The sequence below is a fragment of the Pantoea phytobeneficialis genome, assembly GCF_009728735.1.
In the GTDB taxonomy this organism is placed as follows: domain Bacteria; phylum Pseudomonadota; class Gammaproteobacteria; order Enterobacterales; family Enterobacteriaceae; genus Pantoea; species Pantoea phytobeneficialis.
Genome location: NZ_CP024636.1, coordinates 1,447,813 through 1,563,155, shown reverse-complemented (window position 1 = coordinate 1,563,155; position 115,343 = coordinate 1,447,813). Strand labels below are relative to the sequence as shown.

Below are 115,343 nucleotides of genomic sequence, written 5' to 3'. Positions count from 1 at the left end.
ATCAGCCTCGCCGGCCCCTCGATCATTTTCGTCTATATGATCATCGGATTTATGCTGTTCTTTGTGATGCGTGCAATGGGTGAGCTACTGCTCTCCAACCTGGAATATAAATCCTTCAGTGATTTTGCCGCCGACCTGCTTGGCCCCTGGGCCGGGTATTTCACCGGCTGGACCTACTGGTTCTGTTGGGTGGTTACCGGCATCGCCGATGTGGTCGCCATCAGTGCCTATTTTCAGCTCTGGTTCCCTGACTTCTCGATCTGGATGAGTGCCCTGCTCTGCGTCTTCGTTTTTCTGACGCTGAATATCGCCACCGTGAAACTGTTTGGTGAAATGGAGTTCTGGTTCGCCATCATCAAAATTGTCGCTATCGTTGCGTTGATCATCACCGGTGTGGTGCTGGTCGCCATGCACTATCCCTCCCCTGGTGGCGGCACTGCCTCACTGAGCAATATCTGGGATCATGGTGGCATGTTTCCAAAAGGCTTGAGCGGCTTCTTTGCCGGTTTCCAGATTGCGGTTTTTGCCTTTGTCGGCATTGAACTGGTGGGTACGGCTGCGGCGGAAACCCATGATCCCCACAAAGTATTGCCCCGCGCCATCAATGCGATTCCGCTGCGCGTGATTATGTTTTACGTGTTGGCGCTGATGGTGATTATGGCGGTAACACCCTGGAACCAGGTACTGGCCGACCGCAGCCCGTTCGTAGAAATGTTTGTTCTGATCGGCCTGCCTGCCGCCGCCAGCATCGTCAACTTTGTGGTGCTGACGTCAGCTGCCTCCTCCGCTAACAGCGGCATCTTTTCCACCAGCCGGATGTTGTTTGGCCTGGCAGAACAAGGGGTTGCGCATAAGGCATTTGGACGTTTATCCGCTCGCGCTGTACCGACCACCGGCCTGTTCTTTTCCTGCCTGTGCCTGCTTGGTGGCGTCGCGTTGATTTATCTGATTCCGGATGTGATGACGGTGTTCACACTGGTGACCACGGTGTCAGCGATTCTGTTTATGTTTGTCTGGACCATCATTCTGTGTAGCTATCTGGCTTACCGTAAACAACATCCACAACGTCACGCTGAATCTGCCTTTAAAATGCCGCTGGGCAAATTCATGTGTTGGGTGTGTATGGCATTCTTCGCCTTTGTACTGGTGTTGCTGACCCTCCAGGAGGATACCCGTCAGGCGTTGATGGTAACGCCGTTGTGGTTTGTCATCCTGACCATGGGCTGGTTACTGCGTCGTCGTAAAGCCTGATATCCCTGAAAAAATTAAGGCCCGATCATCGGGCCTTAATTTTAATCATCTTTCCTGCAACGTCCTCAGTGCCCTCTCCGGTTTAACGCACGCGGATACCTTCTATGATCATGCGCTGCACGTTATCGACGGTCTGCTCAAAGAACGCGGGATCATTCAGCGTCTGCCCGGTGATAGCCTCAACCTGCGAGGCGAAATCGGCGTAATGCTGGGTGGTTGCCCACAGCAGAAAAAACAGATGCTGTGGCCGTACGCCCGCCAACCGTCCTTCCGCGATCCACTGTTCAATGATCGCCGCCTTTTCATCCACCAGCGTTTTCAAATCGCCCGCCAGTTCACCTTTCAGCAGAGGAGCACCTTGTAACATCTCCAGGCAGAACAGGCGTGACGCCTGAGGGTGGTCGCGTGAGACTTCCAGTTTCAGGCGGATATAGCGGCGGATCGCGGTCAGTGGCTCCTGATCGTGGCGCAGTGCGCGCAGCGGAGCCAGCCAGACATCCAGAATCTCTTTCAGTACCGCAATATAGAGGGCTTCTTTTGAGGGATAGTAATAAAGCAGATTGGTTTTTGACACATCGGCACGCTCGGCCACTTTATCGAGACTGGTGCCATGAATACCGTATTGCGAAAAGAAGGTCAGCGCCGCTTCAAGAATCGCCGCCCGTTTTGCCGCAACCGCGCGTGACCGACGCGTGGGCTTTTTTTCATCGCTTTTCACACTGTTACCTCATCCATCCTGCGTAGAGGCATCATAACAAAGGCCTCCGCTCCTGCCTAATAATGACCCTGCACCTTTTTTGACCACTCACGCATGAAAAATGTGCAGATTGTTTTGACCGGATGGTCCAAAACGGACCACTCAATCCAATTTATCTTAAGCGTCATTTTTAACACATTGTTATCTATGGCATTTAAAAATGTGGCACAGGCTTTGCAATTTTGTGAACGAGCGCCGCCGGCAGGGAGCAAGCAGGACGCAACGCAGCGCGTGAAACAACCCCCGTTCTTTGCTGAGAGGTTTCACATGAAAATTGGCGTCTTTATCCCGATTGGTAACAATGGCTGGTTAATCTCCACCCATGCCCCCCAGTACAAGCCGACTTTTGAGCTGAACAAAGCGATTGTGCAGAAAGCGGAGCACTACCATTTCGACTTCGCGCTTTCGATGATCAAACTGCGCGGCTTCGGCGGTAAAACCGAGTTCTGGGACCATAACCTCGAATCCTTCACCCTGATGGCCGGACTGGCGGCGGTGACTTCGCGTATTGAAATCTATGCCACCGCCGCCACCCTGACGCTGCCACCGGCGATTGTGGCGCGCATGGCCTCGACCATCGACTCAATCTCCAATGGCCGCTTTGGCGTCAACCTCGTGACCGGCTGGCAAAAGCCAGAGTATGAGCAAATGGGCCTGTGGCCCGGTGATGACTACTTCGCCAGTCGTTACCAATACCTCACCGAATACGTCACCGTGCTGCGAGATTTATGGGGCAATGGCCAGAGTGATTTTAAAGGTGAGTTTTTCACCATGAATGACTGCCGCCTCAGCCCGCAGCCGCAAAAACCGATGAAGGTGATTTGCGCGGGACAAAGCGATGCCGGGATGGCGTTTTCTGCCCAGCACGCTGACTACAACTTCTGCTTCGGCAAAGGTGTTAACACGCCAACCGCCTTCGCCCCGACGGCCGCACGCATGAAACAGGCTGCCGACCAGGCAGGCCGCGATGTCGGTTCCTATGTGCTGTTTATGATCATCGCCGCGGAAACGGATGAAGCCGCACGCGCCAAATGGGAGCACTACAAAGCCGGGGCTGATGAAGAGGCCCTCGCCTGGCTGACCACGCAAAGCCAGCAGGACACGAAATCCGGCAGTGATACCAACGTGCGCCAGATGGCCGATCCCACCTCTGCGGTGAATATCAATATGGGCACGCTGGTCGGTTCTTATGCCAACGTGGCACGAATGTTGGATGAAGTTGCAGAGGTAGAAGGAACCCAGGGTGTGCTGCTGACTTTTGACGATTTCCTGCAAGGAATCGAAGAGTTTGGTCAATTTATTCAGCCCTTGATGCAGTGCCGTCATGCTTTGATTGAATCGCAGAAGGAGGTTGCCTGATGAATACCGTTGTTTGCGCCCATACCTCGACTTTACCGCAGGTCACCTTGCCAGCCCGCCCGGAAGCGATCGCCTTCCCCCCTGCGCAGAGCGCGTTGATTGTGGTGGATATGCAGAACGCCTATGCCACCGAAGGCGGCTACCTCGATTTGGCGGGTTTTGATGTCTCCGCCACTAAACCGGTGATCGCCAAAATTCACCAGGCGGTGACCGCTGCCCGAGCAGCAGGCATCCAGATCATCTGGTTTCAGAATGGCTGGGATAACCAATATGTCGAAGCGGGCGATGCCGGTTCACCCAACTTTCACAAATCCAATGCGTTAAAAACCATGCGTAAACGCCCGGAATTGCAGGGCACGTTGTTGGCGAAAGGCGGCTGGGATTATGCGCTGGTGGATGAACTGGTGCCGCAACCCGGTGATATCGTGCTGCCTAAACCGCGCTACAGCGGCTTTTTCAATACCCCGCTCGACAGCATGCTGCGCAGCCGTGGCATTCGCCATCTGGTGTTTACCGGCATCGCCACCAATGTCTGCGTGGAATCGACGCTGCGAGATGGCTTCTTCCTGGAATATTTTGGCGTCGTGCTGGAAGACGCTACCTATCAGGCTGGCCCGCCCTTCGCCCAGCAGGCAGCCATCTTTAATATCGAAACGTTTTTCGGTTGGGTCAGTGATACCGAGACGTTCTGTGAAGCATTAAAAGCCTGATATCCCGATAATTTTCACCTGCAAAAACAACGATAAGGAAGACTTCGCCATGCCAAAAAGTGTCATTATTCCGCCCGGAACCTCCACGCCAATTGCCCCGTTTGTCCCTGGTACGCTCGCCGATGGTGTGGTGTATGTCTCCGGCACCCTGCCATTTGATGCGCAAAATAACGTCGTCCACGTCGGTGATGCCGCGGCCCAGGCGCGCCACGTCCTTGAGACCATCAAAAAAGTGATTGAAACCGCAGGGGGTACTATGGACGACGTTACCTTCAACTCGATTTTCCTCACCGACTGGAGTAACTACGCCGCGATTAATCAGGTGTATGCCGAATATTTCCCCGGTGATAAACCGGCGCGTTACTGCATTCAATGCGGCCTGGTGAAACCTGATGCGCTGATCGAAATCGCCACCGTGGCGCACATCGGCAAACAGGAGGCGTAATGCATCTGGAAATTCAGGGATTGCAGACGGCAGACGCGCCCACCCTGGTGCTCTCTTCTGGTCTAGGCGGCGTTGCGGGTTTCTGGCGGCCCCAACTGGCGGCGCTGGAGCAGCATTATCGCGTTGTCACCTACGATCAACGCGGCACCGGTCGCAGTGCTGATACCTTACCGGAAGGCTACAGCATGGCGATGATGGCCGCCGAGTTGGCCGAAGCGCTGGAGCAGCAGGGTATTGAGCGCTTTGATCTGATCGGTCACGCGCTTGGCGGTTTGATTGGTCTGCAACTGGCGCTGGATTATCCGCAACGCGTTGGACGCGTGGTGGTCATTAACGGCTGGTTATCGCTGAATGCCCATACCCGTCGTTGCTTCCAGGTTCGCCAGGATCTGTTGCTGAATGTCGGAGTGGAAGCCTTTGTCCGTGCCCAGCCGTTGTTTCTCTATCCGGCGGAGTGGATGGCGCGCAATCAGGCTCGTCTGGAGCAAGAGGACACGCATCATGTGCAACATTTTCAGGGCATGGAAAACCTGTTACGCCGGCTGCATGCCCTGAAAAGCGCCGATTTTCGTCCTCATGCAGCGAAGATCACTCAACCGGTGCTGGCCATCTACAGCCAGGATGACCTGCTGGTGCCGTGGAGCTGCTCACCCGAACTGGCCGCCGCCTTGCCGAATGCCAGCCTGATCGAAATGGCCTGGGGAGGACATGCCATGAGCGTCACCGATGCTGAAAACTTCAATGCGTTATTGCTGCAATGGCTAACCCGTAAGGAGGCCAAAGATGAGTACGCATGAACTCTCGCCTGATTTACCGTTGGTCGAGCGCCAGGTGTTTCGCGATGCGATGTCACGCCTCGGTGCCGCCGTAAATATCATTACCACCGACGGCCCCGCCGGACGTGCCGGTTTCACCGCCTCCGCGGTGTGCAGCGTTACCGACACACCGCCAACGCTGCTGGTTTGCCTCAACCGCTCCGCTTCGGTCTGGCCGGTGTTCCGCGATAACGGTTATCTGTGCGTCAACACGCTGGCCGCCGGGCACGAAGATCTCTCCACCCTGTTTGGCGGTAAAACACCAATGGCGGATCGCTTTCTCGCCGCCCGCTGGCATACGCTCAGCAGCGGTTCACCGCTGCTGAATGGCGCGCTGGTGTCGTTTGATTGCAAAGTCTCCCAGGTGGTGAGCGTAGGAACGCACGACATTTTGTTTTGTGAGGTCATGGCGTTGGTGCGCAATGATGAGCCGCACGGCCTGGCCTGGTTCGACCGTGGATATCAGCATCTTTTACGGCAGGAAGCCCGCTAACGCCGCCCTGTGCGGCCCGGTTCCACAGACACTCTGGAGAAGACGATGGCGAGTTCCTGGTTTCCCCGCTGGCAGAAAAAGTCAGCCTTAACTGAAAATGGGTTGATTGCACCGGACGAAACACTGCCGCTCGGGCAGACGTTAATTCTGGGCCTGCAACATGCTGTGGCGATGTTTGGTGCAACGGTGCTGATGCCGTTGTTAATGGGGCTGGATCCAAACCTGGCTATTCTGGTTTCCGGTATCGGCACCCTGCTGTTCTTTGTGGTCACCGGCGGGCGCGTACCCAGCTATCTTGGTTCCAGCGCCGCTTTTGTTGGGGTAATTATCGCCATCACCGGTTTCAACGGTCAGGGACTGAACCCCAACCTGGCGCTGGCGCTCGGTGGCGTGATCGCCTGTGGTGCGCTGTACACGCTGATCGGTTTTGTGGTGATGAAGGCGGGGACGGGCTGGATTGAACGGCTGATGCCGCCGGTGGTGACGGGCGCAGTGGTTATGGCAATCGGCCTGAACCTCGCACCGATTGCGGTACACAGCGTATCATCATCCATGTTCGATAGCTGGATGGCGGTGATGACGGTGCTGTGCATCGGTCTGGTGGCGGTATTTACCCGCGGCATGGTGCAACGTTTGCTGATTCTGGTCGGGTTGATTGTCGCCTGGGCAATCTACGCGCTGCTCACCAATGGTCTCGGGCTGGGCAAACCGGTCGATTTTAGCGGGGTAGCCAATGCCGCCTGGTTTGGCTTGCCGCATACCACCTCACCGGTTTTCGATATGCAGGCGATTGTCATGATAGCGCCAGTGGCGATCATTCTGGTGGCGGAAAACCTCGGACATATCAAGGCGGTAGCAGGTATGACCGGGCGCAATCTCGATCCCTGGATGGGACGCGCCTTTGTCGGTGATGGCCTCGCCACCATGCTTTCCGGATCGATCGGCGGCAGCGGCGTCACCACCTATGCGGAAAATATCGGCGTGATGGCCGTTACCAAAGTCTATTCAACGCTGGCGTTTGTCGCGGCGGCCCTGATTGCGCTGGTACTGGGTTTCTCACCGAAATTTGGCGCGCTGATCCATACCATTCCCGGCCCGGTGATTGGTGGCGCATCGATTGTGGTGTTTGGTTTGATTGCCGTGGCTGGCGCCCGTATCTGGGTGCAAAACCATGTGGATTTCAGCCAGAACAGCAACCTGATTATGGTGGCGACCACGCTGGTGCTGGGTGCCGGGGATTTCGCGCTGAAAATTGGCAACTTCACCCTCGGGGGCATCGGCACCGCCACCTTTGGCGCGATCATTCTCAACGCCATTCTGCGCCGTCGTGGAACCGGTGTGGGTGAGAACCAGACGGCACGGCAAAACAGTTAAGGTTCCTGTATCTCCTGCGGTGCCACATCCGGCACCGCTTTTTTGCGCCTGATACGCAACTCACTGACGATCACCCCGCAGACAATCAACGCACCGCCGAGTAGCGCTGCCGCAGGCAGGCGTTCGCCCGCAATGCGCCCCACCACCCCTGCCCATACCGGTTCACCGGCATAAATCACGGTGGCTCGTGTCGGCGAGACGCTACGCTGTGCCCAGTTCATGGTGACCTGAATCAATGCGCTGGCCGCCCCCAGACCCAGCGCGCTCAACAGCAGCGGTATGCTCAGGCTTGGCAGCGACTCCCCGTTCGGAATCATAAAGATAAAGGCACAAGCCGAGGCCACCGCCAGTTGGATCAGGGTGACACGACGCACGTCAACCCGCCCGGCAAAGCGACTGATCAGGATGATTTCCGCCGCAATCGCCAGGGTGCTAAGCAATGTCGCCATTTCACCCGCGTTCAGCGCCAGTTCTCCATTCTGTGGACCGGCCACCAGCAGCAAGCCGATAAACGCCAGCAGGATGCCCAGCCAGGCCATCATCCCTGGAGGACGGCGTAAAAACAGCCACTGCAACAAGGGAACCACCGGCACATATAACGCCGTCAGGAACGCAGACTGGCTGCTGGAAATGGTTTGCATACCCCAGGTTTGTAAGCCATAGCCGCCCGCAATCGCCAGGCCAATCAACGCGCCAGCTTTACACTCCAGCCAGGTGGTTTGTCGGAGGTAGCGACGGAAGAAAAAAGCCAGCAGCAACGCCGCGGTGGCAAAGCGCAAACCGACAAAGAAGAACGGACCGGAGTGCGCCATCGCGCGGTGCACCACCAAAAAGGTGCCACCCCAGACCATCGTAATGAAGATCAGAACAAGTTCCTGACGCGACAGGCGCAGGAAAAGGCGAGAAGCAGGAACAGACATAAAGCACCATCGTGAGGATTCGGGCGCCATTTTCGCAGAGTCGGAAGGAATTGCAATGATTGTCACCGCCGGGCGTACCCGGCGGCGGAGGGCTTTATGTCGCAGCCGGGTTATTTTTTATTGCGGCTGCGTCCCCCTTTTTCACCTGCTTCGGAAGCGCGCTGCGGGTCATTTCTGAAATTCCCGCCGCTATTTTTACCGCCTTTACGGCCTGCTTCCGCGGCTCTTTCGCGATCTTCGGCGAAATTACCTGATCCTCCACGATGTTGTGCCATCATTTCCTCCGATAGAGTTTTCTCATCAGTGGTCAGGACTTTTCACATGCACGGGGTGAAAAGCAAGGTGGCACGCTTTCCGTACCACCCGTACAAAGAATAGCCAATAGCGTTACGTTTATGGTGAATATTTATACTTTGAAACACATATTCCTCTCATTTTTTAACCTAAGTTGGCATTTTACGCCATTCAACAAACGCTTAGCGGAGGATTAAGCGAAGCCGTAGTTTTCCCTGGCAAATTGCTGAGCAGCAGGTCACGCAGGCTCTTCTATACTTCAGATCGTGTGTTCAAACCCACAGGAAGGAAGAAGATGGCGAAAATTCTGGTGCTTTATTACTCCATGTATGGACATATTGAAACCATGGCGCAGGCAGTTGCGGAGGGTGCGCGTCGGGTTAGCGGCGCGGAGGTCACCATCCTGCGCGTACCGGAAACCATGGACGCCGAGCGCTTTGCGCAGGTCGGCGGAAAAGTACATCAGGCCGCGCCTGAAGCAACCCCCGAAGATTTACCGCAATATGATGCCATTATTCTCGGCACGCCCACGCGCTTCGGGAATATGGCGGGGCAAATGCGTAACTTTCTCGACCGTACCGGCGGATTGTGGGCGTCAGGGGCGCTGTACGGCAAGATCGCCAGCGTCTTTGCCTCTACCGGCACCGGCGGCGGTCAGGAGCAAACCATCACCTCAGTCTGGACCACCCTCGCCCACCACGGCATGGTGATTGTCCCCATCGGCTATGGCACCAAAGAACTTTTCGATATCTCCCATGTGCGCGGCGGCACGCCTTACGGTGCCACCACCATTGCAGGGGGCGACGGATCGCGCCAGCCTTCTGCGGAGGAGCTCGATATCGCCCGTTTTCAGGGCGAACATGTCGCCGGTCTGGCGGTAAAACTGAAAGGATAAATCCACAACAGGAGACCTTTATGGCAACAGAACAGTCTAAAGCTCACCATGTGGGCGAATGGGCCACCTTGCGCCACACCTCGACCGAAATCGCCGAAGCGATATTTGAGGTCGCTAACTATGACGAGCGTCTGGCAGAAGAAATCTGGCGTCAGCAGGGCAGCGATGAAGTGCTATTTCGCGCCTTTGATAAGACCGATCAAGACGTTCTGACGTGGGACGATAAGACGGTCGAGCGTAAAAACATTTGAATCTCAGGCGGGCCAGTCCCGCCTTTGTCATTTTAATTGACCAAGGAGCGTTGTATGTCTTCCTATCAAAGTATCAATCCAGCCAATAACCAACTGCTGAAAACCTGGCCCTCGCATGACGACGCCTGGATGCAGCAAGCACTGGAAACCGCCGATCGTCTTTACCATTCCGACTGGTGCAAAGGAGATATGCAACCGCGATTACAGGTGCTGACACGTCTGGCGGAGCTGATTGATGCCAACGTTGAGCAACTGGCAACCATTGCCAGCCAGGAGATGGGTAAGCTGATTGGTCAAAGTCGGGGTGAAGTAAAAATTTGTGCGCAAATCGCCCGCTATTACGCAGAACACGCCGCCACCCTGCTCCAGCCGCGAGCCTATCCCAGCGACGTGGGGGATGCGTGGCTGGAATACCATCCTATCGGCGTGATCGTGGCAGTAGAACCGTGGAATTTCCCTTATTACCAGTTGATGCGCGTACTGGCACCGAATCTGGCACTCGGTAACCCGGTGCTGGCTAAACACGCCCCCATCGTGCCGCACTGCGCGGATGCGTTCGAAAAACTGGTACTGGAGGCGGGCGCTCCCCAGGGAGCATGGACCAATTTGTTCATCTCCAATGAACAGGTTGCCGAGTTGATCGCTGATCATCGGGTACAGGGGGTAGCGCTCACCGGTTCAGAGCGCGCGGGCAGTGCCGTCGCGCAACAGGCGGGAAAATATCTGAAGAAATCGACGCTGGAACTGGGCGGTAACGATGTGTTTGTGGTGCTGGATGATGCCGACCTCGATGAGGCGGTGCGCCAGGGCGCGCAGGCCCGTCTGAGCAACTGCGGCCAGGTGTGTACTGCCGCGAAACGTTTTATCGTGCATGAAAAAGTGGCCGGACAGTTTATGGCGAAGTTCAGCGCCGCATTGCAATCCGCAGTCGCGGGTGATCCGCTGGATGAGAAAACCACGCTTGGTCCCCTATCGTCGCGTGATGCGCGCGAGCGGCTGATTAAGCAGGTTGAGGATGCGGTACAGCATGGCGCGCGCGTGGAGTGCGGCGGACGACCGATTGACGGCGTGGGATGTTACTTTCAGCCAACCATTCTCACCGGTCTGACACCTGACAACCCGGCCTATTATCAGGAATTTTTTGGCCCGGTAGCCCAAGTCTATGTGGTGGCGAGTGACAGTGCTGCCGTCGCGCTGGCAAACGACTCGCACTATGGCCTGGGCGGCTCGGTGTGGACACGGGATATCGCACGCGGACGTAAAATGGCTTCGCAAATTGAAACCGGCATGGTATTTATCAATTCACAAAGCGACACGGCCGCAGAATTGCCGTTCGGTGGGGTAAAACGTTCAGGCTATGGACGTGAGCTGTCCGACCTCGGGCTGAAAGAGTTTGCCAATCAGAAACTGGTGGTGGTGGCAAGTTGAGGGCATAAAAAACCCCGCTGCGGGAGCGGGGTGTTGGTTTTATCGCATTGTTAGTTACTGGCCGGTGCTGTAGCTGCGTTGCTCTTGTCCGTTTTGGCCGGGACATCAGCTTTCGCCTTTTCTGCCGCCGCTGCATCGGCTTTCGCTTTCTCTTCCGCCGCTTTCTGCGCAGTGGCTTTCTCGGCTTTCGCCTTTGCTTCAGCCGCTTTGTCAGCTTTAACTTTGTCTTCTGCTGCTTTCTCATCAGCCGCTTTCTGCGCAGCGGCTTTATCTGCTGCCGCTTTATCCGCTGCTGCCTGATCAGCCGCCGCCTGATCCGCTTGTACCTGCGCATCATCGTTAGTCGTAGCCGGTTCCGGTTGCGCTGGCTGAGCAGCAGGCTCAGGTGCGGCTGGCTGCAACGGCGTACCCTGCAAAGCATTGTTCAGCACACCGGCGAACTGATCCCAGCTGCAATAACCGTTGGCATCAGCATCACAACCCGCCAGTTGCAGCGTGACACGTTTCGGCGGATTCTTCAGGCTCAGTACGTCGGCATTGCGCAACTGATCGCTGGTCTGATAAACGTATTCGACCTTCAGCAAATCTTTGTTGTTTTTCGCATCGTGCCAGCGCTCAAACACCACCTGGCCACCAATCGGTGTTTTCTCATCATTGCCCGGCAGTTCATAGGGTTTAACCTGTAGCGCACTGAGTAGCGAAGCGATATTCGAATCATGCCCCACCATCAGCGTTACTTTTGGCGCGTTGGCTTTGTCCTGATCGATCAACTGGCTACGGATGTAATCCACCAGTGGAGCTGCCACTTCACGCGCCACTTCAGGTGAGGCGAATAACGCATCCTGGTAACCGTTTTTAATGGCTGCCAGCGCTTTCCACTGTTCAGGGGTTTTGATTTGGCCCCAGGCCACCTGGTCCAGCGGGAAGCCTTCATAGTATTGCAGCGTGAAGGCATCAACCAACGAGTTGCCCACTTTCAGCGGACCACTGACGTTCGGTTCTTTACCGTTATCGGCGCTAAAGGTGTTCTGCCCGCTGCTCAAATCACACTGTTTCTTGCCGTTGCAGGCCGGCGCCGATTTGTAATCGACTATTTTTTCCAACTGCTGGTATGCCGGTTTCAACGCCAGTTTCTCGTTGGCTGCGGTCATCGCCGCCAGCGCTTTCTTGTTGAAATCGTCGCTACCATCGGTCACGACCGGGTTAAACACCGGGTCCATGGTCCCCATCGCGTCCTGATGCGTCACCGCGATATCACATCCAGGGAAGGCACCATTAACAAAGAATTGGGCGGTCGCCACGGTACGTTGCAGGCTGTTAGCGTAGACAAAGACATTGTTGCTGTCCGGGCAGGTGCCGTTTTCAACCAGACCCTGCTGTGCCAGCCACTGGCGGGTGTAATTACCCATGTAGACTTCCAGCACACCACCTTTAGTGGTGAGCTGCCCACCAGGTACATCCCATTGTGGCCAGCTTTTCTTGGTTGATTGCTCCAGAACGCTGCCATTGTTCGCCAGCGGGGCGCGCAGATTGTGACGGCTCAGCATCAGTACCTGCTGGAGCTGCATGTCCCCTTCTGCAGCCTGCGCTGCCATGCACATCGGTAACGCAGCGATGACTGACAACGCGCAAAGACTCAGTTTCTTGATCATTGTGCCTATTCCATAATTCATCAGTGAAACACTCTGGCATTCAAACGATTAGCTCGGCCACAGAGCGAAATGCCCCACAGTGTAACCCAGCTTGCCTGGGAAAATCGCCAGATGTTTGCAAAAACCGTGAATGGACTATAGCAGACATGGGGGCTGCCGGTGGACTGAGGCAGCAGATTGAAAAGCAACGGGATGTTTTTCGGAATCTCTGAAGCAGAAAAGCAAAAAGCCCGCATCGCTGCGGGCTTCTTTAATTTGGCGGAGGAAGAGAGATTCGAACTCTCGGATGGTTTCCCATCGGCGGTTTTCAAGACCGCTGCCTTAAGCCACTCGGCCATCCCTCCGGATAAAGCAGTTACTTAACTCTGAGTGAGTTAAGTGGCGGAGGAGGAGAGATTCGAACTCTCGGATGGTTTCCCATCGGCGGTTTTCAAGACCGCTGCCTTAAGCCGCTCGGCCACCCCTCCGCAATGACGCGCACTATAAACATCCCCCTGAAAGATGTAAAGCCTGGAGTGATTCATTCGCCTGAAAAACAGCCAAAAACTATTTAATCGGCGTCATAATCGCCATTCCGCTCAGGGAAACAGCAATTTATCGCGTAAAGAAGGGTAAAACGCCTTTTCTGCCCCGGTAGCGCTGCGTATTCTTCTTGGCATATTTAGTGTTCTTTCAATTAAAGGAGCGCATGATGGATAGAATTATTGCCTCGTCGCAGCGGCAGTCGCTAATCAGCACACATAAAGTGCTGCGTAATACTTACTTCTTACTTGGTCTGACGCTGGCGTTTTCCGCGCTGACCGCCACGCTGAGCACCGTCTTTGCCCTGCCCTCTCCGGGGCTGATTCTGATGCTGGTCGGCTTTTATGGGTTGATGTTTCTGACCTATCGCCTGGCGAACAGCCCAACCGGTATTCTGGCCGCTTTTGCCTTTACCGGCTTCCTCGGCTACTGCCTTGGCCCAATCCTTAACTCGTTCCTGTCGGCAGGAATGGGCGACGTGATTGGTATGGCGCTGGGAGGAACTGCGCTGGTGTTCTTCTGCTGCTCAGCTTATGTGTTGACTACCCGTCGCGATATGTCATTCCTCGGCGGCATGATGATGGCTGGCTTTGTGGTGCTGCTGGTCGCGGTTGTGGCTAATATTTTCCTGCAATTACCGGCTCTGCACCTGGCCATCAGCGCATTGTTTATTCTGTTCTCTGCCGGAGCCATCTTGTGGGAGACCAGTAACATCATCCACGGCGGCGAAACGAACTACATCCGTGCCACCGTCAGCCTGTATGTCTCGCTGTATAACATCTTTGTCAGCCTGCTCAGTTTGCTGGGCTTTGCCAGCCGCGACTAATCTCAGGCCGGACGTAAATGAAAACCCCGCTTCGGCGGGGTTTTGCTTTTTCTGGCTACGCCGCCCTACAATATGCGCAAACTGAATCTGAGGAGTCACCGTGATTTTTGCCGGTAAAGAGATTGCCACCGATGCGGAAGGCTATCTGAAAAACAGCGCCGACTGGAGCGAACCCCTGGCGGAAGCCATTGCCGCTACCGAAGCCATCACCCTAAGTGAGGCGCACTGGGAAGTGGTCCATTTTGTCCGGGCGTTTTATCTGGAGTTTAATACCTCGCCAGCGATCCGTATGCTGGTCAAAGCGATGGCGCAGAAATATGGCGAGGAGAAAGGCAACAGCCGTTATCTGTTTCGTTTGTTCCCGGAAGGCCCGGCTAAACAGGCAACGAAAATTGCCGGATTACCAAAACCTGCGAAGTGTTTGTAATCACCCGGTGGTAAAGCGGCTGGGGGCTTCTGTCGGTTGATGCGGTTCCACCAGCACTTTTTCCACGCGCGCGCTGCGCGGGCCACCGGCCTTTAACCACGTAATCAATGCGTTCACCTGGGGTTCTTCCCCCCATGCCAACACCTCTACGCTGCCATCGTTCAGGTTACGTGCATAACCTTTTACATCCAACTCTCTGGCCTGTGCCTGGGTGCTATAACGAAAACCAACCCCCTGTACCAGACCATGAACCCAGATTTTGAAGCAGGTTGTGGCCATTTTCCTCTCCCCTCACTGTTCATTGCATTTTGCCGCCATCCACCGGAAAATGACGCCTCATTTTTTCAGGTAAGCATAGCAAACTATGACTGTTCGATTGATTCTCACTAAGGGACGTGAAAAATCCCTGCTCCGCCGTCATCCCTGGGTTTTTTCTGGTGCTGTTGCCCGTATGGAAGGCAAAGCCCAATCAGGGGAAACCATTGATGTCTGCGACAGCAATGGCAAATGGCTGGCTCGTGCCGCTTATTCTCCGCAATCACAAATTCGGGCGCGCGTCTGGAGCTGGCAACAGGATGAGTCAATCGACATTGCCTTCTTTGTTCGCCGTCTCACCCAAGCGCAGCAATGGCGTGCCTGGCTGGCGCAACGTGACGGGCTGGATAGCTACCGCCTGATTGCAGGTGAGTCTGATGGTATGCCTGGCGTCACCATTGACCGTTTCGGCAATTTCCTGGTGCTTCAATTGCTGTCTGCCGGTGCTGAATATCAGCGCCCGGCGATCATCTCCGCCCTGCAACAATGTTTCCCGCAATGTGCGATTTACGATCGTTCCGATGTGGCGGTACGTAAAAAAGAAGGTCTGGAGCTGACGCAGGGTCCGGTCACTGGCGAGTTGCCACCGCCACTGCTGCCGATTACTGAACACGGCATGAAGTTGTTGGTGGATATCCAGGGCGGCCACAAAACCGGTTATTACCTTGACCAACGTGACAGCCGCTTTGCTACGCGCCGCTATGCCGAAAATGCCCGCGTGCTGAACTGTTTCTCTTATACCGGCGGCTTTGCCGTCTCGGCACTGATGGGCGGTTGCCGTGAGGTAATCAGCGTAGATACCTCTCAGGACGCGCTGGATGTTGCCAAACAGAATGTGGAACTTAACGGTCTGGATGTATCCCGTGCACAATTCTTACGTGATGACGTGTTCAAATTGCTGCGTCGCTACCGTGACAGCGGTGAAAAGTTTGATGTTATCGTGATGGATCCACCGAAATTTGTTGAGAACAAGAATCAGCTGGCGGGTGCCTGCCGTGGTTATAAAGATATCAATATGCTGGCGATGCAGCTGTTGAATCCCAACGGGATTCTGATGACGTTCTCCTGCTCCGGCCTGATGGCAACCGATCTGTTCCAGAAGATTATTGCCGATGCCGCCGTCGATGCGGGGCGTGATGTACAATTTGTAGAACAGTTCCGTCAGGCAGCCGATCATCCCGTGATTGCCAGCTATCCTGAAGGGCTTTATCTGAAAGGTTTCGCTTGCCGCGTACTGTGACTTGAAAATTCTGCCCCTGCCTCCATATCTGACGCAGGGCAGTATTTTGGGAGGTCACTATGATTGCCAGTAAGTTTGGAATTGGACAGCAGGTCCGGCATCGTCTCTCCGGGGTGCTTGGCGTAATTGTGGATGTTGATCCGGAGTATTCGCTGGAAGAACCTAAGCTCGAAGAAGTCGGGGCTGCCGAGAAGTTACGCGCTGCACCCTGGTATCATGTGGTGATGGAAGATGAGGACGGTGAACAGGTCCACACTTACGTTGCCGAAATTCAGCTGTCCGGTGAAACATCTTTCGAACATCCAGAACAACCCTCGATGGATGAGCTGGCCGCGTCAATCCGACAACAGCTTCAGGCACCACGCCTGCGTCATTGATCAAAAACGGCGACCCTCGGTCGCCGTTTGTTTTAGTGCACCGGCTGCGATAGCCCGAGCCGTGGTATCTCAATCTTCGGGCATCGATCCATGACCACCGTCAACCCAGCATCCTGCGCCAGTACCGCCGCCTGTTCATTGATCACGCCCAGTTGTAGCCACAACGTCTTCGCGCCGATGGCGATGGCTTCCTGCGCGACCCCCCATGCCGCTTCGGCATTACGAAACACATCCACCATATCCACCGGACCCGGGATGTCAGCGAGAGTCGCATAGGCAGTTTGTCCCAACAGTTGTTGCCCGGCCAGCTTCGGACTCACCGGCACCACCTCATAACCCTGATCGAGCAAAAACTTCATCACGCCATAGCTGGGACGATCGGGACGATCGCTGGCGCCAACCAGCGCAATACGTTTGGTGCGCGTCAAAACATCACGAATGGTTTGATCGTTCATGCCTCTCTCCTTTTTCACTCGCCTGAGTGTAGATGGCATCAGGTTACACCGCGCAACCCCCGTGTCAGAAAACTTTGCGCGGCAGCACGAATAAATATGTTAAAATGTAAATTTACTGCCATAATGTAATAATTTGCTACACATCACTGATTTGCGCCCAGCTTACGGGAGTTGAAATGAAGCTGTTTTTGGCTGCGACGAGTCTGTTTATCTTGCTCGTCTCAGCATCCTGCCATGCCATAACCTTGAAACTTGATCCGGAGATCGATCTTCTGGTGCTGGATGGGCGCAAAATTTCGGGTTCTCTGCTGAAAGGGGCCGATGGTCTGGAGCTGGATCGCGGTCAACATCAATTCCTGTTTCGGGTTGATAAAGCACCGGCCTCTGCCTCAAACAATGGCCCACATTATCAATCTGTCCCGATGATTGTGACCTTTACCGCCAGTGGCAAAACCGTGGCTATCCGCCTGCCTGCCCTGGACAGCCGTCGCGAACGCCATGCATTCGATAAATCTCTCAATTTTCAGCTAATTGATGAACAGGGCAAAGAGATTGCCAGCATCCGTGACCACCTGCCCATGCCGTCGGGAGGCGATCTTGAGCAGGCCATGTTGAATTATAATCGCAATGGTCAGGTCGCATCCGTCCCCCGTTTTGCCGTGCAAACCAGCAGTACGCCAGATGTCCAGTTGAACGCCGATTTCGCCTGGCAGGAAGCCAGCAACCTGCCCTCACTACAACGATGGTTTGAACGTTTCGATGCGGCCACCCGTCTGCGTTTTCTTAGTTGGATGAAAACCTTACGCGCAAGTTGATAGGAACGAAACGCCAGGGGTAAACTCGAGCATCACTTAACCTAGCCCGAGAAGAGTCAGGAAGCCCTATGGAGCAGACCGTTCGTACCCTCAATATTCAGAAACACATTGCCCTCGTCGCCCACGATCATTGCAAAGCCTCGCTGTTGGACTGGGTCCAGAAGAACCAAAGCGCACTACAGTCGCATGTATTATATGCCACCGGCACCACCGGTAATCTGATCAATCGCCACACCGGCCTTGAGGTGAACGCAATGCTGAGCGGCCCAATGGGCGGCGACCAGCAGGTAGGCGCATTGATTTCCGAAGGGAAAATTGATGTGCTGTTCTTCTTCTGGGATCCGCTCAATGCCGTGCCGCACGACCCGGATGTCAAAGCGCTGCTGCGTCTGGCAACGGTATGGAACATTCCGGTTGCCACCAACCGCTCCACCGCAGATTTCCTGATCCAGTCACCGCTGTTTGCCAGCGAAGTCGAGATTCAGATCCCTGATTATCCGCGTTACCTGGCTGAACGCCTGAAGTCGTAATGCCTCAGGCCTTCCTGCTCTGCGGTACGCCTAAATCGCGGAAATGATCGACAAACACGGAAGGCCGTTCCTTATCGAACAATAACCAAACTTGCTGACGTGCCCGCGTCAGCGCTACATACGCCAGGCGGCGTTCTTCCGCGTCCGGGAACGCTTCTGGTTGCGGTAACAATCCCTGTTCCATGATCGACTCGCGAGCGGCAGCCGGGAAACCATCACGGCCTTCATGCAGGCCCAGCACAATAACAAAATCCGCCTGCTGCCCCTTGCTGGCATGGATGGTCATGAAATCCAGATGCAGCTTCGGCCAACGGGTTTTGGCTTTATCCAGCACCTCAGGCCGCAGGTGATGGTAGCGTGCCAGCAGCAGCACCCGCTCATCGGGTTTCACATAACCACTCAACTTATCGAGTAAGGCTTCAAGTTGTTCCTGCGCCAGCAATATCACCGATTTTTTATTGCCTTTAGTCAGGCTATTCAGTGGCTTGCGCAGCTGATGTGGATTTTGTTGCACGAATCGGTTGGCGATCTCACCGATGCGATCATTGAATCGGTAGGTGGTATCCAACACACAGCGATCACCTTCGCCGAAATAGTGATGGAAGGCGGTAGTCAGACTCATCTCTGCACCGCTAAAACGATAGATGGCTTGCCAATCGTCACCGACAGCAAACAGTGAGGTTCGCTTATTTTGTTGGCGCAGTGCCGTCAGCAAGGCGGCACGCTGCGGTGAGATATCCTGAAACTCATCCACCAGAATATGCTTCCACGGACTGATAAAGCGTCCCTTATCCAGAATAGCGATTGCCTGATGAATCAGGCCGGAAAAATCGACCGCGCCCTCGTCTTTTAACGCACTTTTCCAGGCTTTCAGGATCGGTGCCATCAACTTAACGCGTTTGCTAAATTGATCGCGTTGCTCCTCAGGTACATCGGCGATCATGGCGGCCTGTGCACCGCCATGCATACGCATCAACCCCAGCCAGCGCTCCAGACGGGACGCCAAACGCTGTGCCAGTTTATCATCCTGCCAAAATGGCCCTTCGGCAACGTCCCACTTCAGTTCTTCCTGCAACCACTGACGCCAACCACTGGCCTGCGCCTTTTTGCTGCTGCATTGTCCACGCCAGCTCTCAATTAACAACTGACGACGGGCTTTGCTGTCGCTTTCCAGTTTGCTGATGACAGGCTGTTTATTGCTGCCTTCACGAATAATGTGCAGCGCCAGCGCGTGAAAAGTGCGCGCCTGAATCGCGCTTTCACCCAGCCGCGACTGGATGCGATCGTTCATCTCGTCTGCCGCCTGACGCCCAAATGCCAGCAGCAGAATCTGCTCCGGCTGCGCCAGTTTACGCTGCAACAACCAGCCAGCACGCGCCACCAGCACCGACGTTTTTCCACTTCCCGCCCCGGCTAACACCAGTAACGCGTCTTCGCCATTCACCACCGCCTCACACTGCGAAGGATTGAGCGGCGTCGTTTCAACCGTGGAGAAAAAGGTCTGGTACTCCTGCAAGATTTTTGCTGTCCACTCACGGTTGCGCTGGCGAATCGCCGTTTCACCCTGATTCAGCCATTGCTGACAGAACTGCCACAATTCGCGGCAATTCTCGAACTTGTCCAGCCGTGATAGCGGTAACGGTAAGGCAGAAAACTGCCGGGCAATGTTTTCTTTTACCGTCTGGAGTTCGCTTCGCTTTAGCCAACGGTCCTGGCTGGTAAACGCGAAAATCTCCTGCTGTAACCCGGTCAGCACCCCGACACAAACCTCGCTCATCTCCTGGCTCCATTGCTGCCAGGCTTGTTGCAGGTAATGAAAAAAGCGCTGCGTTTCCTGCCATTCCGTACCGTGCAACCGCACCACTTTCTCGTCTGGCAGCAAAAATTCCAGCTCGCCCCACACCAACCCACGCTTACAGGCGATATCCAATAATTGATTGAAAGGGATCAGGTATTCGTGACGATCGCCGCTGACTTCCACTCCGGCTTCCAGCAGACGTACGCGATTATAAGGGTGCTGAGCCAGACGTTTACCCATTGATGTTGCTTTCAGTTCCATGTCCGCACCGTGTTCAGCAAGAGGATTATCGCGCAGTTTACCTGTCAGACCCTTGGCGCTCCAGCCTTAAAACAGGCTAAACTGGGCAACACATATTGCGGATTGCAAAAGGAAAATCGTGTTATGCGCACCGTGCTCAACATTCTCAACTTTGTGCTGGGTGGCGTTTTCACCACCCTGAGCTGGTTACTGGCTACGCTGGTCAGCATCGTTCTCATCTTCACATTGCCATTGACGCGTTCCTGCTGGGAGATCACTAAACTCTCGCTGCTGCCATTTGGCAACGAAGCGGTTCATGTCGATGTACTGCGACCAGACAGTAAAAATCAGGTGATGAACGCCGGAGGCACTTTTCTTAACCTCTTCTGGCTGGTGTTTTTCGGCTGGTGGCTGTGCCTGATGCACATCTCTGCGGGTATCGTGCAGTGCCTGACTATCATCGGGATTCCTGTTGGCATTGCTAATTTCAAGATTGCCGCCATTGCCCTGTGGCCCGTGGGACGACGCGTTGTTTCAGTTGAAGAAGCGCAGGCGGCGCGGGAAGCCAACGCTCGTCGCCGTTACTGAGACTATGCCATGATGCCTGAAGCCTTACCCGGCTGGCGCCGTTATCTGTTTAACAGCAGCTTGCGCTATTTGCTGCGCATTTTTTTCGCCCTTGCCGGTTGTGCCGCCGTTCCGTGGTGGTTACAGCAAATTGAGTGGACGATCCCCCTCACTCTCGGCGTGGTTGCCGCTGCATTGGCCGATCTTGACGATCGCCTGGCAGGCCGCCTGCGCAATCTATTGATTACGTTGATCTGCTTTTGTATCGCATCGGTATCCGTCGAATTACTGTTTCCCCACCCCTGGGCATTCGTCCTCGGCCTGGCGCTCTCAACCTGGGGATTTATTCTGTTGGGTGCCCTCGGGCAGCGTTATGCCACTATCGCCTTTGGTGCATTGCTTATTGCGGTGTATACCATGCTCGGCGTAGGTTTGTTTCCACAGTGGTGGATGCAACCAACGCTGCTGCTGGTGGGGGCCTTGTGGTACAACCTGCTGACCCTGGTGGGGCATGTGATGTTTCCGGTGCGTCCGGTTCAGGAGCAGTTGGCGGCCAGCTTTTCTCAGTTAGCGCGTTATCTGGATGCCAAAGCCAACTTGTTCGATCCCGATGGCGGTGAGCAGGATGATGCCAACCTGATTGCCACCGCAATGGTGAATAGCCAGTTAGTCGCCCAACTTAATCTGACGAAAAGCACTATCCAAAGCCGGTTACGCGGCGACCGGGGTTCACGCAGCACTCGCCGCAGCCTGCATTACTATTTTGTGGCGCAGGATATTCATGAGCGGGCCAGTTCCTCCCACCTGCAATATCATCAACTGCGCGATGACTGGCGCTATAACGAGGTGCTTTTTCGCTTCCAGCGACTGCTGAATATGCAGGCACAGGCATGCCGACAGTTAGCGGAGGCCATTTTTTTGCGTCAGCCCTGGCATCATGACACCCATGTCGAACGCGCCTTTGAGCGGCTGGAAACCGCACTGGAACGCTTGCAACAAAATGCCCCGGACGACGCCCATATTCGTGCGTTATTCTGGCTGCTGCGTAATTTGCGCGCCATAGATGCCCAACTGACATCGATCGAATCGGAACAGAAACTGGCGCAACCTGCCCCATCCAGCGACGATAATCTTTCCAATGATGGACCAGGCGGTTGGGCGGATATTCGGCTGCGCATTAGCCGGCATCTCACGCCAACCTCCGCCCTGTTCCGCCATGCCGTAAGAATGTCGTTGGTGTTGTGCATCGGCTACGGATTTATCCAGATCACCGGTGTACATCGCGGCTATTGGATTTTGCTTACCAGCCTGTTTGTCTGTCAGCCGAATTATAATGCCACCCGACGGCGACTGGCGTTGCGTATTGGCGGGACGCTGGCAGGGATTGCCATCGGTTTACCGGTGCTCTGGCTGGTGCCTTCCATCGAAGGACAGTTGGTATTGATTGTGCTCAGTGGTGTGCTGTTCTTCGCGTTTCGCCAGATACAATATGCTCAGGCAACGCTCTTCATTACCCTGCTGGTGCTCCTCTGCTTCAATCTGTTGGGCGAGGGCTTTGAAGTCGCCCTGCCGCGAGTGGTGGATACGTTGCTGGGGTGTGGCTTAGCCTGGCTTGCTGTCGCTTTCGTTTGGCCAGACTGGCGCTTCCGCCAGTTGCCTGCGGTAGCCGAACGTACGCTCAATGCCAACTGCCGCTACCTTGATGCCATTATGGAGCAATATCATCAGGGCAAGGATAATCGTCTGGCTTATCGTGTTGCGCGGCGAGATGCGCACAATGCCGATGCCGAACTGGCCTCAGTTGTGTCAAATATGAGCAATGAAGCACGTCATCAGCAATCATTACGTGAAAACGCCTTTCGGTTACTTTGTCTGAATCACTCCTTTCTCAGCTACATATCCGCGCTGGGCGCTCATCGGGTCAGGTTAAATGACACCCGACTATTAACGTTGCTGGATGATGCGGTGTGCTTTGTTGATGATGTTTTGCAAATTGAACGCGTCAGCGATGCTGAGGCAACGCAGATGCAGCAGACCCTGCTGCATCGACTGGCGGAAATGAAATCCAGCCCGGAGACGCAAGCTCCGTTAGTTTTGCAGCAGTTGGGATTATTAATTGCGCTGTTACCTGAAATTGCGCGCCTACGCCGCACCCTCGCAGCAGATTGAACCGCTGTTAGCGGAGCGTTTTTTGATACCACGCGCATAACTCCTCCCGGACCTCACGAGGCAATGCCGCCTCGTGATGGCCCGAAATCGCTCCCTCGAGAGCCAGCAGCGTCTTCAGGCCGATATGCTTATTGATGGTGCGAAGTTTCAGCCAACTTTTCTTAGCACCTGTTTCACACAGATGTTTGACCGAGCAGATGCCGACCTTGTGTAGCATCATTTCCATACGCAGGCTGAGATTGGGCAAATCCTTCAGCCGCAGTGAGACATAACGGGTTTGCAACTCCTCACGCGCAGCGTGTAGCGCCCCAGAGGATAGCCGCATTAACTGTTCAGGTTCCTGCCAAAGACGTTTGTCGACTTTGTAATAACTCAGTGTCACCGGTATACCGCGTTTACTGTATATCAGCGGCTCCATCGGGCATTGCGTCGCATAGGTCGTCACCGCTTCACAGGCACGTAGATAAAGTGCATCTTCATTGATAAACGCAAAGACAACCTTTTCCACTGAGAGCGTATAACCACCAAACTGCGTGCGGGATTCAATTTCGCCTAGCGCGGCTAATTGTGCTTTCGATTGTTCGACGATTGGGTGAGATTTTTTCATCCTGATACCTTCCTGAATTCCTTTTACCAGAACTGTCCTAATAAATACTTCATGTATTCATCAGGTTAGAAGATATTGAAAACGTTCCAGCTGTTCAATGAATAAATGCATTCGAGGTGAAAATTTGTCCGATTTTGCGAGACGTTTTCAGAAATTGAGGTTGATCTTTATCCAGGAACTCATTACTGTATATTCATACAGTTCATTACTGAGTGATTAAATTATGCGTACTCAATTCTCTGGCACCGCTGATCGTTCTCACCGTTTTGCGACTTCAGACGTAGCGCAACCTTCTTTGGGTGGCATTACAGAACTTCGCTACAGCGAGCAACCTGGCATGATGCAATTACTGCTGCTGCCGGTGCTAAAACAATTGAGCTTACAATCACGCTGGCAGCTGTGGTTAACACCTGCACATAAGCTGAATCGCCATTGGATGCAACAATCTGGTTTGCCGCTGGAAAAGAGCATGCACATCACTGAATCTGAACGCTACAGTACGGTTGAAAGCATGGTTAAAGCTCTGCGCACCGGTAACTATAGCGTCGTGCTGGCGTGGATCCCTTATGAGCTGAATGATGATGAACGTCGTGAACTCAAACAGGCTGCTGCTGAAGGGGAAGCTTTGGGTTTGGTGATGCGTCCTCAGGGACACGATGGGGTTTTGTGCAGACAACCATCTGCGTCAAAAATTCCCTCAGATTTGTTTCATTAAGTAAAATTAGGATTTTTCTCACGCTGTTTTTTGCGGAAGTTGACGCTAAGCCACTGATTCTTGTCCCGCCAGCTTAGACAATGGCTTAGCCGATTTTTTCATTTCTGATCACGAAGATTATGCCGTGTCAATTGTTAAAATGTGTGTATAAATCCCTGTTTTTTTATCGCCTGGCGTCACATCATACTTGTAACTTTCCAATCTCGTTGTAGACTTTACCTCGCCAGGGTGCTCAATAACCTCCGTTTTTTCGGTAGAGTCATAAGCGAGCGTTTTGACCCGGCGAAGGATTAAACCAAGAGCAAACTATTTTTGCTCATTGCCTATTTGGATGATAACGAGGCGCAAAATGAAAAAGACAGCTATCGCAATTGCAGTGGCACTGGCTGGCTTCGCTACCGTAGCGCAGGCCGCTCCTAAAGATGACACCTGGTATACCGGTGCTAAACTGGGCTGGTCTCAGTATCACGATACTGGTTACTACGGTAACGGTTATGAGAACAACAACGGTCCGACTCACGAAAGTCAGCTGGGCGCAGGTGCATTCCTGGGCTACCAGGCTAACCCGTACCTGGGCTTCGAGCTGGGCTACGACTGGCTGGGCCGTATGCCGAACAAAGGCAGCGTGACTAACGGCGCGTTCAAAGCACAAGGCGTTCAGCTGGCTGCTAAACTGAGCTACCCGATCACTGACGATCTGGACGTGTACACCCGTCTGGGCGGCATGGTATGGCGTGCTGACTCAACTCAGACCAACCCGACTACTGGCCGCATCAGCGACCATGACACCGGCGTTTCTCCGCTGGCTGCTGTTGGTGTTGAATACGCACTGACCAAAAACTGGGCTACTCGTCTGGACTACCAGTGGGTTAACAACATCGGCGACGCAGGCACCGTTGGCGCACGCCCTGACAACAGCATGCTGAGCGTCGGTGTTTCTTACCGTTTCGGTCAGGACGAAGCTGCTGCACCGGTTGTTGCTCCGACTCCGGCCCCAGCTCCGGTTGTTGAAACCAAGCGTTTCACCCTGAAGTCTGACGTTCTGTTCAACTTCAACAAAGCAACCCTGAAGCCGGAAGGTCAGCAGGCTCTGGATCAGCTGTACAGCCAGCTGAGCTCACTGGACCCGAAAGACGGTTCAGTTGTGGTTCTGGGCTTCACCGACCGTATCGGTTCAGAGCAGTACAACCAGAAACTGTCTGAGAAACGTGCTCAATCTGTTGTCGACTACCTGGTTTCTAAAGGTATCCCGTCCAACAAAATCTCTGCACGTGGCATGGGCAAATCTAACCCGGTTACTGGCAACACCTGTGACAGCGTGAAAGGCCGCAACGCCCTGATCGACTGCCTGGCGCCGGACCGTCGCGTTGAAATCGACGTGAAAGGTATCAAAGACGTGGTAACTCAGCCGCAGGCTTAAGTTTTCGCGTAATAAAAACCCCGCTTCGGCGGGGTTTTTTTATACCTGGCAGATGGCAACCAATAGATTACTCGCTACCTGCATCACCTTTACCCAGAATAGCCTGCAAGTCCTGCTTCAGTGTCGACATCTGGCTGGCATACTTCTCTTTGCGTTCCGCATCTTCAATCAACTGCACAATCGTTTCAGAAAGCGTGCTGCTGCGACGCTGCGCCAGTCCTGCCAGCCGTTGCCACACCAGATATTCCAAATCGATTGATTTCTTCCTGGTATGCTGATGCTCCGCATTAAAGTGGCGCTTACGACGAGCACGGATCGTCTGCTTAAGACGATTTTCCAAATCCGGATGAATATGCTGGTCAATCCATGCGTTGACTTCGACAGGGCTATTTTCCATCGCCAACAGCAGGTCTACCGCGGCCTGAGCAGCACTCAGCTCCAGATGACGGGTGATCAGCTCACCTTCCCGATGCTTTTTCACCAGGTATTTCCACTTCCATCCACTTTCAAGATTTTCGAGCTGCTGGTATTTCATCGGAATCTCATCGTGATCACGTAACAAACTAAGAATAACAGCTTTTTTCCTGGATGCAGCAAGGAAAAACATGTTGCGGTCATCACAATTCGGGCCGGAACTCCGCAGTGCTTAACCTGGTTGATTCCTGTATAATCGCGCTTTTCCCGAATTCGACGAATGGAATATTTTGACCAGCTCTCAACTTACGTGGCAAGCCCTGCAGCCGGATAGCACCCGCTACCAATCCATTTTCTCCAATGTTTCACTGGAAGATAGCGATAGTCTAGCCGCGGTCCAGCCGCGTCTGCTGAATGCCCTGGCGCATTTACATCATCAACAACAGGGTTTTCCACTGCTGCTGTTACGCAGTCAGGAAAATAACGACTACCTCGCCTGGATTGCCTCGGCTGCACAGCGCTTTCAGCCTGATGAAACCGCCCTGTTTGGTGGTGATTATCTGGTGATGGGTGACAATGTCAGCCTGTTGCCAGCGGCAGAAAACCGCCCTTTCACCAGCCAGGGTGGCGTGCACTATGCAGACTGGATCGAATTTGAACAACTGTTCGGCTGCGTCCGTCAATACAAAGATCGGGTCCAGCTCGAGCCAGGCTTAATTCATCGCGCCAATGGCGGCACCCTGATCCTCAGCGTCAATACATTGCTGGCTCAGCCGCTGATGTGGTTACGACTGAAAAAATGTATCGAGCAGGGCCGTTTTGAATGGTATTCATCAGATGAACGTCAGCCATTACCGGTCACGATTCCAGCGTTACCGTTTCAGCTACGCCTGATCCTGTGTGGCGAACGTGATGCATTGGCTGATTTTCAGGCTTTGGATGCCGAAGCGCACGAAATGGCGCTTTACAGTGAGTTTGAAGAAAGCTTGCAGTTGGTCGATGAAGACGATATGACCGCCTGGTGTCAGTGGACACTCACCCAGGCCGGTCTGGCCGGTTTACCGGATCCTGAAGCAGATTTCTGGCCTGTACTGATCAATGAGGCGGTACGTAACACTGGCGATCAGGACACCTTACCGCTCTGCCCACGCTGGTTGCGCCGCCAGATGCAGGAAGCCGCGCTGCACGGCGACGAGCTCAATGCCGAAGCCCTAAAGGATGCACTGGAAGCGCGTCAGTGGCGCGAAAGTTTCCTCGCCGATCGCATGCGTGATGAAATTCTGCTAAACCAGATCATGATCGAAACGGAAGGGGAAGTGGTTGGACAGATCAATGGCCTGTCTGTGATTGAGTTTCCTGGCCATCCGCGTCCCTGGGGCGAACCGTCGCGTATTACTTGCGTAGTGCATCCGGGTGATGGCGAGTTCACTGACGTCGAACGCAAAGCGGAACTGGGCGGCAATATCCATGCGAAAGGCATGATGATTATGCAGGCTTACCTGATTGCCGAGCTGGAGCTGGAGCAGCAGCTCCCCTTCTCTGCTTCACTGGTGTTTGAACAATCCTATTCTGAAGTCGATGGTGACAGCGCATCACTGGCCGAGCTTTGCGCGCTGATCAGTGCGCTGGCTAATCAACCGCTCAATCAGCAAATCGCTGTCACTGGTTCGGTCGATCAGTTTGGCAATGTACAGCCAGTGGGTGGCCTCAATGAAAAAATTGAGGGCTTCTTCAGTATTTGTCACGAACGTGGTCTTACCGGCCAGCAGGGCGTCATTTTGCCCGCCAGTAATGTCCGCCATCTGAGTCTCAACGCTGCGGTGATTGAAGCGGTCCAGCAGGGCCAGTTCCATATCTGGGCGATTGAGAGCGTCGATGAGGCATTACCACTGCTAACCGGTGTGGTGTGGCAAAGTGAAAGCGGGGACTCCCTGCTGAGCACTATCCAGGAACGTATCGCGCAGCTGAATCAGCAGGAGACGCGTCAGCGTCCGTGGCCCTTACGTTGGCTTAACTGGTTCAACCACAGCTGATAGCATTGCCCGGCGTACAACTGTTCGCTAATATTCGGGCTTCACTAAATAAGGCTTATTGAGAACATGGTAGATAAACGCGAATCCTATAGCAAAGAAGACCTGGTTGCCTCAGGTCGCGGAGAACTGTTTGGCGAAAACGGACCGCCGCTTCCATCAGGCAATATGTTGATGATGGACCGCGTGGTCAAAATGACCGAAGACGGCGGCAAATACGACAAAGGCTTTGTCGAAGCCGAGCTGGATATCCGTCCTGACCTGTGGTTCTTTGATTGCCACTTCATCGGCGACCCCGTTATGCCGGGTTGTCTGGGCCTGGATGCCATGTGGCAGTTGGTTGGCTTCTATCTGGGTTGGTTGGGTGCCGAAGGCAAAGGCCGCGCGTTGGGCGTGGGCGAAGTGAAATTCACCGGTCAGGTGCTGCCAACAGCGAAGAAAGTGACGTATAAAATTCACTTCAAACGTGTCATCAACCGCAAACTGGTGATGGGCGTTGCTGATGGCGAGGTATTTGTCGACGGTAATCTGATTTACTCGGCAACTGACCTGAAAGTGGGTCTGTTCAAAGACACCACCGCTTTCTAATCTCCCTATACCCGAAATGACTCGAGGTATCTCAGGTTATGACGGGTATAAATGACAACCTCCGCATTACGCGGAGGTTTGTTCCTTATTGATAGACATCCGGCAGTGCTAAGCCACCGCCGACCTGTCCTCCATGGCTTGTCGCCAACCTCCCAACCAGTGAGACCGTGCGTCGATCATTTGATACGGGCAAATCTCTTTTGAGCGTCCCGTAATACCGGCCTGATAGCCTCGTGAATGTGCTCGTTCCAGGCGGTCTCGTTTCTGTCTCTTCATACCTCGTTTCCCTCATTTCAGGTCTGGTGGAATCTGGTGGAAAGATAGAGTGGCGGAAAAATGTTCAACCACTCTAACGTTCTAACGCCATGCGCCGAAAAGATCAATGCGCAAATTTCACGCCAATGTCATAAATATGACCTGAAACCGACATCACAGAATGAGGTAAATTTTCGGAAAAATCTCTTATCTGGCTGATTAGACAATAAAAAAGCCCCTGATATTTTCGCCACTCGTTAATGACAAATCAAGGACTTAGATAAGCTTCGAACAATTCTTAATTTAACGCGATCGCATTATTCGCTATCTGCTGAGCGACTTGTTGCCAACCAAGCGCCAGGGTACGCACCAGGGCATCGTAACCGTCTTCAGTCTGTGGCAGCGTCAGATTAAAGCCATGTTTGATAAGACGCCCTTCATGTTGCAGCACCCACTCCCCGCTCACAATGGCTTTACCGTCAAAGCGCCCCTGAAAACCGGTCACATTGACGGTCAGGGTATCGTGCGTCTCAGCCAACGGCGAGCCTGATACCAGGCGGCCCGGCAACGCACGGCTCAGATTATTCACCAGCGTTTGCTGCAATTGCTGGTCAAGCGGACTGGCCCAAAGATTATTAGCGGCAATGACGTATTTCACGTCGCTGGTCTGGTACACCAAACCATTGCCTGCCAGATAATCCGGCACGCTGACCTGCTGAACCCAAAGCATCGGCTGCTTACTGCTGGCATCGCTGCTAACAGGTGCCATAACGGCACCTGTCGGGAGTTGATAGTACGTCGTTTCAACGGTGCTGCTGCAACCCGCCAGCAGCAGCATCGCCCCAATCATCAACCCTTTTTTCACTGTTTCGCCCTCTTTGGCTGTGGGTCCTCACCCGGCTTGGCTTCAAACACCAGCGCGTTGCTTTTGCTGTTCAGTGTCTTCAACACCGGCTGCAATTCACGCAGCGTCTTATCGAGTTGCTGCATACCGCCCACCAGCTTGTTATAAGCAGGCGATCCCGGTTGCAACCCTTTCATGCTGCGGTTCAGCTCACGCAATGTCTGCTGCATATCAGCCGGTAACGTCTTCATCGCCGGGCTGGCAGTGATCTGATTCAGGTTATTCAGCGTTTTTTGCAACTGCTGCAACGTTTTCTGACTCTCTTTCAGCGTACCGGTTGCCTCATTGATCATCGGATTCAACGGTAGATTGTTAATCTTATCCAATGCCGCCATCAGTTTTTGTTGAATCTGACTGAGGCCGCCGCTGACCGTCGGAATCACTTCGAAACCGGCAACTTTATTCGGCCCTTTATACGCCGCCACGTTGTCATAGAAGTCCAGATCAACGTAGAGTGCGCCGGAAAGCAGATTCCCTGTTTTCAACGTGGCACGCAGGCCGCGCTTTTTACCATCTTGCAGATGTTGCTCAAGGTTAAAATCTCCGCCCAGACGGGTAATGAAGCGATCAGGCTCAATACGAATCAATACCGGCACACGATAATCATTGTCCAGCGCCTGATCCAGGCCCGGGATCATGTACGGTGCCTTCGCCACCGTGCCAAGCCGGATACCGCGAAACTCCACCGGTGCTCCCGCCTGTAGACCTCGAATGGAGTCAGAGAAGAACATCAGGAAATCGATATGCTTGGTATACAACGAATCCTGGATACTGCGCTGATCGTCAAACAGATGGTATTCCGCCTTGTTCTGCGCCACTTCGCCCAGCTCCCAGCCAGTTGGCACATCAAAGCTCACACCGCCACTGAACAGCGTGGTCAATGATCCCATCTCGACACGCATACCTGAGGAAGACATATCCACGGCGATGCCGCTGTCCTTCCAGAAACGCACATTGGTGGTCACCAGTCGGTCATAAGGCGCTGAGATAAACAGCTGATACGTCATCATACGTTTGTCGGTATCAAAACTGCTGGTTTCTACCGATCCCACCCGGTAGCCACGGAACAACACCGGATCACCCGGATTCAATTGCCCCGCTTTGTTACTATCAAGCGTGACGCGAATACCTTTGGCATCGGGCGGTGCCAGCGGCGGCGCGTCCAGCAGTTGGTAACTCGTCGGCTTGTCGCCCTTGGTGCCCGGCTGTAATTCGATGTAAGCACCAGACAGCAAGGTACCGAGGCCGGTAATTCCTTCACGGCCAATCTGCGGTTTGACCACCCAAAACACGCTATCGCTATGAAGCAGTTTTTCCATCCCAGAATTCAGGCGCGCGGTGATTTCTACATGATGCAAATCGTCAGTCAGCACCGCACTTTCCACCACGCCGACATCCACACTACGGCTTTTAATCGTGGTTTTACCTGCTTCAATACCTTCGGCATTTTCGGTGATCAGCGTGACTTGCGGCCCCTGATGGCTGAAGTGATAAAAAAGAATCCATCCGCCGATCAACAGCGTAACGATGGGTACAATCCAGACCGGCGACCAGCGTTTAATCTGGTCGACGTTAGCAATGCCCTGATGATTGTCCGTCAAGACGCGGCTCCTTACGTTCGGTTTTCCGTACACGATCCCAGGTCAGGCGCGGATCAAAAGCCAACGCTGCAAACATGGTGAGAATCACCACCAGCGCAAACAGTAGCGCGCCTGGCGCCGGGTAAACACTCATCAGCCGCCCCATCCGGACCAATGCGGAAAGGACAGCAATCACAAACACATCAATCATTGACCAACGGCCAACAAACTCCACCACCTCATAAACCAGATGCATCTTTTCGCTGTCATGCTGGCCGCGTCCACTGGCATCCCAGCATAACCAACCAATCGCCAACATTTTCAACGACGGCACCATGATGCTGGCGATAAAAATCACCAGCGCCACCGGCCAGGAGCCATCACTCCATAGCAAAATCACCCCTGCCATAATGTTAGAGGGATATTGCGTGCCTAACGTCTCCGTCACCATGATCGGCATAATATTCGAAGGGAGGTAAAGCAGCAGTGAAGTCACCAGCAACGCCAGCGTCCATTGCAGGCTGTGCGGTCGGCGCGCATGCACCACCACACCACAGCGGCTACAGTGATTCTGCGCAACAGGCAAAATGGCGGTGCAGCACGAACAACGTTTCATCCCATGTTGTAAACCACTGATGCCTGCTTTCGGTGCGTGTGGCAGCGCTGGCAAGGGTGCGATCTGCTGCCACACCCAGCGGCGATCCACCACCTGAAACGCGCGCAGTTGCAACACGCAAAACAGGCACCAGGCCCAGAAACTGATCCCCAGACCCAGTTCACCGTAAGCCATCAGTTTGACAAAGCTGACCAACACCCCGGCCATGAAGATTTCCGCCATGCCCCAGTTACGCAACTGGAACAAAATGCGTGCCAGCACCAGCCGCAGGTGGTGAGGCATTCTGATGCGGTTGACCAACAGGATAATGGTCACCATACAGAATGCGGGAATGCCCTGCACAAATAGCAGGAACAGGGTGGCGAGGCTGCTGTAATCCTCACGCACCATCACATTGGGGATTTCCGGCAGCGAGATTTCACTACTCAAACCGGCGACATGCATGTTGACGAAAGGGAACAGATTCGCCAGCACCAGCATAAACAGCGCGGCAAATGCATAGCCGGTCGGCCGCTTTTGCGGCTCGTGCCAGTTTGCTGTCAACGTGGTATGGCAGCGCGGGCAACGCGCCCGGCTGCCGATCGGCACAGCAGGCAATTTAACCGTTAAATCGCATTGTGGGCATAGCACCCACGATTGCGGATTATCCGCTGCACACATACCGGTTTCCTTCTGTATTAAGCGCCGTTTTTCAGTGCTTCCAGCTCTTCCCAGCGTTCAAACGCTGTTTCCAGTTCCTGCTCGGTCTGCGCCAGCGCATCAAGCACCGGCTGCGTTTTATCGTGCGGCTGACTGAAGAAATCCGGATGACTCATTTGCGCCTGCAACTCGCCAATACGCGTTTCGAGCTGCTCCAGTTTTTGCGGCAGCTGCTCCAGCTCACGCGTCAGGTTGTAACTTAACTTGGTTGCGTTACGTTTACTGGCATCACTTTTTTCCGCAGGTTTTGCCGTGACGGAAGATTTCGCCACCGGCGCGGTCTTCAGCTGCTTATACGCGGCACGCTGCTGCTGCGCATCATGATAACCGCCGACAAAGGTCCCAATCTCGCCGTTACCTTCGAAAATCCAGCATTCAGTGACGGTGTTATCGACAAACTGACGATCGTGGCTCACCAGCAACACGGTACCCTGATAGCCATCAATCAACTCTTCCAGCAGCTCCAGCGTTTCCACATCGAGGTCGTTGGTCGGTTCATCGAGAATCATCAGGTTACTGGGTTTGAGGAACAAACGTGCCAGCAGCAGACGATTACGTTCACCGCCGGAAAGCGCACGCACCGGCGTCATGGCGCGTTTCGGATGGAACAAAAAGTCCTGCAAATAACCCAGTACATGGCGCGGCTTACCGTTCACCATTACTTCCTGCTTGCCTTCCGCCAGGTTATCCATCACGGTGCGATCAGGATCAAGTTCTGCACGATGCTGGTCAAAGTACGCCACTTCCAGCTTCGTTCCGGAGTGCACGCGACCACTATCCGCCTTCAGTTGTTGCAACATCAGACGCAACAGCGTGGTTTTGCCACAGCCGTTGGGGCCAATCAGCGCAATTTTGTCACCACGCTGCACCTGTGATGAGAAATCCTGCACCAGCACCTTGCCATCTACAGCGTAGTTGACATTCTCCAGCTCAAACACAATCTTGCCGGAGCGTGAGGCTTCACCCACCTGCATATTGGCTTTGCCCATCACTTCACGACGCTCAGAACGTTCACGGCGCAACGCTTTCAGGGCACGAACACGACCTTCGTTACGGGTACGACGCGCCTTGATGCCCTGACGGATCCACACCTCTTCCTGCGCCAGCTTGCGGTCAAATTCGGCGTTTTGCATCTCTTCCACGCGCAGCGCTTCTTCTTTACCCAGCAGATACTGGTCGTAGTCACCCGGCCAGGAGACCAGCTTGCCGCGATCCAAATCGACAATGCGCGTCGCCATATTGCGGATAAACGAACGGTCGTGCGAAATAAACACGATGCTGCCAGTGAAGGTTTTCAGGAAGGTTTCCAGCCAGTCGATGGTTTCGATATCGAGGTGGTTGGTGGGCTCATCCAGCATCAGCACGCGTGGATTGCTGACCAGCGCACGTCCCAGCGCCGCTTTACGTAACCAGCCACCGGACAATGACGACAGTTCGGTATCCGCCTGTAAACCGATTTTTTCCAGCACATCATTGATGCGGCTTTCCAGCTGCCACAGGTTGTGGTGATCCAGGATGCCCTGCAAACGCGCCATCTCATTGAGGTTTTTCTCGCTGGGATCCTCCATCACCACATGGGAGATAGCGTGGTACGCCTTCAGGTGTTCCGCCTGTTCTTCCACCCCTTCGGCGACGAAGTCATACACCGAGCCAGTGATGTTGCGCGGCGGATCCTGTTGCAGACGTGCCACCACCAGGTCGGTTTCATAAATGATGCGACCATCATCGAGCGGCTGTTCACCGTTGATGATTTTCATCAGCGTAGATTTACCGGCCCCGTTGCGCCCCACCAGACAGACGCGCTCACCCTCTTCAATGTGCAGCTCGGTGTTATCCAGCAACGGCGCATCGCTGAAGGAGAGATAAGCGCCGTGGATACTGATCAATGACATAAAACTTATTCCTTACCGGCGTGGCTGACCAGCCAGCAGTTGTGAATGTGATTACGGGCAAAATCCTGCGACTGGGTCTTCTGGGTGATTTCCTGCGCCTGCAAGCCCAGACGCTGCAAACCATCAAGATCCATTTTGAAGCCGCGTTTATTGTTGGAAAACATAATGGTACCGCCACGACGCAGCAGACGCTTCAGGTTTTGCATCAGCATCAGGTGATCGCGCTGCACGTCAAAATCGTCTTCCATACGCTTCGAGTTGGAGAAGGTCGGCGGGTCGATGAAGATCAAGTCAAACTGTTCGTTGCTGTCACGCAACCAGCTCAGACAATCGGCCTGCATCAGGCGATGCTGGCGGCCCGTCAGCCCGTTGAGGCGCAAGTTGCGCTCAGCCCATTCCAGATAGGTACGCGACATATCCACCGTGGTGGTGGATTTCGCCCCACCCAGACCAGCATGGACACTGGCGCTGCCGGTGTACGAGAACAGGTTCAGGAAATCTTTGCCCTGGCTCATTTTACCCAGCATCTGACGCGCGATGCGGTGATCGAGGAACAGGCCGGTATCGAGATAATCGGTGAGGTTAACCAGGAAACGGGCATCAAATTCCTGCACTTCAAAGAAGTTGCCCTTCTCCGCCAGCTTCTGATACTGGTTTTTGCCTTTCTGACGCTCACGGGTTTTCAGCACCAGACGGTTCGCCGGGATCTCCAGCACGCTAAGCGTGGCGCTGATCACGTCGAACAGGCGTTGACGCGCCTTGTTGGCATCCACGGTTTTCGGCGCTGCGTATTCCTGAATCACCACCCAATCGGCATAGCGATCCACCGCCACGTTATATTCCGGCAGATCGGCATCGTAAAGACGATAACAATCGATGTGCGACTGGCGCGCCCACTTCTCCAGTTTTTTCAGGTTCTTGCGCAGGCGGTTAGCGTAATCTTCCGCGATCTGCGCGGTACCTTCACCACTGCTGGCCGCCAGCTGATAATTTTTCTGCACGCACTCGAGCGGGCCGTTTTTCGCTTTAAATTGACGGTCGGCACGCAGCGACAGGCAGCTCAGCAGCTCGGGTGAGGCACTGAACAACGACAGGTTCCAGCCACCAAACTTCTGCTTCATGATGCGGCCTAACTGGCTGTGCAACGCAATCAGCGCCGGTTCGCTCTCCAGACGCTCACCATACGGTGGGTTACTCAGCACCGTACCGGTCACCTCCGGCGGTAACGGATTGCTCAGCTTCAGGACATCCTGTTGCGCAAAGGTGAAGAGCTCGGCCACACCGGCACGACGCGCGTTGGCGCGCGCCCACTCCAGCACACGACCATCATTGTCATAACCAAAGAAACGCGCACTGGTCGCTGCCGTACCCGTGCGTGCGCGCTGTTGTGCTTCGCTACGCAACTCCTGCCACAGCGGTTGATTATGTTTTTTCCAGTCAGTAAAGCCCCAGCGCGAACGCAACAGGCCAGGGGCACGATCGCAGGCAATCAACGCCGCTTCAATCAACAGGGTGCCGGAACCACACATTGGATCGATCAGTGGCGTATCCTTTTGCCAACCAGAACGCATCACGATCGCCGCCGCCAGATTCTCTTTCAATGGCGCCTGGCCGGTTTGCTGGCGATAACCACGCTGATGTAGCGCATCACCGCTCAGATCCAGCGCGATGCTGACGCGATCTTTATTCAGCCAGGCATTGATACGAATGCCCGGCTGTTCACGATCCACATTCGGGCGCGGCAGATTCTGTCGCGTAAAGCTGTCAACAATGGCGTCTTTGATACGCAGCGCACCAAACTGACTATTGCGGATCACCTCGTTGGTGCCACTGAAGTGGATGGCGAAGCTGGTGTTGCTGTCGAAGATGTCACACCACGGAATACTCTGGGCGCCGACATACAGATCGAGATCGCTCCAGACGCCGAATTCTCCCAGCGGCAGTAAAATACGCGAAGCCAGACGGCTCCACAGCAGGCTTTGGTACATCACGCGGTCATCGGCCTCAAAATGCACCCCGCCCTGCACCACCTGCAAATCCTGCGCACCCAGCGCGTCCAGCTCAGTTTTCAACAGCTCTTCGAGCCCACGCGCCGTACTGGCAAACAGAGAATTCATATCGTCACTTATACCCTTGATAAAATTGTTGCGCATTATAGCGAATCAGCGTCCTATGTCCTAAAGTTAGCTTCTTTTTGTCCTGCATGACGGCTTTCAGGGAGTGGTGATGATTACGTTGTCCCGTCTATATATCCATCCGGTTAAATCGATGCGCGGTCTTCAGTTGTCGCATGCCCAGGTGCTGGATAGCGGCCTGGGATTTGATCGCATCTTTATGGTCACCGAAACCGATGGCACCTTTATCACAGCTCGCCAGTACCCGGAGATGGTGCGCTTCACCCCGGCGCTGTTGCCGGACGGCCTGTTTTTACAGGCACCCGATGGCAGCCAGGCGCTGATTCGCTTCACCGATTTTGCCGCCGATGATGCGCCCACCGAAGTATGGGGTAATCACTTTACTTCTCGTGTTGCCCCGGATGCGATCAACCAATGGCTGAGCGGCTTTTTTCCACGCCCGGTGCAGCTACGCTGGACCGGTTCCCAACCGACCCGGCGCGTTAAACGCTTTGACCAGGTGCCACTCAGCTTCGCCGATGGTTTTCCTTATCTGCTGGTAAACATGGCATCATTGCAGGATCTGCAACAACGCTGCCCCGCCAGCGTGCGCGTGGAACAGTTCCGCCCTAACCTGGTGATCAGCGGCGCGCAGGCATGGGAAGAAGATAGCTGGAAGACCCTGAAAATTGGCGATATCACCTTTGAGATGCCGAAGCCCTGTAGTCGCTGTGTCTTCACCACGGTGGGAACAGAAAGTGGCCAGAAACATCCGCAGGGTGAACCACTGGCAACCCTGCAACGTTTCCGCAGCGCGCAGGATGGCAGTGGCGACATCGATTTCGGTCTGAATTTAATTGCGCTGAACAGCGGTGTGATCCGGGTGGGCGATCCCGTCACCATTGTGGAGAAGCAACCGGCTCGCGCCTATGGTGCTGGTCAGGTCGTGGAGACACTGGCAACCACCGCCAGCCCGACCAGCCCTGTCACCATTGGTTATCAGGGCAATGCCTTCACCGGCGACAATCAGCAAGTCTTACTGGAGCAGCTGGAGATGCAGGGCTTTCGTATCCCCTACTCCTGCCGTGCCGGGATATGCGGCAGCTGCAAAATGACGCTGGTATCGGGGGAAGTGAAAGCATTGAAGAAAAGTGCCGTACGTCAGGATGGCACCATTCTGAGTTGTAGTTGTATTCCCGCTGGCGATATTGAACTGGCGTAACGCGTTATACCGCCCTGGCAAACGGGGCGGATGATTCCTGCTGACAAGGTTGCAGGCGATCGTTCATCACTTTAATCGCATCACCCAACACCATACCTTTACCCGCCACGGTTAGCGCATGTTGTGCCAGCAAACACAGCGCCGCATTCTCACCACTCTCCACCACCAGCAATTGTGCCTGCTCACCGCTATCGGCCAATGTCACCGCCACCATATCACCCGCAGCAGGCTGCCAGCTGTGAGCATGGCTGGTAAAGTGCCAACTTTTTGGCATCAGCGGTTTTAGAAAACGGCTAGCAACCAGCGCATTTAATACCAGCTCGGCACGTTGATCGCCTTTTAATCCGCTCAGACGACAACGTTCTTCAAAGGTAAAATAAAGCGCGGCATCATCCACGCAAAAACCGCTTTCATTAAAGGCATCTGGCGTCAGCATTTTGCGTGAGAAGCGCGAGCGAAATAACATGCCATCAGCCAGATCAAGCATCATCCGGTCATGCTCCGCGTCAAAATACCAACGCCAGTTGTCATCGGGTTTGATTTTCATGATGTGCCCTGTGGTTTATCGCTGCGCAAAATTGCGGTTCACAGCAAAGAAAAATAACGCTAAGGAAAAGCTGAAAAATGCACCAGCAGAACAAAATATAAACGAGCCAGAGGGATAAATAAACCCCCTGGCGCGGGAATGTGGGAAATGTCTTAGAGGTGGGTCACGATATCTTTAATTAAACCAGGTCCTTTATAAATGAATCCGGAGTATATCTGGACCAGCGTGGCACCGGCGGCGATTTTTTCACGCGCGGCCACCAGCGAATCAATACCACCCACACCAATAATAGGCAGACGGCCTTGCAGTTCCTGCGACAGGCGACGAATGATTTCGGTGCTGCGTGTTTGTACCGGACGGCCACTTAAACCACCGGCTTCTTCACTGTATTTCAGCCCGGCCACCAGTGAGCGGTCCAGCGTGGTATTGGTGGCAATCACGCCATCAATTTCATGACGCACTAAACTGTCCGCCACCTGGATCAATTCCTCTTCAGAAAGATCCGGCGCGATCTTCACCGCGACGGGAACATATTTAAGGTGCCGTTCCTGCAACTCTTTTTGCTTTAATTTGATCGCTGACAGCAGATCATCCAGCGCTTCACCATATTGCAGTGTGCGTAATCCTGGCGTGTTAGGTGACGAAATATTGATGGCAATATAACCGGCATGGGCATACACCTTTTCCATGCAGATCAGATAATCGTCTTTACCTTGTTCAACTGGCGTATCTTTATTTTTACCAATATTGATACCAAGGATTCCTTTAAAACGCGCCTTTTTAACGTTCTCAACCAGGTGATCGACACCCAGATTATTAAATCCCATGCGGTTAATTATGCCTTCCGCTTCCACCAGGCGGAACATACGCGGTTTGTCATTACCGGGTTGCGCGCGGGGTGTCACGGTGCCCACTTCGACAAAGCCAAAGCCCATAGCACCAAAGGCATCAATACATTCGGCATTTTTATCAAGACCGGCTGCCAGCCCCAAAGCATTAGGAAAGGTCAGCCCCATGCAGTTCACCGGACGCGCAGGTAACGACTGGCGGATAAACCCTTCCAGCGGGGTGCCGCTGATAAAACGCAATTGTTGAAAGGTAAGTTCGTGCGCACGCTCTGGATCGAGCTTAAACAGCGCCGGCCGGATGATAGGATATAACATGCACTCTCCTGAATGGCGGAAGCTTCGTGAAAGTCGGGGTGCACGGGAAAATGTGCGCCAGAATGGTAAAGGCCTCTGGCACAAAAGTAAATTGCAGCGCGAGGAAACGCAGGTCAGATTGACCTGCATCATCATTCACTTGCGGTATCTTTAATCGCTGTGCGGGTAGACGGTGAATTATGCAGGTATTCGCGCAAAATACCGTGCCGCGCCATCACCCAGAAAATCCCCACGCAGACGAGGAATTCAGCAATCACCATCGACCAGGCTGCGCCAATCGCCCCATATTTCCAGGCAAGAAACGCACAAACCGGGATATTAATAATTCCCGGTCCCAACATCACCAGCATACGCTGACGAGCCAGACCGTGGGGGATCAACACTTGCAACCCCGCCGGATAAGCAATGTTGCCAAACAGGAAACACAGCACAAACACGCGCAGCACGTCAGCCGAGGCCACAAACTCCTGACCCAGTAGAATGCGCACCACGTCATCGGCGAAGAACCAGGTAAAGATCACAATACCGAGGCTGAGCAGGAACGAGATCAGCAAACTTTTGCGCGTCGCCGCAATCGCCGCCGCTTTATCGCGGGCAAACAGATAACTGACCCGGGGGAAAAATGCATTGCCAATCTGCTCCGGCACCGAATTTGCCGCCTTACGCAGACGATCAGCCCCGTTATAGATACCAATCGCATAATGCGAGGTGAATGCCGCCAGGATCACCACGTTGACGCTGTTAAACAGGTTGGCACCCGCGATAGCAATAAAAACGTGCACGCTATCTTTCAGGCGTTGCTTGATTTCGCTGGGTTCGAAACGATAGCGACCAATCACCTTCATCATCAATACAAATCGAAGGGTAATCAATGCGCTGATCATTGACACCACACCCGGGATCAACGCTGCCAGCCAGGTATCATCCGGGGTTTTCACCAACAGGAAGGTCAGTGGGATGGCGCAGAAGTTACCAAAGGTGGCGATCACCGCTGTTTTGCCCAGTTTTTCGAACCCCTGCATCAACCAACCAAAGGAGAACAGTGAACCGAGCAGCGTGGTGCAATTCGCCAACACTACCCAGAACAGATAATGCCAGCCTGGATTGAGCCAGGTCGTCAGTAGCAGCACGCCACTGGTGGACAGCATTAACAGTAATTTGGCGTTGAAGGTTGACCAGAAGATTTGCGTCACCCGCGTTTTATCTTCACGATGGTGAGCAATATCCTTGGTGGTATAAACGTTAAAACCCCAGTCTGAAATGGTGCTGCAATACATCACGCAGGCAATCGCCAGCGCCAGTACCCCCATTTGGTTGACGCCCAAAATACGCGCCAGATAGGGCAAGGTGACTAATGGGAAGAGAAAGGACGCTCCCCGATAGGCCAGTAAAGATAAAATATTAATCACTAAACTCTTATCGAGTGTTTTCGCCATGACGCAACAACCTTAATGCTCAGACCTGCAATGACTTTCGCACTTATTTCTGGTGCAATCAAACCACCGGAACACTTTTCGGAATAAGGCTGATTTTCTTCATCTCCTTTACCACTTTGTAATTCTGAAGACGAATAAACAGCTCGGGTTGATTCAATAAAAGCCACTCTTTAAACCCGGTAGCTTTGATTTCCCGGCCGAGAAAACGGATAGCATTAATCACGTAATGCGGCACCGGAGTACGGTTATATAACGAGAGATAAATCATCAAGCGGAAGGAATGTAACAAATATTCTTTTTGTAGCCGATCGCGCCAGGTATTTTTTTCCAGCGTGGTCATTAAATCGTGATACGCCTGCATAAAGGCATGGTAACGTTGCAGAAAATAATCGCTATTTTTGCTGCCGTTGGTTAATGAACCCACGCGTACGCGTTGTTGATAATAGCTTTTCTCGCTCACCCATGCCTGACGGCTTTTCAGGAAAGCGCCAAGACTGAAACAGTGATCTTCATGCACCCGTTGTTCAAAGCGTAGCTGATGATTATCGACAACCGTGCGTTTCAGGATGTAGTTCCAGGCCGCCGAGGTATAGGTACCATTACGTAATAAAGAGGAAAGGACCTGCTGCGCCGGTTGCAGGCCAGCCAGGTCATGCTTCACTTTAGAGGCACAACGCTGCGGCTGTTCGTGGTCAAAGGTGGTCGAGCTGAAGCAGAACAGCTCCACATCGGGATGCCTCTGCGCCACCTGTTGCAACTCCTGCACCAGGCCCAGTGCCACACGGTCATCCGGGTCGCAGAAGAACAGAAACTCCCCTTGTGCCAGCTCAATCCCTTTGTCGCGCGCCAGTCCGGCGCCACCGTTAGGGACGGTAACAATCTGGATCTGAGGTTGACTGGCATAATGTTGATTGAGGAGTGCCAGGGTACCATCGGTTGAACCGTCATTCACAATAATGATTTCATTGGGCGTGGATATTTGCGCTAACAGAGAATCCACACATTCAACAATATATTTCTCTACGTTATAAGTAGGAATGATAACGGACAGTTGTTTCTCTGACATAAGCACTCTCTTTTTGAACTTTGTAAAAAGAAAAATAGCAACCACATCCCTGTACGCCACAACGCACAGAATGCATTATCACAAGAATCATTTAGCGCTAGCTTAATCAGTGGCCGCAGGTTTTGACAGTTCCGTTTCTCAACCAGACCCAGGGCTAATCAGAAATAATGTTTATCAGCCATGATGTATTTATTTATTATTTTTGCACCGTTGAGTTGTGGTTTATTTTTCTCACCTGGATGACATTTTTCCATTTGTAATTTAGAACAAAAAATTATTTAAAATCGCCTTGTTTGTTATTGGTATCGATTTTGACAGAGTTGATTAAATTGATACCGGGAGATACAACCAGACATAACTGATGCCCTCGCGGTTAACCGCATCATCGTTGTTTTTACGAGAAGTTGCCGTGTCTCCGGAAATATAGCGGCGTGGTAATCTGGTATGGTGCTGACATCACTTATAATGGGTAGCGATACATTTGTTATCCTTTTGCACACTAATAAATCGACTCAACGGCATGTCATTGCTTAAAGAGAGTGAATCATTTCAATTTTGTGACTCAGCAGTTTTCGGAATTGTCGTATCGATTCCCCACCACCTGATATTGATGCCCACCGTTTATTTGCAGATTCCGGCTTATCATTGCCGGATAAATCATTTAAGCCCTGCCCCCCGCTCTGTCAGGATTACCACATCAGTTCTCAATATCAGATAATCAATAACTTTCAGTTATAAGGAGTGACTATGCGGGTTATTACGCTGGCAGGCAGCCCACGATTTCCGTCCCGTTCCACGGCGTTACTAAGCCTGTGCCAGCAGGCGCTGGAAGCTCGCGGCGTAGAAGTCATTCCCTGGAATATTCACAACTTCCAACCGGAAGATTTGTTGTATGCGCGTTTTGATTCCCCGGCCTTGCAGGCCCTGAAAGAGGATCTGGCGCAGGCAGATGGTGTGATTGTCGCCACCCCCATTTATAAAGCTTCATTTTCTGGCGCCCTGAAAACGCTGCTGGACCTGTTACCGGAGCGCGCCCTGGAACATAAAGTTGTGCTGCCACTGGCAAGCGGCGGCAGCGTGGCACATATGCTGGCAGTGGATTACGCCCTGAAACCGGTACTCAATGCGCTGAAAGCGCAGGAAGTCCTGCACGGTGTGTTCGCTGATGACAGCCAGATTCAACACTATGACCGCCAGCCGGAACTGGATCAGTTGCTGGCCGCGCGCATTGATGAAGCACTGGATACCTTCTGGCATGCGCTGCATCGCCGCCGCCAACCCTTTGCTAAAGCTGTATAAAGGAAGATGTATGAAAAGGATGCTATCCGGTCTGCTGCTCGCAACCTTTACCGCGCTGCTGAGCCTGAGTACCTGTGCCGCTGACGCACCCGCGCAGTTTCGTATTGGCTATCAAAAAGGGTCCGTCAGCATGGTGCTGGCTAAATCGCATCGGCTGCTGGAGCAACGTTTCCCGCATACGCAGATTCAGTGGATTGAGTTCCCCGCCGGACCACAGATGCTGGAAGCGTTGAATGTCGGCAGTATCGACCTCGGCAGCACCGGCGATATCCCGCCCATTTTTGCCCAGGCTGCGGGGGCGGATTTGCTGTATGTCGGCTCGGAACCTCCTAAACCAAAGGCAGAAGTGATTCTGGTTCCCAAAGATAGCCCGATTCACAGCGTGGCCGAGTTGAAAGGCCACAAAGTGGCATTTCAGAAAGGCTCCAGTTCCCACAACCTGTTATTACGCGCACTGGCGCAGGCCGGTCTGAGCTTTAAAGATATTCAACCCACTTACCTGACGCCTGCCGATGCTCGCGCCGCTTTTCAGCAGGGTGATGTGGATGCCTGGGCGATCTGGGATCCCTACTACTCCGCCGCCTTGTTACAGGGCAATGTGCGGGTGTTGGCCGATGGCAGCAAACTGAATCAAACCGGTTCCTTCTATCTCGCCACCCGTAAATTCACCGCCGCCAATGGCAACTTTGTGCAGCAGGTGTTGCAAACCTTCAGTGAGGCCGATGCGTTAACGCGTAGTCAGCGTGACCAGAGCATCGACCTGTTGGCGCAGGCGATGGGGCTGCCCAAGCCGGTGATAGCAAGCTATCTCGACCATCGACCACCCACTACCATTACGCCGGTCAGCGCCCATACCGCGCAGGCCCAACAGCAAACGGCCGACCTGTTCTATGCCAACCATTTGATGCCGGTAAAAGTGACGATCGCCGATCGCATCTGGCAACCACTGTCGGCTCAGCCTTAAGGAGTGAATAATGAGCGTATCCGTATTCTGGTTTCTCCCGACCCACGGTGATGGCCACTATCTTGGCACCGATCAAGGTGCGCGCCCGGTAGACCATGCCTACCTGCAACAAGTGGCGCAGGCCGCCGATCGCCTCGGTTTTGGTGGCGTGCTGATCCCAACCGGTCGCTCCTGTGAAGATGCCTGGCTGGTGGCAGCATCGCTGATTCCGGTGACGCAACGTCTGCGTTTTCTGGTCGCGCTACGCCCCGGCGTGATTTCCCCAACGCAGGCCGCGCGCCAGGCCGCCACGCTCGATCGCCTGTCGAATGGCCGGGCGCTGTTTAACCTGGTAACCGGGGGTGACCCGGAAGAACTGGCGGGGGATGGCGTGTTCCTCGATCACCGCGAACGCTATGCTGAATCGGCTGAATTCACCCGTATCTGGCGGCGCGTGCTGGAAGGGGAAGCCGTTGATTATGAAGGCAAACACGTCAAGGTGCGCGGTGCGCGGCTGATGTTTAAACCGGTGCAGCAGCCCCGTCCCCCGTTGTGGTTCGGTGGATCGTCTGATGCAGCTCAGGATTTGGCGGCCGAGCAGGTCGATGTTTATCTCACCTGGGGTGAACCGCCCGCCCAGGTTAAGGAGAAGATCGCCCAGGTCCGCGCGAAAGCAGAAGCTCAGGGGCGCAAGGTACGTTTTGGCATCCGTTTACATGTGATTGTACGTGAAACCAATGAAGAGGCGTGGCGTGCCGCAGACCGGCTGATCGCCCATCTGGATGATGCCACCATCGCCAAAGCGCAGGCTGCGTTAGCCCGCACCGATTCCGTCGGTCAGCAGCGCATGGCCGCGTTGCACGGTGGACGCCGTGACAAACTGGAGATCAGCCCTAATTTGTGGGCCGGTGTCGGTCTGGTGCGCGGTGGTGCTGGTACAGCCTTAGTCGGCGATGGACCGACCATCGCGGCACGTATGCAGGAATACACCGACCTCGGTATCGAAACCTTTATTCTTTCCGGCTATCCCCATCTGGAAGAGGCGTATCGCGTCGGCGAGTTGCTGTTCCCGCATCTTGACCTGGCCGTGCCGCAGATCCCGCAGCCGTCGACGATTAAAGCGCGTGGTGAGGCTGTCGCCCATGACTTCGCGCCGCAAAAAGTGTCGCAGAGTTGAGGAGGCAATCATGACAAAGAAACACCTGAGTAATGCCTTGCTGCCCTGGGCGCTGCCGGTCCTGTTAGTCGCGGTATGGCAACTGGCTTCCCAAACCGGGCTGTTATCGACGCGCATTCTGCCGTCGCCGGAGAATATCCTGATCACCTTCTGGAATCTCTCGGCCAGCGGCGAATTGTGGCAGCACCTCGCCATCAGCGGCTGGCGCGCCGCGATTGGTTTCAGTATCGGCGGCTCGATCGGGCTGATACTGGGCCTGATTACCGGCACCTCACGTCTGGGTGAGCGCCTGCTCGATACCTCGGTGCAGATGCTGCGAAATGTGCCGCATCTGGCGCTGATTCCGCTGGTGATCCTGTGGTTCGGCATTGATGAGGCGGCGAAAATTTTCCTCGTCGCGCTCGGCACGCTGTTTCCGATTTATCTCAACACCTGGCACGGCATCCGCAATATTGATCGGGGGCTGGTGGAGATGGCGCGCAGTTATGGCCTTTCCGGCTGGAGCCTGTTTATTCAGGTGATTCTACCCGGTGCCCTCCCCTCTATTATGGTAGGGGTACGTTTTGCCCTGGGCCTGATGTGGCTGACATTGATCGTTGCCGAAACCATTTCTGCCAACTCGGGCATTGGTTATCTGGCGATGAACGCGCGTGAATTTCTGCAAACCGACGTGGTGGTGGTCGCCATCATTCTTTATGCCCTGCTCGGCAAACTGGCCGATGTCGCGGCCCAACTGCTGGAGCGCGTCTGGCTACGCTGGCATCCGGCTTATCAACTGAAGGAGGCTAACGCATGAGTACTGCAACCCTCACTCCGGCGCGGCTTAACAGCGGAACACCGGTGGGCGTTAACGGCGTAGTCAAACGCTATGGTGACCGCACCATCCTGAACCATATTGATCTGCATATTCCCGCCGGACAATTCGTCGCGGTGGTGGGCCGCAGCGGATGCGGCAAAAGCACCCTGCTGCGCCTGTTGGCCGGACTGGAATCCACCACGCAAGGCGAATTACTGGCCGGAAATGCCCCGCTGGCGTCGGCACGCGATGATACGCGTTTGATGTTTCAGGATGCGCGTCTGCTGCCGTGGAAAAAGGTGATTGATAACGTCGGGCTTGGGCTAAAAGGTCGAGCCTGGCGGGACAATGCGCTGGAAGCGCTGGCAGCCGTGGGCCTGGCGGAACGTGCCAACGAATGGCCCGCCGCGCTGTCCGGCGGGCAGAAACAGCGTGTCGCACTGGCGCGTGCGTTGATCCACCGTCCCGGTCTGCTGCTGCTGGATGAACCGCTCGGTGCGCTGGACGCCTTAACGCGTATTGAGATGCAGGGATTAATTGAATCACTGTGGCAACAGCATAACTTTACCGTGTTGCTGGTGACGCACGACGTCAGCGAAGCGGTGGCGATGGCGGATCGGGTATTACTGATTGAAGAAGGACAAATCGGGTTGGATTTAACGGTTGATCTGCCGCGTCCACGCCGTCGCGGTTCTGCCCGACTGGCCGAACTGGAAGCGGAAGTGCTGGATCGGGTGATGAAGCGTAGCTCCAGCGAACAGCCGCTACGCTTTGCACAACAGCGATAATCGCCCCGTAGCGGCGCAATTTATTGCGCAGTTTTCTGCCGCCATTGGCAAAAAGCCGCGCGATTTATCGCGCCGCTACGGTTAATTACGCATTCAACGCTTTGGTGATCTTCTCATACAGGTCGCCAGACAGCTTATCCAGTCCTTTCAACGTCTCCAGCGCCTGACGCATCAACGCCTGGCGCCCGGCATCGTAACGCTTCAGACGAATCAGCGGCTCGATCATGCGCGCTGCAACCTGCGGGTTCCGCGTGTTGAGATCGGTCAGCATCTCCACCAGGAATTGATAACCGCTGCCATCTTTGGCATGGAAGGCCGACGGATTAGCCGAGGCAAAAGCGCCAATCAACGAACGAATGCGGTTGGGGTTACCCATGGTGAAAGAGCGATGATGCAGCAGTTCACGCACCTTGCTCAGCACGTCAGACGCCGGACTGGTGGCCTGTAGCACAAACCATTTGTCCATCACCAGACCATCCTGATGCCAACGCTCGTCATAGGCCGCCATTAAGCTATCGCGACACGGCAGTTGTGCAGCAACCGCCGCCGACATTGCCGCCAGCGCATCAGTCATGTTGGTGGCGTGTTGATATTGCGCCTGTACCAGCTTGTCAGCCTGTTCGACGTCAGCAAAGGCCAGGTAGCTCAGGCAGACGTTCTTCAGCGCGCGTTTACCGATTTCCGCATGCTCAACCTGGTACTCATGGCTCTGATTGGCACGATAAACCGCCAGGAACTCATCACTCAGTTCTTTCGCCAGGGTGCGCACCAGCGCCTCACGCACTTCAGCAATGGCCTGCGGATCAATCACCTCAAACAACTCAGCGATTTCATTCTCCGAAGGCAGCGACAGAATCAGCGCCATCAGCGCCGGATCGCCCTGCTCATCCAGCAACACCGCACGGAAGGCATCAGCCACATGCAGCGGCAGCGACAGCGGTTGCCCCTGTTGATGACGCGCGACATTCAGGCGGATATAGGTTGCCAGCAGGCTTTGTGCTGCATCCCAGCGGGAAAAGTCGTTACGGGCATGACGCATCAGGAACGTCAGTTGTGCATCGCTCCATTTATAGTCGAGCTTCACCGGCGCAGAGAATTCGCGCAGCAATGAGGGCACTGGCTGGAAATAAACCTTATCGAATACGAAGCTCTGGAACTCTTCGGTGACGTTCAGCACATGGTGCACCGGATGACCATTGTGTTGCAGCGGGATCACCTTGCCTTCACCGTCATACAGTTCAATATCCAGCGGGATATGTAACGGCAGCTTCTCTTTCTGCTCGGCGGTCGGTGGCGTGTGCTGGGTAACGTGCAGCGTATATTGCTCCAGCTCCGGGTTGTAATCATCGCGCACCGTCAGCACCGGCGTACCAGACTGGCTATACCAGCGACGGAACTGTGACAGGTCAACATTAGACGCATCTTCCATCGCCTGCACGAAATCGTCGCAGGTCGCCGCGCTACCATCATGGCGCTCAAAATAGAGCTGCATCCCTTTCTGGAAATTCTCTTCGCCCAGCAGGGTGTGCATCATGCGAATCACTTCTGAACCCTTTTCATACACCGTCAGGGTGTAGAAGTTGTTCATCTCAATGACCTGATCCGGGCGAATCGGGTGTGCCATCGGGCTGGCATCTTCAGCGAACTGCGCGCCGCGCATCACGCGCACATTATCGATGCGATTCACCGCGCGGGAACCGAGATCTGAGCTGAACTCCTGATCGCGGAACACTGTCAGCCCCTCTTTCAGGCTGAGCTGGAACCAGTCACGGCAGGTGACGCGGTTGCCGGTCCAGTTGTGGAAATATTCGTGACCAATCACCGCTTCAATACCGAGGTAATCTTTGTCGGTGGCGGTTTCCGCTTTCGCCAGCACGTATTTAGAGTTAAAGACGTTCAGCCCTTTATTCTCCATCGCGCCCATATTAAAGAAATCCACCGCGACGATCATAAAGATATCGAGGTCATATTCGAGGTCAAAACGCTCCTCATCCCACTTCATGCTGTTTTTCAGCGAGGTCATTGCCCAGTCGGCACGGTCAAGGTTGCCGCGATCGACAAAGATCTCCAGCGCCACATCACGGCCTGAGCGGGTGGTAAAGCTGTCGCGCAGCACATCAAAATCACCAGCGACCAGCGCAAACAGATAACAGGGTTTCGGGAACGGGTCCTGCCATTTGACCCAGTGGCGACCATCTTCATGACGACCACTCTCCAGCTTGTTGCCATTGGAGAGCAGGTACGGATAGCGCGTGGCATCGGCGATAATGGTGGTGGTAAAACGCGCCAGCACATCCGGGCGGTCCAGATACCAGGTAATATGACGGAAACCTTCGGCTTCACATTGCGTGCACAGCGCCTCACCTGACTTATACAAACCTTCCAGCGCGGTGTTTTGGTCCGGGTGGATATCATTGATGATGGTCAGGGTGAAGGTGTCTGGCACCTGGCTCAACACCAGCGCGCCCTCTTCTTCGCGATAATGCGTCCACGGAGTGCCGTCCACCGCCAGTGATACCAGGGTCAAATCTTCCCCATCCAGACGCAGCTCAGCCTGGCTGTTGCCTAAACGCTTCACCTGGCTGACCGCGGTGACGCGCGTGGTGGCCGCATCAAGGTCAAACGTCAAATCGATATCAGTGATGGTGAAATCGGGTGCACGGTAGTCGTGACGATATTTTATTTGCGGCTGTTGCGTCATAAATCCTTCTCGCATCGTTAAAAGGTATACCCGTCAAAGTCTAAGCGGGTTGGGCCTCACTTGCCACGCACAATGCGTGCCTTAGCAGAAAATGCTACAATTTATTAACAATGGCACAAATGACCATCGACCTGCCCCCTGCAAATATGGTGTGATCGCGGTCTATTACTGTTTTATACTCCTGCGTCTTTATGACTTTGTTGAACACCGGGCTATGCTCCGCGGAAGAGGATGCTGAAACGCACCATGACAGGACACGCTTCCCCGATTTTGACCACGCTGCTTGATACCGATGCCTACAAGCTTCATATGCAGCAGGCCGTATATCATCGTTACTACGATGTCCCGGTCACGGCGGAATTTCGCTGCCGCGGCACCGAGTTACTCGGCGTCTACACGGATGAACTCCGCACCCATATTGATGCGATGCACTCTCTCGCCCTGAGTGAAGAGGAATATCGTTATCTTTCTGCCCTTCCCTTTTTTGACGCTGACTATCTCAGCTGGCTGCGCGGTTTCCGCTTCGATCCCAGCCAGGTCGTGGTGCGTAATGATCACGGTAAGCTGGCGATCCAGATTAGCGGTCCATGGCGTGAGGTGATTCTGTGGGAAGTGCCATTGCTGGCACTGATTAGTGAGCTGGTGCACCGTCACCGCACCCCGCAGATCGGTGTCGCGCAGGCAGTCGATCACCTGCAACAAAAGTTGACGGACTTTCGCCGGCAGGTCAGCGACCTGGATATGTCCCGCTTCCATCTGATGGACTTCGGTACGCGTCGCCGCTATTCCCAGCCAGTGCAGGAAGCCATCGTCAGCACCCTGAAGCAGGATTTCCCGTGGCTGGTGGGTACCAGCAACTATGATCTGGCCCGTCGTCTGCAACTTAACCCGGTCGGCACCCAGGCGCATGAGTGGTTCCAGGCACATCAGCAGATCAGCCCGGTGTTGGCCAATAGCCAGCGTGCTGCGCTGCAATCCTGGCTGGATGAGTACGACGAGCAGCTCGGCATCGCACTGACCGATTGCATCACTATGGATGCCTTCCTGCGCGATTTCGGTCCCGGCTTTGCCAACCGCTATCAGGGATTGCGCCATGATTCCGGCGATCCGGTGGAATGGGGGGAGAAAGCCATCGCCCACTATCAGCGACTGGATATTGATCCGAAAAGCAAAACGCTGGTGTTCTCCGACAATCTCGATCTGGACAAAGCGCTGGCGCTGTATCGCCACTTTGGTCAGCGCGCCAATGTGGTGTTTGGTATCGGCACGCGCCTGACCTGCGATATTCCGGGCGTAACCCCCCTGAATATCGTGATCAAACTGGTGAGCTGCAACGGCAAGCCGGTGGCTAAACTTTCCGACAGCCCCGGTAAAACTATCTGCCAGGATAAAGCCTTCGTTCGCGCTCTGCGTAAAGCCTTCGACCTGCCGCTGGTGAAAAGAGCCAGCTAACCACCCGACAGCAGGGTACCTGTACCCTGCTGTGCTGCAACAAATCTCCCCGTATCCCGGCAATTTTGCTTGTTTCCTGATGGCTCGTAAGTAACATAGCAAAACCCCGGTATGGGGAATGTATAAATTGACTTCATCCTAATATATAGAGAGATATTTATGAGCGTAGTGCCTGTAGCGGATGTACTGCACGGCCGTGTCGCGGTTGACAGTGAAGTCACCGTACGTGGTTGGGTGCGTACCCGAAGAGATTCCAAAGCCGGTCTTTCCTTTATCGCCGTTTATGACGGTTCCTGCTTTAATCCCGTTCAGGCTGTCGTCAATAATTCTCTGAATAATTATCAGGACGAAGTGCTGCGTCTGACCACGGGCTGCTCGGTGATTGTGACCGGCAAAGTGGTGGAATCGCCGGGTGAAGGTCAGACGTTTGAACTGCAAGCCACTCAGGTTGAAGTAGTGGGCTGGGTGGACGATCCGGACACCTATCCGATGGCTGCCAAACGTCACAGCATCGAATACCTGCGTGAAGTGGCGCACCTGCGCCCGCGCACTAACCTGATTGGCGCGGTGGCACGTACTCGTCACACCCTGGCGCAGGCGTTGCATCGCTTCTTCCATGAAAACGGTTATTTCTGGGTTTCCACGCCGCTGATCACCGCTTCGGATACCGAAGGTGCCGGTGAGATGTTCCGCGTCTCTACGCTGGACATGGAAAACCTGCCGCGTGACCCGCAGGGCAAAGTCGATTACGACAAAGACTTCTTTGGTAAAGAAGCCTTCCTGACGGTGTCCGGCCAGTTGAACGGCGAAACTTATGCCTGTGCGCTGTCCAAAATCTACACCTTCGGCCCAACCTTCCGTGCTGAAAACTCCAACACCAGTCGCCATCTGGCTGAGTTCTGGATGTTGGAACCGGAAGTGGCGTTCGCGACACTGGATGATGCCGCGGCCCTGGCGGAAGCCATGCTGAAGTATGTGTTTAAGGCGGTGCTGGAAGAGCGCGCTGATGACCTGGCGTTCTTTGCAGAGCGCGTAGACAAAGATGCGATTTCTCGCCTGGAACGTTTTGTTAATGCAGATTTCGCTCAGGTGGACTACACCGATGCAATCGAGATTTTGCTGAAAAGCGGCCAGAGCTTCGAAAATCCGGTCTCCTGGGGTGTCGATCTGTCGTCAGAACACGAGCGCTACCTTGCTGAGAAACACTTCAAAGCCCCAGTGGTGGTGAAAAACTATCCGAAGGATATCAAAGCGTTCTACATGCGTATGAATGACGATGGTAAAACCGTGGCAGCGATGGATGTCCTGGCGCCTGGCATCGGTGAAATCATCGGTGGTTCGCAGCGTGAAGAACGTCTGGATGTTCTGGATGCACGCCTGGCTGAGATGGGTCTGAACAAAGAAGATTACTGGTGGTACCGTGACTTACGTCGTTACGGCACCGTGCCACACTCTGGCTTCGGCTTAGGTTTCGAACGATTAATCGCGTATGTCACTGGTGTACAAAATGTAAGGGATGTTATCCCCTTCCCACGTACGCCGCGCAACGCCAATTTCTAAAATTCGCGATTAATTATAAGTAATTCATATATATAACGAGGTCGGCTATGCCGGCCTTTTTTTATTTTTGTAAATTTAGAGTTCTCTCACAAAGTTCCCGAAAATTTACATCTTGTAATACATTTTTTCTTTTTGATACCTAATTGCGAGATTAGTAGCATTTTCGGGGTAGAATTACCAACCCCGGGATGGAAAGATGCGTGCAGACACAGGAGACACCAAACTTCTTTCAAGGTTCCCGTAAAGGTTTCTTGACGGCAGTGGCAGGTGTCCAAATAACTCCAATGAGGGTAATAAAAAATGATGAAGCGCAACATTCTTGCAGTGGTTATCCCTGCTCTGTTAGCTGCTGGTGCAGCAAACGCAGCAGAAATCTACAACAAAGATGGCAACAAATTAGACCTGTACGGTAAAGTTGATGGTCTGCATTACTTCTCTGACGACACAGACAACGATGGCGACCAGACTTATGTGCGCTTCGGCTTCAAAGGTGAAACTCAGATCACCGACCAACTGACCGGTTACGGCCAGTGGGAATACAACATCCAGGCTAACAACTCAGAAAGTTCAACTGACGCGCAAAATGGCAACAAAACCCGTCTGGGCTTTGCAGGTCTGAAATTTGCTGACGCAGGTTCTTTCGACTACGGTCGTAACTACGGCGTGGTTTACGATGCAATCGGCTGGACCGATATGCTGCCGGAATACGGCGGTGACTCTGGTTACTCTGACAACTTCCTGGCTGGCCGTTCTACTGGTCTGGCTACCTACCGTAACAGCAACTTCTTCGGCCTGGTTGATGGCCTGAACTTCGCTGTTCAGTACCAGGGCAAAAACGATCGTGACGAAATTCGTCGTGCTAACGGTGACGGCTGGGGTACTTCAATCTCCTATACCTCTCCGATCGGTGTTGGCATCGTAGGTGCTTATGGTTCAGGCGACCGCACCAACGCGCAGAACTCAGCGACCTACGGTCGTGGCGACAAAGCTCAGCAGTGGGCAACTGCTCTGAAATATGACGCGAACAACGTATACCTGGCAGCAATGTACAGCGAAACCCGTAACGCAACCTACATCAGCAACGAAATCACCGGTGCTGACGGTTTTGCTAACAAAACTCAGGTTATGGAATTCGTTGCTCAGTACCAGTTCGACTTCGGCCTGCGTCCGTCTATCGCCTACGTACAGTCTAAAGGCAAAGACATCGAAGGTATCGGCGATGCTGACCTGTACAAATATGTTGAAGTGGGCGCAACCTACTACTTCAACAAAAACATGTCTACCTATGTTGATTACAAAATCAACCAGCTGGACGACAACAACCCGCTGGGTCTGGCTACCGACGACGTAGTTGCAGTGGGTCTGGTTTACCAGTTCTAATCTGCCGATTAGTAACGCGTAATACCTTTAAAACGGAGCCTGAAGGCTCCGTTTTGCTTTTCAGTGATCCACTTCGCAATAAGCGGCATTAATCGCAGCCGTGGCATTATTTCTTTTTCGTCTCAACGGTTGGCAACAGTGGCGACTGACGCTAACCTGATAGCTCATTTCGCTAAAGTTCACGCAACTGGACCTGACTCATGTTTGAATCGATCTCTGCCGCACCCGCCGATCCTATCCTTGGTTTGGCCGACCTGTTTCGCGCCGACGACCGCCCGAATAAAATCAACCTTGGCATTGGTGTTTATAAAGATGAAACCGGAAAAACGCCGGTGCTCACCAGTGTGAAAAAAGCTGAACAATACTTGCTGGAAAATGAGACCACCAAGAATTACCTCAGCATTGATGGCCTGGCTGATTTTGCTCGTTGCACGCAGGAACTGTTGTTTGGTAAAGAGAGCGCGCTGATTGCCGCTGGGCGTGCCTGCACCGCTCAAACGCCGGGTGGTACCGGCGCACTGCGCGTTGCTGCCGATTTCCTCGCCAATCAGACCAGCGTAAAACGTGTCTGGGTGAGCAATCCGAGCTGGCCGAACCACAAAAACGTCTTCAACGCTGCGGGTCTCGAGGTCTGCGATTATCAGTATTACGATGCCGCTAACCATACATTGGATTTTGACGGCATGGTTGCGTCACTGCGTGAAGCGAAAGCCGGTGATGTGGTGCTGTTCCACGGCTGCTGTCACAACCCAACCGGTATTGATCCTACAACCGAGCAATGGCAGCAACTGGCCGCCCTGTCTCAGGCAAATGGCTGGCTGCCGCTGTTTGATTTCGCCTATCAGGGCTTTGCCCGTGGTCTGGATGAAGATGCAGAAGGCCTGCGCATTTTTGCCGCTTCGCATCAGGAGTTGATTGTTGCCAGCTCATACTCAAAAAACTTCGGCTTGTATAACGAACGTGTGGGTGCCCTGACGGTGGTTGCCGCCAATAGCGATGTGGCAAAAACTGCGTTCAGCCAGGTGAAGTACAGCATTCGCGCTAACTACTCTAACCCACCGGCCCACGGTGCGGCGGTGGTGGCGACCATTCTGGGCAATGACGCGCTGCGTACCATTTGGGAGCAGGAACTGACCGATATGCGCCAGCGTATTCAGCGTATGCGTCAGCTGTTCGTTAACACGCTGGCCTCAAGCGGCGCAGAGCAGGATTTCAGCTTTATCATTAAGCAGAACGGCATGTTCTCGTTCAGCGGCCTGACCAAAGATCAGGTGGTGCGTCTGCGTGAAGAGTTTGGGGTTTACGCGGTGAATTCAGGACGAGTTAACGTCGCGGGAATGACGCCAGACAATATGTCGGCGCTGTGCGAAGCGATTGTGGCAGTGCTGTAAGGATTAACCCGTAGCGGCGCGATTTATCACGCATTGCGAAAAAGACGCGTGATAAATTACGCCGCTACGGTTTAAGCATGCAATTTTATTGCAGAAATGGATTACTGATACGTTCGCGGCCCAGCGTGGAAATCGGGCCATGTCCTGGTACAAAAGTCACATCATCGCCCAGCGGCAGCAGTTTGGTTTTGATAGCCGCGATTAAATCGCTGTGGCTGCCCTGCGGAAAATCGGTTCGACCGACACCACCGTTAAAAATCACATCACCTGAGATCAACAGACGACCGGCGCGGTCAAAAAACACGATATGGCCTGGAGTATGTCCCGGACAATGCAGCACTTCCAGTGTCACTTCACCGACCTGCACCGTTTCACCCTCTTCCAGCCAGCGGTCTGGCGTTAACGGTGCACATTCCGGCAGACCAAACATGCGACTCTGAGTCGGCAATGCCTCCAGCCAGAAAGCATCCAGTAACTGTGGTCCGACAATCGGCGCCTGAAAATGTGCTGCCAGTTCAGCCGCAGCACCCACATGATCGAGATGCCCATGCGTCAGCAGAATCTGCGTCGGCGTGATACCACGCTCTGATAGTACGGCGATAATGGTTGCAGCATCGCCGCCCGGATCCACCAGCGCAGCCTGCTGAGTATCGTCACCCCAGATGACAGAACAATTCTGGGAAAATGCGGTGACTGGAATGATGAGGTAGTTCATAGCGCTCCATGACCGACACACGCAGCGCTGTCGGTTTTTACGACCAGTGCCTTACAGGACCGGTGTCAATGTGAACAAAGTTGCTGCGCGGGTAATATCCTACACCACCTGCACGCAGAGATAACGCCGCTTTGCGAACATTGCTCAGGGAAATGCCTTCGATATGGAAGTCCATCGCCTGACCTTTGGTGTGATAACTGTGTTTCGCCACGCCAGGACCGGACTCACGCAACATATTGTTGGTAGCAATGGTGCGATAGCCTGAAACCAGTTGAATCGGTTTACGTGTTCCCAGCGCGGCCTGGAGGCGATAAATCTGATCAAACAAATGTGGATCGATGGTTTTGATCTGATTGGCGCGGTAATCACGGAAGAAGTGATTTAAGCGAGCTAACTCATCCTTGTCATAACTCTTGCCGTTAAAAAACTCTGTTTTGAGGGTTTCACCGGTGTGAAGGTTATTAAGCGTCAAAATACGCGGCCGGGAGGTGGACATCGAGGCCAGTGCAGAGCCAGGAAGAAGTGCCAGACCTGCCGTTGCGCCTCCGATCAGGAGCAATTTGCGACGCTGAGAATCAAAATTAGCCATGAAACGGGGTTACCTGAGATTAAAGCGATAAAAAAATGTGTAAAAAGCACACAAGGCGGAACATTAACGTTAGCCTCAGACTCAGTCAACCCAGAATAAGGGAAAGAAAATGCAGAACCGGCGCAAAATCGCAATTTTGCTGCCGGTTGTATGAAAGTTAACCAGAAAGGAGATGAATTAAATCAATCACTAGAGTAGCAATTGACCAGCTTTGGTCAGCACCTGACTCCCCGAACGGGCCGGATTATCATAATTGTAAATATCTGTACGATATTGCGGTTGACCATCTTCCGCCACCCAGGCCGTCAGATAATAGAGGTTAACCGGGATACGATGACGAATCGGGATGTAGCGCGTGCTACCCTCTTTCAGGGTGTCAGAGATACGGCTGTCATTCCACCCCGCATCCTGAAGCAACAAATCCGCCAGTTCAGACGCCTTATTCACCCGGACACAGCCAGAGCTGAGCGCACGAATATCACGCTGAAACAGGTTGTGGTTCGGCGTATCGTGCAGATAAATGGCATCCGAGCTGGGCATATTGAATTTATAACGCCCCAGCGAATTCATTGCGCCAGGAGCCTGACGGATACGGTAAGGGAAGCTGGCGGCTGAAACCATATTCCAGTCGAGCGTGGAGGGATCGATGACTTGCGCATCAGCGCTCCAGCCTGACAACAGGGTATAACCGTGTTTATAAAGATAACCCGGGTCCTGTTTGACCTTCGGCACAATGTCCTGGCGCACCAGCGAAGTCGGCACATTCCACGGCGGATTGAGCACCACATTATTCAATGCGCTGCGCATCAGCGGCGTTTTGCGATCGGGACGTCCGACGATCACGCGTGACGACAGGATGGTGGCACCATTGTTGTAGTAGGTCAGTGAATAGTTGGGGATATTGACCATGATACCGTTATGCATATCATCCGGCAGCAAACGCAGCCGTTGGATATTGAGTGCCAGCAAGGCGGCGCGCATTTGCGGTGAGACATTCAACCATTCGCGAGTGCGCGGACCAATCGCGCCATCATCGGCCAGGCCTTGCCAATGCTGAAAGCGCTTTACGCCGTCCACCAGCGCAGCATCATAGACATTGTTGGCCGATTGCACGGGATTCGCTGCGACATTACCCGGCGCTTGTGGTGCCTGAGCGGAGAGATCATTCACGTTGGCTGCCGAGGGGCTGACCGCAACGGGCTGCGCACTCTGACTGACCGGCACCGGTGCCACAGGCACAGCATCGTCTGCGGGCGTCGGTGTCGCGCTATGCCCGGTCAACATGCCGGTACGTTGTAAAATCTCACGCAGGGCAGGCACATCATTACTGATTTGGCCGGGCCGCAGCGTACCGCTATCACGTAATTGCGGCCACGGGCGGTTGTCGGTCAACAGGGTTTTCAGCGCTGCGTGCATGGGAGCGTATTGCGGATGTTGCGGCTCAAGCGAGATGACAAAGGCACGGCTTCCACCACCATTTACCGCGTTTTGCCACTGGTTAATCGTCGCAATGGTGGGCATCGCCATCTTGTACGGCACGTTGCTGTACAACCAGGTTTCGCCCTGCGTCGGCACGCCGGAGACAAATTGCAGATAGCCCAACATGGCATCACTCAGCACGATATCGCGTGCCAGCCCTTTTATCGCTGGGTTGGTCAGTAACCCTACCCAGCGCGTAAACTGCGGCTGTACCCCGGATAATGCCACTTCCGCCAGTTGCTGCTGAAACGCCTGCACCGCCGTGCGGTCCTGCCACAACGGCGCCATATTACGGGCGGCATAAATGCCTGCCAGCCCGGGAAGATAGAACGGTTGTTCGCTGGGGCTGAAAACCTGCTGAATCTGACGCTGGCTATCCGCGACCGACAGAGTATGGTGCGTCGTACCCGGTAGCGCTGCGATAATTGCCGCATGGCTGGCCGCCAGTGGCGACAATACCAGTGACAAACTGAGTGCTATGACAGCACGATTAAATCTGCTCTTATTATTCAGCAACATCCCTGGCCCCCTTCTCGCCTAAGACACAGCCGACTCGCTATGCTGTGTACTACCTTATACATATTTTTGAGTATACAAATAAAAACGGCATTTGCCTCTGGTAGCAAATGCCGTTTACACATTAACTGTAGCGATGAATTTTAACCACAATTCCCGCTACGAATTTTCTGTTTCCAGGTCCGGCGCGTTATTTTCTCGCTTCACCGGTGCCGGATCCGCTGAGAAGCCACGCAGGCCCACTACATGAACGTGTTCGGTGTTGTTAAATACCTTACGCACCAGTTTATAAGTGGTCCCTTTTTCCGGACTGATATTTTCCGGGGCGGCAATCACCAACTGCATTTCCAGACGCTCGCACAACTCAAACAAAGTGGCGATGGAACGCGCATCAAGACGCGCGGCTTCATCGAGGAACAGCAGACGGCATGGGGAAATATCTTTGCCACGCAAACGGCGTGACTCCTCTTCCCAGCTCTGCACCACCATCACCAGAATCGACATACCGGTACCGATCGCTTCACCGGTTGAGAGCGCACCACTTTCCGCGCGTAGCCAGCCATCGGAGCCACGGTTAACCTCAACCTCCATCTCCAGGTAGTTGCGGTAATCGAGCAGCTCTTCACCAATGGTCTGTGGCGTACGCTGGCCCATATCGATTTGTGGATTCAGGCGCTGATACAACTTCGCCAGCGCTTCAGAGAAGGTCAGGCGATTGCTGTTAAACAGATCCTGATGCTGTTCATGTTCCTCTGACAGCGTTTCCAGCAGCATCGAGTGCGTTTCACGCACGTTCACGTTCAGCCGCACGCTGCGCACCTGACCAAAGCTGACCGCTTGCAAGCCCTGGTTAAGCTGACGAATACGGTTCTGCTCACGCTGAATGGTTTTACGAATGATGTTGGCGACGCTGCGCGAACTGATCGCCAGCGTCTGCTCGCGCGCCGTCAGCTCCTCCGTAAGGCGGTTCAGCTCAATCTCCATCTGCTCAATCGCTTCCACCGGATCATCGGTACGAATGATGTCCTGACGAATACGCTCACGCAGATGCTGGTAGACCGCGATAAAGAACTGAATTTTACGCTCCGGACGTTTCGGATCTTCCGACATCCGCAATACATCGCGGAGATGTTCGTTATCCGCCACCGCCAGACGCAGGGCGCCCAACGCCTTATCCGACATTGAACGCAATTCATCGCCGCTCAGATAAGCCAGTTCACGACGATGCAGGCGTCGCTCGACACCATTTTCTTTCACCAGGCGCAGCACCGCGCACCAGCCCGCTTTCGCCGTGACAACCTGCTCGCGTATCTGGTGATAATCACGCTCCAGCTTGCGCAATTTCTTCTGTAGGCTGTCCATTTCTGCTTCGCAGAAAGTGAGCTGTTTTTCCAACTGGTTACGACGCGCACGGTTATGGCTTAACGCGGTATAGAGTTCATCGCGGCGGGCGCGTGCACGCTCCTCGGCGCTGGCATCGGCATGCACACCGATGTCCTGCATCTCCTGCTGCAACTCTTTCAACATATCGCGCTTAGCGTCATACGAACTTTTCAGGGAAGCCAGCACCTGGGAATATTGCGTCAACTGAGCCTGATGTTCACGCAGACGTTCGCGGGCGCGACTGCGCTCACCCTCTGCCTGCTCGAGACGCTGACGTAACTTCTCGTTGAGGTCGCTGTTACCGGTCAGCATGCCAGCCGAGTCTTCGTAGCTGAAATGTGCGCGACGCTGAACCACTTCGGTAAGCGCAAACGCCTGCTGACGCGCCTCACGCTGCAACTGCTGCGCCTGCTGATAATCACGCTCCAGCTGATCATGCTGCTGCGGATCGCTCTGTAGCACCGGCAACAACGGCTCCAGTTTGCCGAGTTTGTTACTGTGCTGATGCAGGAAACGCGCCGCTTCCTGTGCTTCTTCGACGCGCTCACGGATCTCTTCACAGCGATCCGCCAACGTATCATCCAACAGCAGCGTCACGCGCGGCAGCAGGCGGTTCAGTTGGGCCACGCCCTCTTTCGCCTGTTCGTACTGCATGCGCTGCTGTTGGTTATCGTTTTCATGCTGACTCAGCGCGCGTTCCAGTTCGCCGCGACGGCTGTTGAGCTGGCGAATCAAGGCTTCCGGGTCTTCGTCAAACGCTACCGCTAAATGGCTGCCGATAAAGCGGCTGAATGACTGATGCAGGCGCTGGGTTTTCTGCACATCAAAGGAGAGCGTTGCATAACGTTCCGCCAGTTGATCGCGTTCGTTGTTTAACAGCTCCAGCTGATTCTCACGCGCGGCACGGCCAAATAGCGGCACCTTCGGGAAGCGGGAGTAGCGCCACTGACGCTCGGCCACCTTCACCACTACCGCGTTTTCCAGCTCATCAACGCCGAAAACGCTGTCATCAAATGACTGCGGATCCCCTTCAATCAGATACAGATCTTCCGGGCAATCTTCCAGGCCATTCAGCAGCTCACGCACCAGTGAGAGATCCGGCACCACAATCGCATGGCGCGATGGACCATAGAGCGCGGAGAAGTACGGCGCATCGTCCAGCGTGACATCATCATAAATTTCAGACAGCAATACGCCGCCAAAACGCTCAGCAAGCTGTGTCAGACGTGCATCTTCTGCACCACCCGGCTGGCTGAGACGTTCGATTTGCTTCTCAACGTCACGTTTACGTGCCGCCACCTCATCACGTTCGACGGTGGTTTCGCGCTCGCGCTCCAGCAACTGCTGCATAAATTCGGTGATTTGCTGGCTGCTGGTCAGCTGCTGTCCGGTTTGCTCGCTCAGCTGCGTCAGAATCTCCTGCGCAGCCAGCCAGTGCGGCGCGCGCGCGGTCAGCGCGGTGATACGCTCACGCAGTTGCTCCAGCTCCTGGCGCATCAGCATACGGCGTTCACCGGCATCGGCAACGCTGCTGCTCAGCTGCTCAATCTGCGCTTCCAGCTCACGCTGTAAGCCTTCCAGCGCATCGGCATCATATTGCTGCCCCTGACGCTTACAGAAATCTGCCAGCAGACGCTCGGCTTCGTTCTGCTCGCGCAGACGCTGTTCCAGCTCGTTCAGACGCAGACGCAGCGAGGAGAGTTGTTCGGCATGATGGCGCTGATTGGCCGCATCACGCAGCAATTCACGCCCGACCTGCCAGGCATCCTGACGGTTAACGTCACCAGCAATGCTGATAACCAGCGCCAGTGCCTGTTCAAATTGGCTGTGCGCCGCTTCAGCAACGCTGAGTTTCTGTTCCAGACGCAACAGTTTTTCGGTCGCTTCTTCTTCGCGAGCCTGAAAAGTTTCCTGCCACTCCGCAGCGTTATCGATGGACAGATCCGGCAATTGACACTGTGTACGGGCTTTATCCAGTGCCTGCAATGCCTGTTGATACTGAATGGCGCGGGTTTGCTGCACATCCAGCGCCTGCTGGAAGTCGGCCAGTTGGCTTTTCAGCTCATCCACTTCCACTTCTGCCGCTTCGGCGCGTGCTTCATTTTCTTCATGCACTTCACGCGCTTCAGCCACCACCTCGTTCTGCTCTTCGAGACGGTAAGTCAGCTCTTCCAGATCGGCATCGTAACGCTCGATCTTCTCCTGCTGACGCATCGCCGTCTGCACCAGATTCAGGTGATCGCTGGCTGCCTGATAATCGGTTTCCAGATCGTTTTCCGCGCCGCTGTGCTCAGACAGCTCTCGCGCCATTTCGATGTGGCGATACTGTTCCGACGCCAGTTGGTTACGGCTGGTAAACAGCTCATTACGCAGTTGCAATGCGCCATCCAGGTGGATGCGACGTTCATTGGCGTGACGCATGTAATCCGCCGAAACGTAGCTGGTCGCTTCGGAGATCAAATGCTTAAACAAATCGCGGTCTGACTGGGTAACGCGAATCGCTTCCAGCGTCATGCGGTTTTCACGCAGTGCCGCTTCCATATCCTGGAAGGCTTTACGCACGCCGCTGTTTTCCGGCAGCAGGTAATCACGTAACGATCGGGTAATGGCGCTGGAGATACCGCCGTATAACGACGCTTCAATCAGACGATAGAATTTGCTGCGATCGCCCGCGGTACGCAGGCGGCGCGGCACCACGCCAAGTTCGAACAACGTGGCATGATAATCCGTTACCGAGCTGTACTGGCGGAACTGCACGCCTTCCTGCGCCTCGACACGATCTTTCACTTCGGTCAGCGGCAACACACGCGCCTGGCGACTGCCGAGGATCTCAGTCAGGATATCGGTAGGTTGTGTATCGGTGGGCAGGCCGTGAATGCTGAACGGCTTGATATCCACCTTCTTATCACGCCCGGCGACCTGTTGCAGACGCACACCCACCACTACGCGCTGATGACGTGAGTTGACGACATCCAGCACCGCATAGCAGACGCCCGCACGCAATTTACCGTGCAAACCTTTGTCGCGCGAACCGGAGGTCGCCCCGGCTTCGGTGGTGTTACGGAAATGCAGCAGCGTCAGATCCGGAATCAACGCCGTGACAAAGGCCGCCATCGTGGTGGATTTACCCGCACCGTTGCCGCCTGACAGCGTGGTCACCAATTCATCAAGATCAAAGGTACGGGCAAAGAAGCCGTTCCAGTTGATCAGCGTTAGCGAACGAAATTTACCGCGTTCAATCATGCCTGTTCATCCTCCGCGTTATCACTCGCTTCATTCTCGGCGTCGTTGTCGCTTTCTTCGGTGGCCGGAGCAGTTGTAATCAGCATGGCCTCACCATCGCGAATCAGACGCAGCTGCGCTTCGCGGGCATCATCACCGCTGCGCACATCCGCCCCGAACCGGAACACCGATTCGGTGATACGGAATTTGCTGCTGTCATTGCCCATAAACCACACCATGCCGAGACGACGCAGGCGGTTCAGTGAAGCACGCATCTTCTCCTGCAACTTGGCACGATCGAGGTCAGAACCGGTGGAGCGCTGGTTCACCAGCTTGAGCAGTTTGCTCTCATCCGCCAGCGACAGCAGCTCATCGTACAGCTCCTGCTGGGTGAAAATGCCTTCGTTGGCAAGACGTTCCGGGCTGAGATAGAGGTAACACAGGATTTTGCCGACCATCATATCCAGCTCGGACAGTACCGAGCGCGGGATCAGCGTGGTTGAACGCGGGCGCAAATAGAAAAAACCTTCCGGCGCGCGGATCAGTTCCACGTTGTAACGCGCATAAAACTCTTCCAGATACTCCTGGTAATCCATCAGGAAAGCATGATTATCCAGCTCTTCGATGCCAATATGGCGTCCTGCGCGTAACTGGCTATCGAGCGCAGGAAAAAGGGGATTTGCCAGTGCCAGCGCCAGTTTGACTGGCATCACTTGTTCAATATTTGTCGATGACATGTGCCTGCACCTTGGCTCCGTATTCATTAATGGTCTGCCATTCCGCAGGCAGACCGGCTAAATCAGCCTCGGCGACGCCAAGACGAACCGCCTGATCGATGACAATGCGCGCCAGATCAAAATGACGCGCGCGCGGATATTGCGCCAGATAGTCACGCATCACCGTCGCGAGGTTAAGGGGTTTGTGTTCCTGCTTATACACCTGTAAGGCTTCTTCAATCATCGCCGCCAGCTGCTCACGAATCTCGTTAAACTCTTCGTACTCCAGCTCCGCCGGCAGCTCGCCCATCACCTCGTCGTTACGCAGCGTCATCTCTTCGTCGCGCATATCAAACAGGCGGTCGGCATTGGCGTAAGTCAGCGCCCAGGGTTGGTCGAAATAGTTTTGTACCGACAAACGTAAACGCTGGGCGAATACGCGGTTCTTGTCCATGTCGATGGCGGTACGAATGAATTTGTGAACATGGCGGTCATAACCGATCCACAGGTCAATAGCCTGCTGGCCCCAGCTGATAATGCGATCCAGCTTGTTTTGCAGATCAAACACCAGCTTGTCGACAAAACCGAGATCCGGGCTGCTCAGGGTAGCGTCCTGGATACGCAGCAGATTGGCCTGCAACTTATCGCCCGCCGCCTCCAGCGTATCCTGCAACTCACGCAGGGTGCCGGAGGTTTCTGACAGCAGCATTTCACAACTGGAGATCGCCGCGCGCCAGTCTTTGTTCAGCAGATCGGCGATATCGGTCTTCACCGCCTGCTGCTGTTCATCCATCAGGCGTTGCGTCATGTCGATACTGTCGAAGATCTCCGCCACCGAATATTTCAGCGGCGCAAACACGTTGCGATGCCAGTGAAATTCATCACCGTCTTCTTCCGCAGCATCCGCCGCACGTTTCAGCTCTTGCGCCACGATCGACAGCTGCATCGACAGACGCAGGGTGGAAAACTCACGCTGGCGAATATAGTAGTCAGTGATACCGATAGCTAACGGCGTCAGGCGGTAAATCGCATGGCCTTCCGTCAGTTCGCTGGTAAAACGGTTGAGCAGACGCTGCCGCACCATATCGTTGATGGCGTTATTGGCACGCACCTGAACGGTTTCGTGGGTTTGTTCGAACGCTTTACTGACATGACGAAATGCGTCAATCAACTCGCCTTCACTCATCTCACCGTCCATCCGCTCACCGTTCAGGGTGGCGATAGCCAGCAAAAACGCCAGACGTTCAACCGGCAGCGCAAGCGAAAAATCGTTCTTGCGCGCCCATGCCACCAGTTCGGGCACCGTCTGGGAAAAATCGCTCATAGTTGGTCCTTCTACCTGGGTTTGCGCGCGGTCACATGGATATAACGCCCTAAACTTAAAAAGGGCTCCTGGCGACAGTAGCGCCGTTCCATCTCAATAATGGACTCAACGTCTTTCACGGCGGCAGACTGTTCTTTCATGTAGTCACAAAAGACACGAATGCCAGCGCGCTGTTCAATCTCAAATCCACAATCTGTCAGCCAGCGATACACCTCTTCGGGATCGCGTGGATAATCGGGCGACAGCGTGCGCTTCTTGCGCTTGGACATATTGGCCTGTAGATAGCCGAAATTGCCAAGGGTCAGCAGGCGCATGGTTAAGGCATGGCGATTAAAAAACATCAGCGACAACACGCCACCGGGCTTCAGGGTGTGCCATAACGCCTGCAATACCACCTCGGGTTGCGCGACCCATTCCAGCACAGCGTGAAACAATACCAGATCAACTGGCTTATCCAAATGTTCGCCGACCTGTTGCGCGCTAATTTGTTTGAATTGCATGTTGTGGCTCACACCCTCGGCAAGGGCATGCGCTTCCGCCAGCTTCAACATCTCCGCAGACAGATCACACAACAACACCTGATGGCCGCGCGCCGCCAGACCGCTGGAGATTTGCCCTACTCCGCCACCGGCATCCAGCACCGACAGCGGCCCGGCGGGCAGCGTCGGCAACAACGTATCCAGCTCATCCCACAGGATCGCCTGACGCACCATGCCTTTTTTGGTGCCATATATGTTCTTTGAAAATCTCTCCGCGAGATCGTCAAAGTTACGATCCTGCATGCTGGTCGCTCCGTTCTGCTGCCTTCAACTTGTGCTATTTTGTCACAGGCGCAATAAGAATGAACCTTTCATCCCGTGGTTAGTGTCTGGCTGCTGTTTTTTCGGCCAAAAGGAGCAATTTTCGATGTTTTTCACGTTAAAAAAAGTGATCGGGGGAATGTTACTGCCCTTGCCACTGCTGCTGTCGTTGATGGCAGCCGGACTTTTATTGCTCTGGTTCAGCCGCTGGCAGAAAAGCGGCAAAATCCTGATATCAATCAGTTGGCTGTTGCTGCTGTTACTCAGCCTGCAACCGGTAGCCGATCGCCTGTTGCTGCCACTGGAAAAGGCCTATCCGACCTGGAACCGTTCTGTCAGCGTCGATTATATCGTGGTGTTGGGTGGCGGATACACCTTTAATCCGGAATGGGCACCCAGTTCGAACCTGATTGGGAATAGTCTGCCTCGGGTGGCTGAAGGGGTGCGTCAATGGCGACGTTATCCGCAGGCGAAGATGATTTTTACCGGTGCGGCAGCAGGAGATAACCCCATGAGCAATGGCCGCGTGGCAGCGATGGTGGCGGAGAGCCTCGGCGTCCCCGACAGCGCAATTATCGTGCTGGACCAGCCTAAAGATACCCGGGAAGAAGCGCAGGCCGTAAAAATCGCCGTGGGGCAACATCCCTTCCTGCTGGTGACATCCGCCAATCATCTGCCACGGGCGATGCAGTTCTTCCAGCGTGCCGGACTTAATCCACTGGCTGCCCCGGCCAATCAACTGGCCATCACCTCGCCATTAAACGGCTGGGAGCGCGCGATCCCTTCACCGTTGTGGCTCAGCCATAGCGAGCGGGCAATTTATGAAACCCTGGGGCAGGCGTGGCAGTCGCTACGCGGTGATGACCTCACCTCATCCCAGCCAGGGGAGTAACTGTTCACGCGCGTTATCAAAGCGTGGACGGTCGAACTGGCCGGTGCTGACCAGGGTATCAATACAATCCCAGAGTTGATACAGCCAGCGCCGCCAGAGAAATCCTTCTGCGACCGGTGCACGCTGCAAATAGTGCTGCAACAGCGAGGCTTCTGCCCCGTTGTCACCCAGCCGCATCAGTTCAAATTCGCGTGGCGCCCACAACACATTGCCGGGTTGTGTCATTGCCACCAGTTGATCACTGCGCACATCCTTCATGATACTCGCCAGCCGCAAGTTGCCGTGGATCAGCACGCAGGGATCGTCAAACCCCTGAAATAATCGGGTCAGTTGCTGACGGCTACGAAACAGAATTTGCCGATCGTCGAGGGTGAAATCGGGGGGCGACAGGTAGCCTAACGTTGACCACAACACCTCGACCCGCTGCTGATACCAGGCAGGCCAGTTGTTTTCCTGAATGCTGTCGATGCTGCCGACCAGTCCATGACTGTCAATGCGATGCCACGCCAGTAAGCCTTCAACCACCTGCTCGCAAAGCTGCCCCCAACGTGCAGCCGTTCGCGCGGGCGCTTCGGCAGACACACCATTGAGACGTGCCATCAGCAACATTTCGTGTACCGGTTTCTGCTGGCTGAGTACCAGGCCAAACACCGCCGGTACTGCAATTAATCCATCGCGGCCCAGCATCGCCAGCTTTTTGGCTTCCAACGCTGCGCGCCCCTGATGACGGAAATATTTCGCGACAACCGGCATCGGTTTATCGGCGGCGTCATATAACGCGTAAAGCCGCGATTGGGATTGTTCACTGATGGTTTCAAGACGGCCGACGCTTTCACCAAGCACCAGCGTGAGTTCTGAGCGAAGCTGTTCCATGCGTCATCCTCCTGAGAAAGTGACTTAAATATCCTGGAGGTCACGGTAGCGCAGAGCGATGCGCCAGATCAAAGAACAGCAGGGCCAGCCGCAAAAGCTGGCCGCTGCGGGATTAAGCCTGCATGGCAGCGCGAACGCGCAACAGGTCTTCCGGGGTGTCAACACCAACGCTGGGCACCGTTTCTGCTACGGCGACATGGATCTTCTCGCCATACCACAAGACACGCAACTGCTCGAGCAACTCAATCTGCTCCAGCGGGCAGGGTTGCCACGAGATATAACGACGGACAAAGCCAGCGCGGTAAGCATAGATACCAATATGACGCAGCAGCGTATCGCCAGCCTGCTCGCGCGATTTCGCGTAACGCTCGCGATCCCACGGAATCGTGGCGCGCGAGAAGTAAAGTGCATAACCCTGCGCATCAGTAACCACTTTTACCGCATTTGGGTTGAACGCTTCTTCCGCATCACGGATGGGCACCGCAAGGGTCGCCATACCCGCATCAGCCTCAGCCAGGTTTGCCGCCACCTGGCGCACAATCGCTGGCGGGATCATCGGCTCGTCACCCTGCACATTGACAATGATGGTGTCATCCGGGAACTGATATTTTTCAATCACTTCCGCCAGGCGCTCGGTACCGGAATGATGATCAGCACGCGTCATGCAGACTTCACCACCTGCCGCTTCTACCGCCGCCGCAACATCAGGATGATCCGTGGCAACAATCACCCGATCGGCACCGGATTCACGCGCACGTTCCATCACATGCACCACCATCGGTTTACCAAGAATATCCACCAATGGCTTGCCCGGCAGACGCGTAGAAGCGTAGCGCGCCGGAATAATGGCGACGAAACTCATGGATGGATCTCTTCAACAGACAAGGTTCGCGCTTCGTTTTCCAGTAATACCGGAATACCATCGCGCACCGGGAATGCCAGCCCATCGGGTTTGCAGATTAACTCCTGCTGTTCTTTGTTGTAGTACAGTTTTCCATTGCAAACCGGGCAGGCCACAATTTCAAGCAAACGGTGATCCATAATCTCCTCCATACCGGATCGATTCGTCAGGTAATAAGCATACCATAGCGTAGCGCGAGACAACGTGCCGGAATCCACTACGCAGTTATTGTCCAGCGATCTGACCAGGCAGCACGCAATGCCGATGGTGCCTGTTCAATCAACACTTCACTGGCCCCCTGCCATTGGGCAAATCGCGTGATGGCACGCTGAACGTCATTGACAAAGCTGGCCGTCACACGTACCCCCTCCTCCAGCCAGAAAGCGCGGATCACCAATTGCTGCGCCTGGCGATCCATCTTCGCATCGAGCCGACCTTTCAGTACGCCACGATGCAAAACCGGCAGCACAAAGTAGCCGAACTTACGCTTCTCCGCTGGCGTATAGCATTCGATGCGGTAGTCAAAATTGAACAGTTCCAGCGCCCGGCGTCGATCCCATACCACCGGGTCAAAGGGAGAAAGCAGCGCGGTATGGGTGGCTGCCGACGATTTTTCCAGTTGCGGGAGTAACTCATGATGCAGCCACATCTCGCCCAGTTGCTCAACCTGCACCGGAATAATCTCGCCCCGCTCCTGCGCGGCCTCAAGCCAGGGTTTCAATGCAACCCGCTTCAGCCGATAGTAATCAGCCAACCAGGTGGGGCGGAAAATACCCAGACTACGCGCGCTGTGGTTGAGCATACTGACCACAGCGTCCTCTTCACTGAGCGCGTGCTGCTCATCATCCCAGTCCGGCATCACCCGTTGCTGTAGGTCATACACTCGATGGAAATTGCGGCGTTCTACCACCATCAACTCCCCTGCACTAAACAAGTTTTCCAGATGGCGTTTATGCGGCTTCCACGCCCACCAGCCCGGTTTACTGTGCTTTTCCGTGGCAAAATCAGCGGCACGCACCGGACCGTTAGCGTTGATATGCTCCAGCAGGTCGGCAATCTCCTGCTGATGCTCTTCAACCCACTGCGCGTTATATTTCCAGCCAAGGCGCGAAGGATCGAGCATGCGATGGCGCAGCAACGGGTAGTCTTCACGCGGGATAAAACAGGCTTCATGCGCCCAGTACTCAAACAACTCGCCCGATGCCAGCGACTCATCCAGCCAGGTTATCGGGTAGTCACCAAGACGGCTGAATAACACCAGATAGGGGCTGCGCGCCACCACATTGATGGTGTCAATTTGCAGCAATGACATCTGACGGATAGTGGCATGAATATCAGCGAAACGGGCCCGCCGCCCGGCAGGCCGAAGCAGCCCCTGAGCGGAAAGATGGAGATTGCGAGCGGTCTGTAAAGAGAGGGAATCAGCGCGGGTCATTACTCAGTTTCCCTGTCAGTTTTAGCGCGATTTTGCGTCGCGGGCGTTGAGACAAAGTTGCGTGATGTCATCTAACAGCACAGGCAAGGACGCCCCTGCAAGATGCGCATCGACGGGTAAATACCACCAGTTTTCACGCGCAAACGCGCGGCATTTCACTGCATCTTTTTCCGTCATCAGCAGACACTGCCCTTGTTGCGTCAGGCTGCTTAATTCGGCTTCGCTATAAGCGTGATGGTCAGCAAAAGCGATTTCCGCAACAGGCTGTAACCCTTGCTGCTTCAGGGTAGTGAAGAAACGAGGCGGATGCCCAATACCGGCCATGGCGATCACCGATGGCAACTGTGCCAGGCTGGCGCTTTGCCCGGTAACGAGATTTATCGCCTGACCTGGTTGTAATGTCATAGCGATTTCACGACCACTGGCTTCACCACCGTTCACGATAACGGCATCAACCTGATCAAGACGGGAAGCTCGTTCGCGCATTGGCCCGGCGGGCAACCACCAGCCATTGCCGAAACGACGTACGCCATCCACCACGACCCACTCGCGGTCACGTTGCAGAGCGTAATGCTGCAATCCATCATCGGTGATAATCACATCCAGCTGCTGCCGGGACAATAAGGCCTCGACGGCAACACGACGTTGCGGGGCCACCGCGACCGGCGCACCGGTACGTTGAGCTATCAACACCGGCTCATCACCTGCCAGCTCGGTGGACGTTTCGGCATCGACTAACAGTGGATAACGTTCAGCTTTACCACCATAGCCGCGCGACACTATCCCAGGACGCAGACCTCGTTGTTGCAACGCCTGCACCAGCCAGATAACCACCGGTGTTTTGCCGTTACCGCCAGCAGTGAGATTACCCACCACAATCACCGGACAGGGCGCACGCCAGCTTTTACGCCAGCCACGCTGGAAACTGAGGCGAATCAGCCAGCTGACTGCCCCATACAGCAGGCTGAGCGGCCATAACAGCAGCCACAGCGGCGAACGCCCACTCCAGATGCGTTCAATCATTGGCCAAACTGCAATTTGTGAAGTTGTGCATAAGCTCCTTTTTCGGCCAGCAGAACCTCATGCGTACCACGCTCAACAATACGACCATCTTCAACCACCACGATTTCATCCGCTTTTTCGATGGTTGAAAGACGGTGCGCAATCACGACCGAGGTGCGATTTTTCTGCAATTCATCCAACGCCGACTGAATCGCACGTTCAGACTCGGTATCCAGAGCAGAAGTCGCTTCATCAAGGATCAGGATTGGGCAATCACGCAATAAAGCACGGGCAATGGCGATACGCTGACGTTGGCCGCCGGAGAGCAGCACACCATTTTCGCCGATGACGGTATCAAGCCCGTTATCCATTTTTTTGATGAAATCCATCGCATGCGCCATAGTCGCAGCCCGCTCAACCTCTTCGCGGCTGTACTGTTCATTGCGTGCATAAGCGATGTTATTCGCGATGGTGTCGTTGAACAAATGCACATTCTGCGACACTAACGCCACCTGGTTACGTAACGAACCCAGGGTGTATTCGCGTAAATCGTGTCCGTCCAGCAGGATTTCACCCTGTTGAATATCGTAAAAGCGGGTCAGCAGACTCGCCATGGTAGATTTACCTGAACCTGAACGACCCACCAGTGCCACGGTTTTTCCGGCCGGTAAGCTCAGATTGATATCGCGCAACGCCGGAGTATCACGGCCAGGGTAAGTGAAGGTTACATGACGGAATTCCACATCACCTTTAGCGCGTTCCAGCTGACGCGTACCGCTGTCATTCTCCTGCTCGCTATCCAGAATGCTGAACAGCGTCTGACAAGCCGCCATACCACGCTGGAACTGCGCATTAACGTTAGTCAGCGACTTAAGCGGGCGCATCAGGGCGATCATCGAGGAGAACACCACCGTGATGGTACCGGCGGTCAATGTATCCATTACGCTTGGGAAGCTGGCAGCATACAGCACAAAAGCCAGCGCCAGAGAAGCGATCAGCTGAATAACCGGGTCAGAGATAGACGAGGCAGAAACCAGTTTCATGCCCTGTTGACGCATCTGATTGCTGACGCGTGCAAATCGCTGGGACTCTACTTCCTGGCCGCCAAAAATCAGCACCTCTTTGTGCCCTTTCAGCATTTGCTCGGCGCTGGTTGTCACCTGTCCCATGGTGTTCTGCATGGTTTTGCTGATATTACGGAAGCGTTTTGAGACGTTGCGAATCGCAAAGGAAACGATCGGTGCCAGAACAATCAGGATCAATGACAGCTGCCAGCTGTAGTAAAACATCATGATGAACAGGCCGATGATCGATGCACCTTCACGCACCACCGTAACCAGCGCACTGGAAGACGATGAAGCGACCTGCTCGGAGTCATAAGTGATACGAGACAGCAACGTACCTGTCGACTGCTGGTCAAAGAAGGCCACCGGCATACCCATCATGTGACTGAACAGGCGACGACGCATATTCATCACTACGTTGCCGGAAACCCACGAAATGCAATAGCTAGAAATATAACTGGTTATTCCGCGCATCAGCATCAAACCGATTACCGCCAGCGGCATCCACAACAGCACGGATTTGTCAGCTTTACCGAAGCCGTCATCCAGTAAAGGTTTCAACAGGGAGAGCATTAAGGTGTCGCCTGCCGCATTGAGTATCAGCGCCACAGCAGACACGAATAAGCCAGCTTTGTGGGGCGCAATCATCGGCCAGAGTCGGCGAAATGTCTGCCACGTTGAGAGATCTTTGTCTTGTTGCATTATTTAGTCACGCTGTTTGAAATAGCCGCTCATTCTACCTGGATTCACGTTTGACGCCAAACCACTGATGATACCAGCGGGGCTTTATTTGCTCTCTTAACCCTTTTATTTGCCAATGACCTGCACGGATCCCTATCTGTATCTGGCCGGATTGGGCGGTGTCATGCCAATGATAACCCTGCTGCTGATAGGTGCTAATCACCGTCTTCGCTGGCATCCGCCAGGCGTTATAACGTGCCACAGAGGCAATCGCGACCTCCCCGGAGACATTACGCAACAACAACGCGCTGGAAGAGGTTCGACTACCATGATGAGGCACCTGTAAAATGGTTGAGGCCAGTGCCTGCTTTTGCTGCGCGACCAGCATCCTTTCAGCCTCCCGCTCAATATCCCCCGTCAACAGTAAACTCACTTTGCCATCATCGATCCGTACCACACAGGAGTCGTTATTTTCGCCTCTGGAGGAGCCACGAGGCGGCCAGAGTACGCTAAAACGAAGTTTCCCCCAGTGCCACTCTTCCCCTTGATAACAGGTGAGATGGTTGGGTTCAGCCAATGCGCTACGCACGGGTGTGCCAGGGTGAGCGGCGATAATTGATGCCAGCCCACCACGATGGTCCAGATGCTTATGGCTCAAAATTATTGACTGTAAGACTCTGTTTTTACGCTGCAACCAGGGAAGGATGACCCGGCTCCCTGCATCACCGTATGTCCAGCGAGGGCCTGTATCGTATAACACTGCCTCATCCCCCTGAGAAATGACGATCGCCAGGCCATGCCCAACATCGATCATATCGATTTGCCAGTCATCTCGTGGCTCACTGACGCGCCACAGCAGCAAAGTGATGGCAATACTGCAACATTGCAGAGGGGCGCGAAAAACAATGCCACTACGCCAGGCAAACATCCCGCCCCACAGCAACAGCATCGCTGGCAATGCATCACTCCATGGCAACCAACCCGCGGGAAGCCATGCCAGCCCAGACATCACTTGGTGGACCGACTGATCCGCCAGCCACCATAATCCACTGGCAAACGAAGTCACAGGCATCACCATCGCCAGCAATATCAGCGGCACCGTGATAAATGAGATTATCGGTACTGCCAGCAGATTAGCCAGCAACGCACTGAGGCTAATGCCCTGAAACAGCCATATTTGCAGTGGCGCCATCAGCAACATCATCCCCAATTGCAAATGCAGCAATTGCAAACCCCACCAGCGACGCCCGTTACGAAACCTTGCAGGTAATGCAAACCATTGATACCAGATTAGCAGCGCCGCTACAGCCAGGGCTGATAACCAAAAACTCTCTGACAAAACAGTGAGCGGATCCAGCGCCAGCAACAAGCCAACACATAATGTCCACACCTGCCAGCCACTCAGTTGCCAGCCCGCAATGCGTAGTCCTATCCATAGCGTCAGGGCGAGCAAGGCACGCTGTGCCGGTGGATGGCTGCCAGATATCCAGCAATAAATCGCGGCAGTGCACCCACTGGCTATCAAAGGAAACAGATAATTAATCCGTCGGGCGTGGAGCACCCATTGCAGCATCCGCATAAATAGCCAACCAACACTGGCTGCCAGTGCGATATGCATACCCGAAATTGCCATCAGATGCGCTGTTCCCGTTTCGCGTAGAATGCGACGCTGATCTTCTGTCATCGATTCCCGCATACCAAAAGCCAGCGCCTGGACAATTGCCGGGGCTTGCATCACCGCAAATGCCGGAAGGTGATAATTGATCAGTCGGGCGCGCCAGCTACACGTTGGATTCAACACCTGGCGTGCCGCGATAACGCCCTGCACAGGTTTGTGTTGTGCCAGGGCAAAGCGCTGTGCATCAAACTCGCCTTCGTTGAGGCGCGCATGCACGGCACGTAAACGTAATTGCATACGCCAGCGCTGTCCGCTGCAAAAGGGTTCCCCTTCCCCGCTGTGGTTTAGCGTGGCAAAGAGCGGTGGAAACTGATATCGCCCATTGATTTGCAGCAGTTGAACCGTCAGTTGTTTATTGTCCTGACGCACATCCGTTACCCGTACGATAGCGTCTACCGGTGCCTGCGTCAGTTGGTCAATAGTGCTGACCATTTGCCGGGCCTCAGCCAATGCCCAGGTCATCAGGAGTAAAGTCACGCCGACGAGACGTAACCAGGGAAGAGGTTGCAGACTCAGTAACAGTGCGCTGCCCCCCATCGCCCACAGGATGTCATTACCGGGTAAGTCAGGTATCAATCCTAATGGCAATGCAGCAAGCATCATCAGTCGCGCCAGCACTATCCATGTTATCTGCATCTTTCTTCTCCGTGAAAGGAGAACAGAGTGTGCCAGAGGTGATCGCGTTATTCGCGCCAGGCGTTAACGATTCTGGAGGCAGCTCCAGAGATAATCAGGCTTTTGCAGTGGTATTACATTAATTCTGGAGCTCGATTGTCATCAGGCAAAAAAAAACGACACCAGATGGTGTCGTTTTCACTGTTCGGTAACGGCTTAGCCGTAAATATTCGCACGGTCACGCAATTCTTTGCCCGGTTTGAAGTGGGGAACGTATTTACCTTCCAGATCCACTTTGTCACCCGTTTTCGGGTTACGTCCGGTACGCGGTGCGCGGTAGTGCAAAGAAAAGCTGCCGAATCCCCGGATTTCAATGCGCTCGCCTTGTGCCAACGTTGTGGCCATATGCTCGAGCATCTCTTTAACCGCATCCTCAACGACTTTCGCCGGAATATGAGTCTGCTGGCCAGCAAGTCTTTCAATCAGTTCTGACTTGGTCATGTAACCTCCGGTTAATCCCTGTTTGGAAAGGTATGACAGCTTTTACCGAAACCGGGCAGCTTACGCCGCCCGGTGCTTCGGGTCGATTACTCGCCTTTAGCCGCTTTGAACGCTTCAGCCATAGCGTTAGAGAAGTTGCCTTCTTCCTGTTTGGTGTTAACAGTGTTGATAGCTTCTTTCTCGTCAGCCTGGTCTTTCGCACGTACAGACAGACTTACAACGCGGTTCTTACGGTCAACGCCAGTGAATTTAGCTTCAACGTCGTCACCAACACTCAGAACCAGAGTTGCGTCTTCGATACGGTCCAGTGAAGCTTCAGAAGCGCGCAGGTAACCCTCTACGCCATCAGCTAATTCTACTGTAGCACCTTTCGCGTCAACTGCAGTGACTTTACCAGTCACGATAGCGCCTTTCTTGTTCAGGGTGATGTAGTTGTTGAACGGATCTTCAGCCAACTGTTTCACACCCAGAGAGATGCGCTCACGCTCTGCATCAACCTGCAGTACAACGGCAGCGATTTCGTCGCCTTTTTTGTACTCACGAACGGCTTCTTCGCCAGTCGCGTTCCAGGAGATGTCAGACAGGTGAACCAGACCGTCGATGCCACCGTCCAGGCCGATGAAGATACCAAAGTCAGTGATTGACTTGATTTTACCTTCAACGCGATCGCCTTTGTTGTGGGTCTCTGCGAACTGCTGCCATGGGTTAGATTTGCACTGCTTCAGACCCAGGGAGATACGACGACGTTCTTCGTCGATGTCCAGAACCATAACTTCAACCACGTCGCCCACGTTAACAACTTTAGACGGGTGGATGTTTTTGTTGGTCCAGTCCATTTCAGAAACGTGTACCAGACCTTCAACGCCTTCTTCGATTTCTACGAAGCAGCCGTAATCAGTCAGGTTGGTTACACGACCGGTCAGCTTGGTGCCTTCCGGATAGCGTTTAGCGATAGCTACCCACGGATCTTCGCCCAGCTGTTTCAGGCCCAGAGATACACGGGTACGCTCGCGGTCGAACTTCAGCACTTTAACAGTGATTTCGTCGCCCACGTTGACGATTTCGCTCGGATGCTTAACGCGTTTCCAGGCCATGTCAGTGATGTGCAGCAGGCCGTCAACGCCGCCCAGGTCCACGAATGCGCCGTAGTCAGTGAGGTTCTTAACGATACCTTTGACTTCCATGCCTTCCTGCAGGTTTTCCAGCAGCTGATCACGTTCAGCGCTGTTTTCAGATTCGATAACTGCGCGGCGAGAAACAACCACGTTGTTACGTTTCTGATCAAGCTTGATTACTTTGAATTCAAGCTCTTTGCCTTCCAGGTGCAGGGTGTCGCGAACTGGACGCACGTCTACCAGTGAACCCGGCAGGAACGCACGAATACCATTCAGCTCAACTGTGAAGCCACCTTTAACTTTGCCGTTGATAACACCGGTAACAGTTTCAGCATCTTCGTAAGCTTTTTCCAGCGTGATCCAAGCTTCGTGACGTTTAGCTTTTTCACGGGACAGCAGGGTTTCACCGAAGCCGTCTTCTACTGCGTCCAGAGCAACGTCAACTTCGTCACCCACCTGGATTTCCAGTTCGCCAGCTGCGTTCTTGAACTGCTCTGCAGGGATTGCAGATTCAGATTTCAGACCCGCATCAACCAGAACTACGTCTTTGTCGATAGCAACAACGACGCCACGAACGATGGAACCCGGACGGGTTTCGATTTCTTTCAGGGACTCTTCAAAGAGTTGAGCAAAAGATTCAGTCATATTGATAATCTTCAGGATTCTTCAATTTAACGTCCACCTGACGTCATTGTCGGATGGGGTTGTTTCACATGCCCGGCACCGGATCCGTGGTACAGGGTTACAGCAATTCGGTTACCGAAAATATTAAATGCCCAGCTTCTGGCGGGCATAATCAAGTGCCATTTCAATGACTTGCTCAATTGACATGCTGGTTGAATCCAGCACCAGAGCATCGGCAGCAGGCACCAAAGGGGCGATTGCGCGGTTACGGTCGCGGTCGTCGCGTTCCTTTATCTCGGCTAAAAGGCGATCAAAGTTAACACTAAAGCCCTTCTCCTGCAACTGTAGCATACGGCGATGAGCACGCTCTTCTGAACTGGCATCAAGGAAGATTTTTACCGGTGCATCGGGGAAAACGACTGTCCCCATGTCACGACCATCAGCAATTAAACCCGGCTCCTCACGGAAAGCCCGCTGACGACGTAACAGCGCTTCACGTACCCGTGGGAAGGCGGCAACGCGTGACGCGGTGTTGCTCACTTCCTGAGTACGGATTTCACCGGTCACGTCTTCACCTTCCAGAATGACCTGCATCTCACCATCAACGGAAAGAAAACGCACGTCGAGGTGAGCAGCCATCGGAACTAAGGCCTCTTCAGACTCGATATCCACCTGATGATGGATCGCAGCCAAAGCCAGGACGCGATATATCGCGCCCGAATCCAGCAAGTGCCACTGCAATGACTCCGCCATCGCTTTACACAAGGTTCCCTTCCCTGCACCACTAGGCCCATCGATGGTAATAACCGGGGCGATTGCCGTCATTGTTTTCTCCTGTTGCTGAATGCGTATTTTCAGCCGGCATGGCTGTGCGGATTGCGCAGCATTATACGCTGACCGCGTCAGGTTCGTTACCCCTTAGCGCAGACAGCGTTATAAATTTGGGCAGAATCGGAGGAATTTCCGGTACTAAGGCCAGGAGAAAGTAAAGTCACCCGGTAGGGAAAGCCACCGGGTGTCAGTATCAGGACGTGTGGCTGATTTTCGCCAACTGCTGAAAATAGTCAGGGAAGGTTTTTGCGGTACAACCTGGATCAAGGATTGTCACAGGCGTATCTGACAGAGCGACCAGCGAGAAACACATTGCCATGCGGTGGTCGTTGTAGGTGCCGATATCGGCATGCTGCAACTGCGCAGGCGGGGTGATACGAATGAAATCGTGCCCTTCTTCAACTTCAGCACCGACTTTACGCAGTTCAGTCGCCATCGCGGCCAGACGGTCAGTCTCTTTAACGCGCCAGTTATAGATGTTGCGCATCAGGGTGGTACCGTTAGCAAACAATGCCGTGGTCGCAATGGTCATCGCGGCATCAGGAATATGGTTCATATCCATATCGATTGCGTTCAGAGAACCGCGAGTACAGGCAATGTAATCCTCACCCCATTCAACGGTGGCACCCATTTTTTCCAGCACATCGGCAAAACGGATATCACCCTGCACGCTGTTACGTCCAATACCCGTAACACGCACGGTCCCGCCTTTAATTGCCGCAGCAGCGAGGAAATAGGAAGCTGAAGAGGCATCACCTTCGACCAGATAATCGCCCGGTGATTGGTACTGCTGCTGCCCTTTAACGACAAAGCGTTGGTAATTCTGGTTATCAACTTCAACACCGAAACAACGCATCAGATGCAATGTGATATCAATGTAGGGTTTTGATACCAGATCACCTTTGATCGTGATGGTGGTGTCCTGCTCTGCTAAAGGCGCCGTCATTAATAACGCCGTCAAAAACTGGCTGGAAACACTACCGTCAACACTCACTTCACCGCCGTTAAAGCCCCCTTTGAGCAGTAACGGTGGATAGTCGGTCTGCTCCAGATAATCGATTTTAGCTCCGCCCTGACGCAGTGCATCAACCAGGTGACCAATCGGGCGCTCTTTCATCCGCGGCTCACCGGTCAGCACGATAGATTGCTGGCCAAGGCACAATGCGGCAGCCAGTGGACGCATCGCTGTGCCGGCATTACCCAGAAAAAGTTCCAGCGGTTGATCTGCGTGCAGTGGACCAGCATTACCGGTCACCTCACAAACAGTGCGATCCGCAGAGAGCGTATAGCTCACACCCAGCGCTTTCAGCGCGTTAAGCATATGCTTAACATCATCACTATCCAGCAGGTTGGTCAGGCGTGTGGTACCTTTTGCCAGCGCTGCCAGCAGCAGTGCACGGTTAGATACGCTCTTGGAACCCGGTAGGTTTACCGTGCCATCAACACGAGCAATGGGTTGTAGTGTCAGGGAGTCCTGCATGTGAAACTCAATCTCCAGAAAAGAAGAAACCCCGTCTGAAAACAACGGGGTCTGGTACCAGTCAAACTGGCATATATGAATAATTAACCGTGGCGACGCTCAAAATCGACCATGAAATCGGTCAGGGCTTTTACACCTTCCAGCGGCATCGCATTGTAAATCGAGGCACGCATACCACCAACCACGCGATGACCTTTCAGCGCGTGCAGGCCAGCTTTGAGCGATTCTTCGAGGAATACTTTGTCCAGCGCAGCATCTGCCAACTGGAAAGGCACGTTCATACGTGAACGGTTTTCCGCCGCAACATCGTTACGGTAGAAGTCGCTGCGATCAATCACACCGTAAAGTAGATCAGCTTTAGCCTGATTCTGCTTGTCCATATCGGCCACACCGCCTTTCTCTTTCAGCCATTTGAAGACCAGGCCAGAGAGATACCAGGCAAATGTCGGTGGGGTGTTGAACATGGAATCGTTCTCCGCCAGCACCTTGTAATCGAGAATGGACGGCACATAGCTGTGTGCTTTGCCCAGCAAATCTTCACGTACGATAACCAGCGTCAGGCCTGCCGGACCGATATTTTTCTGCGCACCCGCATAGATCACACCATAACGGCTGACATCAATCGGGCGTGACAGGATGGTTGATGAATAGTCGGCCACCACCACTTTGTCGCCAAAGTCTGGCTGTTCATCAATCGCGATACCATCGATAGTTTCATTTGGGCAAAAATGCACATAGGCCGCATCATTGCTCAGTTGCCATTCGCGCATCGGCAGAATCGCACGCTTACCATCACGGGTGGTTTTTACATCAATGGTATTTGGCGAGCAGTATTTTTCCGCTTCTTTGATTGCACTGTGCGCCCAATAGCCGCCATCAATGTAGTCAGCAGATTTAGCAGCACCCAGCAGGTTACCAGGGATAGCCGCAAACTGCGCACGCGCACCGCCATGACAGAATAAAACTTTGTAGTTGGCGGGGATTTTCAGCAGATCGCGAAAGTCTTTCTCAGCCTCTTCCGCCACCTGAATAAATTCTTTACTACGGTGACTGATTTCCATCACCGAGGTGCCTAACCCGTGCCAGTTTGTCAATTCTTGTTCTGCACGACGGAGCACTTCAACCGGCAGCATCGCTGGACCGGAGCTAAAATTATAAACCTGCGTCATTTCCCCTCACCACTGTCATATCGAACGGTTATGAATACCCTACCGGTTTTATCATTGCCTCTGGATGGCTGCAATCATTTATCCAACCGCGATCACATTTCCAGAGCCAGCTCCACCGCAGCTTATGTCATAAATGTAATCGACAATGGAATTTTGTGAGGTTTATCTGCGAAGTAAAATCAGAATGCCGCCAGGCGGATAAAAACCCGTAACATAAGCGAGAGAGAAACTTCGCCAACCGAATAGCGAATTGCGTGCAAAACCCGTATTATTGCGCGCTTTACGCCCACCCCATTGACTTAGAGAGCGCCATCATGACGCAAACTTTTATTCCAGGTAAAGACGCTGCACTGGAAGACTCCATTTCACGTTTCCAGCAAAAATTGCAGGATTTGGGTTTTAACATTGAAGAAGCCTCCTGGCTGAACCCTGTCCCTCATGTGTGGTCAGTCCATATTCGCGATCGTGACTGCCCGCTGTGCTTTACCAACGGTAAAGGTGCCAGCAAAAAGGCCGCGCTGGCTTCTGCGCTGGGCGAATACTTTGAGCGCCTCTCAACCAACTACTTCTTTGCTGACTTCTGGCTGGGTGAGTCCATCGCTAAAGGCGAGTTTGTCCACTATCCCAACGAGAAGTGGTTCCCCTTACCTGAAGATGGCAGCCTGCCAGCAGGGATCCTCGATACTCGCCTGCGTAAATTCTATGATCCTGAAGATAGCCTGAGCGCGAGTGACCTGATCGACCTGCAATCCGGCAATGCTGAGCGTGGCATTTGCGGCCTGCCCTTTACACGTCAGTCAGACCAGCAGACCGTCTATATTCCGATGAATATTATCGGCAACCTGTATGTGTCCAACGGAATGTCAGCAGGTAACACCGCTAACGAAGCGCGTGTACAGGGACTGTCCGAGGTGTTCGAGCGCCATATTAAAAACCGCATCATTGCTGAATCCATCAGCCTGCCAGAAATTCCTGAAGCCGTTATGCAGCGCTATCCTGGCGTGGTTGAGGCCATCGCACGTCTGGAAGCTGAAGGCTTCCCGATTTTTGCCTATGACGCCTCCCTCGGCGGTAAATACCCGGTGATCTGTGTGGTGCTGTTCAACCCAGCGAACGGCACCTGTTTCGCTTCATTTGGTGCACATCCTGATTTTGGTGTGGCGCTGGAGCGTACCGTTACCGAGCTGCTGCAAGGTCGTGGCCTGAAAGATCTCGACGTGTTCACGCCGCCAACCTTCGATGATGAAGAAGTTGCCGAGCATGCCAACCTGGAAACCCACTTTATTGATTCAAGCGGTCTGATTTCCTGGGATATGTTCAAAGACGATGCCGACTATCCGTTTGTTGACTGGAGCTTTGCTGGCAGCACACATGAAGAGTTTGACACGCTGATGGCTATCTTCCGCGCTGAAGATAAAGAAGTGTACATCGCCGATTACGAGCATTTGAGCGTGTATGCCTGCCGCATCATTGTACCGGGCATGTCTGATATTTACCCGGCGGAAGACTTGCTGCTGGCAAACAACAACATGGGCGCACCGCTGCGTGAAACCCTGCTGGCCCTGCCGGCGAGCCAATGGGAGCCGGAAGCCTATCTGGATCTGATCACCCAACTGGATGAAGAAGGTCACGATGACTTCACCCGTGTTCGCGAATTGCTGGGTCTGGCATCGGGCAAAGACAATGGCTGGTTTACGCTGCGTATTGGCGAGCTGAAAGCCATGCTGGCACTGGCTGGTGGTGACCTCGATCAGGCACTGATCTGGACTGAATGGACGATGGAATTTAACCAGTCAATCTTCAGTGCTGAGCGTGCTAACTACTACCGCTGCCTGCAAACCCTGCTGCTGCTGGCTATGGAAGAGGAACGCGATCCGGTTCAATACCACCGCGCCTTTATCCGTATGTACGGTGAAGCAGCCGTTGACGCGGCATCAGCCGCTATCAGCGGTGAAGCGCCGTTCTACGGCCTGCAAGCCGTGGATTTAGATTTGAAAGCCTTCCCGGCTCATCAGTCGTTGCTGGCAGCTTATGAAAAGTTACAGGCGGCCAAACGTCGTTATTGGTTAGCGAAATAAATAGCCTTATTTTGCTGTAAAAGGTCAGATAATGCCCAAAAAGGCGCTGAATAACTTCAGCGCCTTTTTTTATTCTCAGAGGCTTTACCTTTCTCAGGAAAATTTCAGATAACATTTTAGACTCAAGCAATAATATTCGTTAACAATTCAACTTTTCCATCGTTGCGTTTCTCAACAATATTTGCAAATATTAAAAAATATTTATTTGATAATATTCAATTGGTTAATTCGGTTTCGCTTATCCAAAAGCCCCTGACACCCCCACCCCACCGGCCAAATATGATCCATATCAAATCCTGTCCTATACTCCTTTGTTAGTATTAATCCCAGATAATTCCTGGAGAGCGTTAGTGTGAAAACTGACAACCCGTTTAATTCATTATTACCGGCGGCAATGGCAAAGGTTGCTGAAGATGCCGGGGTTTATAAAGCCACTAAACACCCCTTAACCACCTTCTTTCTTGCCATAACCGCTGGCGTATTCATTTCTATCGCTTTTGTGTTCTATATCACCGCCACCACCGGTAGCGGCGCGATGCCTTACGGCATGGCAAAACTGATTGGCGGCATCTGCTTCTCTCTGGGATTAATGCTGGTGGTGGTGTGCGGTGCTGACCTTTTCACCTCCACCGTGCTGATTGTGGTGGCTAAAGCCAGCGGTCGCATCACCTGGGCACAGCTGGGGCGTAACTGGTTAAATGTTTATATCGGTAACCTGATTGGCGCACTGTTTTTTGTCGCGCTAATTTGGCTCTCTGGCGAACATATGGTTGCAAACGGCGCGTGGGGCTTAAACGTTCTGCAAACTGCTGACCATAAAATGCATCATAGCTTTATTGAAGCCGTTAGCCTTGGCACCCTTGCCAACCTGATGGTGTGCCTGGCGGTATGGATGAGTTACTCCGGCCGCAGCCTTCTCGACAAAATGGTGGCGATGATTCTGCCTGTCGCTATGTTTGTTGCCAGCGGCTTTGAGCACAGTATCGCTAACATGTTTTTGATTCCGATGGCGATCATGATTCGCGACTTCGCCAGCCCGGAGTTCTGGCAAATGGCCGGAGCCAGTGCCTCACAATTCCAGGCGCTCAGTGTCGGTAACTTTATTGTCGACAACCTTATTCCTGTCACCATCGGCAACATCATTGGTGGTGGCCTGTTAGTCGGATTGACCTACTGGGTTATCTACCTGCGCGGTGATGACCCGGTACATTAATTAAGTATTGAGTACGGGCACGCCTGATCGCGTGCCAAACGTGAAAGTTTCCCTAAATAAAGGCAGGTATATCATGACCGAACTGAATGAAAAATTGGCGGCAGCCTGGGAAGGATTTAACGCGGGCGAATGGCAGAACGGTGTCAACGTACGCGATTTCATCCAGAAAAATTACACCCCTTATGAAGGCGACGAGTCATTCCTCGCGGGTGCAACCCCGGCAACCACTAAATTGTGGGATAACGTGCTGGAAGGCATCAAGATTGAAAACCGTACTCACGCTCCGGTTGACTTCGATACCGACCTTGCTTCTACCATCACTTCACACGATGCCGGTTACATCAACAAGTCACTGGAAAAAATCGTTGGTCTGCAAACTGAAGCCCCGTTGAAACGCGCCATCATCCCGTTTGGCGGTATCAAAATGGTGGAAGGCTCCTGTAAGGTTTATGGCCGTGAGCTGGATGCCTCACTGAAAAAAGTTTTCACTGATTACCGTAAAACCCATAACCAGGGCGTGTTTGATGTCTATACCCCTGACATCCTGCGTTGCCGTAAATCCGGTGTACTGACCGGTCTGCCAGATGCTTATGGTCGTGGTCGTATCATTGGTGACTATCGTCGCGTTGCGCTGTATGGCATCGACTACCTGATGAAAGACAAAGTTGCGCAGTTCAATTCACTGCAAAGCGACATGGAAAACGGCGTCAATCTGGAAGCCACTATCCGTCTGCGTGAAGAGATTTCTGAACAGCACCGTGCGCTGGGACAGATCAAAGAGATGGCGGCTAAATATGGTCACGATATCTCTCTGCCTGCCACCACGGCGCAGGAAGCGGTGCAGTGGACTTACTACGGCTACCTGGCTGCGGTTAAATCACAGAATGGTGCGGCGATGTCGTTTGGTCGCGTGTCTACCTTCCTTGATGTTTACATCGAACGTGATATCAAAGCAGGCAAGCTGAATGAAGCCGAAGCGCAAGAACTGATTGACCACCTGGTCATGAAACTGCGTATGGTGCGCTTCCTGCGTACGCCGGAATATGATGAGCTGTTCTCTGGCGACCCGATCTGGGCAACTGAGTCCCTGGCAGGTATGGGCGTCGACGGTCGTACTCTGGTCACCAAAAGCACCTTCCGTTTCCTGAACACGCTGTACACCATGGGTCCATCACCGGAACCAAACATGACCATCCTGTGGTCAGAAAAACTGCCAATTAACTTTAAAAAATATGCGGCAAAAGTCTCCATCGATACTTCATCACTGCAATATGAAAACGATGACCTGATGCGTCCTGACTTCAACAACGATGACTATGCCATCGCTTGTTGTGTTAGCCCGATGGTGATCGGTAAACAAATGCAGTTCTTCGGTGCCCGCGCTAACCTGGCGAAAACCCTGCTGTACGCAATCAACGGTGGCGTTGACGAAAAACTGAAAATGCAGGTTGGCCCGAAAGAAGCGCCGATCACTGATGACGTACTGAACTTCGAAACCGTCATGGCGCGTATGGACCACTTCATGGACTGGCTGGCAAAACAGTATGTCACCGCCCTGAACGTTATCCACTACATGCATGATAAATACAGCTATGAAGCGTCGCTGATGGCTCTGCATGACCGTGACGTTTACCGTACTATGGCTTGTGGTATCGCCGGTCTGTCTGTAGCTGCTGACTCACTCTCGGCTATCAAGTACGCCAAAGTGAAACCGGTGCGCGATGCGGATGGCCTGGCGATTGATTTCGAGATCGAAGGTGAATACCCGCAGTTTGGTAACAACGACGCTCGCGTCGATGATATGGCCTGTGACCTGGTTGAACGTTTCATGAAAAAAATTCAGAAACTGGCGACCTATCGCAATGCTGTTCCGACTCAGTCAGTGCTGACCATTACCTCTAACGTGGTTTATGGTAAGAAAACCGGTAATACCCCGGATGGCCGTCGCGCAGGTGCACCGTTCGGACCGGGTGCTAACCCGATGCACGGACGTGACCAGAAAGGTGCGGTTGCCTCACTGACCTCGGTTGCTAAACTGCCGTTCGCCTACGCCAAAGATGGTATCTCTTATACCTTCTCTATCGTACCGAACGCGCTGGGTAAAGATGATAACGTACGTAAAACCAACCTCGCGGGCCTGATGGATGGCTACTTCCACCATGAAGCCAACAATATCGAGGGCGGTCAGCATCTGAACGTTAACGTGATGAACCGTGAAATGCTGTTGGATGCGATGGATCACCCGGAAAAATATCCGCAGTTGACCATCCGTGTTTCCGGTTACGCCGTGCGTTTTAACTCGCTGACTAAAGAGCAGCAACAGGATGTGATTACCCGTACTTTCACCAAGTCCCTGTAATTCGTCCCGCTAAAAAAAGGCTCCTGCGGGAGCCTTTTCTCCAGGTCGTTTTGCCAGAAGGCTAACCGAGGCTCTCTGGCAAAACCGACTTAAACCTCAGAGCACAACACAGATTGTGCCGCCTGATACCAGGCCAAATTGGAGAACTCATCGCAATGTCAACCATCGGTCGTATTCACTCCTTCGAATCCTGCGGCACCGTTGACGGCCCGGGAATCCGCTTTATCACCTTCTTCCAGGGCTGCCTGATGCGCTGCCTCTATTGTCACAACCGTGATACCTGGGATACCCACGGCGGCAAAGAGGTGACGGTAGAAGATTTAATGAAAGATGTGCTGTCGTACCGCCATTTTATGAATGCCTCTGGCGGTGGCGTGACAGCTTCCGGCGGCGAAGCGATTCTCCAGGCAGAGTTCGTACGCGACTGGTTCCGCGCCTGCCGCGCCGAGGGTATCCATACTTGCCTCGATACCAATGGTTTTGTGCGACGTTACGATCCGGTTATTGATGAACTGCTTGAAGTCACTGACCTGGTGATGCTCGATCTCAAACAGATCAATGATGATATCCACCAGATTCTGGTCGGTGTCTCGAACCACCGTACCATGGACTTTGCCCGCTATTTGCAGAAGAAAGGTGTTCGCACCTGGATTCGCTATGTCGTGGTGCCCGGCTATTCCGACGATGATGATTCGGTACATCGCCTGGGTGAATTCACCCAGGACATGGACAACATCGAGAAGATTGAATTATTGCCTTACCACGAATTAGGTAAGCATAAATGGATTGCGATGGGTGAAGAGTACAAGCTGGAAGGTGTGAAGCCACCGACGAAAGAAACGATGGAACGGGTGAAGAACATTCTGGCTGGATATGGTCATCAGGTGATGTATTAACCCTGCCGGGCCAACACACCTCCATAGCGGCGCGATTTATCGCGCGGGTACGGAGGTGTGCAGACACGCTCTACGCGTGCGCCACAGGTGTGGCGTGATGGTCGGCTTTGCGCAGCAGCATCACCAGATAAACCAGCGCCACACCCGCAATCATCACAAACAACAGACGATCTGAGTAGCTCTGCATCAACATCGCCGTGGTGCCCGGTCCAACCAGACTGCCCAGGGTGTAGCTGAACAGCAGTGCCTGATTCATCGCCACCAGTTCGTGATGTGCCACCGTTTCACACGCCCAGGACATCGCCACCGGATAGAGCGTAAACCCAGCCAGTCCCAGTACGAATAAGGCCGGGGCCATTGCCGCATCACTCAGCATCGCAATCGCTCCGAGGATGATGACAAACACCTGGACACGCAGCACCAACAAACGGCCAAAGCGATCGGCCAGACGCCCCACCGGCCACTGCCCAACGATACCGGAACTGACCAGCAGCGCCATCCAGTAACCTACCGTGGCATCGCTCATACCCTGATGCGCCAGATAAAGCGGCATTAAGCCATACAGTGAACCCAACAGAATCCCGGAGATAATGCAGCCGTTAATACCCAGACGGGAACTGCGACGGCGCATCATCGGCCAGATACGTCCTGGTGACGCATCTTCGCTGGCATGACCGGCATTCACGCGAACAAACACCACTGGTAACACCGCACAGAGCACCAGGGCCGTTACCCACGGAATAACATGCAACAATTCGGTTGAAACACGGCTGACCAGCAGTTGCCCGGCCACGGTGCCGAGATAATAAATAATCATGTAAGCAGCAAGTAACTGGCCGCGATTGCGCACGGTGCCGCTACAAAGCAAAGCGCTTTCCACCACTACCCACATCAGTGCGCAACCGACACCGGCGATAAAACGCAGCAGTGTCCAGCTGTAAAACCCACCCAGCAGCGCCATCCCCACGGTTGCCACGGCAAACAGGATCGTCGCCAGATAGTAGCAACGATTAAAACCGTAGTGGGTAATCAACCAGCCTGCCAGCAAAGTGCCTGCAAGGTTACCGGTATAATATGATGAACTGACCATACCCACCTGCCAGGTTGGCAGTTGATCATGCGTCAGCCATAACGGCACCAGCGTATTAAGCACAGCGATAGACACCGTCAGGAGCAGCAAACCGCAAAGCAGCAGCAGGACGGGGCGCGACCAGGTTGACATAGGGAAAAAACCAAAGGAATAGAGAGAATTGCGCGCAGTTTGCCAGTTGCTATTTTAAAGTCAATGTGCAAAAAAACACCGCCGCATTTTTTGCTGCTAACCAATTTAATTTTTTTATCTTCAGTTAGTTAGAGTACGAAAGAACTTTCTTAACCGTCTCGCTATCTCTATGAATTTGTGGATTTTTAGACGATCAGGCTTCTCAGATGACGATAACGTTTATTTCTGATTAATTCCGGGTAAAGATTAAATCAGTTTTTTATTTGGGAAATAAAAAACCCGGCATTGCCGGGTTTTTAAAAACAGCGGGAGATTAACCAATAAATTCAATACCGCCCATATATGGACGCAGAACTTCAGGCACTTCAATACGACCATCTGCCTGCTGGTAGTTTTCCAGCACGGCAACCAGCGTACGGCCAACCGCCAGGCCAGAACCATTCAGCGTATGGACCAGACGTGGTTTCTTCTCAGTCTTGCTACGGCAGCGTGCCTGCATGCGACGCGCCTGGAAATCCCACATGTTGGAGCAAGAGGAGATTTCACGGTAGGTATTTTGCGCCGGTAACCAGACCTCAAGGTCATAGGTCTTGGTTGAACCAAAGCCCATATCGCCGGTGCACAGCAGCACTTTACGGTACGGCAGGTTAAGCAGTTGCAGCACCTTCTCCGCGTGACCAACCAATTCTTCCAGTGCCTGCATGGAGGTTTCCGGTGCGACAATCTGCACCATCTCCACTTTGTCGAACTGATGCATACGGATTAAACCGCGCGTATCTCGACCGTAAGAGCCCGCTTCTGAACGGAAGCATGGCGTGTGTGCAGTGAGTTTGATCGGCAGGTTTTCTTCTTCGACGATCTCATCACGCACCAGGTTAGTCAGCGGCACTTCTGCGGTCGGAATCAGCGCATAGTTGCTGCTGCCCGCTTCTTCATCCAGCGGCTTGGTGTGGAAAAGATCTTCACCAAATTTAGGCAACTGGCCGGTACCATACAGCGTGTCATGATTCACCAGATAAGGCACGTAGGTTTCAAGATAACCGTGTTGCTGGCTGTGCAGATCAATCATGAACTGGCTCAGGGCGCGATGCAGGCGAGCAATTTGCCCCTGCATCACCACAAAGCGTGAGCCGGTCAGTTTGACCGCAGACGCGAAGTCTAAACCTTTCGCCTGCTCACCCAATGAGACGTGATCTTTCACCTCAAAATCGAACTGACGAGGTTCACCCCAGCGCGCAACTTCGAGGTTTTCCGTGTCATCTTTACCCAGCGGAACTTCATCGGCGGGCAGATTGGGCAGCGCCAGAGCAAAATCACGAATTTCGTTCTGCAGGGCATCCAGTTCTGCTTTCGCGGCATCCAGGCGTTCGCCCAGCGCGTTCACTTCCAGACGCAGCGGCTCGATATCTTCCCCACGGGCTTTAGCCTGACCGATGGATTTGGATCGGGAGTTACGCTCAGCCTGCAGATTTTCGGTTTCTACCTGCAATACTTTACGACGCTCTTCATGGGAGCGCAGCGTTTCCACATCCAGTTTAAATCCCCGGCGTGCCAGTTTTTCTGCGACTGCGTCTGGCTCGTTACGCAGCAGATTGGGATCGAGCATGCTTATCCTGTGTAATTAAGGTTGATTGAACGAATGAAGTGATGCATCCCTCTGGAATGCATTGAATTCCTGGATCACCTTACCGTAACGCCTTTAGGAGCGGTAGCGTTTTATCGGGCTATTTTGATCCTGTTCAGCCAGCCAGGCGAGTTTTTCGCCAATTTTCCCTTCAAGACCACGATTGGTGGGATGATAGTAGCGTGTTTGTGCCATTTCTGGCGGAAAGTAGACTTCACCAGCGGGAAATGCATTCGGCTCGTCATGCGCGTAGCGATACTCCTTGCCCAGCCCCATCTCTTTCATCAATTTGGTCGGCGCGTTGCGCAGATGTTCGGGGACGTCATAATCCGGAAATTCGCGTGCGTCACGCATTGCCGCTTTGAAAGCGGTGTAAACGGCATTACTTTTCGGCGCACTGGCGAGATACACAATCGCCTGAGCAATGGCGCGTTCCCCTTCGGCTGGCCCGACGCGTGTAAAGCAATCCCAGGCCGCAATCGCCACCTGCATACCACGCGGGTCGGCATTGCCAACGTCTTCCGAGGCGATGGCTAACAGACGACGCGCCACATACAGTGGATCGCCACCGGCAGTGATAATACGCGCATACCAGTAAAGGGCGGCATCCGGTGCCGACCCCCTTACCGACTTATGCAAGGCTGAAATCAGGTCATAGAAGCGATCGCCTTTGTTATCAAAACGCGCGGCGCGCTCCCCGGAAACCTCATTCAGCAACTGCGGCGTCAACTCACGCTGGCCAGCGCCGTTGGTTTCCGCCATATCTGCCATCATTTCCAGCGTATTCAGCGCGCGGCGAGCGTCACCGTTCACCAACTCAGCAATCATGCGGCGCGTATTATCAGACAATAAAATGTCGCTATTACCGTAACCGCGCGCGCTGTCCTGCATCGCCTGCTGTAAAACCTGCTCAATATCCGCAGTGGTTAATGATTTCAGCAGGTAGACGCGCGCTCGTGACAACAACGCTGAATTCAGTTCAAACGAGGGGTTTTCGGTGGTAGCACCTATAAAGGTGATGGTGCCATCCTCAATATGCGGCAAAAACGCATCTTGCTGGCTTTTGTTAAAGCGGTGCACCTCATCCACAAATAAAATGGTGCGACGCCCAACCTGGCGATTTTGCCGGGCGCGTTCAATCGCTTCACGGATCTCTTTCACGCCGGATGTCACAGCGGAGATGCGCTCAACATCGGCTTTGCCATAATGGGCGATGATCTCGGCCAGGGTGGTTTTCCCTGTCCCTGGCGGCCCCCACAAAATCATCGAATGCAGATGCCCCGCCTCAATCGCGCGGGGCAACGGTTTACCTGCTGCCAGCAGATGTTGCTGACCGATGTATTGTGCCAGCGTCACTGGCCGCATACGTGCGGCCAGTGGCTGAAACTCATTGCTGGAGGAGAAATCCAGGGAAAGATTACTCACCGTGACCTCACTGACGTTGATCGTCTACCGTTACCCCTTTCGGCGGCGTAAAGGTGAATTTATCCGGGCTAATTGCCCCATTGGTCTGACTTTTCAGCTGATAGCTGCTGCGCTGTCCATCCTGTTCAATCGCACTGAATTGATTGATGGTGCCAGATGGCGTGACCGTGATGGTGAACTGCTTGAGATTGCCGTCGCTACTTTTCGGCGTCAGCTCAAAATTATCGCCCTGCTGTTTGATGTTGTACTGCTTCCAGTCGCTCGGCTGGTTACGGGCGATCAACATAAACGGGGTGTTGCTGGTGGCATTTTTCAGCCAACTGGCGCTAACCTGCTCGACAAACGGATTGTAAAACCACAGGGTTTTACCATCGGAAATGATCACGCTTTCGTCCGGTGCCGTCATATGCCAGTTAAACAAGCTGGGACGTTTTACCCACAACTCACCTTCACCATCTTGCACGTTCGCTCCGCTACCATCGGTCACTTTCTGGCTAAAGCTGGCATGGAAGCTATTCACTTTATTCAGACGCTGCTGCAAATCGCTGGAAGCATCAGCCAGCACGGAAGCGGAAAGAAAAGAGGCCAGCAGACCGCAGGCAATCACGCGTAATTTCATCTGATTCGATTCCTTATTCATTGTTTCCCGACACTTACTGCATTAAACGTAGTTGCCGCACTGTCTCTTCGACAGGAGAAAAAGCCGAAAGCTCCCGTTGATATGGGGATCGACTGCCAGATAAACAATGGGCCAGTAAATACTGGCCCGGGATTAACTGTTGGAGAGTAAGCAGTTACATCTCATGCGGCGGTGGCGACAGCACCTCACGGTTACCATTATGTCCAGGTTCAGACACAATCCCCTGCGCTTCCATCTGTTCAATGATGCGCGCGGCGCGGTTATAACCGATACGGAACTGGCGTTGCACACCAGAAATCGATGCACGACGCTTATCCACCACAAAAGCCACCGCCTGGTCGAACAGCGGATCCAGCTCTTCATCGCCTTCCAGACCGGCGGCACCGCCTTCGTTCTCCTCGCCTGCCGTGATGCTATCGATATACTGTGGGCGACCACGCGCTTTCCAGTCCTGCACCACCGCATGAACCTCCTGATCGCGAACAAATGCGCCATGTACACGCATTGGCATCGACGAGTTGGGCGGCATATATAACATATCACCCATGCCGAGCAGCGATTCCGCACCGCCCTGGTCAAGAATGGTACGCGAGTCGATTTTACTCGATACCGTAAAGGCGATACGTGTCGGGATGTTAGCTTTGATTAACCCGGTAATCACATCCACTGACGGACGCTGGGTCGCCAGCACCAGATGGATACCTGCCGCACGCGCCTTCTGCGCCAGACGGGCAATCAGTTCTTCCACTTTCTTGCCTACCGCCATCATCAGGTCGGCAAATTCATCTACCATCACCACGATGTAAGGCAGTTTTTCCAGCACTGGTGGCGTGGTGTCCATACTGTCACCAGGCTTCCAGAATGGATCAGGAATCGGACGGCCCATCGCCTCAGCCTGTTCCACTTTTTCGTTGTAACCGGCAAGGTTACGCACGCCAAGCGCAGACATCAGCTTATAACGACGCTCCATCTCACCCACACTCCAGCGCAGCGCATTCGCCGCATCTTTCATGTCGGTCACTACTTCTGTCAGCAGGTGCGGAATGCCTTCATACACCGAAAGCTCCAGCATTTTCGGGTCGATCATGATAAAGCGCACTTCTTCCGGCGTGGCTTTGTACAGCATGCTGATGATCATAGCGTTCACGCCGACCGATTTACCCGAGCCGGTGGTACCCGCCACCAGTAAGTGCGGCATTTTTGCCAGGTCGGCCACCACCGGCTGACCGGCAATATCTTTACCCAGCACCACTGCAAGTGGGGAAGGATTGTCGCGGAATTTGGCACAATCCAGTACTTCACGCAGGTAGACCGTCTGACGATGCTTGTTCGGCAGTTCCAGACCAACATAAGGTTTGCCCGGAATCACCTCTACCACACGTACCGCCACCGCCGACAACGAGCGGGCCAGGTCACGCGACAGGTTGGAAATACGCGCGGCTTTGACGCCTGGCGCGAGGTCCAACTCAAAGCGGGTGATGACCGGCCCCGGCGAGATACCGACGACCTCCGCCTTCACGCGGTAATCAGCAAGGCGCGCTTCTACCAATCGCGCCGTTTGCTCCAGCGCGAACATATCTACCGGCTCTTCTTCCGAGGGTGGTGGCGTCAGCAGATCCAGCGTTGGCAAAGGCGTGGATGGACGCTCCAGCGGCTGTTCATGGCGCACCAGGAAGGGATGGAACAGGCTATCGTGTACCGATTTGGCCGGTTTCTCTTCCTCAACCGGTTCCGCTTCTTCAGCGGCTGACCACGGGCTGCTCTCTTCATCGAAGGAGGGCATCACCTCCGGCTGCGGCGCAACCGGCTGCTGCCACTGTGCAGGTGCAGGAGCTTCAGGTTCTGGCGTGGCCGCAATGGTGAATAACGGTTCACTCGGGCTGTCATCCACCAGATCTTTCATCGGTGAGAAATCAAAGGCCGACGATGTGTCGAGATTAAATACCGGCCCGTCATCCGCTTCAGCTTCTTTTTCTGCACGGTAACGCTGTTGCTGCTGTTCAGCAAACTGACGCGCCAGTTGTGCCTGCTGCAACGCATCTTCGTCTTCCGCATCCGTGTGCCAACTTTCGCCATAACGCTGCTGCTGTTGAGACTGAAAAGCGTCACGCAATTGCGCTTCCTGTAACGCCGCAGCATCTTGAGCCGCGACAGGATCCAGCGCGGCGGTAGCCTGCTGTTCTGACTCTTTAGCTTTCTCTTCAGCCATCCGCTGTGACGGAAGCTTGATGCCATAAGAAGCCAGCTCACGGCGCGTAGGTAATTTCACCGGGTTCGGACGAGGCAGCTCCGGGCCAATACCCTGCTTAACTTGCGGATTGTAATCACGCTCCGGCACCACATCGAAAGCTGGCGTATAAGGCGCACTGGAAGCAGCAACTTTTGCCGCTCCGGCGGCCAGCGCCACACTGGCGGTGGTATTGAGCGCGGAGGGTGCCTGCGTAGCATCCTGCCAGTTCCCCATCCTCGGGCCATCGTCCTCGTCGACCGGTGAGAACGGCGAGGTTTCCGCCGGCACTTCAAAACGGTACAACGGCGGCGCGGCGGGAGTTTCAGCCACCACCGGTGTTGTCGGAGCAGGAGGAACCGTAGCCGCAGGCTGGACCGATTGCACCACCGGCTGCGGCGCTGCGGGCACAACCGCTGGCGACGTTGTCGGTTGTACTACGGGTTCCTGGCGAGCCGCTTCGCTGCTCACCGCAATCGCTGCTGCCGTAGCGGCACTGGCTTTCGCCAACAGGGGATCATCCCCAGTAGCATCAAGCGGTGCCTCATTCACCTTACGCGGTTTTGCCAGCAGCACATCATCGTCATCAGATGCAGCCGCACGCAATGCGGGTACCGCCTCATCGGCCGGCTCCTGCTCGTCCTCGTATTCATCTTCTTCCTGCCAGGGTTCATCCTGGCGGGAGCGATTGCTGGCAAATGTCAGCACGCCCATCACAACACCGCCGATTCTTTCGGCAATCGTTAACCATGACCAACCGGTGTAGAGGGTAATCCCCGCCGCCCAGACGCACAGCAGCGTTAAAGTGCCACCTGCGGAGCTGAACCAGGGTGCCATCGCGTTGCTGATCAGACTGCCGATCACACCACCGGAGGCGAAATACCAGATGTCGTCAGCGTTAAGCGCCGCCAGACCACAGGTGGTTACCACCAGCGCCAGCACGCCAATCAGGCGCAGCCCCACCGCAAAGTAATCGATGTAGTCGTGACGATCGCGCTGACGGAAAGTAATCCAGCACAAGCCAATAATGACCGGAGGAATGGCATAGGCCATCACGCCGAAGATAAACAGCAAGGTGTCGGCTAGCCATGCACCGACGCTGCCACCCAGATTGTGGATAGGCTCGTGCCAGGCCGTTTGCGACCAACTGGGATCGGAAGGGTTAAAACTGACCAAAGAAACCATCAGATAGATGGCAAACAGGGCCACAAGGATAAGCAACGCTTCAAGCAGCCGACGTCCGCTGCTCAGCGGTTGTAATGAAACGTCTTTGTCTTCTGTATATTCCTGGCTCAAGAGAACACTCCAGGTGCCTGTAAATTAAGAAGGCAACAGCGTCGGGCTGGCCCGACGCTGGTCCTGTATGAATTCACAGGAGTGTACCGAAATCCTGCACGCTTTGCACCTGCCCTGCGTTAACGGGTTTTGATCACCAGGCGATTGCTCTGTTTGACCTCTTCCATTACCACATAGGTGCGGGTGTCGTTTACGCCCGGCAGGCGTAGCAAGGTCTCACCCAACAGCTTGCGATATGCTGACATATCCGGCACACGGGTTTTCAGCAGATAGTCAAAGTCACCGGAAACGAGGTGACACTCTTGAGTTTCCTCAAGTTTTTGCACGGCGGCGTTAAATTGCTCAAACACATCTGGCGCGCCACGATTCAGAGTAATCTCAACAAATACCAGCAGCGAAGCATCGAGATAGTGCGGGTTGAGCTGTGCGGTATAGCCAAGAATGAAACCCTGACGTTCCAGGCGACGAACACGCTCAAGACACGGCGTCGGTGATAATCCAACACGTTTCGAAAGCTCGACATTGGAAATACGACCGTCTTTCTGCAATTCATTCAGAATGTTTCTGTCGATACGATCCAGATCTTTTCCGGGGCGCTTCTTATTGTCTACCATTATTATTGTCTCTCTTAATTCCTTCCCTTAACCTGCCACACCCTGAAAACATTCATTGCTCAGGGCCTTACTCGAAGTGAAGACGATAAGCCTGTGCAGTAATGCGACCATCCGTATGACGCATGTTGTCTGTCCACATCATGCGTCATTACCAATGTCAGACTGTTTAAATCTGGCGAAACAAACCAAAACAGGTATGAAATTCTGTTTTGTATCGCTAAATCTTCTTTGCTTCTGACAATGTTTTCGCAAATGCGCAGGCGATTGTCAAAGTAAAACATCCAAATTCAGTACAAGATGCCAGACAGAGTGCTGGGTTCCTGTTTTCTAATGAGATTTTTTATACAGCTGCACCACTAATTACCGAGCATTGCCCCCTTTTGGCGCAATCCGCGTGCAGAATTCCTTCTCATCGTCTACGCCGCTCGCAGCGATTGTTAACAAAATTGCTGAAGACTTTTTTTGCGGCGGCAATTTCCCTACAATCGCTAGCTATGTTGTCAGACAAAAAACTGAGGAACACATGAGTACGGCCAAACACAGTAAGCTGCTCATTCTGGGCTCCGGCCCTGCCGGTTACACCGCTGCAGTCTATGCCGCGCGCGCCAACCTGAATCCGGTATTGATTACCGGTCTGGAAAAAGGCGGTCAGCTCACCACCACCACCGAAGTGGAGAACTGGCCAGGCGACCCGCACGATCTGACAGGTCCATCGCTGATGGAACGCATGCACGAACATGCCGAAAAGTTTAATACCGAAATCATTTTCGACCATATTCACACGGTCGATTTGCAGAACCGTCCTTTCCGCCTGACCGGTGACAGCGGCGAGTACACCGCCGATGCGCTGATCATCGCGACCGGTGCTTCCGCCCGTTATCTCGGCTTGCCGTCAGAAGAAGCGTTTAAAGGTAAAGGCGTATCGGCCTGTGCAACCTGCGACGGTTTTTTCTATCGCAATCAGAAAGTCGCGGTCATCGGTGGCGGCAACACCGCCGTGGAAGAAGCGCTGTACCTGGCGAATATCGCCGCTGAGGTGCATCTGATTCACCGTCGTGATAGCTTCCGTGCCGAAAAAATCCTTATCGACCGCCTGATGGAAAAGGTACGCAACGGCAATATCGTGTTGCATACCGACCGTACGCTGGACGAAGTCGTGGGAGATCAGATGGGCGTAACCGGTCTGAAACTGTTGTCGACCAAAGGTGACGCGGCTGAATCACTGGAAGTGGCCGGCCTGTTTGTCGCTATCGGCCACAGCCCCAACACCGCCATCTTTGAAGGCCAGTTAGCCCTGGAGAATGGTTACATCAAAGTTCAGTCTGGTCTGCATGGCAATGCGACCCAGACCAGCATCCCTGGCGTGTTTGCCGCGGGCGATGTGATGGACCATATCTATCGCCAGGCAATCACCTCAGCAGGCACCGGCTGTATGGCGGCGCTGGATGCAGAGCGTTACCTGGATGGTTTGGTTAAAAACGATAAGTAACTTGTTAATAACCTGATCATATTTGCTGAAGGCGACCTGTTTTGGTCGCCTTTTTTATTACCTGCGTGCTACAGTTCATGCGCCTGACGTTGTTGGGGTTTTTGCTTCGCAACGACTTCTCTTCTGAGTAATTGAACGGCTTCGTATGAACAAATCGCGACAACAGGAACTTCTCCGCTGGCTCCGCCAGCAACGTCATCACGGTGCGCGTAGTTTGCGTCTGGTTTCTCTATTGGGATTTGCCAGCGCCCTGGTGATTATCGCCCAAGCCTGGCTGCTCGCCACGCTACTTCAAGCTCTGATTATCGCCCATCAACCTCGCACGGAACTGTTGAGCCAGTTTGCCCTGTTGCTGCTGTGTTTTGTGCTGCGTGCCGCGCTGAATTATGGTCGCGAAATGGCAGGCCAGCGCGCCGGAATGGCGATTCGCCGCGCCTTGCGTCAGCAGGTTCTGGACCGTCTGAATACGTTGGGTCCGGCATGGATTCAGGGCAAGCCCGCCGGTAGCTGGGCCACCCTGCTGCTGGAGCAAATTGAGGAGATGCAGGAATATTACGCGCGCTATCTGCCACAGATGTCGCTGGCGGTGTTTATTCCCTGCGCCATTCTGGTGGCGATCTTCCCGATTAACTGGGCAGCTGGCCTGATTTTACTGGTTACAGCACCCTTGATTCCGCTGTTTATGGCAATGGTCGGTATGGGCGCGGCCGATGCCAACCGCCGCAATTTCCTTGCGCTGGCGCGTCTGAGCGGTGATTTCTACGATCGTCTGCGTGGCCGTGAAACATTGCGCCTGTTTGATCGCGCCAGTGCAGAACAACAGGCCATCACCCGCAGCACCACCGATTTTCGTCAGCGCACCATGGAAGTTCTGCGTCTGGCCTTCCTCTCTTCGGCGGTGCTGGAGTTTTTTGCCTCCCTGGCGATTGCCGTGGTCGCGGTGTACTTCGGCTTTTCCTATCTTGGCGAGCTGAATTTTGGTCATTACCACGGCGGCGTCACGCTGTTTGCCGGTTTCCTGGCCTTAATCCTCGCGCCCGAATTCTTCCAGCCGCTACGCGATTTAGGCACTTTTTATCATGCTAAAGCCCAGGCGGTGGGCGGTGCCGATGCACTGGATCGTTTCCTGCAAGAAAGCCCGGAAGTGCAATCTGACGAATCAGGCGAGCCGTTCACCTTCTCCGCCCCGCTTCAACTAACAGCCCAGGATCTGGTGGTAATGACGGCCAAAGGAGAGTCACTGTCCCAGCCGTTGAGCTTTAACCTGAGCGCAGGTAAACGGGTCGCGCTGGTAGGGCAAAGCGGTGCCGGTAAAACCGCGCTGATGAATGTCCTGCTCGGCTTTCTCCCCTATCATGGCTCCCTGAAAATTAATGGTCACGAGTTGCGTGATATGCCACGTTCAGACTGGCAACACCATCTCGCCTGGGTCGGCCAAAACCCGCACCTTCCGGCTGCCACCTTGCGCGACAATGTGCTGATGGGACGTACCGTGAGTGAGGCTGAACTGGAAAACGCCCTCAATCAAGCCGGGGTCACTGAATTTCTGCCGCGTTTACCTCAGGGGCTGGATACAACGCTCGGCGATGGCGCAACCGGCTTATCCGTCGGCCAGGCACAGCGCATTGCCGTTGCGCGTGCCCTGCTGAAACCGGCACAACTGCTGCTGCTCGATGAACCCGGTTCTGGCCTGGATAGCCAAAGCGAGCAGCGCGTGATGAGCGCCCTGAAACAGGCCGCTACGCGGCAAACCACCCTGATGATTACGCACCAACTCAGCGATCTTGCCAGTTGGGATGAGATCTGGGTGATGCAAAACGGCCAACTGGTGCAACAGGGTGACTGGCAGCAGTTGCATCAGCAGGAAGGTCCGTTGCGTGAGATGGTGCAACATCGCCAGAGGGAGATTGCCTGATGCATAGCCTGATGCCTTTTTTACGTCTGTGGCGACGCCATCCGTGGCGTCTTGGTCTGGGGATCGTGCTGGCCATCGCCACGCTGTTAGCCAGCATCGGCCTGCTGACGCTCTCCGGCTGGTTCCTCGCCGCCTCTTCGGTGGCCGGCGTTGCCGGTTTGTACAGTTTCAACTACATGTTGCCCGCCGCTGGCGTGCGTGGTGCAGCCATTATTCGTACTGCCGCCCGCTATTTTGAGCGTCTGGTCAGCCACGACGCGACCTTCCGCGTATTGCAGCATTTGCGTGTCTTTACTTTCAGTAAATTAATTGCGCTGGCACCGCAACAACTGGCGCAGTTCCGTCAGGGTGATTTGCTGAACCGCTTTGTCAGCGATGTCGATACGCTAGACCACCTTTATCTGCGTGTGATCTCCCCGCTGATTGGCGCGGCGGCGGTGATTCTCGCCGTGACGCTGGGATTATCCTGGCTGGATGTGCCACTGGCGCTGCTGCTGGGCGGCATCATGTTAGCAACCTTGTTGCTGATGCCACCGCTGTTTTGGCGCGTTGGCGCAGCGGCAGGTCAGCGTATTGCACGCCATCAGGCCAACTGGCGGTTACAGCTGACGCTGTGGCTCACTGGTTTAGCCGAGTTGCAAATTTATGGCACGGCCGTACGCTGGCGCGCGCAACTGGATCAGGAAGAAACCGACTGGCAGCAGGCACAACGTAAACAACACCGTTTACAGGCGCTGGCGCAAAGTTTGTTGCTACTTATCACCGGTGTGACGGTCACGCTGTTGCTGTGGATCTCTGCGGCAGGCGTCGGTTACGATAGCGCGCCTGGCGCGTTGATTGCGTTGTTCGTCTTCTGCGGATTGGCGGCCTTTGAAGCACTGGCACCGGTCGCAGGTGCGTTCCTGCCTCTGGCGCAGGTCACCAGCGCGGCGCAGCGGGTACAGGAGATTATCGATCAGCCTCCGGCCATTCGTTTCCCGAGCGCCAAAATCCACTCCACACCCGGCATTAGCCTGGCGCTGGATAATATTCAGTTCAGCTATCCACAACGCCCTGAAGCGGTTTTGAATCATTTTTCCCTGCATTTGCAGCCAGGCGAACATCTGGCGCTGCTTGGGCCAACCGGATGTGGCAAATCCAGCCTGCTGGCATTGATTACCCGAGGTTGGGAAGCGCAACAGGGCAGCATCACGCTGAACGACCAGCCTCTCGCCAACTGGGATGAAGCCTCGTTGCGTCAGCGCATTAGCGTGGTAACACAACGGGTGCATCTGTTTAGCCAGACCCTGCGTGACAATTTGTTGTTGGCAGCACCGACGGCAAGCGATGAACAACTCATCGAAGCCCTGCATCAGGTCGGCCTCGGCCATCTGGCGGATCACAGCGAAGGTCTGAATGCCTGGATGGGGGAAGGTGGCCGCCCTCTTTCCGGTGGCGAACTGCGTCGTCTGGCGATTGCGCGCGCGGTGCTGCATGGTGGCGATTTATGGTTGCTGGATGAACCAACCGAAGGTCTGGATGCTACCACTGAGCAACAAATCCTGACGCTATTGCAGCAGGTCAGCCACGGCAAAACCCTGATTATGGTGACGCATCGTCTTAGCGGCCTGACGCACATGGATCGTATTTGTGTGATGGACCAGGGACAAATCATTGAATCGGGTACCCATGACGAATTAATCTCAAAAGCAGGACGCTACTGGCGTTTCCATCAACGGTTTGCGCTATAGTCTTAGCGAACTGCCGTAAGGGTGATTAACGCAATGAGATTGGTCCAACTGTCACGCGATTCGCTGCATTTCCCGCCTCCGGAAATGGCGCTACGCGAGCCAAATGGCTTGCTGGCGATGGGGGGGGATCTCTCCCCTGCTCGTCTGATGAATGCGTACCAGCGTGGTATTTTTCCGTGGTTTTCGCCCGGCGACCCGATTCTCTGGTGGTCGCCCGATCCGCGCGCGGTGATGTTGCCGGAATCATTCCACCTCAGCCGCAGTATGGCGCGTTTTCACCGTCAATCCCCCTATCGGGTCACCATGAACCAGGCGTTCGCGCAGGTACTGGAAGGCTGCGCCAGTAATCGTCAGGAAGGCACCTGGATCACCTTCGAGGTCAAACGCGCCTGGCTACGGTTGTATGAACTGGGCCATGCGCATTCGGTTGAAGTGTGGCATGAACAACGTCTGGTCGGGGGGTTGTACGGGCTGGCACTGGGACAGATTTTTTGCGGCGAGTCGATGTTCAGTCGTCAGGAAAATGCCTCCAAAACCGCGTTGTGGGTTTTCAGTCAACATTTTCTGCAACATCATGGCCGACTGATTGATTGCCAGGTACTGAATCCCCATACCGCCTCGCTAGGTGCCGTAGAGATTCCGCGCGTGGATTATTTGCAGTATGTACAAACCCTGGCATGGCAGCCTGTTTTAGCGGGTTGCTGGCAAACACAAACCCTTTTTTGAGCGCTGGCGCAGATGTTTTGCACACAATACGCAGTGAAAGTGATATAATAGTCGAGTTTGGTATGTCGTCCGCGCTTCGCTGTGGCGAGCCGGAATTGCCAGGCTGGGAAAGTGACTGTTTTCCCGAAGCTGTTTCAGTTGCGCATCAGAGGCCAATTGCTACAGATTCTTAGCCCGCTAATCCCCCGCAGACGTCAAAAACACCCGAATTTATCCGTAATGCACGCGCAATTGGCGCGACGCACGGCGAAGTGTTGGCAAAATCACCAACGTTTCTTTACATAAATCATGGAATTCGGCATTATCTTGCCGGTTCAACAGTTTGGTAGTTCACCCAGAGGATTCGATGGCCAAAGAAGACAATATTGAAATGCAAGGTACCGTACTGGATACGTTACCTAACACCATGTTCCGCGTAGAGCTTGAAAACGGGCACGTGGTTACCGCTCATATCTCCGGTAAAATGCGCAAAAACTACATCCGCATCCTGACGGGCGACAAAGTGACTGTCGAGTTGACCCCGTACGACCTGAGCAAAGGCCGCATTGTCTTCCGTAGTCGCTGATTTGTTGTTCACGTCACGCGTTTTCTGCACGCGAAAAAAGGCCGGATTTCCATCCGGCCTTTTTCATGCGCAATCCGTAGCGGCGCGATTTATCGCGCGGGTTTTATCGACAACCGGCACTGATTTGCGCGATAAATCGCGCCACTACGAGTCAATGCAGGCATATAAAAAAGCCCCCCTGATGCAATGCACCAGAGGGGCTTTTGACCTGTAAGGCTTTTAATTAATGCACGGTACCTTCGGTTTTGCGTTTTTCCGCACTCAGGAAGTGATACGTCAGCTGGTTTTTCTCTTTATCCAGCGCGACGGAGACTGAGCCACCATCTACCAGTGAACCGAACAACAGTTCGTTGGCGAGCGGTTTTTTCAGGTTTTCCTGCACGGTACGCGCCATTGGACGTGCACCCATTGCTTTGTCGTAACCTTTTTCAGCCAGCCAGTCACGCGCATCATCGCTAACTTCCAGCGACACGCCTTTCGCATCCAGCTGAGCCTGAAGCTCAACAATAAATTTATCCACCACCTGATGAATCACCTCAGTCGACAGGTGACGGAACCAGATAATGTTGTCGAGACGGTTACGGAACTCCGGCGTAAAGATCTTTTTGATCTCTTCCATCGCGTCAGTGCTGTTGTCCTGCTGAATCAGACCAATCGATTTACGCTCGGTTTCACGAACCCCGGCGTTGGTGGTCATCACCAGCACCACGTTACGGAAATCGGCTTTGCGACCGTTGTTATCCGTCAACATGCCGTTGTCCATCACCTGCAACAACAGGTTGAACACATCCGGATGCGCTTTCTCGATTTCATCCAGCAACACCACGGCGTGTGGATGTTTGATCACCGCATCGGTGAGCAAGCCACCCTGGTCAAAACCGACATAGCCCGGAGGCGCACCAATCAGACGGCTGACGGTATGACGCTCCATATATTCCGACATATCGAAACGCAGCAGCTCAATGCCCAGCGCTTTCGCCAGCTGCACCGTCACCTCGGTTTTACCTACCCCGGTCGGACCGGCAAACAGGAAGGAACCCACCGGTTTACGTTCCTGGCCAAGACCCGCACGGCTCATCTTGATGGCTTCAGTCAGTGCCTCGATGGCATTATCCTGACCAAATACCAGCATTTTCAGACGATCGCCGAGGTTTTTCAGCGTATCGCGATCGGTTGCCGAGACGCTTTGTTCCGGAATACGCGCAATACGCGCAACCACCGTCTCAATATCCGAGACATTGACCGTTTTTTTACGTTTGCTGGCTGGTACCAGGCGCGCACGCGCACCCGCTTCATCGATCACGTCGATTGCCTTATCAGGCAGATGACGATCGTTGATGTATTTCACCGCCAGCTCCACCGCCGCACGGACCGCTTTGGCGGTATAGCGAACATCGTGGTGCGCTTCGTATTTCGGTTTCAGACCGTTAAGGATTTGCACCGTTTCTTCAACCGACGGTTCAGTGATGTCGATTTTCTGGAAACGACGCGCCAACGCCCGATCTTTCTCAAAAATGTTACTGAATTCCTGATAGGTGGTTGACCCCATCACGCGAATTTTACCGCTGGAAAGCAACGGCTTGATCAGGTTCGCTGCATCCACCTGACCACCCGATGCCGCTCCCGCACCAATGATGGTGTGGATTTCATCGATGAACAGAATGCTGCTGTTGTCCTGCTCCAGCTGCTTCAGCAGCGCTTTGAAACGTTTTTCAAAGTCACCACGATACTTGGTGCCCGCCAGCAGCGAACCGATGTCCAGTGAATAGATGGTGCAATCTTTCATCACTTCCGGCACATCACCCTGCACAATCCGCCAGGCAAGGCCTTCCGCAATCGCGGTTTTACCGACACCGGATTCCCCCACCAGCAGCGGGTTGTTTTTACGGCGACGGCACAATACCTGAATAGCCCGTTCCAGCTCTTTCTCGCGGCCGATCAGCGGGTCTATCCCACCGACTCGAGCAAGCTGATTAAGATTGGTGGTGAAGTTTTCCATACGTTCCTCCCCGCCTGCTTGCTCTTCGTTAACCGGATTTTCCGCATTCTGTGCCTGGCCAGGCTCGTCTTTACGCGTACCGTGGGAGATAAAGTTCACCACATCGAGGCGGCTCACTTCGTGTTTACGCAGCAGATAAGCCGCTTGCGACTCCTGCTCGCTGAAAATGGCGACCAGCACATTGGCACCCGATACTTCGCTGCGCCCGGATGACTGGACATGGAAAACCGCACGTTGCAGCACGCGCTGGAAGCTGAGCGTCGGTTGCGTATCGCGCTCTTCTTCACTGGCAGGCAACACCGGTGTGGTTTGTTCGATGAAGGCTTCGAGTTCCTGTCGCAGAGCCACGATATCCACCGTACAGGCTTCCAGTGCCTCTCTGGCCGACGGGTTGCTGAGCAGAGCCAGCAACAGATGCTCGACGGTCATAAACTCATGACGGTGCTCACGCGCTCTGGCGAAAGCCATGTTTAAACTGAGTTCCAGTTCTTGATTGAGCATTAGGCACCTCCCCCAATTATCGCTCTGACGACCTTTCCCCTATATGGAGACGGTTTCAGGCTTTTTCCAGCGTACACAGCAACGGATGTTCATTATCTCGTGCGTAATTGTTCACCTGGGCAACTTTGGTTTCCGCCACTTCCGCAGTAAATACACCACAGATCGCCTTTCCCTGGTAGTGAACTTTCAACATCAGCTGCGTTGCACGTTCAACATCATAAGAAAAGAACTTTTGCAGAACGTCAATAACAAATTCCATAGGTGTATAATCGTCATTATTCAGAATGACTTTATACATTGAAGGCGGCTTTAACCCTTCGCGTACTTTGTCTTCGGCCAGATGTTCAAAATTAAGCCAGTCGTTTGTGTTTGCCATAATGTTCCGTCGAAATTCTGCGTTACGGTTGTGCGCATTTCTGCGCTCACACCTAAAGTTTAACATGTCTGTCAAGCCATTTTCCCATTACTAAAAAAGGGCCCTGAAAGCACATGCGCGACCTGTATCACAAAATTTGCAATAGCGTTAACTGCCTCAAATTTTGATGAATTTCCCCCTGCGCGCCCGGGTCGTTTGCTTGACGATAAGGACCGTTTCTCTACATTCTACTTACACAAGCTGAGTGAGTTTTGAACAAGCTCGACTCACAGCTTCAATGACCTCACCTACTTATCAAAATGTCTTGCGAGGGAAGTAAAAGCATGGAGACGGGTACTGTTAAATGGTTCAACAACGCCAAAGGCTTCGGCTTTATCTGTCCGATTGGCGGCGGCGACGATATCTTCGCACACTACTCCACGATCCAGATGGAGGGATACAGAACGCTGAAAGCCGGCCAGCAGGTTCAGTTTGATGTCCATGAAGGGCCAAAAGGCAATCACGCCAGCCTGATTGTGCCGGTGGAGACATCGGTGCCGGTATAAACCTGCGCCACTTCATCCATTCTGACCACTCCCGAAAAAAAATGCCAGCCAGTGATGCTGGCATTTTTCTTTTGAGAATTTTACGTCCTCTTCCGACAAGATTTCGCCGTGAAATCAATCGGCCTTGCCATGTGCCAACCAAATTACCCGTGAAAACAAGTTATCCAGCAGGGACGGAATCGACGCCGGTCCACGTTCGGCAGCAGCCATCGCGACAGCAATCGCCAGCTCCGGCTTAGAACTATGATGAATCGCTTTAGTGATAATACGCCGGGCGTTCATCGGTACGTTTAACGGCAGGTGCGCTGTCTGATGATAAATGTCACTAAACCCATGCTTATAAAAGAAGTTCTCGATATCCAGCGCCGGTAGCATCGTCAGGTGATCGGCATCATGTTCATGCGCTTGTAACTGGCTGCGCGTGGTAGCCGCATATTTCTTCCCGGCATCATCGCCGTCGGTCAACACATGCCAGGCTATCCCCATACGGCGGGCAAATTTCAGCAATGGTTTCAGGCCGGACTGGGCAAACTCAATCACCTTCACCCCTTCCGCGGCAAAGTGATAACCGCTCTGGCGTGCCAGTTCATTAATAATCCACACCTCCGTCTCTCCCTCCACCAGCAGCCAGCAGCGCGCAAACAGGGCCGATGGGCGATTGACGCGAATATGGAAACCAATCCGACGACTCTCCTCGGCGCTCAGCCCCTCAGGGCCGATGCGCCAGGCCGCAACCCGTGTCGGTTCACGTACCAGACGACAAACACTCTCCAGCGGTACCTGAGACAACAATTCACCTGAATTGGTGGTAGCGATTTTTTGCACTGGCATCAGATCCAGCAGGTTCCACGCCACCGCCAGCATAATGGGATGGAGGCGGGTTTCCGGGTCCTCAACCAGTAACATGGGGCGAGCGCCGACCGGTAGCGCAGCGTTGCCGTGCGCCTGGATCAACAGCGAAAACATGCGTAACAGAATGACCTGGCGGCTGCGCGATTCAGTACCCGCAATCAGATGATTGAGCTTATCCAGAGAACGCCAACCCTCTCCCCCGTTTCGGGCTTCCGGCGATACCCTGGCCATGTTGCCCCCCGGATGCTGGACCAAAAAGTAATGCTCCAGCAATTGCTGCATCGTATGCAGCCCCTGGCGCAGCAGTTCATCGCTCAGCATTTGTGGTCGCGAAACCAGATCACGCGTCAGTTTATCAACTTCCAGCGCCAGCTCGCTCAGGGTACTGGCACGTTGCACCGGATCAGTCTCCACCTGACGCGCCCGACGGCTAAAGCGGGCATCGCGCACGCGCAACACCGGGTAAAAGGTTCTTAAGTGGACCAGCGCCTGCGCCGTCCCGTCCAGCAGTAATACATCGCCGCGCGCATCAATAAAGCGATGGGTGGTTTTCACCTGATGCTCCTGCCGCTTACCGCGTGCGCTGAAGCAGAGGTAACGTCCGTCACCATCACGTTGCCAAAACGGCTCCAGTACCGGCTCTTCATCGTGGTTTTCGCCGCGAAAACGGAATACCAGCTGTAACTGGTGAGTGCGCGCCTCAAGATCGCCTGGCGGGAAGTGGAAGTCGTTTTCGGTGAAGAGATAGGATTCGGTAGCGGGAGCCAGCAACAGCGTCAACGCATCCAGCAGACTCGATTTCCCCCAGGCATTTTCGCCAATCAACAGATTGGTCGCAGTCAACGACAATGAGAGTCGGTTTATCCCGCGAAAACCATATATATCGATATGTTCCAGAATCATCGCAGCATCCATCCTGTTCTTTGCCTGAGCATGGTCTGCCTTGTGGCGTTGGTCAAGCCGTCTCACCGGGGAAAGGTTTACACTTCAGATATTTTTCGTTAGCGTGACGCCTCATTTTTTCAGGGACGAATCACATGATGTATACCGGATTGATCATTATCCTGCTGCCACTGATCCTCGGCTGGTTGTTGCCACAGCAAAGCCCACGTCTGTTGAAAATCGCCAATCGCTCGTTGGGACACATTGTTTACCTGATCCTGTTTTTTATGGGCATCAGCCTGGCGTTTCTCGACAATCTTGGTAGCAATCTGCTGACGATCTTCCATACCGCGCTCATCAGCATGTTGTGTATCCTTGCCTGCTCGCTGGGAGTGCTGTGGCTGCTGGAAAAACGTTATCCGTGGCAGCATAACCATCGCCCGCAAACATTGCCCTCACGCTGGCATATGGCGCTGGAATCGGTGAAATTGTGTGCCACTGTTGCCGCGGGATTTCTGCTGGGATTGACCCATGCGTCCCCCCTGCGTCACGCTGCCACCGCCAGCGAATACGCGTTGATCCTGATGCTTTTCCTGGTCGGCATTCAGTTGCGCGGCAGCGGCATGACATTACGGCAGATTATGTTGAATCGCCGTGGCCTGTTGGTGGCGGGGGTATCGCTGGTCAGCGCCCTGTGTGGCGGTGCTCTGGCTGCTACGTTACTGGGTTTGCCGCTAAAAACCGGGTTGGCACTGGCGAGCGGATTTGGCTGGTACTCCCTCTCCGGCATTCTGATGACCGAAGCCTTCGGCCCGGTGATGGGCAGTGCAGCGTTCTTCAATGACCTGCTACGCGAATTATTCGCCATCATGCTAATCCCCCTGCTGGTCACACGCCATCGCTGCACGGCGTTGGGGTTGAGCGGTGCCACCTCAATGGATTTCACCCTCCCCATCTTGCAGCGCGCAGGGGGGATGGAGATTGTCCCGGCGGCCATTGTGCACGGCTTTATCATGAGCCTGCTGGCGCCGATTCTGATCGCCCTGTTCTCCGCCTGACCCGATTACGCGCAGCGCATTTTTTCACGGCTGCGCGGTTATCCCATCGTCTACGCTTCAGACTGACCTCATTTTCCCGGAAAGGAGTGTTTGATGAAGCAAACTGTTGCAGCGCTGCTGGCGAAAACCTTGGAAAACGCAGGTGTGAAACGCATCTGGGGCGTAACTGGCGATTCATTGAATGGGCTAAATGACAGCCTCAACCGCATGGGCACCATCCAGTGGATGCCCACCCGACATGAGGAAGTCGCTGCTTTTGCCGCCGGTGCCGAAGCGCAAATCAGTGGGCAACTGGCGGTGTGTGCCGGTTCCTGCGGGCCGGGCAATCTTCACCTGATCAATGGCCTGTTTGATTGCCATCGCAATCATGTCCCGGTGCTGGCCATTGCCGCGCACATCCCATCCAGTGAAATCGGCAGTGGCTATTTTCAGGAAACCCACCCCCAGGAGTTGTTCCGCGAATGCAGCCACTATTGCGAGCTGGTGTCCAACCCGGAGCAGCTGCCGCAGGTGCTGGGCATCGCGATGCGTAAAGCCATCCTCAATCGTGGCGTTTCGGTGGTGGTATTACCCGGTGATGTGGCACTGAAAGCAGCCCCAGAAGGTGCACGCGCCGATTGGTATCCGCCACAATTGCCGCAGGTGGTGCCGTCCGCCAGTGAAATCGCCCGACTGGCGTTGACGCTGAATGGCGCAAAAAATATTACCCTGCTGTGCGGCAGCGGTTGCGCCGGTGCGCATGCTGAAGTGGTAAAGCTGGCGGAGGCGCTGAAAGCACCGGTGGTACACGCGATGCGTGGCAAAGAACATATCGAGTACGACAATCCTTATGATGTTGGCATGACCGGTCTGATCGGTTTTTCTTCCGGTTTTCACGCCATGATGAACGCCGACACGTTGGTGCTGCTGGGTACGCAATTCCCCTACCGTCCCTTCTACCCGGCAGAAGCCAACATCATTCAGATTGATATCAATCCCGCCAGTCTCGGCGCGCATAGCCATGTGGATATGGCGTTGGTGGGCGATATCAAAGCCACCCTGCTGGCATTGCAGCCACAGCTCACCAGCAAAAGCGATCGTCAGCACCTTGACAACGCATTGGAACACTATGCCGATGCCCGCAAAGGGCTGGACGAGCTGGCAACCGCCAATGATAAACAGGCAATCCATCCTCAATATCTGGCGCAGCAAATCAGCCATTTTGCCGCTGATGATGCCATCTTTACCTGCGATGTCGGCACCCCCACGGTTTGGGCTGCACGTTATCTGAAAATGAACGGTAAACGGCGGCTGCTCGGCTCGTTTAATCACGGTTCGATGGCTAACGCAATGCCCCAGGCATTAGGCGCACAGGCGCTCAACCGCGACCGTCAGGTGGTGGCGCTGTGTGGCGATGGCGGATTCAGCATGCTGATGGGCGATTTTATTTCCGTGGCACAACTGAAGCTGCCGGTAAAGCTGGTGATCTTCAACAATAGCGTGCTGGGGTTTGTGGCGATGGAGATGAAAGCCGGAGGCTATCTCACCGATGGCACCGAACTGGAAAATCCTGACTTTGCGGCCATCGCCACCGCCTGTGGCATCAAAGGGATTCGGGTAGAGCAAGCCTCGGCGCTCGACAGCGCGCTGGAGGAAGCATTCGCCCATGATGGTCCGGTGCTGCTGGATGTGATTACCGCCAAAGAAGAGTTGGCTATCCCACCACAAATCAAACTGGAACAGGCCAAAGGCTTCAGTTTGTATATGCTGCGCGCGATTCTGAATGGTCGTGGCGATGAAGTTGTGGAGCTGGCGAAAACCAACTGGCTGAGGTAAAACGGTTTCAGCAAACCAAAAAATCGTATGCGGGCGCTCAGCCCGCTTTTTCTTTCAGGAGAGCGACGTGATCGATTTACGCAGTGATACCGTAACCCGCCCGAGTTCCGCCATGTTGGACGCCATGATGGCGGCTGAAACCGGCGATGATGTTTATCGTGACGATCCTACCGTCAATGCACTGGAAGCCGAAGCTGCACGTCTGAGCGGCAAAGAAGCCGCGTTATTTTTTCCTACCGGAACACAAGCGAATCTCGTGGCGCTATTGAGCCACTGCCAGCGCGGTGAAGAGTATATCGTTGGACAGCAGGCGCATAACTACAAATACGAAGCCGGTGGTGCGGCAGTGCTGGGCAGCATTCAGCCTCAACCGATTCTGGCGGCTGAAGACGGTACCTTGCCGCTGGCCGATGTCGCTGCCGCTATTAAGCCGGACGATATCCACTTTGCCCGCACCCGGCTGCTTAGCCTGGAAAACACCCATCACGGCAAAGTGCTACCACTCGCGTATTTGGAGCAAGCGTGGCAATTCACCCGTGAACATAAGCTGGCGTTGCATATTGACGGCGCGCGTATCTTCAACGCGGTGGTGGCGCAAAACACCACGCTGGAAAAGATAGCCTGTTACTGCGACACCCTGACCATCTGCCTGTCCAAAGGGCTTGGCACCCCAGTGGGATCGCTGCTGTGTGGTGATGCTGCGTATATTGAACAGGCTCGCCGCTGGCGCAAAATGACCGGCGGCGGGATGCGTCAGGCCGGAATTCTGGCGGCCGCAGGCCTGTATGCGCTGCAACATAACGTGGCGCGTTTGCAGGACGACCATGACAACGCGGCCTGGCTGGGCGAGCAGTTGCAAGCGCTGGGCGTGACGGTGGTAAGCCAGCAAACCAATATGTTATTTGTACAGGTCCCACCGCAGCAGGTTGAAGGGTTAAAAGCGTGGCTGAAGGCGCGTGACGTGTTGATTAGCGTCGGCCCGGTAACGCGTATTGTTACCCATCTGGATGTCAGCCGTGACGATCTGGCACAACTGGTCTCTCACTGGCAGGCCTTTCTGCAACAGGCATAACCTCAGGCAGCACCATATTTCGCCAGTAACGCGCGGGCAATTGCCAGCGTCTCTGCATCCGCCAGGCCACGGTAATCCCGCGGCCTGAAATGCATCTGAAATGCCGCAATCACCTTACGCTGCATCGCAGGCGTGGTGGCAGACGTGACGTCATAACCGTAGCGCTGTAACACATCCAATAATGCTTGTTGATCAACCAACGCATCGGCGGCCTGATCGCCAAGGTAACGCTGTACCGTGGCTGTATCGGGCCAGGCCCCAATCCCCTGCTGCGCCAGTTGCTGCCACGGAAACAGTGGACCAGGATCCTGTTTGCGCTGCGGCGCGATATCGCTGTGCCCCACCACATTTTCCGGCGAAATACCGTAACGCTTGGTGATGTCTTTGACTAAGGCTTCCAGCGCCGCGATTTGTGCCGTGCTGAACGGCTGCCAACGCAATCCGACCAGCGTGCGTTGATAGCCGCTGTTTACCAGTTCAATGCCAATCGAGGTGTCGTTGATACGCGTCGCGCCGCGCCAGAAACTCGGTCCGGCGTGCCAGGCCAATTGACTTTCGGGCACCAGTTGCCAGATCACCCCTTTTCCTCTGCGCTGTTCGGGTTGCGCCGGAATCAGGTAATGCGCGCTGACTTCACGATCGGTCAAGGTCGCCAGCGAGGAAGGAAGATCTTCGGCGGTGTAGTGGATCACCACCACCTTAATGCGTGGCCGCGCGCCTTGCGCCGGGTGGGAGGTATCGACCCAATAGCCGTGGCGTGCTTCAATCGCCGACTGACACCCGCTCAGGATCAGCATCGCCAGCAGCAACCCACCACGCATCAGCCACATCAACATCCTCTCCCCCGTCTGGCACCGAAACCAACGCTATACTTTATGCTAATTATGCCGCTTTGCCAGTGAACAATAAGGAAATCGAGATGAGAAACAATGCTTTTGCGCTAGTTGTTCCCGTAGCGGTGCTGCTCAGCGCCTGTACCACCGTTGAGCCCGTGATAAAGGATAATGGTCCACGTATGGCGTCGTGTGTCGAAGGCGGCCCGGATAGCGTGGCGCAGCAATTCTACGATTTACGCGTCAGCCAACCCACCCAGGGCCTGCCAGATAATGCGCTGCTGGCGAAATATCGTCCCTACCTGAGCGACCGGTTGTATCAGAAGCTGGTGCAGTCAAACGGGTTGAGCAATAAACCTGCCGACTGGCGCAGTGGTGACCTGTTCTCCAGCCTGGCGCAAGGCCCCACCTCTGCTGAGGTAGCCAGCGCCTCCTCCATCCCCAACCGGGATGCCCGCAATATCCCGCTGCGTGTTGACCTGACGCGAGGCGATAAGAAGTGGCAGGACGAAGTACTGATGATCCACGAAGGCAGCTGTTGGGTAGTGGATGATGTGCGTTACGTTGGCAACTGGCCGCATCCGGGTGGTGGCTCGCTGAGCCAGTTGCTGGAGGAGCGTTAATCACCTGAATCACGCCGCGACCATATCCACCCTGAGCGTAGCGGCGCGATTTATCGCGCTTTTTGTCTGCCACACCGCGATGTCGAGATATTGTGCTACGCTTTTTACCTTTAACTGCTGTTTAATAAATTTTAACCCACCTCAATTGCATAACTATTCTGGTGACGTTAAGATTCGCGGCATCAATTGCTATTCATTTATTGCGCATGAGTATTCAACTAACCGGCATTAACTGTTTTTACGGTGCCCACCAGGCGCTGTTCGATATCAACCTGGCCTGCCCACAGGGCGAGACGCTGGTGTTGCTCGGTCCGAGCGGCGCGGGGAAAAGTTCACTCCTGCGCGTGCTGAATCTGCTGGAGCAGCCGCGTTCTGGCAGTTTGCAGATCGCCGGCAATCATTTCGACTTCAGTAAGACTCCGTCTGACAGCGCGATTCGAGAATTGCGTCAGAACGTGGGTATGGTGTTCCAACAATACAACTTGTGGCCGCATCTGACGGTGCTGCAAAACCTGATCGAAGCGCCCTGCCGCGTGCTGGGTTTAAGCAAGGATCAGGCCCGTGCGCGCGCCGAAAAACTGCTGGATCGTCTGCGTCTGACCCCTTATGCCGAGCGTTTTCCCTTGCACCTTTCCGGTGGCCAGCAACAACGCGTGGCGATTGCACGCGCCCTGATGATGGAACCCCAGGTGCTATTGTTCGATGAGCCGACCGCCGCACTCGACCCGGAAATCACCGCGCAGATCGTCAGCATTATCAATGAGCTGGCGCAGACCAGGATTACCCAGGTGATCGTCACCCATGAAGTGGAAGTCGCACGTAAGACCGCCAGCCGTGTGGTGTACATGGAAAATGGCCACATTGTGGAACAGGGCGACGCCAGCCACTTTACACAGCCGCAAACCGACGCGTTTGCTCACTATCTTTCGCACTAAGTCAGGATGTCTCTAATGAAAAAAGTCGTACTTGCTGCACTGCTTGCTGGTTTGAGTCTGAGCGCTTCCGCTGCGCAGACCCTGCGTTTCGCGACCGAGGCCTCTTATCCTCCGTTTGAATTCGTCGATTCTGACAATAAAATTCAGGGCTTTGATGTCGATTTGGCCAATGCCTTGTGTAAAGAGATTGATGCCACCTGTACCTTCACCAATCAGGCCTTTGACAGCCTGATCCCGAGCCTGAAATTCCGCCGTTTCGACGCGGTGATGGCTGGTATGGACATCACGCCAGAGCGTGAAAAGCAGGTGCTGTTCACCAAACCTTACTACGACAACTCGGCGCTGTTTATCGCGCAGAAAGGCAAAGTGGCGGATGTCGCGGCGCTGAAAGGCAAGCGTGTCGGCGTGCAGAACGGCACTACCCATCAGAAATACCTGTCTGATAAGCACAGCGACATCACCGTGGTGCCGTATGACAGCTACCAGAACGCCATCCTCGACCTGAAAAATGGCCGCATCGATGCCGTCTTCGGTGACACTGCGGTGGT

Annotated in this window: 97 protein-coding genes, 2 tRNA genes and 1 pseudogene (2 of these 100 only partly in view); 49 read left to right on the top strand and 51 right to left on the bottom strand. The window is 54.1% G+C overall.

The genetic code is table 11. The features are described from left to right. Positions 1-1,251 carry the 3' portion of a D-serine/D-alanine/glycine transporter gene (cycA, locus tag CTZ24_RS07155; RefSeq protein WP_021182668.1) on the top strand. Its footprint begins 141 nt before the window's first position, so 1,251 of the gene's 1,392 nt are visible here — the last part of the coding sequence; its start codon lies off the left edge, out of view; its stop codon occupies positions 1,249-1,251. A gap of 82 nt (positions 1,252-1,333) precedes the next feature. Here the strand turns inward: cycA and rutR are convergent, their stop codons facing one another. After that, the gene (gene rutR, locus CTZ24_RS07150) at positions 1,334-1,969 is read right to left on the bottom strand and encodes an HTH-type transcriptional regulator RutR (protein WP_021182667.1); all 636 of its coding nucleotides are present in this window, start codon (positions 1,967-1,969) and stop codon (positions 1,334-1,336) included. Positions 1,970-2,275: 306 nt separating this feature from the next. Between rutR and rutA the strand changes: the two genes are divergently transcribed. From rutA to rutG, 6 genes are read left to right on the top strand one after another with little or no spacing between them, the layout of a single operon-like run. Then, on the top strand, positions 2,276-3,367 hold the full coding sequence (rutA, locus tag CTZ24_RS07145) for a pyrimidine utilization protein A (RefSeq protein ID WP_021182666.1): 1,092 nt from the start codon (positions 2,276-2,278) through the stop codon (positions 3,365-3,367). After that, positions 3,367-4,077: a pyrimidine utilization protein B gene (gene rutB / locus CTZ24_RS07140; protein WP_021182665.1), complete on the top strand. Its 711-nt coding sequence runs from the start codon at positions 3,367-3,369 to the stop codon at positions 4,075-4,077. The genes rutA and rutB overlap by 1 nt, the downstream gene beginning before the upstream one ends. Positions 4,078-4,126: 49 nt before the next feature. Beyond that, positions 4,127-4,522: a pyrimidine utilization protein C gene (gene rutC, locus CTZ24_RS07135; protein WP_021182664.1), complete on the top strand. Its 396-nt coding sequence runs from the start codon at positions 4,127-4,129 to the stop codon at positions 4,520-4,522. After that, a complete protein-coding gene (rutD, locus tag CTZ24_RS07130; protein ID WP_208725160.1) occupies positions 4,522-5,319 on the top strand; it encodes a pyrimidine utilization protein D in 798 nt (265 codons plus the stop codon). Before rutC ends, rutD begins: the two co-directional genes overlap by 1 nt. Further along, entirely contained in the window at positions 5,306-5,830 is a 525-nt protein-coding gene (gene rutF, locus CTZ24_RS07125) for an NADH-dependent FMN reductase RutF (RefSeq protein WP_208725159.1), read from the top strand. Before rutD ends, rutF begins: the two co-directional genes overlap by 14 nt. 45 nt (positions 5,831-5,875) lie before the next feature. Further along, positions 5,876-7,204 (top strand): pyrimidine utilization transport protein G, encoded by a 1,329-nt coding sequence (gene rutG, locus CTZ24_RS07120; protein WP_021182661.1) that lies wholly within the window; start codon positions 5,876-5,878, stop codon positions 7,202-7,204. On the opposite strand, the gene CTZ24_RS07115 is transcribed toward rutG, so the two are convergent. Both CTZ24_RS07115 and CTZ24_RS07110 read right to left on the bottom strand, forming a co-directional pair. Next, positions 7,201-8,124: a DMT family transporter gene (locus CTZ24_RS07115; RefSeq protein ID WP_208725158.1), complete on the bottom strand. Its 924-nt coding sequence runs from the start codon at positions 8,122-8,124 to the stop codon at positions 7,201-7,203. The two genes, rutG and CTZ24_RS07115, sit on opposite strands and share 4 nt — an antisense overlap. Positions 8,125-8,234: 110 nt before the next feature. Continuing rightward, entirely contained in the window at positions 8,235-8,399 is a 165-nt protein-coding gene (locus CTZ24_RS07110) for a con-10 family general stress protein (protein ID WP_013508570.1), read from the bottom strand. Positions 8,400-8,713: 314 nt separating this feature from the next. On the opposite strand from CTZ24_RS07110, the gene wrbA reads away from it, so the two are divergent. From wrbA to CTZ24_RS07095, 3 genes are read left to right on the top strand one after another with little or no spacing between them, the layout of a single operon-like run. After that, positions 8,714-9,313 carry an NAD(P)H:quinone oxidoreductase gene (wrbA, locus tag CTZ24_RS07105; protein ID WP_208725157.1) on the top strand — a complete coding sequence of 200 codons (600 nt, stop codon included), beginning with the start codon at positions 8,714-8,716 and terminating at the stop codon, positions 9,311-9,313. 20 nt (positions 9,314-9,333) lie between these two features. Then, positions 9,334-9,564, top strand: coding sequence for a YccJ family protein (locus CTZ24_RS07100; protein WP_013508568.1), 231 nt, complete (start codon positions 9,334-9,336; stop codon positions 9,562-9,564). 54 nt (positions 9,565-9,618) lie between these two features. Next, a complete protein-coding gene (locus CTZ24_RS07095) occupies positions 9,619-10,992 on the top strand; it encodes an NAD-dependent succinate-semialdehyde dehydrogenase (protein WP_208725156.1) in 1,374 nt (457 codons plus the stop codon). 50 nt (positions 10,993-11,042) lie between these two features. Here CTZ24_RS07095 and agp read toward each other — a convergent pair whose 3' ends face one another. The 3 genes from agp to CTZ24_RS07080 form a co-directional block, all read right to left on the bottom strand. Continuing rightward, entirely contained in the window at positions 11,043-12,644 is a 1,602-nt protein-coding gene (gene agp, locus CTZ24_RS07090; RefSeq protein WP_208725155.1) for a bifunctional glucose-1-phosphatase/inositol phosphatase, read from the bottom strand. A gap of 256 nt (positions 12,645-12,900) precedes the next feature. Next, positions 12,901-12,988, bottom strand: a tRNA-Ser gene (locus CTZ24_RS07085). A 35-nt stretch (positions 12,989-13,023) separates the two neighbouring features. Continuing rightward, a tRNA-Ser gene (locus CTZ24_RS07080) sits at positions 13,024-13,111 on the bottom strand. Positions 13,112-13,335: 224 nt separating this feature from the next. On the opposite strand from CTZ24_RS07080, the gene yccA reads away from it, so the two are divergent. Together yccA and tusE are read left to right on the top strand one after the other, a co-directional pair. Further along, positions 13,336-13,992 carry an FtsH protease modulator YccA gene (gene yccA, locus CTZ24_RS07075; protein ID WP_021182656.1) on the top strand — a complete coding sequence of 219 codons (657 nt, stop codon included), beginning with the start codon at positions 13,336-13,338 and terminating at the stop codon, positions 13,990-13,992. Positions 13,993-14,092: 100 nt separating this feature from the next. Further along, positions 14,093-14,419: a sulfurtransferase TusE gene (tusE, locus tag CTZ24_RS07070; protein WP_021182655.1), complete on the top strand. Its 327-nt coding sequence runs from the start codon at positions 14,093-14,095 to the stop codon at positions 14,417-14,419. On the opposite strand, the gene yccX is transcribed toward tusE, so the two are convergent. Next, entirely contained in the window at positions 14,420-14,698 is a 279-nt protein-coding gene (gene yccX / locus CTZ24_RS07065) for an acylphosphatase (RefSeq protein ID WP_208725154.1), read from the bottom strand. Between the two features lie 85 nt (positions 14,699-14,783). Between yccX and rlmI the strand changes: the two genes are divergently transcribed. Both rlmI and hspQ read left to right on the top strand, forming a co-directional pair. Next, positions 14,784-15,974, top strand: a complete 1,191-nt coding sequence (gene rlmI, locus CTZ24_RS07060; RefSeq protein WP_021182653.1) for a 23S rRNA (cytosine(1962)-C(5))-methyltransferase RlmI — start codon at positions 14,784-14,786, stop codon at positions 15,972-15,974. Between the two features lie 59 nt (positions 15,975-16,033). Next, on the top strand, positions 16,034-16,351 hold the full coding sequence (hspQ, locus tag CTZ24_RS07055) for a heat shock protein HspQ (protein ID WP_021182652.1): 318 nt from the start codon (positions 16,034-16,036) through the stop codon (positions 16,349-16,351). A gap of 32 nt (positions 16,352-16,383) precedes the next feature. Here hspQ and CTZ24_RS07050 read toward each other — a convergent pair whose 3' ends face one another. After that, entirely contained in the window at positions 16,384-16,806 is a 423-nt protein-coding gene (locus CTZ24_RS07050) for a CoA-binding protein (protein WP_208725153.1), read from the bottom strand. A 176-nt stretch (positions 16,807-16,982) separates the two neighbouring features. On the opposite strand from CTZ24_RS07050, the gene CTZ24_RS07045 reads away from it, so the two are divergent. Beyond that, positions 16,983-17,621 carry a YccT family protein gene (locus CTZ24_RS07045; RefSeq protein WP_208725152.1) on the top strand — a complete coding sequence of 213 codons (639 nt, stop codon included), beginning with the start codon at positions 16,983-16,985 and terminating at the stop codon, positions 17,619-17,621. A gap of 68 nt (positions 17,622-17,689) precedes the next feature. Continuing rightward, complete coding sequence (mgsA, locus tag CTZ24_RS07040; RefSeq protein WP_021182649.1) at positions 17,690-18,151, top strand: methylglyoxal synthase; 462 nt, start codon at positions 17,690-17,692, stop codon at positions 18,149-18,151. A 4-nt stretch (positions 18,152-18,155) separates the two neighbouring features. On the opposite strand, the gene helD is transcribed toward mgsA, so the two are convergent. Then, positions 18,156-20,210 carry a DNA helicase IV gene (helD, locus tag CTZ24_RS07035; protein WP_208725151.1) on the bottom strand — a complete coding sequence of 685 codons (2,055 nt, stop codon included), beginning with the start codon at positions 20,208-20,210 and terminating at the stop codon, positions 18,156-18,158. Positions 20,211-20,333: 123 nt separating this feature from the next. Here helD and CTZ24_RS07030 point away from each other — a divergent pair, with 123 nt between their 5' ends. Further along, positions 20,334-20,777 carry a YccF domain-containing protein gene (locus tag CTZ24_RS07030; RefSeq protein ID WP_021182647.1) on the top strand — a complete coding sequence of 148 codons (444 nt, stop codon included), beginning with the start codon at positions 20,334-20,336 and terminating at the stop codon, positions 20,775-20,777. A gap of 9 nt (positions 20,778-20,786) precedes the next feature. Then, positions 20,787-22,925 (top strand): YccS family putative transporter, encoded by a 2,139-nt coding sequence (gene yccS / locus CTZ24_RS07025; protein WP_208725150.1) that lies wholly within the window; start codon positions 20,787-20,789, stop codon positions 22,923-22,925. A gap of 7 nt (positions 22,926-22,932) precedes the next feature. On the opposite strand, the gene CTZ24_RS07020 is transcribed toward yccS, so the two are convergent. Continuing rightward, positions 22,933-23,532, bottom strand: a complete 600-nt coding sequence (locus CTZ24_RS07020) for a TfoX/Sxy family DNA transformation protein (protein WP_021182645.1) — start codon at positions 23,530-23,532, stop codon at positions 22,933-22,935. Positions 23,533-23,755: 223 nt separating this feature from the next. On the opposite strand from CTZ24_RS07020, the gene sulA reads away from it, so the two are divergent. Both sulA and ompA read left to right on the top strand, forming a co-directional pair. Then, entirely contained in the window at positions 23,756-24,247 is a 492-nt protein-coding gene (sulA, locus tag CTZ24_RS07015) for an SOS-induced cell division inhibitor SulA (protein WP_208725149.1), read from the top strand. Positions 24,248-24,596: 349 nt separating this feature from the next. Then, positions 24,597-25,667 (top strand): porin OmpA, encoded by a 1,071-nt coding sequence (gene ompA / locus CTZ24_RS07010; RefSeq protein WP_208725148.1) that lies wholly within the window; start codon positions 24,597-24,599, stop codon positions 25,665-25,667. A gap of 67 nt (positions 25,668-25,734) precedes the next feature. Here the strand turns inward: ompA and matP are convergent, their stop codons facing one another. After that, positions 25,735-26,202: a macrodomain Ter protein MatP gene (gene matP / locus CTZ24_RS07005; protein ID WP_208725147.1), complete on the bottom strand. Its 468-nt coding sequence runs from the start codon at positions 26,200-26,202 to the stop codon at positions 25,735-25,737. 53 nt (positions 26,203-26,255) lie between these two features. On the opposite strand from matP, the pseudogene CTZ24_RS07000 reads away from it, so the two are divergent. After that, positions 26,256-28,114: pseudogene (locus CTZ24_RS07000) on the top strand (AAA family ATPase). 66 nt (positions 28,115-28,180) lie between these two features. Beyond that, the gene (fabA, locus tag CTZ24_RS06995) at positions 28,181-28,699 is read left to right on the top strand and encodes a bifunctional 3-hydroxydecanoyl-ACP dehydratase/trans-2-decenoyl-ACP isomerase (RefSeq protein ID WP_021182640.1); all 519 of its coding nucleotides are present in this window, start codon (positions 28,181-28,183) and stop codon (positions 28,697-28,699) included. A gap of 108 nt (positions 28,700-28,807) precedes the next feature. On the opposite strand, the gene rmf is transcribed toward fabA, so the two are convergent. The 6 genes from rmf to rlmKL form a co-directional block, all read right to left on the bottom strand. Then, a complete protein-coding gene (gene rmf / locus CTZ24_RS06990; protein ID WP_013508548.1) occupies positions 28,808-28,975 on the bottom strand; it encodes a ribosome modulation factor in 168 nt (55 codons plus the stop codon). A gap of 277 nt (positions 28,976-29,252) precedes the next feature. After that, positions 29,253-29,819: a membrane integrity-associated transporter subunit PqiC gene (gene pqiC / locus CTZ24_RS06985; protein WP_208725145.1), complete on the bottom strand. Its 567-nt coding sequence runs from the start codon at positions 29,817-29,819 to the stop codon at positions 29,253-29,255. Beyond that, on the bottom strand, positions 29,816-31,459 hold the full coding sequence (gene pqiB / locus CTZ24_RS06980) for an intermembrane transport protein PqiB (RefSeq protein WP_021182638.1): 1,644 nt from the start codon (positions 31,457-31,459) through the stop codon (positions 29,816-29,818). Before pqiB ends, pqiC begins: the two co-directional genes overlap by 4 nt. Then, positions 31,431-32,714 (bottom strand): membrane integrity-associated transporter subunit PqiA, encoded by a 1,284-nt coding sequence (gene pqiA / locus CTZ24_RS06975; protein ID WP_208725144.1) that lies wholly within the window; start codon positions 32,712-32,714, stop codon positions 31,431-31,433. Before pqiA ends, pqiB begins: the two co-directional genes overlap by 29 nt. Positions 32,715-32,731: 17 nt before the next feature. Further along, complete coding sequence (locus CTZ24_RS06970; RefSeq protein WP_208725143.1) at positions 32,732-34,645, bottom strand: ABC transporter ATP-binding protein; 1,914 nt, start codon at positions 34,643-34,645, stop codon at positions 32,732-32,734. 5 nt (positions 34,646-34,650) lie between these two features. Continuing rightward, on the bottom strand, positions 34,651-36,762 hold the full coding sequence (gene rlmKL / locus CTZ24_RS06965; protein WP_208725142.1) for a bifunctional 23S rRNA (guanine(2069)-N(7))-methyltransferase RlmK/23S rRNA (guanine(2445)-N(2))-methyltransferase RlmL: 2,112 nt from the start codon (positions 36,760-36,762) through the stop codon (positions 34,651-34,653). 109 nt (positions 36,763-36,871) lie between these two features. On the opposite strand from rlmKL, the gene CTZ24_RS06960 reads away from it, so the two are divergent. Further along, positions 36,872-37,981, top strand: a complete 1,110-nt coding sequence (locus tag CTZ24_RS06960; RefSeq protein WP_208725141.1) for a YcbX family protein — start codon at positions 36,872-36,874, stop codon at positions 37,979-37,981. A 4-nt stretch (positions 37,982-37,985) separates the two neighbouring features. Here the strand turns inward: CTZ24_RS06960 and CTZ24_RS06955 are convergent, their stop codons facing one another. The 4 genes from CTZ24_RS06955 to CTZ24_RS06940 all read right to left on the bottom strand — a co-directional run bounded on the left by CTZ24_RS06955 (position 37,986) and on the right by CTZ24_RS06940 (position 42,193). Then, a complete protein-coding gene (locus CTZ24_RS06955; protein ID WP_021182633.1) occupies positions 37,986-38,528 on the bottom strand; it encodes a cell division protein ZapC in 543 nt (180 codons plus the stop codon). 152 nt (positions 38,529-38,680) lie between these two features. Beyond that, complete coding sequence (gene pyrD / locus CTZ24_RS06950) at positions 38,681-39,691, bottom strand: quinone-dependent dihydroorotate dehydrogenase (RefSeq protein WP_208725140.1); 1,011 nt, start codon at positions 39,689-39,691, stop codon at positions 38,681-38,683. Positions 39,692-39,822: 131 nt separating this feature from the next. Beyond that, positions 39,823-41,127 (bottom strand): flippase, encoded by a 1,305-nt coding sequence (locus CTZ24_RS06945; protein ID WP_021182631.1) that lies wholly within the window; start codon positions 41,125-41,127, stop codon positions 39,823-39,825. Positions 41,128-41,185: 58 nt separating this feature from the next. Beyond that, positions 41,186-42,193 (bottom strand): glycosyltransferase family 2 protein, encoded by a 1,008-nt coding sequence (locus CTZ24_RS06940; protein WP_208725139.1) that lies wholly within the window; start codon positions 42,191-42,193, stop codon positions 41,186-41,188. A 747-nt stretch (positions 42,194-42,940) separates the two neighbouring features. Here CTZ24_RS06940 and ssuE point away from each other — a divergent pair. The 5 genes from ssuE to ssuB are packed head-to-tail and all read left to right on the top strand — an operon-like array spanning position 42,941 to position 47,196. Then, complete coding sequence (ssuE, locus tag CTZ24_RS06935) at positions 42,941-43,492, top strand: NADPH-dependent FMN reductase (protein WP_208725138.1); 552 nt, start codon at positions 42,941-42,943, stop codon at positions 43,490-43,492. Positions 43,493-43,502: 10 nt separating this feature from the next. Continuing rightward, positions 43,503-44,456 (top strand): sulfonate ABC transporter substrate-binding protein, encoded by a 954-nt coding sequence (locus CTZ24_RS06930; protein WP_208725137.1) that lies wholly within the window; start codon positions 43,503-43,505, stop codon positions 44,454-44,456. Between the two features lie 10 nt (positions 44,457-44,466). Continuing rightward, positions 44,467-45,612: an FMNH2-dependent alkanesulfonate monooxygenase gene (gene ssuD, locus CTZ24_RS06925; RefSeq protein ID WP_208725136.1), complete on the top strand. Its 1,146-nt coding sequence runs from the start codon at positions 44,467-44,469 to the stop codon at positions 45,610-45,612. Positions 45,613-45,622: 10 nt separating this feature from the next. Then, positions 45,623-46,408, top strand: coding sequence for an aliphatic sulfonate ABC transporter permease SsuC (ssuC, locus tag CTZ24_RS06920; protein WP_208725135.1), 786 nt, complete (start codon positions 45,623-45,625; stop codon positions 46,406-46,408). Further along, a complete protein-coding gene (ssuB, locus tag CTZ24_RS06915; RefSeq protein ID WP_208725134.1) occupies positions 46,405-47,196 on the top strand; it encodes an aliphatic sulfonates ABC transporter ATP-binding protein in 792 nt (263 codons plus the stop codon). The genes ssuC and ssuB overlap by 4 nt, the downstream gene beginning before the upstream one ends. Positions 47,197-47,281: 85 nt before the next feature. Here the strand turns inward: ssuB and pepN are convergent, their stop codons facing one another. Next, the gene (gene pepN / locus CTZ24_RS06910; protein ID WP_208725133.1) at positions 47,282-49,897 is read right to left on the bottom strand and encodes an aminopeptidase N; all 2,616 of its coding nucleotides are present in this window, start codon (positions 49,895-49,897) and stop codon (positions 47,282-47,284) included. A 231-nt stretch (positions 49,898-50,128) separates the two neighbouring features. On the opposite strand from pepN, the gene pncB reads away from it, so the two are divergent. The 4 genes from pncB to CTZ24_RS06890 all read left to right on the top strand — a co-directional run bounded on the left by pncB (position 50,129) and on the right by CTZ24_RS06890 (position 55,680). Next, the gene (gene pncB, locus CTZ24_RS06905) at positions 50,129-51,349 is read left to right on the top strand and encodes a nicotinate phosphoribosyltransferase (protein WP_021182623.1); all 1,221 of its coding nucleotides are present in this window, start codon (positions 50,129-50,131) and stop codon (positions 51,347-51,349) included. Between the two features lie 159 nt (positions 51,350-51,508). Beyond that, complete coding sequence (gene asnS, locus CTZ24_RS06900; RefSeq protein ID WP_208725132.1) at positions 51,509-52,909, top strand: asparagine--tRNA ligase; 1,401 nt, start codon at positions 51,509-51,511, stop codon at positions 52,907-52,909. Between the two features lie 300 nt (positions 52,910-53,209). Next, positions 53,210-54,289 (top strand): porin OmpF, encoded by a 1,080-nt coding sequence (gene ompF / locus CTZ24_RS06895; protein WP_302474906.1) that lies wholly within the window; start codon positions 53,210-53,212, stop codon positions 54,287-54,289. Between the two features lie 200 nt (positions 54,290-54,489). Continuing rightward, positions 54,490-55,680 (top strand): amino acid aminotransferase, encoded by a 1,191-nt coding sequence (locus CTZ24_RS06890; protein ID WP_021182620.1) that lies wholly within the window; start codon positions 54,490-54,492, stop codon positions 55,678-55,680. 85 nt (positions 55,681-55,765) lie between these two features. Here CTZ24_RS06890 and CTZ24_RS06885 read toward each other — a convergent pair whose 3' ends face one another. The 7 genes from CTZ24_RS06885 to cmoM form a co-directional block, all read right to left on the bottom strand. Next, on the bottom strand, positions 55,766-56,395 hold the full coding sequence (locus tag CTZ24_RS06885) for an MBL fold metallo-hydrolase (protein ID WP_021182619.1): 630 nt from the start codon (positions 56,393-56,395) through the stop codon (positions 55,766-55,768). A 37-nt stretch (positions 56,396-56,432) separates the two neighbouring features. Next, positions 56,433-56,984 carry a peptidoglycan L,D-endopeptidase MepK gene (mepK, locus tag CTZ24_RS06880; RefSeq protein ID WP_021182618.1) on the bottom strand — a complete coding sequence of 184 codons (552 nt, stop codon included), beginning with the start codon at positions 56,982-56,984 and terminating at the stop codon, positions 56,433-56,435. Between the two features lie 189 nt (positions 56,985-57,173). Then, on the bottom strand, positions 57,174-58,982 hold the full coding sequence (gene ldtD, locus CTZ24_RS06875) for a L,D-transpeptidase (protein ID WP_208725131.1): 1,809 nt from the start codon (positions 58,980-58,982) through the stop codon (positions 57,174-57,176). A gap of 156 nt (positions 58,983-59,138) precedes the next feature. Then, positions 59,139-63,605 (bottom strand): chromosome partition protein MukB, encoded by a 4,467-nt coding sequence (gene mukB / locus CTZ24_RS06870; RefSeq protein ID WP_208725130.1) that lies wholly within the window; start codon positions 63,603-63,605, stop codon positions 59,139-59,141. Beyond that, positions 63,602-64,321 (bottom strand): chromosome partition protein MukE, encoded by a 720-nt coding sequence (mukE, locus tag CTZ24_RS06865; protein ID WP_021182615.1) that lies wholly within the window; start codon positions 64,319-64,321, stop codon positions 63,602-63,604. The genes mukB and mukE overlap by 4 nt, the downstream gene beginning before the upstream one ends. Further along, a complete protein-coding gene (mukF, locus tag CTZ24_RS06860) occupies positions 64,302-65,624 on the bottom strand; it encodes a chromosome partition protein MukF (protein ID WP_021182614.1) in 1,323 nt (440 codons plus the stop codon). The genes mukE and mukF overlap by 20 nt, the downstream gene beginning before the upstream one ends. 11 nt (positions 65,625-65,635) lie before the next feature. Then, complete coding sequence (gene cmoM, locus CTZ24_RS06855; protein WP_021182613.1) at positions 65,636-66,406, bottom strand: tRNA uridine 5-oxyacetic acid(34) methyltransferase CmoM; 771 nt, start codon at positions 66,404-66,406, stop codon at positions 65,636-65,638. Positions 66,407-66,530: 124 nt separating this feature from the next. On the opposite strand from cmoM, the gene elyC reads away from it, so the two are divergent. Further along, positions 66,531-67,316, top strand: a complete 786-nt coding sequence (elyC, locus tag CTZ24_RS06850) for an envelope biogenesis factor ElyC (protein WP_208725129.1) — start codon at positions 66,531-66,533, stop codon at positions 67,314-67,316. On the opposite strand, the gene CTZ24_RS06845 is transcribed toward elyC, so the two are convergent. From CTZ24_RS06845 to serC, 12 genes are all read right to left on the bottom strand, one after another. Then, entirely contained in the window at positions 67,296-68,189 is an 894-nt protein-coding gene (locus CTZ24_RS06845; RefSeq protein ID WP_208725128.1) for a YcbJ family phosphotransferase, read from the bottom strand. The two genes, elyC and CTZ24_RS06845, sit on opposite strands and share 21 nt — an antisense overlap. A gap of 112 nt (positions 68,190-68,301) precedes the next feature. Beyond that, the gene (kdsB, locus tag CTZ24_RS06840; protein WP_208725127.1) at positions 68,302-69,051 is read right to left on the bottom strand and encodes a 3-deoxy-manno-octulosonate cytidylyltransferase; all 750 of its coding nucleotides are present in this window, start codon (positions 69,049-69,051) and stop codon (positions 68,302-68,304) included. Further along, on the bottom strand, positions 69,048-69,230 hold the full coding sequence (locus CTZ24_RS06835) for a Trm112 family protein (protein WP_013508517.1): 183 nt from the start codon (positions 69,228-69,230) through the stop codon (positions 69,048-69,050). Before CTZ24_RS06835 ends, kdsB begins: the two co-directional genes overlap by 4 nt. Before the next feature lie 77 nt (positions 69,231-69,307). Beyond that, on the bottom strand, positions 69,308-70,525 hold the full coding sequence (locus tag CTZ24_RS06830; RefSeq protein WP_208725126.1) for a winged helix-turn-helix domain-containing protein: 1,218 nt from the start codon (positions 70,523-70,525) through the stop codon (positions 69,308-69,310). Between the two features lie 21 nt (positions 70,526-70,546). Then, positions 70,547-71,548: a tetraacyldisaccharide 4'-kinase gene (gene lpxK / locus CTZ24_RS06825; protein ID WP_208725125.1), complete on the bottom strand. Its 1,002-nt coding sequence runs from the start codon at positions 71,546-71,548 to the stop codon at positions 70,547-70,549. Continuing rightward, a complete protein-coding gene (gene msbA, locus CTZ24_RS06820) occupies positions 71,545-73,293 on the bottom strand; it encodes a lipid A ABC transporter ATP-binding protein/permease MsbA (protein WP_021182607.1) in 1,749 nt (582 codons plus the stop codon). Before msbA ends, lpxK begins: the two co-directional genes overlap by 4 nt. Before the next feature lie 34 nt (positions 73,294-73,327). Next, the gene (locus CTZ24_RS06815) at positions 73,328-75,586 is read right to left on the bottom strand and encodes a DNA internalization-related competence protein ComEC/Rec2 (RefSeq protein WP_208725124.1); all 2,259 of its coding nucleotides are present in this window, start codon (positions 75,584-75,586) and stop codon (positions 73,328-73,330) included. A 195-nt stretch (positions 75,587-75,781) separates the two neighbouring features. Beyond that, complete coding sequence (gene ihfB, locus CTZ24_RS06810; RefSeq protein WP_013508512.1) at positions 75,782-76,066, bottom strand: integration host factor subunit beta; 285 nt, start codon at positions 76,064-76,066, stop codon at positions 75,782-75,784. An 86-nt stretch (positions 76,067-76,152) separates the two neighbouring features. Next, entirely contained in the window at positions 76,153-77,826 is a 1,674-nt protein-coding gene (gene rpsA, locus CTZ24_RS06805) for a 30S ribosomal protein S1 (protein WP_021182604.1), read from the bottom strand. A 123-nt stretch (positions 77,827-77,949) separates the two neighbouring features. Next, entirely contained in the window at positions 77,950-78,630 is a 681-nt protein-coding gene (cmk, locus tag CTZ24_RS06800) for a (d)CMP kinase (RefSeq protein WP_021182603.1), read from the bottom strand. 199 nt (positions 78,631-78,829) lie between these two features. Next, the gene (gene aroA / locus CTZ24_RS06795; protein WP_208725123.1) at positions 78,830-80,116 is read right to left on the bottom strand and encodes a 3-phosphoshikimate 1-carboxyvinyltransferase; all 1,287 of its coding nucleotides are present in this window, start codon (positions 80,114-80,116) and stop codon (positions 78,830-78,832) included. 83 nt (positions 80,117-80,199) lie between these two features. Then, positions 80,200-81,285 carry a 3-phosphoserine/phosphohydroxythreonine transaminase gene (gene serC / locus CTZ24_RS06790; RefSeq protein WP_021182601.1) on the bottom strand — a complete coding sequence of 362 codons (1,086 nt, stop codon included), beginning with the start codon at positions 81,283-81,285 and terminating at the stop codon, positions 80,200-80,202. A 314-nt stretch (positions 81,286-81,599) separates the two neighbouring features. Here serC and ycaO point away from each other — a divergent pair, with 314 nt between their 5' ends. The 4 genes from ycaO to pflA all read left to right on the top strand — a co-directional run bounded on the left by ycaO (position 81,600) and on the right by pflA (position 87,831). After that, positions 81,600-83,363: a 30S ribosomal protein S12 methylthiotransferase accessory factor YcaO gene (gene ycaO, locus CTZ24_RS06785; RefSeq protein WP_208725122.1), complete on the top strand. Its 1,764-nt coding sequence runs from the start codon at positions 81,600-81,602 to the stop codon at positions 83,361-83,363. A gap of 352 nt (positions 83,364-83,715) precedes the next feature. After that, positions 83,716-84,576: a formate transporter FocA gene (gene focA / locus CTZ24_RS06780; RefSeq protein ID WP_021182599.1), complete on the top strand. Its 861-nt coding sequence runs from the start codon at positions 83,716-83,718 to the stop codon at positions 84,574-84,576. Positions 84,577-84,649: 73 nt separating this feature from the next. After that, positions 84,650-86,935 carry a formate C-acetyltransferase gene (gene pflB / locus CTZ24_RS06775; protein WP_021182598.1) on the top strand — a complete coding sequence of 762 codons (2,286 nt, stop codon included), beginning with the start codon at positions 84,650-84,652 and terminating at the stop codon, positions 86,933-86,935. Between the two features lie 155 nt (positions 86,936-87,090). Next, positions 87,091-87,831 (top strand): pyruvate formate lyase 1-activating protein, encoded by a 741-nt coding sequence (gene pflA / locus CTZ24_RS06770; protein ID WP_021182597.1) that lies wholly within the window; start codon positions 87,091-87,093, stop codon positions 87,829-87,831. A 70-nt stretch (positions 87,832-87,901) separates the two neighbouring features. Here pflA and CTZ24_RS06765 read toward each other — a convergent pair whose 3' ends face one another. From CTZ24_RS06765 to lrp, 6 genes are all read right to left on the bottom strand, one after another. After that, entirely contained in the window at positions 87,902-89,053 is a 1,152-nt protein-coding gene (locus CTZ24_RS06765) for an MFS transporter (protein WP_036624587.1), read from the bottom strand. 313 nt (positions 89,054-89,366) lie between these two features. After that, a complete protein-coding gene (serS, locus tag CTZ24_RS06760) occupies positions 89,367-90,659 on the bottom strand; it encodes a serine--tRNA ligase (RefSeq protein WP_208725121.1) in 1,293 nt (430 codons plus the stop codon). A gap of 93 nt (positions 90,660-90,752) precedes the next feature. Continuing rightward, the gene (locus tag CTZ24_RS06755; RefSeq protein ID WP_208725120.1) at positions 90,753-92,102 is read right to left on the bottom strand and encodes a replication-associated recombination protein A; all 1,350 of its coding nucleotides are present in this window, start codon (positions 92,100-92,102) and stop codon (positions 90,753-90,755) included. 7 nt (positions 92,103-92,109) lie between these two features. Next, positions 92,110-92,721, bottom strand: a complete 612-nt coding sequence (lolA, locus tag CTZ24_RS06750) for an outer membrane lipoprotein periplasmic chaperone LolA (RefSeq protein WP_021182593.1) — start codon at positions 92,719-92,721, stop codon at positions 92,110-92,112. Between the two features lie 175 nt (positions 92,722-92,896). Next, positions 92,897-96,265 (bottom strand): DNA translocase FtsK 4TM domain-containing protein, encoded by a 3,369-nt coding sequence (locus CTZ24_RS06745; RefSeq protein ID WP_208725119.1) that lies wholly within the window; start codon positions 96,263-96,265, stop codon positions 92,897-92,899. A 119-nt stretch (positions 96,266-96,384) separates the two neighbouring features. Then, complete coding sequence (gene lrp, locus CTZ24_RS06740) at positions 96,385-96,879, bottom strand: leucine-responsive transcriptional regulator Lrp (protein ID WP_006118610.1); 495 nt, start codon at positions 96,877-96,879, stop codon at positions 96,385-96,387. Positions 96,880-97,402: 523 nt separating this feature from the next. Between lrp and trxB the strand changes: the two genes are divergently transcribed. From trxB to infA, 5 genes are all read left to right on the top strand, one after another. After that, positions 97,403-98,368, top strand: a complete 966-nt coding sequence (gene trxB / locus CTZ24_RS06735) for a thioredoxin-disulfide reductase (protein WP_021182591.1) — start codon at positions 97,403-97,405, stop codon at positions 98,366-98,368. Positions 98,369-98,513: 145 nt separating this feature from the next. Next, complete coding sequence (gene cydD / locus CTZ24_RS06730; protein ID WP_208725118.1) at positions 98,514-100,283, top strand: heme ABC transporter permease/ATP-binding protein CydD; 1,770 nt, start codon at positions 98,514-98,516, stop codon at positions 100,281-100,283. Continuing rightward, positions 100,283-102,013: a heme ABC transporter ATP-binding protein/permease CydC gene (gene cydC, locus CTZ24_RS06725; RefSeq protein WP_208725117.1), complete on the top strand. Its 1,731-nt coding sequence runs from the start codon at positions 100,283-100,285 to the stop codon at positions 102,011-102,013. The genes cydD and cydC overlap by 1 nt, the downstream gene beginning before the upstream one ends. Before the next feature lie 33 nt (positions 102,014-102,046). Further along, the gene (gene aat / locus CTZ24_RS06720) at positions 102,047-102,739 is read left to right on the top strand and encodes a leucyl/phenylalanyl-tRNA--protein transferase (RefSeq protein WP_021182588.1); all 693 of its coding nucleotides are present in this window, start codon (positions 102,047-102,049) and stop codon (positions 102,737-102,739) included. Positions 102,740-103,085: 346 nt separating this feature from the next. After that, positions 103,086-103,304 (top strand): translation initiation factor IF-1, encoded by a 219-nt coding sequence (gene infA / locus CTZ24_RS06715; protein WP_002211347.1) that lies wholly within the window; start codon positions 103,086-103,088, stop codon positions 103,302-103,304. A gap of 223 nt (positions 103,305-103,527) precedes the next feature. Here the strand turns inward: infA and clpA are convergent, their stop codons facing one another. Then, on the bottom strand, positions 103,528-105,804 hold the full coding sequence (gene clpA / locus CTZ24_RS06710; protein ID WP_021182587.1) for an ATP-dependent Clp protease ATP-binding subunit ClpA: 2,277 nt from the start codon (positions 105,802-105,804) through the stop codon (positions 103,528-103,530). A gap of 55 nt (positions 105,805-105,859) precedes the next feature. Then, entirely contained in the window at positions 105,860-106,180 is a 321-nt protein-coding gene (clpS, locus tag CTZ24_RS06705) for an ATP-dependent Clp protease adapter ClpS (RefSeq protein WP_021182586.1), read from the bottom strand. Between the two features lie 323 nt (positions 106,181-106,503). Here clpS and cspD point away from each other — a divergent pair, with 323 nt between their 5' ends. Continuing rightward, positions 106,504-106,725, top strand: coding sequence for a cold shock-like protein CspD (gene cspD, locus CTZ24_RS06700; RefSeq protein ID WP_013508492.1), 222 nt, complete (start codon positions 106,504-106,506; stop codon positions 106,723-106,725). Between the two features lie 114 nt (positions 106,726-106,839). On the opposite strand, the gene CTZ24_RS06695 is transcribed toward cspD, so the two are convergent. Beyond that, positions 106,840-108,480 (bottom strand): ATP-dependent nuclease, encoded by a 1,641-nt coding sequence (locus CTZ24_RS06695; protein ID WP_208725116.1) that lies wholly within the window; start codon positions 108,478-108,480, stop codon positions 106,840-106,842. A gap of 137 nt (positions 108,481-108,617) precedes the next feature. Between CTZ24_RS06695 and CTZ24_RS06690 the strand changes: the two genes are divergently transcribed. From CTZ24_RS06690 to ltaE, 3 genes are all read left to right on the top strand, one after another. Continuing rightward, positions 108,618-109,517, top strand: a complete 900-nt coding sequence (locus CTZ24_RS06690; RefSeq protein ID WP_208725508.1) for a LysO family transporter — start codon at positions 108,618-108,620, stop codon at positions 109,515-109,517. Between the two features lie 93 nt (positions 109,518-109,610). Then, a complete protein-coding gene (gene poxB, locus CTZ24_RS06685; RefSeq protein ID WP_208725115.1) occupies positions 109,611-111,332 on the top strand; it encodes a ubiquinone-dependent pyruvate dehydrogenase in 1,722 nt (573 codons plus the stop codon). A 67-nt stretch (positions 111,333-111,399) separates the two neighbouring features. Next, positions 111,400-112,404, top strand: coding sequence for a low-specificity L-threonine aldolase (gene ltaE / locus CTZ24_RS06680; protein WP_208725114.1), 1,005 nt, complete (start codon positions 111,400-111,402; stop codon positions 112,402-112,404). A 2-nt stretch (positions 112,405-112,406) separates the two neighbouring features. Here ltaE and CTZ24_RS06675 read toward each other — a convergent pair whose 3' ends face one another. Beyond that, the gene (locus tag CTZ24_RS06675; protein ID WP_437180273.1) at positions 112,407-113,240 is read right to left on the bottom strand and encodes an N-acetylmuramoyl-L-alanine amidase; all 834 of its coding nucleotides are present in this window, start codon (positions 113,238-113,240) and stop codon (positions 112,407-112,409) included. Positions 113,241-113,323: 83 nt separating this feature from the next. Here CTZ24_RS06675 and CTZ24_RS06670 point away from each other — a divergent pair, with 83 nt between their 5' ends. From CTZ24_RS06670 to artJ, 3 genes are all read left to right on the top strand, one after another. Next, positions 113,324-113,860, top strand: a complete 537-nt coding sequence (locus CTZ24_RS06670; RefSeq protein ID WP_036624578.1) for a lipoprotein — start codon at positions 113,324-113,326, stop codon at positions 113,858-113,860. Between the two features lie 206 nt (positions 113,861-114,066). Further along, positions 114,067-114,795, top strand: a complete 729-nt coding sequence (gene artP / locus CTZ24_RS06665) for an arginine ABC transporter ATP-binding protein ArtP (RefSeq protein ID WP_208725113.1) — start codon at positions 114,067-114,069, stop codon at positions 114,793-114,795. A 15-nt stretch (positions 114,796-114,810) separates the two neighbouring features. Then, a protein-coding gene (artJ, locus tag CTZ24_RS06660) for an arginine ABC transporter substrate-binding protein (RefSeq protein WP_021182578.1) crosses the window boundary here: on the top strand, positions 114,811-115,343 show its 5' portion. The gene runs 199 nt beyond the window's last position; only the first 533 of its 732 coding nucleotides appear in the window; it begins with the start codon at positions 114,811-114,813; its stop codon lies beyond the right edge, outside the window.

Bases quoted from the DNA above. Each gene is read 5' to 3' on its own strand.
- rutG (WP_021182661.1), top strand. From the start codon at position 5,876: ATGGCGAGTTCCTGGTTTCCCCGCTGGCAGAAAAAGTCAGCCTTAACT.
- CTZ24_RS07030 (WP_021182647.1), top strand. From the start codon at position 20,334: ATGCGCACCGTGCTCAACATTCTCAACTTTGTGCTGGGTGGCGTTTTC.
- rutF (WP_208725159.1), top strand. From the start codon at position 5,306: ATGAGTACGCATGAACTCTCGCCTGATTTACCGTTGGTCGAGCGCCAG.
- CTZ24_RS07095 (WP_208725156.1), top strand. From the start codon at position 9,619: ATGTCTTCCTATCAAAGTATCAATCCAGCCAATAACCAACTGCTGAAA.
- poxB (WP_208725115.1), top strand. From the start codon at position 109,611: ATGAAGCAAACTGTTGCAGCGCTGCTGGCGAAAACCTTGGAAAACGCA.
- CTZ24_RS06930 (WP_208725137.1), top strand. From the start codon at position 43,503: ATGAAAAGGATGCTATCCGGTCTGCTGCTCGCAACCTTTACCGCGCTG.
- CTZ24_RS07115 (WP_208725158.1), bottom strand. From the start codon at position 8,124: ATGTCTGTTCCTGCTTCTCGCCTTTTCCTGCGCCTGTCGCGTCAGGAA.
- helD (WP_208725151.1), bottom strand. From the start codon at position 20,210: ATGGAACTGAAAGCAACATCAATGGGTAAACGTCTGGCTCAGCACCCT.
- rpsA (WP_021182604.1), bottom strand. From the start codon at position 77,826: ATGACTGAATCTTTTGCTCAACTCTTTGAAGAGTCCCTGAAAGAAATC.
- aroA (WP_208725123.1), bottom strand. From the start codon at position 80,116: ATGCAGGACTCCCTGACACTACAACCCATTGCTCGTGTTGATGGCACG.
- ssuD (WP_208725136.1), top strand. From the start codon at position 44,467: ATGAGCGTATCCGTATTCTGGTTTCTCCCGACCCACGGTGATGGCCAC.
- CTZ24_RS06765 (WP_036624587.1), bottom strand. From the start codon at position 89,053: ATGTCAACCTGGTCGCGCCCCGTCCTGCTGCTGCTTTGCGGTTTGCTG.
- pflB (WP_021182598.1), top strand. From the start codon at position 84,650: ATGACCGAACTGAATGAAAAATTGGCGGCAGCCTGGGAAGGATTTAAC.
- clpS (WP_021182586.1), bottom strand. From the start codon at position 106,180: ATGGCAAACACAAACGACTGGCTTAATTTTGAACATCTGGCCGAAGAC.
- cmk (WP_021182603.1), bottom strand. From the start codon at position 78,630: ATGACGGCAATCGCCCCGGTTATTACCATCGATGGGCCTAGTGGTGCA.
- ompA (WP_208725148.1), top strand. From the start codon at position 24,597: ATGAAAAAGACAGCTATCGCAATTGCAGTGGCACTGGCTGGCTTCGCT.
- CTZ24_RS07110 (WP_013508570.1), bottom strand. From the start codon at position 8,399: ATGGCACAACATCGTGGAGGATCAGGTAATTTCGCCGAAGATCGCGAA.
- pqiA (WP_208725144.1), bottom strand. From the start codon at position 32,714: ATGTGTGCAGCGGATAATCCGCAATCGTGGGTGCTATGCCCACAATGC.
- rutC (WP_021182664.1), top strand. From the start codon at position 4,127: ATGCCAAAAAGTGTCATTATTCCGCCCGGAACCTCCACGCCAATTGCC.
- cydD (WP_208725118.1), top strand. From the start codon at position 98,514: ATGAACAAATCGCGACAACAGGAACTTCTCCGCTGGCTCCGCCAGCAA.
- msbA (WP_021182607.1), bottom strand. From the start codon at position 73,293: ATGCAACAAGACAAAGATCTCTCAACGTGGCAGACATTTCGCCGACTC.
- infA (WP_002211347.1), top strand. From the start codon at position 103,086: ATGGCCAAAGAAGACAATATTGAAATGCAAGGTACCGTACTGGATACG.
- CTZ24_RS06960 (WP_208725141.1), top strand. From the start codon at position 36,872: ATGATTACGTTGTCCCGTCTATATATCCATCCGGTTAAATCGATGCGC.
- pncB (WP_021182623.1), top strand. From the start codon at position 50,129: ATGCTGAAACGCACCATGACAGGACACGCTTCCCCGATTTTGACCACG.
- CTZ24_RS06940 (WP_208725139.1), bottom strand. From the start codon at position 42,193: ATGTCAGAGAAACAACTGTCCGTTATCATTCCTACTTATAACGTAGAG.
- cydC (WP_208725117.1), top strand. From the start codon at position 100,283: ATGCATAGCCTGATGCCTTTTTTACGTCTGTGGCGACGCCATCCGTGG.
- mukF (WP_021182614.1), bottom strand. From the start codon at position 65,624: ATGAGCGATTTTTCCCAGACGGTGCCCGAACTGGTGGCATGGGCGCGC.
- CTZ24_RS06885 (WP_021182619.1), bottom strand. From the start codon at position 56,395: ATGAACTACCTCATCATTCCAGTCACCGCATTTTCCCAGAATTGTTCT.
- rmf (WP_013508548.1), bottom strand. From the start codon at position 28,975: ATGAAGAGACAGAAACGAGACCGCCTGGAACGAGCACATTCACGAGGC.
- artP (WP_208725113.1), top strand. From the start codon at position 114,067: ATGAGTATTCAACTAACCGGCATTAACTGTTTTTACGGTGCCCACCAG.
- cmoM (WP_021182613.1), bottom strand. From the start codon at position 66,406: ATGCAGGATCGTAACTTTGACGATCTCGCGGAGAGATTTTCAAAGAAC.
- ompF (WP_302474906.1), top strand. From the start codon at position 53,210: ATGATGAAGCGCAACATTCTTGCAGTGGTTATCCCTGCTCTGTTAGCT.
- CTZ24_RS06845 (WP_208725128.1), bottom strand. From the start codon at position 68,189: ATGGAACAGCTTCGCTCAGAACTCACGCTGGTGCTTGGTGAAAGCGTC.
- rlmKL (WP_208725142.1), bottom strand. From the start codon at position 36,762: ATGAATTCTCTGTTTGCCAGTACGGCGCGTGGGCTCGAAGAGCTGTTG.
- serC (WP_021182601.1), bottom strand. From the start codon at position 81,285: ATGACGCAGGTTTATAATTTTAGCTCCGGTCCAGCGATGCTGCCGGTT.
- ssuE (WP_208725138.1), top strand. From the start codon at position 42,941: ATGCGGGTTATTACGCTGGCAGGCAGCCCACGATTTCCGTCCCGTTCC.
- CTZ24_RS06970 (WP_208725143.1), bottom strand. From the start codon at position 34,645: ATGTCATTGATCAGTATCCACGGCGCTTATCTCTCCTTCAGCGATGCG.
- lrp (WP_006118610.1), bottom strand. From the start codon at position 96,879: ATGGTAGACAATAAGAAGCGCCCCGGAAAAGATCTGGATCGTATCGAC.
- mukB (WP_208725130.1), bottom strand. From the start codon at position 63,605: ATGATTGAACGCGGTAAATTTCGTTCGCTAACGCTGATCAACTGGAAC.
- clpA (WP_021182587.1), bottom strand. From the start codon at position 105,804: ATGCTCAATCAAGAACTGGAACTCAGTTTAAACATGGCTTTCGCCAGA.
- lpxK (WP_208725125.1), bottom strand. From the start codon at position 71,548: ATGATTGAACGCATCTGGAGTGGGCGTTCGCCGCTGTGGCTGCTGTTA.
- CTZ24_RS06675 (WP_437180273.1), bottom strand. From the start codon at position 113,240: ATGTTGATGTGGCTGATGCGTGGTGGGTTGCTGCTGGCGATGCTGATC.
- lolA (WP_021182593.1), bottom strand. From the start codon at position 92,721: ATGAAATTACGCGTGATTGCCTGCGGTCTGCTGGCCTCTTTTCTTTCC.
- CTZ24_RS07100 (WP_013508568.1), top strand. From the start codon at position 9,334: ATGGCAACAGAACAGTCTAAAGCTCACCATGTGGGCGAATGGGCCACC.
- CTZ24_RS06945 (WP_021182631.1), bottom strand. From the start codon at position 41,127: ATGGCGAAAACACTCGATAAGAGTTTAGTGATTAATATTTTATCTTTA.
- pflA (WP_021182597.1), top strand. From the start codon at position 87,091: ATGTCAACCATCGGTCGTATTCACTCCTTCGAATCCTGCGGCACCGTT.
- rutD (WP_208725160.1), top strand. From the start codon at position 4,522: ATGCATCTGGAAATTCAGGGATTGCAGACGGCAGACGCGCCCACCCTG.
- yccX (WP_208725154.1), bottom strand. From the start codon at position 14,698: ATGGCCACAACCTGCTTCAAAATCTGGGTTCATGGTCTGGTACAGGGG.
- rutA (WP_021182666.1), top strand. From the start codon at position 2,276: ATGAAAATTGGCGTCTTTATCCCGATTGGTAACAATGGCTGGTTAATC.
- rutB (WP_021182665.1), top strand. From the start codon at position 3,367: ATGAATACCGTTGTTTGCGCCCATACCTCGACTTTACCGCAGGTCACC.
- rlmI (WP_021182653.1), top strand. From the start codon at position 14,784: ATGACTGTTCGATTGATTCTCACTAAGGGACGTGAAAAATCCCTGCTC.
- ssuB (WP_208725134.1), top strand. From the start codon at position 46,405: ATGAGTACTGCAACCCTCACTCCGGCGCGGCTTAACAGCGGAACACCG.
- mukE (WP_021182615.1), bottom strand. From the start codon at position 64,321: ATGTCATCGACAAATATTGAACAAGTGATGCCAGTCAAACTGGCGCTG.
- CTZ24_RS06890 (WP_021182620.1), top strand. From the start codon at position 54,490: ATGTTTGAATCGATCTCTGCCGCACCCGCCGATCCTATCCTTGGTTTG.
- asnS (WP_208725132.1), top strand. From the start codon at position 51,509: ATGAGCGTAGTGCCTGTAGCGGATGTACTGCACGGCCGTGTCGCGGTT.
- trxB (WP_021182591.1), top strand. From the start codon at position 97,403: ATGAGTACGGCCAAACACAGTAAGCTGCTCATTCTGGGCTCCGGCCCT.
- ssuC (WP_208725135.1), top strand. From the start codon at position 45,623: ATGACAAAGAAACACCTGAGTAATGCCTTGCTGCCCTGGGCGCTGCCG.
- cspD (WP_013508492.1), top strand. From the start codon at position 106,504: ATGGAGACGGGTACTGTTAAATGGTTCAACAACGCCAAAGGCTTCGGC.
- CTZ24_RS06955 (WP_021182633.1), bottom strand. From the start codon at position 38,528: ATGAAAATCAAACCCGATGACAACTGGCGTTGGTATTTTGACGCGGAG.
- CTZ24_RS06695 (WP_208725116.1), bottom strand. From the start codon at position 108,480: ATGATTCTGGAACATATCGATATATATGGTTTTCGCGGGATAAACCGA.
- CTZ24_RS06835 (WP_013508517.1), bottom strand. From the start codon at position 69,230: ATGGATCACCGTTTGCTTGAAATTGTGGCCTGCCCGGTTTGCAATGGA.
- agp (WP_208725155.1), bottom strand. From the start codon at position 12,644: ATGATCAAGAAACTGAGTCTTTGCGCGTTGTCAGTCATCGCTGCGTTA.
- elyC (WP_208725129.1), top strand. From the start codon at position 66,531: ATGTTTTTCACGTTAAAAAAAGTGATCGGGGGAATGTTACTGCCCTTG.
- sulA (WP_208725149.1), top strand. From the start codon at position 23,756: ATGCGTACTCAATTCTCTGGCACCGCTGATCGTTCTCACCGTTTTGCG.
- aat (WP_021182588.1), top strand. From the start codon at position 102,047: ATGAGATTGGTCCAACTGTCACGCGATTCGCTGCATTTCCCGCCTCCG.
- yccS (WP_208725150.1), top strand. From the start codon at position 20,787: ATGATGCCTGAAGCCTTACCCGGCTGGCGCCGTTATCTGTTTAACAGC.
- ldtD (WP_208725131.1), bottom strand. From the start codon at position 58,982: ATGTTGCTGAATAATAAGAGCAGATTTAATCGTGCTGTCATAGCACTC.
- CTZ24_RS06690 (WP_208725508.1), top strand. From the start codon at position 108,618: ATGTATACCGGATTGATCATTATCCTGCTGCCACTGATCCTCGGCTGG.
- CTZ24_RS07020 (WP_021182645.1), bottom strand. From the start codon at position 23,532: ATGAAAAAATCTCACCCAATCGTCGAACAATCGAAAGCACAATTAGCC.
- pepN (WP_208725133.1), bottom strand. From the start codon at position 49,897: ATGACGCAACAGCCGCAAATAAAATATCGTCACGACTACCGTGCACCC.
- CTZ24_RS07045 (WP_208725152.1), top strand. From the start codon at position 16,983: ATGAAGCTGTTTTTGGCTGCGACGAGTCTGTTTATCTTGCTCGTCTCA.
- wrbA (WP_208725157.1), top strand. From the start codon at position 8,714: ATGGCGAAAATTCTGGTGCTTTATTACTCCATGTATGGACATATTGAA.
- serS (WP_208725121.1), bottom strand. From the start codon at position 90,659: ATGCTCGATCCCAATCTGCTGCGTAACGAGCCAGACGCAGTCGCAGAA.
- matP (WP_208725147.1), bottom strand. From the start codon at position 26,202: ATGAAATACCAGCAGCTCGAAAATCTTGAAAGTGGATGGAAGTGGAAA.
- CTZ24_RS06815 (WP_208725124.1), bottom strand. From the start codon at position 75,586: ATGCAGATAACATGGATAGTGCTGGCGCGACTGATGATGCTTGCTGCA.
- mepK (WP_021182618.1), bottom strand. From the start codon at position 56,984: ATGGCTAATTTTGATTCTCAGCGTCGCAAATTGCTCCTGATCGGAGGC.
- ihfB (WP_013508512.1), bottom strand. From the start codon at position 76,066: ATGACCAAGTCAGAACTGATTGAAAGACTTGCTGGCCAGCAGACTCAT.
- hspQ (WP_021182652.1), top strand. From the start codon at position 16,034: ATGATTGCCAGTAAGTTTGGAATTGGACAGCAGGTCCGGCATCGTCTC.
- CTZ24_RS07050 (WP_208725153.1), bottom strand. From the start codon at position 16,806: ATGAACGATCAAACCATTCGTGATGTTTTGACGCGCACCAAACGTATT.
- CTZ24_RS06670 (WP_036624578.1), top strand. From the start codon at position 113,324: ATGAGAAACAATGCTTTTGCGCTAGTTGTTCCCGTAGCGGTGCTGCTC.
- mgsA (WP_021182649.1), top strand. From the start codon at position 17,690: ATGGAGCAGACCGTTCGTACCCTCAATATTCAGAAACACATTGCCCTC.
- fabA (WP_021182640.1), top strand. From the start codon at position 28,181: ATGGTAGATAAACGCGAATCCTATAGCAAAGAAGACCTGGTTGCCTCA.
- CTZ24_RS06830 (WP_208725126.1), bottom strand. From the start codon at position 70,525: ATGACCCGCGCTGATTCCCTCTCTTTACAGACCGCTCGCAATCTCCAT.
- kdsB (WP_208725127.1), bottom strand. From the start codon at position 69,051: ATGAGTTTCGTCGCCATTATTCCGGCGCGCTACGCTTCTACGCGTCTG.
- yccA (WP_021182656.1), top strand. From the start codon at position 13,336: ATGGATAGAATTATTGCCTCGTCGCAGCGGCAGTCGCTAATCAGCACA.
- pyrD (WP_208725140.1), bottom strand. From the start codon at position 39,691: ATGTTATATCCTATCATCCGGCCGGCGCTGTTTAAGCTCGATCCAGAG.
- ycaO (WP_208725122.1), top strand. From the start codon at position 81,600: ATGACGCAAACTTTTATTCCAGGTAAAGACGCTGCACTGGAAGACTCC.